This is a genomic window from Amycolatopsis sp. NPDC045836 (genome assembly GCF_056431745.1).
This window is the reverse complement of sequence record NZ_JBWKKF010000001.1, coordinates 142,082-255,538: the sequence shown is the minus strand read 5'-3', so window position 1 is coordinate 255,538 and position 113,457 is coordinate 142,082. Positions and strand designations below refer to the sequence as shown.

The 113,457-nt window shown below is 70.7% G+C and carries 102 protein-coding genes and 1 pseudogene (1 of these 103 running past the window's edge); 52 read left to right on the top strand and 51 right to left on the bottom strand.

What is annotated here, in order from left to right:
- The 8 genes from mtnB to AC07EG_RS01195 form a co-directional block, all read left to right on the top strand.
- Positions 1 to 225, top strand: the final stretch of a protein-coding gene (gene mtnB / locus AC07EG_RS01230) for a methylthioribulose 1-phosphate dehydratase (protein ID WP_478250924.1). 396 nt of this gene lie to the left of the window's left edge; the window shows 225 of its 621 coding nt (coding positions 397-621); its start codon lies beyond the left edge, outside the window; it ends in the stop codon at positions 223 to 225.
- Positions 226 to 247: 22 nt separating this feature from the next.
- Entirely contained in the window at positions 248 to 841 is a 594-nt protein-coding gene (locus AC07EG_RS01225) for a 1,2-dihydroxy-3-keto-5-methylthiopentene dioxygenase (RefSeq protein WP_478250923.1), read from the top strand.
- A 38-nt stretch (positions 842 to 879) separates the two neighbouring features.
- Entirely contained in the window at positions 880 to 2,682 is a 1,803-nt protein-coding gene (locus AC07EG_RS01220) for an acetyl/propionyl/methylcrotonyl-CoA carboxylase subunit alpha (protein ID WP_478250922.1), read from the top strand.
- A 68-nt stretch (positions 2,683 to 2,750) separates the two neighbouring features.
- Positions 2,751 to 3,149 (top strand): DUF1707 SHOCT-like domain-containing protein, encoded by a 399-nt coding sequence (locus AC07EG_RS01215; RefSeq protein WP_478250921.1) that lies wholly within the window; start codon positions 2,751 to 2,753, stop codon positions 3,147 to 3,149.
- 108 nt (positions 3,150 to 3,257) lie between these two features.
- Positions 3,258 to 4,475, top strand: a complete 1,218-nt coding sequence (locus tag AC07EG_RS01210; protein ID WP_478251218.1) for a sensor histidine kinase — start codon at positions 3,258 to 3,260, stop codon at positions 4,473 to 4,475.
- On the top strand, positions 4,472 to 5,095 hold the full coding sequence (locus AC07EG_RS01205) for a response regulator (RefSeq protein ID WP_478250920.1): 624 nt from the start codon (positions 4,472 to 4,474) through the stop codon (positions 5,093 to 5,095). Before AC07EG_RS01210 ends, AC07EG_RS01205 begins: the two co-directional genes overlap by 4 nt.
- A 21-nt stretch (positions 5,096 to 5,116) precedes the next feature.
- Positions 5,117 to 5,647: a GNAT family N-acetyltransferase gene (locus AC07EG_RS01200; protein ID WP_478250919.1), complete on the top strand. Its 531-nt coding sequence runs from the start codon at positions 5,117 to 5,119 to the stop codon at positions 5,645 to 5,647.
- The gene (locus AC07EG_RS01195) at positions 5,626 to 6,954 is read left to right on the top strand and encodes a class I adenylate-forming enzyme family protein (RefSeq protein ID WP_478250918.1); all 1,329 of its coding nucleotides are present in this window, start codon (positions 5,626 to 5,628) and stop codon (positions 6,952 to 6,954) included. Before AC07EG_RS01200 ends, AC07EG_RS01195 begins: the two co-directional genes overlap by 22 nt.
- Before the next feature lie 1,542 nt (positions 6,955 to 8,496).
- Here the strand turns inward: AC07EG_RS01195 and AC07EG_RS01190 are convergent.
- Positions 8,497 to 10,263 (bottom strand): glycerol-3-phosphate dehydrogenase/oxidase, encoded by a 1,767-nt coding sequence (locus tag AC07EG_RS01190; RefSeq protein ID WP_478250917.1) that lies wholly within the window; start codon positions 10,261 to 10,263, stop codon positions 8,497 to 8,499.
- Between the two features lie 209 nt (positions 10,264 to 10,472).
- Between AC07EG_RS01190 and AC07EG_RS01185 the strand changes: the two genes are divergently transcribed.
- The gene (locus tag AC07EG_RS01185; protein ID WP_478250916.1) at positions 10,473 to 11,222 is read left to right on the top strand and encodes an MIP/aquaporin family protein; all 750 of its coding nucleotides are present in this window, start codon (positions 10,473 to 10,475) and stop codon (positions 11,220 to 11,222) included.
- 32 nt (positions 11,223 to 11,254) lie between these two features.
- Positions 11,255 to 12,760: a glycerol kinase GlpK gene (glpK, locus tag AC07EG_RS01180; protein WP_478250915.1), complete on the top strand. Its 1,506-nt coding sequence runs from the start codon at positions 11,255 to 11,257 to the stop codon at positions 12,758 to 12,760.
- Positions 12,761 to 12,775: 15 nt separating this feature from the next.
- Here the strand turns inward: glpK and AC07EG_RS01175 are convergent, their stop codons facing one another.
- The 3 genes from AC07EG_RS01175 to AC07EG_RS01165 all read right to left on the bottom strand — a co-directional run bounded on the left by AC07EG_RS01175 (position 12,776) and on the right by AC07EG_RS01165 (position 15,380).
- The gene (locus tag AC07EG_RS01175) at positions 12,776 to 13,483 is read right to left on the bottom strand and encodes a VOC family protein (protein WP_478251217.1); all 708 of its coding nucleotides are present in this window, start codon (positions 13,481 to 13,483) and stop codon (positions 12,776 to 12,778) included.
- A gap of 109 nt (positions 13,484 to 13,592) precedes the next feature.
- A complete protein-coding gene (locus tag AC07EG_RS01170; protein ID WP_478250914.1) occupies positions 13,593 to 13,754 on the bottom strand; it encodes a hypothetical protein in 162 nt (53 codons plus the stop codon).
- 222 nt (positions 13,755 to 13,976) lie between these two features.
- A complete protein-coding gene (locus tag AC07EG_RS01165; RefSeq protein WP_478250913.1) occupies positions 13,977 to 15,380 on the bottom strand; it encodes an NAD(P)H-quinone dehydrogenase in 1,404 nt (467 codons plus the stop codon).
- A 125-nt stretch (positions 15,381 to 15,505) separates the two neighbouring features.
- Between AC07EG_RS01165 and AC07EG_RS01160 the strand changes: the two genes are divergently transcribed.
- Positions 15,506 to 15,958: a gamma-glutamylcyclotransferase family protein gene (locus AC07EG_RS01160; protein ID WP_113696071.1), complete on the top strand. Its 453-nt coding sequence runs from the start codon at positions 15,506 to 15,508 to the stop codon at positions 15,956 to 15,958.
- A 334-nt stretch (positions 15,959 to 16,292) separates the two neighbouring features.
- Here AC07EG_RS01160 and AC07EG_RS01155 read toward each other — a convergent pair whose 3' ends face one another.
- The 5 genes from AC07EG_RS01155 to AC07EG_RS01135 form a co-directional block, all read right to left on the bottom strand.
- Positions 16,293 to 17,597 (bottom strand): amidohydrolase, encoded by a 1,305-nt coding sequence (locus AC07EG_RS01155; protein ID WP_478250912.1) that lies wholly within the window; start codon positions 17,595 to 17,597, stop codon positions 16,293 to 16,295.
- A gap of 202 nt (positions 17,598 to 17,799) precedes the next feature.
- The gene (locus AC07EG_RS01150; protein ID WP_478250911.1) at positions 17,800 to 18,084 is read right to left on the bottom strand and encodes a hypothetical protein; all 285 of its coding nucleotides are present in this window, start codon (positions 18,082 to 18,084) and stop codon (positions 17,800 to 17,802) included.
- A gap of 59 nt (positions 18,085 to 18,143) precedes the next feature.
- A complete protein-coding gene (meaB, locus tag AC07EG_RS01145) occupies positions 18,144 to 19,136 on the bottom strand; it encodes a methylmalonyl Co-A mutase-associated GTPase MeaB (RefSeq protein ID WP_478250910.1) in 993 nt (330 codons plus the stop codon).
- A gap of 6 nt (positions 19,137 to 19,142) precedes the next feature.
- The gene (gene scpA / locus AC07EG_RS01140) at positions 19,143 to 21,326 is read right to left on the bottom strand and encodes a methylmalonyl-CoA mutase (protein ID WP_478250909.1); all 2,184 of its coding nucleotides are present in this window, start codon (positions 21,324 to 21,326) and stop codon (positions 19,143 to 19,145) included.
- On the bottom strand, positions 21,326 to 23,212 hold the full coding sequence (locus AC07EG_RS01135; RefSeq protein ID WP_478250908.1) for a methylmalonyl-CoA mutase family protein: 1,887 nt from the start codon (positions 23,210 to 23,212) through the stop codon (positions 21,326 to 21,328). Before AC07EG_RS01135 ends, scpA begins: the two co-directional genes overlap by 1 nt.
- A gap of 99 nt (positions 23,213 to 23,311) precedes the next feature.
- Here AC07EG_RS01135 and AC07EG_RS01130 point away from each other — a divergent pair, with 99 nt between their 5' ends.
- Together AC07EG_RS01130 and AC07EG_RS01125 are read left to right on the top strand one after the other, a co-directional pair.
- Positions 23,312 to 25,123 (top strand): serine/threonine-protein kinase, encoded by a 1,812-nt coding sequence (locus AC07EG_RS01130; RefSeq protein ID WP_478250907.1) that lies wholly within the window; start codon positions 23,312 to 23,314, stop codon positions 25,121 to 25,123.
- Positions 25,124 to 25,134: 11 nt separating this feature from the next.
- Positions 25,135 to 25,923, top strand: a complete 789-nt coding sequence (locus tag AC07EG_RS01125; protein WP_478250906.1) for a purine-nucleoside phosphorylase — start codon at positions 25,135 to 25,137, stop codon at positions 25,921 to 25,923.
- Here AC07EG_RS01125 and AC07EG_RS01120 read toward each other — a convergent pair.
- Positions 25,910 to 27,055, bottom strand: a complete 1,146-nt coding sequence (locus tag AC07EG_RS01120; RefSeq protein ID WP_478250905.1) for a glycosyltransferase — start codon at positions 27,053 to 27,055, stop codon at positions 25,910 to 25,912. The genes AC07EG_RS01125 and AC07EG_RS01120 overlap by 14 nt on opposite strands.
- Before the next feature lie 67 nt (positions 27,056 to 27,122).
- On the opposite strand from AC07EG_RS01120, the gene AC07EG_RS01115 reads away from it, so the two are divergent.
- Both AC07EG_RS01115 and AC07EG_RS01110 read left to right on the top strand, forming a co-directional pair.
- On the top strand, positions 27,123 to 28,781 hold the full coding sequence (locus AC07EG_RS01115) for a phospho-sugar mutase (protein WP_478250904.1): 1,659 nt from the start codon (positions 27,123 to 27,125) through the stop codon (positions 28,779 to 28,781).
- A gap of 39 nt (positions 28,782 to 28,820) precedes the next feature.
- Positions 28,821 to 29,276: a flavodoxin family protein gene (locus AC07EG_RS01110; protein WP_478250903.1), complete on the top strand. Its 456-nt coding sequence runs from the start codon at positions 28,821 to 28,823 to the stop codon at positions 29,274 to 29,276.
- Between the two features lie 316 nt (positions 29,277 to 29,592).
- Here AC07EG_RS01110 and AC07EG_RS01105 read toward each other — a convergent pair whose 3' ends face one another.
- Entirely contained in the window at positions 29,593 to 30,252 is a 660-nt protein-coding gene (locus tag AC07EG_RS01105; protein WP_478250901.1) for an HAD family hydrolase, read from the bottom strand.
- Positions 30,253 to 30,282: 30 nt separating this feature from the next.
- Positions 30,283 to 30,729: a hypothetical protein gene (locus tag AC07EG_RS01100; RefSeq protein WP_478250899.1), complete on the bottom strand. Its 447-nt coding sequence runs from the start codon at positions 30,727 to 30,729 to the stop codon at positions 30,283 to 30,285.
- A gap of 96 nt (positions 30,730 to 30,825) precedes the next feature.
- Between AC07EG_RS01100 and AC07EG_RS01095 the strand changes: the two genes are divergently transcribed.
- The 3 genes from AC07EG_RS01095 to hisS are packed head-to-tail and all read left to right on the top strand — an operon-like array spanning position 30,826 to position 34,330.
- A complete protein-coding gene (locus AC07EG_RS01095) occupies positions 30,826 to 31,515 on the top strand; it encodes an LppX_LprAFG lipoprotein (RefSeq protein ID WP_478250898.1) in 690 nt (229 codons plus the stop codon).
- Positions 31,512 to 33,023 (top strand): MFS transporter, encoded by a 1,512-nt coding sequence (locus tag AC07EG_RS01090; protein WP_478250897.1) that lies wholly within the window; start codon positions 31,512 to 31,514, stop codon positions 33,021 to 33,023. The genes AC07EG_RS01095 and AC07EG_RS01090 overlap by 4 nt, the downstream gene beginning before the upstream one ends.
- Before the next feature lie 20 nt (positions 33,024 to 33,043).
- Positions 33,044 to 34,330, top strand: a complete 1,287-nt coding sequence (hisS, locus tag AC07EG_RS01085) for a histidine--tRNA ligase (protein ID WP_478250896.1) — start codon at positions 33,044 to 33,046, stop codon at positions 34,328 to 34,330.
- Positions 34,331 to 34,334: 4 nt separating this feature from the next.
- Here the strand turns inward: hisS and AC07EG_RS01080 are convergent, their stop codons facing one another.
- The 3 genes from AC07EG_RS01080 to AC07EG_RS01070 all read right to left on the bottom strand — a co-directional run bounded on the left by AC07EG_RS01080 (position 34,335) and on the right by AC07EG_RS01070 (position 36,708).
- On the bottom strand, positions 34,335 to 35,267 hold the full coding sequence (locus AC07EG_RS01080; RefSeq protein WP_478251216.1) for an aldo/keto reductase: 933 nt from the start codon (positions 35,265 to 35,267) through the stop codon (positions 34,335 to 34,337).
- 62 nt (positions 35,268 to 35,329) lie between these two features.
- Positions 35,330 to 36,256, bottom strand: a complete 927-nt coding sequence (locus tag AC07EG_RS01075; RefSeq protein WP_478251215.1) for an aldo/keto reductase — start codon at positions 36,254 to 36,256, stop codon at positions 35,330 to 35,332.
- Positions 36,257 to 36,309: 53 nt separating this feature from the next.
- Positions 36,310 to 36,708: a MerR family transcriptional regulator gene (locus AC07EG_RS01070; RefSeq protein ID WP_478250894.1), complete on the bottom strand. Its 399-nt coding sequence runs from the start codon at positions 36,706 to 36,708 to the stop codon at positions 36,310 to 36,312.
- An 84-nt stretch (positions 36,709 to 36,792) separates the two neighbouring features.
- Here AC07EG_RS01070 and AC07EG_RS01065 point away from each other — a divergent pair, with 84 nt between their 5' ends.
- On the top strand, positions 36,793 to 37,389 hold the full coding sequence (locus tag AC07EG_RS01065) for a TetR/AcrR family transcriptional regulator (protein WP_478250892.1): 597 nt from the start codon (positions 36,793 to 36,795) through the stop codon (positions 37,387 to 37,389).
- On the opposite strand, the gene upp is transcribed toward AC07EG_RS01065, so the two are convergent.
- Positions 37,386 to 38,009 carry a uracil phosphoribosyltransferase gene (upp, locus tag AC07EG_RS01060; RefSeq protein WP_478250891.1) on the bottom strand — a complete coding sequence of 208 codons (624 nt, stop codon included), beginning with the start codon at positions 38,007 to 38,009 and terminating at the stop codon, positions 37,386 to 37,388. The genes AC07EG_RS01065 and upp overlap by 4 nt on opposite strands.
- Before the next feature lie 164 nt (positions 38,010 to 38,173).
- On the opposite strand from upp, the gene AC07EG_RS01055 reads away from it, so the two are divergent.
- From AC07EG_RS01055 to AC07EG_RS01040, 4 genes are all read left to right on the top strand, one after another.
- Positions 38,174 to 38,839, top strand: a complete 666-nt coding sequence (locus AC07EG_RS01055) for a toll/interleukin-1 receptor domain-containing protein (protein WP_478250890.1) — start codon at positions 38,174 to 38,176, stop codon at positions 38,837 to 38,839.
- On the top strand, positions 38,836 to 40,749 hold the full coding sequence (locus AC07EG_RS01050; protein WP_478250888.1) for a hypothetical protein: 1,914 nt from the start codon (positions 38,836 to 38,838) through the stop codon (positions 40,747 to 40,749). Before AC07EG_RS01055 ends, AC07EG_RS01050 begins: the two co-directional genes overlap by 4 nt.
- Positions 40,750 to 40,765: 16 nt before the next feature.
- Positions 40,766 to 41,935 carry a hypothetical protein gene (locus tag AC07EG_RS01045; protein ID WP_478250887.1) on the top strand — a complete coding sequence of 390 codons (1,170 nt, stop codon included), beginning with the start codon at positions 40,766 to 40,768 and terminating at the stop codon, positions 41,933 to 41,935.
- A 75-nt stretch (positions 41,936 to 42,010) separates the two neighbouring features.
- Complete coding sequence (locus tag AC07EG_RS01040) at positions 42,011 to 42,634, top strand: DUF1707 SHOCT-like domain-containing protein (protein WP_478251214.1); 624 nt, start codon at positions 42,011 to 42,013, stop codon at positions 42,632 to 42,634.
- A gap of 3 nt (positions 42,635 to 42,637) precedes the next feature.
- Here the strand turns inward: AC07EG_RS01040 and AC07EG_RS01035 are convergent, their stop codons facing one another.
- Complete coding sequence (locus AC07EG_RS01035) at positions 42,638 to 42,955, bottom strand: hypothetical protein (RefSeq protein WP_478250886.1); 318 nt, start codon at positions 42,953 to 42,955, stop codon at positions 42,638 to 42,640.
- A gap of 113 nt (positions 42,956 to 43,068) precedes the next feature.
- Here AC07EG_RS01035 and deoC point away from each other — a divergent pair, with 113 nt between their 5' ends.
- Genes deoC through AC07EG_RS01020 form a run of 3 tightly spaced genes read left to right on the top strand, consistent with a single transcriptional unit; the run spans position 43,069 to position 46,344 of the window.
- Entirely contained in the window at positions 43,069 to 44,046 is a 978-nt protein-coding gene (gene deoC / locus AC07EG_RS01030; protein ID WP_478250884.1) for a deoxyribose-phosphate aldolase, read from the top strand.
- Entirely contained in the window at positions 44,046 to 45,485 is a 1,440-nt protein-coding gene (locus AC07EG_RS01025; RefSeq protein WP_478250883.1) for an aldehyde dehydrogenase family protein, read from the top strand. The genes deoC and AC07EG_RS01025 overlap by 1 nt, the downstream gene beginning before the upstream one ends.
- Positions 45,478 to 46,344, top strand: a complete 867-nt coding sequence (locus AC07EG_RS01020) for an aldehyde dehydrogenase family protein (protein ID WP_478250882.1) — start codon at positions 45,478 to 45,480, stop codon at positions 46,342 to 46,344. Before AC07EG_RS01025 ends, AC07EG_RS01020 begins: the two co-directional genes overlap by 8 nt.
- A gap of 18 nt (positions 46,345 to 46,362) precedes the next feature.
- Here AC07EG_RS01020 and AC07EG_RS01015 read toward each other — a convergent pair.
- Together AC07EG_RS01015 and AC07EG_RS01010 are read right to left on the bottom strand one after the other, a co-directional pair.
- A pseudogene (locus AC07EG_RS01015) lies at positions 46,363 to 47,185 on the bottom strand (IS5 family transposase).
- Positions 47,186 to 47,283: 98 nt separating this feature from the next.
- The gene (locus AC07EG_RS01010) at positions 47,284 to 47,928 is read right to left on the bottom strand and encodes a TetR/AcrR family transcriptional regulator (protein WP_478250881.1); all 645 of its coding nucleotides are present in this window, start codon (positions 47,926 to 47,928) and stop codon (positions 47,284 to 47,286) included.
- A 165-nt stretch (positions 47,929 to 48,093) separates the two neighbouring features.
- Here AC07EG_RS01010 and AC07EG_RS01005 point away from each other — a divergent pair, with 165 nt between their 5' ends.
- The 3 genes from AC07EG_RS01005 to AC07EG_RS00995 are packed head-to-tail and all read left to right on the top strand — an operon-like array spanning position 48,094 to position 49,986.
- Entirely contained in the window at positions 48,094 to 49,263 is a 1,170-nt protein-coding gene (locus AC07EG_RS01005; RefSeq protein ID WP_478251213.1) for a cytochrome P450, read from the top strand.
- Entirely contained in the window at positions 49,260 to 49,457 is a 198-nt protein-coding gene (locus AC07EG_RS01000) for a ferredoxin (RefSeq protein ID WP_478250880.1), read from the top strand. The genes AC07EG_RS01005 and AC07EG_RS01000 overlap by 4 nt, the downstream gene beginning before the upstream one ends.
- A 46-nt stretch (positions 49,458 to 49,503) precedes the next feature.
- On the top strand, positions 49,504 to 49,986 hold the full coding sequence (locus AC07EG_RS00995; RefSeq protein WP_478250879.1) for a GNAT family N-acetyltransferase: 483 nt from the start codon (positions 49,504 to 49,506) through the stop codon (positions 49,984 to 49,986).
- Between the two features lie 501 nt (positions 49,987 to 50,487).
- Here the strand turns inward: AC07EG_RS00995 and AC07EG_RS00990 are convergent.
- The 3 genes from AC07EG_RS00990 to AC07EG_RS00980 all read right to left on the bottom strand — a co-directional run bounded on the left by AC07EG_RS00990 (position 50,488) and on the right by AC07EG_RS00980 (position 55,147).
- A complete protein-coding gene (locus AC07EG_RS00990) occupies positions 50,488 to 50,886 on the bottom strand; it encodes a helix-turn-helix domain-containing protein (protein WP_478250877.1) in 399 nt (132 codons plus the stop codon).
- A gap of 492 nt (positions 50,887 to 51,378) precedes the next feature.
- Positions 51,379 to 52,443, bottom strand: a complete 1,065-nt coding sequence (locus AC07EG_RS00985) for a transcription termination factor Rho, short form (RefSeq protein WP_478250876.1) — start codon at positions 52,441 to 52,443, stop codon at positions 51,379 to 51,381.
- A 169-nt stretch (positions 52,444 to 52,612) separates the two neighbouring features.
- The gene (locus AC07EG_RS00980; protein ID WP_478250875.1) at positions 52,613 to 55,147 is read right to left on the bottom strand and encodes a DEAD/DEAH box helicase; all 2,535 of its coding nucleotides are present in this window, start codon (positions 55,145 to 55,147) and stop codon (positions 52,613 to 52,615) included.
- A 149-nt stretch (positions 55,148 to 55,296) separates the two neighbouring features.
- Between AC07EG_RS00980 and AC07EG_RS00975 the strand changes: the two genes are divergently transcribed.
- Entirely contained in the window at positions 55,297 to 56,571 is a 1,275-nt protein-coding gene (locus tag AC07EG_RS00975; protein WP_478250874.1) for a primosomal protein, read from the top strand.
- Here AC07EG_RS00975 and AC07EG_RS00970 read toward each other — a convergent pair.
- Both AC07EG_RS00970 and AC07EG_RS00965 read right to left on the bottom strand, forming a co-directional pair.
- Entirely contained in the window at positions 56,568 to 57,764 is a 1,197-nt protein-coding gene (locus AC07EG_RS00970) for an MFS transporter (RefSeq protein WP_478250873.1), read from the bottom strand. The two genes, AC07EG_RS00975 and AC07EG_RS00970, sit on opposite strands and share 4 nt — an antisense overlap.
- 82 nt (positions 57,765 to 57,846) lie before the next feature.
- The gene (locus tag AC07EG_RS00965; RefSeq protein ID WP_478250872.1) at positions 57,847 to 58,953 is read right to left on the bottom strand and encodes an adenosine deaminase; all 1,107 of its coding nucleotides are present in this window, start codon (positions 58,951 to 58,953) and stop codon (positions 57,847 to 57,849) included.
- 246 nt (positions 58,954 to 59,199) lie between these two features.
- Here AC07EG_RS00965 and AC07EG_RS00960 point away from each other — a divergent pair, with 246 nt between their 5' ends.
- Entirely contained in the window at positions 59,200 to 60,294 is a 1,095-nt protein-coding gene (locus AC07EG_RS00960) for a PA containing protein (protein WP_478250871.1), read from the top strand.
- A 56-nt stretch (positions 60,295 to 60,350) separates the two neighbouring features.
- Here AC07EG_RS00960 and AC07EG_RS00955 read toward each other — a convergent pair whose 3' ends face one another.
- The 6 genes from AC07EG_RS00955 to AC07EG_RS00930 all read right to left on the bottom strand — a co-directional run bounded on the left by AC07EG_RS00955 (position 60,351) and on the right by AC07EG_RS00930 (position 67,168).
- Positions 60,351 to 61,628 carry a thymidine phosphorylase gene (locus AC07EG_RS00955; RefSeq protein WP_478251212.1) on the bottom strand — a complete coding sequence of 426 codons (1,278 nt, stop codon included), beginning with the start codon at positions 61,626 to 61,628 and terminating at the stop codon, positions 60,351 to 60,353.
- A gap of 5 nt (positions 61,629 to 61,633) precedes the next feature.
- On the bottom strand, positions 61,634 to 62,026 hold the full coding sequence (locus tag AC07EG_RS00950; protein WP_478250870.1) for a cytidine deaminase: 393 nt from the start codon (positions 62,024 to 62,026) through the stop codon (positions 61,634 to 61,636).
- The gene (locus AC07EG_RS00945) at positions 62,019 to 63,257 is read right to left on the bottom strand and encodes an ABC transporter permease (protein WP_478251211.1); all 1,239 of its coding nucleotides are present in this window, start codon (positions 63,255 to 63,257) and stop codon (positions 62,019 to 62,021) included. The genes AC07EG_RS00950 and AC07EG_RS00945 overlap by 8 nt, the downstream gene beginning before the upstream one ends.
- A 35-nt stretch (positions 63,258 to 63,292) precedes the next feature.
- Positions 63,293 to 64,402 carry an ABC transporter permease gene (locus AC07EG_RS00940; protein ID WP_478250869.1) on the bottom strand — a complete coding sequence of 370 codons (1,110 nt, stop codon included), beginning with the start codon at positions 64,400 to 64,402 and terminating at the stop codon, positions 63,293 to 63,295.
- The gene (locus AC07EG_RS00935) at positions 64,399 to 65,961 is read right to left on the bottom strand and encodes an ABC transporter ATP-binding protein (protein ID WP_478250868.1); all 1,563 of its coding nucleotides are present in this window, start codon (positions 65,959 to 65,961) and stop codon (positions 64,399 to 64,401) included. The genes AC07EG_RS00940 and AC07EG_RS00935 overlap by 4 nt, the downstream gene beginning before the upstream one ends.
- A gap of 91 nt (positions 65,962 to 66,052) precedes the next feature.
- Positions 66,053 to 67,168, bottom strand: coding sequence for a BMP family lipoprotein (locus AC07EG_RS00930; protein WP_478251210.1), 1,116 nt, complete (start codon positions 67,166 to 67,168; stop codon positions 66,053 to 66,055).
- A 469-nt stretch (positions 67,169 to 67,637) separates the two neighbouring features.
- On the opposite strand from AC07EG_RS00930, the gene sdhC reads away from it, so the two are divergent.
- The 7 genes from sdhC (at position 67,638) to AC07EG_RS00895 (ending at position 74,373) form a co-directional block, all read left to right on the top strand.
- On the top strand, positions 67,638 to 68,084 hold the full coding sequence (sdhC, locus tag AC07EG_RS00925; protein WP_478250867.1) for a succinate dehydrogenase, cytochrome b556 subunit: 447 nt from the start codon (positions 67,638 to 67,640) through the stop codon (positions 68,082 to 68,084).
- Positions 68,084 to 68,500 (top strand): succinate dehydrogenase hydrophobic membrane anchor subunit, encoded by a 417-nt coding sequence (locus AC07EG_RS00920; RefSeq protein WP_478250866.1) that lies wholly within the window; start codon positions 68,084 to 68,086, stop codon positions 68,498 to 68,500. Before sdhC ends, AC07EG_RS00920 begins: the two co-directional genes overlap by 1 nt.
- 42 nt (positions 68,501 to 68,542) lie before the next feature.
- Positions 68,543 to 70,330, top strand: coding sequence for a succinate dehydrogenase flavoprotein subunit (sdhA, locus tag AC07EG_RS00915; protein WP_478250865.1), 1,788 nt, complete (start codon positions 68,543 to 68,545; stop codon positions 70,328 to 70,330).
- A complete protein-coding gene (locus AC07EG_RS00910; RefSeq protein WP_478250864.1) occupies positions 70,330 to 71,106 on the top strand; it encodes a succinate dehydrogenase iron-sulfur subunit in 777 nt (258 codons plus the stop codon). The genes sdhA and AC07EG_RS00910 overlap by 1 nt, the downstream gene beginning before the upstream one ends.
- 77 nt (positions 71,107 to 71,183) lie before the next feature.
- Positions 71,184 to 71,633, top strand: a complete 450-nt coding sequence (locus tag AC07EG_RS00905) for a hypothetical protein (protein ID WP_478250863.1) — start codon at positions 71,184 to 71,186, stop codon at positions 71,631 to 71,633.
- Positions 71,630 to 72,919, top strand: coding sequence for a KGGVGR-motif variant AAA ATPase (locus tag AC07EG_RS00900; protein ID WP_478250862.1), 1,290 nt, complete (start codon positions 71,630 to 71,632; stop codon positions 72,917 to 72,919). Before AC07EG_RS00905 ends, AC07EG_RS00900 begins: the two co-directional genes overlap by 4 nt.
- Positions 72,919 to 74,373: a hypothetical protein gene (locus AC07EG_RS00895; RefSeq protein ID WP_478250861.1), complete on the top strand. Its 1,455-nt coding sequence runs from the start codon at positions 72,919 to 72,921 to the stop codon at positions 74,371 to 74,373. The genes AC07EG_RS00900 and AC07EG_RS00895 overlap by 1 nt, the downstream gene beginning before the upstream one ends.
- Before the next feature lie 27 nt (positions 74,374 to 74,400).
- Here the strand turns inward: AC07EG_RS00895 and AC07EG_RS00890 are convergent, their stop codons facing one another.
- Positions 74,401 to 75,393, bottom strand: a complete 993-nt coding sequence (locus AC07EG_RS00890; protein WP_478250860.1) for a glycoside hydrolase family protein — start codon at positions 75,391 to 75,393, stop codon at positions 74,401 to 74,403.
- 171 nt (positions 75,394 to 75,564) lie between these two features.
- On the opposite strand from AC07EG_RS00890, the gene AC07EG_RS00885 reads away from it, so the two are divergent.
- The 5 genes from AC07EG_RS00885 to AC07EG_RS00865 all read left to right on the top strand — a co-directional run bounded on the left by AC07EG_RS00885 (position 75,565) and on the right by AC07EG_RS00865 (position 82,292).
- Complete coding sequence (locus AC07EG_RS00885) at positions 75,565 to 76,599, top strand: LacI family DNA-binding transcriptional regulator (protein WP_478250859.1); 1,035 nt, start codon at positions 75,565 to 75,567, stop codon at positions 76,597 to 76,599.
- Positions 76,596 to 78,197, top strand: a complete 1,602-nt coding sequence (locus tag AC07EG_RS00880) for an FAD-dependent oxidoreductase (protein ID WP_478250858.1) — start codon at positions 76,596 to 76,598, stop codon at positions 78,195 to 78,197. Before AC07EG_RS00885 ends, AC07EG_RS00880 begins: the two co-directional genes overlap by 4 nt.
- 15 nt (positions 78,198 to 78,212) lie before the next feature.
- Positions 78,213 to 80,354, top strand: a complete 2,142-nt coding sequence (locus AC07EG_RS00875) for a hydantoinase/oxoprolinase family protein (RefSeq protein WP_478250857.1) — start codon at positions 78,213 to 78,215, stop codon at positions 80,352 to 80,354.
- Positions 80,351 to 80,893 (top strand): hypothetical protein, encoded by a 543-nt coding sequence (locus AC07EG_RS00870; RefSeq protein ID WP_478250856.1) that lies wholly within the window; start codon positions 80,351 to 80,353, stop codon positions 80,891 to 80,893. The genes AC07EG_RS00875 and AC07EG_RS00870 overlap by 4 nt, the downstream gene beginning before the upstream one ends.
- 106 nt (positions 80,894 to 80,999) lie before the next feature.
- Positions 81,000 to 82,292 carry a transporter gene (locus AC07EG_RS00865; RefSeq protein ID WP_478250855.1) on the top strand — a complete coding sequence of 431 codons (1,293 nt, stop codon included), beginning with the start codon at positions 81,000 to 81,002 and terminating at the stop codon, positions 82,290 to 82,292.
- On the opposite strand, the gene AC07EG_RS00860 is transcribed toward AC07EG_RS00865, so the two are convergent.
- From AC07EG_RS00860 to AC07EG_RS00850, 3 genes are all read right to left on the bottom strand, one after another.
- Positions 82,279 to 84,510 carry a PQQ-dependent sugar dehydrogenase gene (locus AC07EG_RS00860; protein WP_478250854.1) on the bottom strand — a complete coding sequence of 744 codons (2,232 nt, stop codon included), beginning with the start codon at positions 84,508 to 84,510 and terminating at the stop codon, positions 82,279 to 82,281. The genes AC07EG_RS00865 and AC07EG_RS00860 overlap by 14 nt on opposite strands.
- A gap of 370 nt (positions 84,511 to 84,880) precedes the next feature.
- Positions 84,881 to 86,308, bottom strand: coding sequence for a S8 family peptidase (locus AC07EG_RS00855; RefSeq protein ID WP_478250853.1), 1,428 nt, complete (start codon positions 86,306 to 86,308; stop codon positions 84,881 to 84,883).
- Between the two features lie 73 nt (positions 86,309 to 86,381).
- On the bottom strand, positions 86,382 to 86,621 hold the full coding sequence (locus tag AC07EG_RS00850) for an SCO4848 family membrane protein (protein ID WP_478250852.1): 240 nt from the start codon (positions 86,619 to 86,621) through the stop codon (positions 86,382 to 86,384).
- A 51-nt stretch (positions 86,622 to 86,672) separates the two neighbouring features.
- Here AC07EG_RS00850 and AC07EG_RS00845 point away from each other — a divergent pair, with 51 nt between their 5' ends.
- Positions 86,673 to 87,953, top strand: a complete 1,281-nt coding sequence (locus tag AC07EG_RS00845) for a D-alanyl-D-alanine carboxypeptidase family protein (protein ID WP_478250851.1) — start codon at positions 86,673 to 86,675, stop codon at positions 87,951 to 87,953.
- 139 nt (positions 87,954 to 88,092) lie between these two features.
- Here AC07EG_RS00845 and AC07EG_RS00840 read toward each other — a convergent pair whose 3' ends face one another.
- The 3 genes from AC07EG_RS00840 to AC07EG_RS00830 form a co-directional block, all read right to left on the bottom strand.
- On the bottom strand, positions 88,093 to 89,370 hold the full coding sequence (locus AC07EG_RS00840) for an MFS transporter (protein WP_478250850.1): 1,278 nt from the start codon (positions 89,368 to 89,370) through the stop codon (positions 88,093 to 88,095).
- Between the two features lie 66 nt (positions 89,371 to 89,436).
- Entirely contained in the window at positions 89,437 to 90,477 is a 1,041-nt protein-coding gene (yhjD, locus tag AC07EG_RS00835; protein WP_478250849.1) for an inner membrane protein YhjD, read from the bottom strand.
- A gap of 3 nt (positions 90,478 to 90,480) precedes the next feature.
- Complete coding sequence (locus AC07EG_RS00830; protein ID WP_478250848.1) at positions 90,481 to 91,806, bottom strand: FAD-dependent monooxygenase; 1,326 nt, start codon at positions 91,804 to 91,806, stop codon at positions 90,481 to 90,483.
- A gap of 68 nt (positions 91,807 to 91,874) precedes the next feature.
- Between AC07EG_RS00830 and AC07EG_RS00825 the strand changes: the two genes are divergently transcribed.
- Together AC07EG_RS00825 and AC07EG_RS00820 are read left to right on the top strand one after the other, a co-directional pair.
- A complete protein-coding gene (locus AC07EG_RS00825; protein WP_478250847.1) occupies positions 91,875 to 92,531 on the top strand; it encodes a TetR/AcrR family transcriptional regulator C-terminal domain-containing protein in 657 nt (218 codons plus the stop codon).
- A 52-nt stretch (positions 92,532 to 92,583) separates the two neighbouring features.
- A complete protein-coding gene (locus AC07EG_RS00820) occupies positions 92,584 to 93,342 on the top strand; it encodes a Tat pathway signal sequence domain protein (protein WP_478250846.1) in 759 nt (252 codons plus the stop codon).
- A gap of 1 nt (position 93,343) precedes the next feature.
- Here the strand turns inward: AC07EG_RS00820 and AC07EG_RS00815 are convergent, their stop codons facing one another.
- The 4 genes from AC07EG_RS00815 to trpS form a co-directional block, all read right to left on the bottom strand.
- On the bottom strand, positions 93,344 to 95,788 hold the full coding sequence (locus AC07EG_RS00815; RefSeq protein ID WP_478250844.1) for an arabinosyltransferase domain-containing protein: 2,445 nt from the start codon (positions 95,786 to 95,788) through the stop codon (positions 93,344 to 93,346).
- A 73-nt stretch (positions 95,789 to 95,861) separates the two neighbouring features.
- Positions 95,862 to 96,899 carry a CU044_5270 family protein gene (locus AC07EG_RS00810; protein ID WP_478250843.1) on the bottom strand — a complete coding sequence of 346 codons (1,038 nt, stop codon included), beginning with the start codon at positions 96,897 to 96,899 and terminating at the stop codon, positions 95,862 to 95,864.
- Positions 96,892 to 97,455 (bottom strand): RNA polymerase sigma factor, encoded by a 564-nt coding sequence (locus AC07EG_RS00805; protein ID WP_478251209.1) that lies wholly within the window; start codon positions 97,453 to 97,455, stop codon positions 96,892 to 96,894. Before AC07EG_RS00805 ends, AC07EG_RS00810 begins: the two co-directional genes overlap by 8 nt.
- Before the next feature lie 49 nt (positions 97,456 to 97,504).
- The gene (gene trpS, locus AC07EG_RS00800; RefSeq protein ID WP_478250842.1) at positions 97,505 to 98,527 is read right to left on the bottom strand and encodes a tryptophan--tRNA ligase; all 1,023 of its coding nucleotides are present in this window, start codon (positions 98,525 to 98,527) and stop codon (positions 97,505 to 97,507) included.
- A gap of 171 nt (positions 98,528 to 98,698) precedes the next feature.
- On the opposite strand from trpS, the gene AC07EG_RS00795 reads away from it, so the two are divergent.
- Complete coding sequence (locus AC07EG_RS00795; protein WP_478250841.1) at positions 98,699 to 99,445, top strand: S1 family peptidase; 747 nt, start codon at positions 98,699 to 98,701, stop codon at positions 99,443 to 99,445.
- Between the two features lie 344 nt (positions 99,446 to 99,789).
- Here AC07EG_RS00795 and AC07EG_RS00790 read toward each other — a convergent pair whose 3' ends face one another.
- Positions 99,790 to 102,321: a bifunctional FO biosynthesis protein CofGH gene (locus AC07EG_RS00790; RefSeq protein WP_478250840.1), complete on the bottom strand. Its 2,532-nt coding sequence runs from the start codon at positions 102,319 to 102,321 to the stop codon at positions 99,790 to 99,792.
- A gap of 165 nt (positions 102,322 to 102,486) precedes the next feature.
- Positions 102,487 to 102,792, bottom strand: a complete 306-nt coding sequence (locus AC07EG_RS00785; RefSeq protein ID WP_478250839.1) for a hypothetical protein — start codon at positions 102,790 to 102,792, stop codon at positions 102,487 to 102,489.
- A 208-nt stretch (positions 102,793 to 103,000) separates the two neighbouring features.
- On the opposite strand from AC07EG_RS00785, the gene AC07EG_RS00780 reads away from it, so the two are divergent.
- The gene (locus tag AC07EG_RS00780) at positions 103,001 to 103,591 is read left to right on the top strand and encodes a dihydrofolate reductase family protein (RefSeq protein WP_478250838.1); all 591 of its coding nucleotides are present in this window, start codon (positions 103,001 to 103,003) and stop codon (positions 103,589 to 103,591) included.
- Here AC07EG_RS00780 and AC07EG_RS00775 read toward each other — a convergent pair.
- Both AC07EG_RS00775 and AC07EG_RS00770 read right to left on the bottom strand, forming a co-directional pair.
- On the bottom strand, positions 103,588 to 104,223 hold the full coding sequence (locus tag AC07EG_RS00775; RefSeq protein WP_478250837.1) for an HD domain-containing protein: 636 nt from the start codon (positions 104,221 to 104,223) through the stop codon (positions 103,588 to 103,590). The genes AC07EG_RS00780 and AC07EG_RS00775 overlap by 4 nt on opposite strands.
- 207 nt (positions 104,224 to 104,430) lie before the next feature.
- On the bottom strand, positions 104,431 to 105,225 hold the full coding sequence (locus AC07EG_RS00770) for an exodeoxyribonuclease III (protein ID WP_478250836.1): 795 nt from the start codon (positions 105,223 to 105,225) through the stop codon (positions 104,431 to 104,433).
- A gap of 58 nt (positions 105,226 to 105,283) precedes the next feature.
- On the opposite strand from AC07EG_RS00770, the gene AC07EG_RS00765 reads away from it, so the two are divergent.
- Positions 105,284 to 106,015 (top strand): MBL fold metallo-hydrolase, encoded by a 732-nt coding sequence (locus tag AC07EG_RS00765; RefSeq protein WP_478250835.1) that lies wholly within the window; start codon positions 105,284 to 105,286, stop codon positions 106,013 to 106,015.
- A 3-nt stretch (positions 106,016 to 106,018) separates the two neighbouring features.
- On the opposite strand, the gene AC07EG_RS00760 is transcribed toward AC07EG_RS00765, so the two are convergent.
- Both AC07EG_RS00760 and AC07EG_RS00755 read right to left on the bottom strand, forming a co-directional pair.
- Complete coding sequence (locus AC07EG_RS00760; protein WP_478250834.1) at positions 106,019 to 106,342, bottom strand: SH3 domain-containing protein; 324 nt, start codon at positions 106,340 to 106,342, stop codon at positions 106,019 to 106,021.
- Between the two features lie 144 nt (positions 106,343 to 106,486).
- Positions 106,487 to 107,710 (bottom strand): NADP-dependent isocitrate dehydrogenase, encoded by a 1,224-nt coding sequence (locus AC07EG_RS00755; protein ID WP_478250833.1) that lies wholly within the window; start codon positions 107,708 to 107,710, stop codon positions 106,487 to 106,489.
- 218 nt (positions 107,711 to 107,928) lie between these two features.
- Between AC07EG_RS00755 and AC07EG_RS00750 the strand changes: the two genes are divergently transcribed.
- Positions 107,929 to 108,303: a DUF2203 family protein gene (locus AC07EG_RS00750; protein WP_478250832.1), complete on the top strand. Its 375-nt coding sequence runs from the start codon at positions 107,929 to 107,931 to the stop codon at positions 108,301 to 108,303.
- 207 nt (positions 108,304 to 108,510) lie between these two features.
- Here AC07EG_RS00750 and AC07EG_RS00745 read toward each other — a convergent pair whose 3' ends face one another.
- From AC07EG_RS00745 to AC07EG_RS00730, 4 genes are read right to left on the bottom strand one after another with little or no spacing between them, the layout of a single operon-like run.
- Positions 108,511 to 109,089: an HhH-GPD-type base excision DNA repair protein gene (locus AC07EG_RS00745; protein ID WP_478250831.1), complete on the bottom strand. Its 579-nt coding sequence runs from the start codon at positions 109,087 to 109,089 to the stop codon at positions 108,511 to 108,513.
- A 47-nt stretch (positions 109,090 to 109,136) separates the two neighbouring features.
- Complete coding sequence (locus AC07EG_RS00740; protein ID WP_478250830.1) at positions 109,137 to 109,781, bottom strand: spermine/spermidine synthase domain-containing protein; 645 nt, start codon at positions 109,779 to 109,781, stop codon at positions 109,137 to 109,139.
- Positions 109,782 to 109,798: 17 nt separating this feature from the next.
- Positions 109,799 to 110,317 (bottom strand): TrmH family RNA methyltransferase, encoded by a 519-nt coding sequence (locus AC07EG_RS00735; protein ID WP_478250829.1) that lies wholly within the window; start codon positions 110,315 to 110,317, stop codon positions 109,799 to 109,801.
- Between the two features lie 45 nt (positions 110,318 to 110,362).
- Positions 110,363 to 111,547, bottom strand: a complete 1,185-nt coding sequence (locus AC07EG_RS00730) for an MFS transporter (protein ID WP_478250828.1) — start codon at positions 111,545 to 111,547, stop codon at positions 110,363 to 110,365.
- Between the two features lie 88 nt (positions 111,548 to 111,635).
- On the opposite strand from AC07EG_RS00730, the gene AC07EG_RS00725 reads away from it, so the two are divergent.
- Together AC07EG_RS00725 and AC07EG_RS00720 are read left to right on the top strand one after the other, a co-directional pair.
- A complete protein-coding gene (locus AC07EG_RS00725) occupies positions 111,636 to 111,959 on the top strand; it encodes an ArsR/SmtB family transcription factor (protein ID WP_478250827.1) in 324 nt (107 codons plus the stop codon).
- A 186-nt stretch (positions 111,960 to 112,145) separates the two neighbouring features.
- Positions 112,146 to 113,318: an MFS transporter gene (locus tag AC07EG_RS00720; RefSeq protein WP_478250826.1), complete on the top strand. Its 1,173-nt coding sequence runs from the start codon at positions 112,146 to 112,148 to the stop codon at positions 113,316 to 113,318.
- Positions 113,319 to 113,457: the final 139 nt, after the last annotated feature.

Below are 113,457 nucleotides of genomic sequence, written 5' to 3'. Positions count from 1 at the left end.
CCGGTGACCGTGCCGGTGGTGCCGAACAGCCAGGACATGCGCGTGCTCGGCGACGCCTTCGAGGCCGGGTTCCGCGCCGACACCCCGGCGCTCATCGTCGCCCGCCACGGCGTCTACGTCTGGGGTGACGACCTGGCCCACGCCCGGCAGCGCCTCGAGTGCCTCGAATGGCTTCTTCGCTTCAGGACCCGCTCGTACCGTGCATTCGAGGGGTCTCCCCAGTGAGAACGGGTGAAAGGTGGCCACCATGACCCTGCTGACCGTCTGGGCGGAGCACGATCCCGCCACGGTGCTCCGGCGCACCCACGACGCCGAGGAGATCGGCGCCGTGCTGGGCGAACTCGGAGTCCGGTTCGACCGGTGGCCGGTCCGCGAACTGCCCGCGCAGCCGACCGAGGAGCAGGTGCTCGACGCCTACCGCGCCGAGGTCGACCAGGTCGTCCGCACCGAGGGCTACACCCACGTCGACGTCAAGCAGCTGACCCCGGACGACCCGGGCGCCGCCGAAGCACGCGCGAAGTTCCTCGCCGAGCACACCCACGACGACGACGAGGACCGCTTCTTCGCCCGCGGCTCCGGCGTGTTCTACCTGCACGTGGCGGGAAAGGTGCACGCCGTGCTGTGCACCGCGGGCGATCTGCTCAGCGTGCCGGCGAAGACCACGCACTGGTTCGACATGGGCATCAGGCCGGATTACGTGTCCATTCGGTTCTTCCACGATACAGAGGGCTGGGTCGGGGATTTCCTGGAGAAATCGATCGCGGATCGCTTCCCGCCGATGGACGAGCTGACCCGCGAGGGTGACTCGCCTCTCAAGACGAACTCGACGTCAAGTCCGTAAACTGCGGCGAAGCCAGTAGCCACACATGGAGGTAGGGCGTGCCCGAAGCAGCCAGCGCGAGCCAGGGCGGACCGGTGACGAAGGTGCTGGTCGCCAACCGTGGGGAGATCGCGGTACGGGTCATCCGAGCGGCCAAGGACGCCGGCATCGCCAGCGTCGCGGTCTACGCCGATCCCGATCGCGACGCCCCGCACGTCCGGCTCGCCGACGAAGCGTTCGCACTGGGCGGGAACACCGCCGCGGAGAGCTACCTGGTCTTCGACAAGCTGCTCGACGTCGCCGCCCGCTCCGGCGCCGACGCGGTGCACCCCGGCTACGGCTTCCTCTCGGAGAACGCCGACTTCGCCCAGGCCGTGCTGGACGCGGGCCTGACCTGGATCGGGCCGAGCCCGCAGGCCATCCGCGACCTCGGTGACAAGGTGACCGCGCGGCACATCGCGCTCAAGGCCGGTGCGCCGCTGGTGCCGGGCACCAAGGAGCCGGTGGCCGGGGCCGACGAGATCATCGCCTTCGCCGAGGAGCACGGCCTGCCGGTGGCGATCAAGGCCGCCTTCGGCGGGGGCGGCCGCGGGCTGAAGGTGGCCAGGACGCTCGAGGAGATCCCCGAGCTGTTCGAGTCGGCCACCCGCGAGGCGGTGGCGGCGTTCGGCCGCGGCGAGTGCTTCGTCGAGCGCTACCTGGACAAGCCGCGGCACGTCGAGGCGCAGGTGCTGGCCGACCAGCACGGCAACGTGATCGTGGTCGGCACCCGGGACTGCTCGCTGCAGCGGCGGCACCAGAAGCTGGTCGAGGAGGCCCCCGCGCCCTTCCTCTCCGACGAGCAGCGCGCCACCATCCACAGCTCGGCCAAGGCCATCTGCGCCGGGGCCGGGTACTCCGGCGCGGGCACGGTCGAGTACCTGGTCGGCACCGACGGCACCATCTCCTTCCTGGAGGTGAACACCCGCCTGCAGGTGGAGCACCCGGTCTCCGAGGAGACCACCGGCATCGACCTGGTCCGCGAGCAGTTCGCCATCGCCCGCGGCGAGCGGCTGCGGTTCACCGAGGACCCCGAGCCGCGCGGGCACTCCATCGAGTTCCGCATCAACGGCGAGGACGCCGGCCGCAACTTCCTGCCCGCGCCGGGCACGGTGACCAACTTCGTCGCGCCGAGCGGCCCCGGCGTCCGGGTCGACTCCGGGGTGGAGACCGGCAGCGTGATCGGCGGGCAGTTCGACTCGATGCTGGCGAAGCTGATCGTCACCGGGTCCGACCGCGACAACGCGCTCGAGCGCAGCCGCCGCGCGCTGGACGAACTGGTCGCCGAGGGCCTGGCCACGGTGATCCCGTTCCACCGCGCGATCGTGCGCGACCCGGCGTTCATCGGCGACGGCAAGCAGTTCAGCGTGCACACCCGCTGGATCGAAACCGAGTTCGACAACCAGATCGAGCCGTTCACCGCGCCCGCGGAGGCCGAGGAGGACGAGCAGCCGCGGCAGAACGTGGTGGTCGAGGTCGGCGGGCGGCGGCTGGAGGTCAGCCTGCCCGGCAACCTGGCGCTCGGCGGTGGCGGCGGGGCCGGTGGCACCGCGGTGGCCAAGGCCAAGTCGCGCAAGCGCAGCGGTGGCGGCAAGACCGCGGTCAGCGGCGACGCGGTGACCGCCCCCATGCAGGGCACCATCGTCAAGGTCGCGGTCGAAGAGGGCCAGCGGGTCGAGGCCGGTGAGCTGATCGTGGTGCTGGAAGCGATGAAGATGGAGAACCCGGTCACCGCGCACAAGGCGGGCACGGTCACCGGCCTGGCCGCCGAGGTCGGCGCCGCGGTCTCCCAGGGCACGGCGCTGCTGGAAATCAAGGACTAGCCCGCCCGCCACCCGCAACGGAAGCGCTGCGCGCTCGGTTTTGTTCCGGCAGCCGTAGACTCGCCGGTATGGACAGCGGCGAGATGCGGCTGAGCAACGCCGAGCGCCAGGAGGCGCTGGAGGCGCTCGAAGAGCACGTCCGCACCGGCAGGCTCGACGTCGACGAGTACGCCGACCGCTCGGCCAAGATCACCGTGGCCACCCGGCGCGGGGAGCTGGAACCGCTGTTCGCGGACCTCCCCGCGCCGCACCCGAGCGTGCTCAGCCAGGAGTTGTTCACCCCGACGATCACCGGCCCGGCGCCCCGGCTCACCCCCGGGCAGGCGCTGGCCGCCAAGGCGGTGCCGATCGCCGGGGTGATCGCCCTGGTGCTGTTCTTCACCGTGGCCCGCGGCTTCTGGCCGGTGTTCCTGCTGCCCGCGGCCGCCGCCCTGCTGGCGGGCGCGGTCAACCGTGGCAGTCGCTAGTCCATCCACCGATCGGTGGAACGGAAGTGGCGGGATCGCCGACCTTTCACCCAGTTTTCCGCTGCGAAGATGAAGCGGGGGGAACGGGAGGTGAGGGTGTTGGCCGGAGTGCTGCCGAGCACGCTCGACCGCCGCGGGGAACGCCGGGTGAGCTGCGTGTTCGCCGGGGTCAGCCTGCTCGCGCTGACCATCTCGGTGCTCTGGGCGGCCCCGGAGGTGGCCGACGCCCCCGGCGCCATCGTGCTGATCTCCGCGGCCACGCTGTGGATGCCGCAGGTGCTCTGGGTGCTCCCCCGCCGCACCACGCACCCGGTGCTGGTGGCCGTCTACTACCTGGGTTTCCTGGCACTGGCCACGGCGCTGAGCCGGTACGGCGACGCCTTCGGCGTCTTCGCCTCGGTCGGCTACCCCCTGGCGTTCGGCCTGCTCACCCCGCGGCTGAGCTTCTTCGGCGTGGCGGCGACCGCGATCCTGCCGATGATCGCGCGCGGCAGCACCGACGCCCCGACCTGGCTCACCCTGCTCTCGGTGGCCGCGCCCCTGCTCCACGCGGGCTGGGTGGTCGGCTCGGAGAGCGAGAAGCGCCGCCGGTCCAACGCCCAGCTGGCCGAGGCCAACGCCAAGCTGGAGGCGGCGCTGGAGGAGAACGCCGGCCTGCACGCCCAGCTGCTCAGCCAGGCCAGGGAAGCCGGGGTGCTCGACGAGCGCCAGCGCATGGCCGGCGAGATCCACGACACCATCGCCCAGGGCCTGGCCGGCATCATCACCCAGCTCCAGGCCGCCGAACGCAGCGGTACCGACGCCGAACGGCGGCAGCGGCACCTGGCCAACGTGCACGCGCTGGCCAGGGAGAACCTGACCGAGGCGCGGCGGTCGGTGCGGGCGCTGCGCCCGGAACGCCTGGCCGACTCGCGGCTGCCGGACGCGATGGCCGAACTCGGCCGTACCTGGACCGAGACCTCCGGCGTCCCGGTCCAGGTGGAGATCACCGGTGCGCCGCGCCCGCTGCTGCCGGACCTGGAGGTCACCCTCTACCGCGTGGCGCAGGAGGCGCTGACCAACGCCGGGAAGCACGCGAAGGCCACCCGCGTCGCGCTCACGCTGTCCTATGTGGACGATGTGGTGCTGCTCGACGTGCGGGACGACGGGGTCGGCTTCACCCCGGGCGGTTCCCCGGCCGGCGGTGCGGGCTTCGGCCTGTCCGGTATGCGCCAGCGCGTGCAGCGGGTGGCGGGCACGCTCGCCGTCGAAAGCGCCCCCGGCGAGGGCACCACGATCAACGCCCAGCTCCCGGCCATCACCACCGCGAACGGAGGCCCCGAATGATCAGGCTGCTGCTGGTCGACGACCACCCGATCGTCCGCGACGGCCTGCGTGGTGCGTTCGTCGGCGAAGCCGACCTGGAGATCGCCGGTGAGGCGGCCGACGGCGCCGAAGCACTGGTGCTCGCCGGTGCGCTCGCCCCGGACGTGGTGCTGATGGACCTGCGCATGCCGCGCATGGACGGGGTCGCCGCGATCCGGCGGCTGCGGGAGGTCGCCCCGGACACCAAGGTGCTCGTGCTGACCACGTTCGACTCGGAGTCCGACGTGCTGCCCGCGATCGAGGCCGGGGCCACCGGTTACCTGCTCAAGGACGCGCCCACCGCGGAACTGCTGCGCGCGGTGCGGGCGGCGGCCAGGGGCGAGTCGGTGCTTTCCCCGGCGGTGGCGGTGAAACTGCTCGGCCAGATGCGGGAGCCCGCCAAGCAGAACACGCTGACCAAGCGCGAGCTGGAGGTGCTGGAACTGGTCGCCGACGGGGCCACCAACCGGATGGCCGCGGCGAGGCTGTTCATCAGCGAGGCCAGCATCAAAACGCACCTGCTGCACATCTACGCGAAGCTGGAGGTGCGCGACCGCGCGGCCGCGGTCGGTGAGGCGTACCGGCGAGGCTTGCTCAGCTGATCCGGTGGGTATGTTCTTCGCGTGGAACCGGTGGAGATCAACGCGGGGGCGTACTACCTGCGGCAGTTGCGCGCCGACGACCGGCTGGACGACCGCCCGGCGCTCATCGAGGCGTTCGCCGATCCGGTGCACCGCCGGTTCGTGCCGAACTACCGGCTCGAAACGCTGGAAGCGGCCGGGGAGTACGTGGCGCAGCGGGCACGGGAGTGGGCGGCGGGCACGCGGTGCTCCTGGGCCATCGCCGAGCCGACCACCGGTGACCTGCTCGGCGAGGTCGGGCTGAAGCGGGTCGACCTCGAAGCGGGCACCGCCGAAGCGGCGATCTGGGTGCACCCGAAGGGGCGCGGGCAGGGCATCGGCACGCTGGCCGTCGACGCCGCCGTGCGCTTCGCGTTCGGGGCGCTGGGGCTGGAACTGGTCGAATACCGGCACGCCGAGACGAACAAGGCGTCGGAGAAGATCGCGCGGCGGTGCGGGTTCACGCAGATCGGCGAAGCCGTGGTGCCGACCGCTGGGGAGAAGGACCTGGTGTGGACCAAAGCTTCTTCCTGACCCGCGTGCTCGAGGTCTTCGACGAACACGCGGACCGGGTGCTGTTCCGGCAGTCCGGTTCGGACACCACGTACGCCGAGGCCGGGCAGCGGCTTCGGCGGCTGCACGCCGCGTTGCCCCCGCTGGCGGGCCGGACGGTCGCCGTTTCTGCGGGCAACCACCCCGACGCGGTGCTCACCCAGCTCGCCGCCCAGCTGCGCGGGGCACGGGTGCTGCTGATCGCTGCCTCCGCCGCGCCTTCGGACCGGGCGGCCGCACTCGCCGCGGCCGACGCCGTGCTGGTGGACCCCGGTTCGCTCGACGCGGACCCGGTCGAGATCACCGTTCCGGCCCGCGCCGAGACGATCTTCACCTCCGGCGGCACCACCGGCCCGCCGAAGCTGATCCGGCACTCCGGCACCTACGAGGGCATGGTGCACGTGTTCCGCCCCGATCCGGCGGGCCCGAACCGGATCCTGGTGGTCGCGCCGATCACCCACCTCACCGGCAACGCCGCCGTGCTCGGGGCGCTGCTCTGCGGTGACACCGTGGTGCTGCACGACGGTTTCGACGCCGACGCCGTGGTCAAGGCGCTGAGCGCCGACCGGATCACCCGGTTCAGCCTCACCCCGGCCAGGCTCGGTGCGCTGCTCGATCACCCCGGTCTCGCCGGTGCCGACCTCGGTGCGCTGCGCTCGGTTTCGCTCGGTGCCAGCACGCTGCCGGTGCACCGGCTGAAGCAGGCGCTCGCGGTGTTCGGCCCGATCGTCGGCCAGGGGTACGGGCTGACCGAGGCGCCGATGATCGCCACCATCACCGCGGCCGAGTACGAGGGCCACCCCGAGCGGCTGGCTTCGGTCGGCCGCATCGTGCCGGGTGTGCGCGCCCGTGTCGACGAGTCCGGTGAGGTGCTGGTGCAGGGACTGTCCCTGATGGACGGTTACCTGGACCGCCCACTGGACGGCGACTGGCTCCCCACCGGCGACCTGGGCCACTTCGACGACGACGGCTACCTGTACCTGCACGGCCGCGCCGACGACGTCATCATCACCGGCGACCACGGCACGAAGGTCCACCCGGCGCGGGTTGAGGAGGCACTGGGCTCGCACCCGCGGGTCCGCCAGTCGGCGGTGGTCGGACGCTCCACTCCGGACGGTGTGCTGCTGCACGCCCTGGTGGTCGCCGATGGTTTGGTGACCGCGGAGGAGTTGCGCACGCACGTGGCGGGTGAACTCGTCCACCCGCACTTCGTCCCGTCGACGATCGAGTTCGTCAAGGCCCTCCCGCTGACCCCAATCGGCAAACTGGACCGAAAACGCCTCCGCTGACCCGAGCAGCCCGGCGTCGCGCAACCTCGAACGGCTGGTAGCCACCCCAGCAGCCACTCGGCCCGGCGGACAACCCGGAGCCGACCCGGCTCGACGGGCTCCGCTTCACCCGGCAGGACGGTGCATCACCTCCAGCGCCAACCACCGAGCCGAGCAGCCCGGCAGACCCCAGCGGCCACAAGCCCGCGCGGTGAGCCGCCTCAGCTGACCAGCTCAGTCAGTTCCACCCCGGCAAACCGGAACGTTTCCGCCAGCGCCAACCACCCAGCCGAGCAGCCCGGCAAATCCGAGGCCACACAAGCCACTCGGTCAGCCACCTCAGCTCACCAGCTCAACCAGCCTGACCTCGACGAGCGGCGACGAGCTCGGCGAGCCGCTTCACCCAACCGGCTCAACCAGCTCCCACTGACCGGCTCAGCCACCCTCAACCTCCTCGACAAATCGGAGCAATTCCGCCAGCGTCCAACCACCCAGCCGAACAACCCGACAAACCCGAGCCACACAAACACTCGATCAGCCACCTCAGCTCACCAGCTCAACCAGCCTCACCCCGTCAAGCGGCGACGAGCTCGGCGAGCCGCCTCACCTAACCGGCTCAGTCGGCTTCAACCCGCCAAGCAGCCACAGGCGTGATCAGCCAAACTCAACTGACCCCGCTCAGCCAGCGGCGATCCGTCGAGCAACCCCAAGCTCGGCGAGCCGCCTCACCTAACCGGCTCGATCGGCTTCAACCCGCCAAGCAGCCACAGGCGCAATCAGCCAACTCAACTGACCCCGCCCAGCCAGCGGCGATCCGTCGAGCGGCCACAAGCTTGGCGAGCCGCCTCACCGTCCAGCCAGCAGCAACCTCTCGAGCAGCCACAAGCGCGACGACCCGCCCCACCCAACCGGACTCAGTCGGCTTCAACCCGCCAAGCAGCCACAAGCGCGACCAGCCAACTCAACTGACCCCGCTCAGCCAGCGGCGACCCGTCGAGCGGCGACGAGCTCGGCGAGCCGCCTCACCCAACCGGCTCGATCGGCTTCAACCCGCCAAGCAGCCACAGGCGCAATCAGCCAACTCAACTAACCCCGCCCAGCCAGCAGCAACCCCTTAAGCAACCCCAAGCTCGGCGAGCCGCCTCACCCAATCGGCTCGATCGGCTTCAACTCGCCAAGCAGCCACAGGCGCAATCAGCCAACTCAACTGACCCAGCCCAGCCAGCGGCAACCCCTCAAGCAGCCACAGGCCCGGCGACCCGCCTTACCCAACCGCTCGATCGGCTTCAACCCGCCAAGCAGCCACAGGCGCAATCAGCCAACTCAACTAACCCCGCCCAGCCAGCAGCAACCCTCAAGCAACCCCAAGCTTGGCAACCCGCCTCATCGGCCCAACCAGACTCAATCCCTCCAGCAGCCACAAACTCGACGACCCGCCTCACCCAACCGGGCTCAGTCAGCTTCACCCCGTCAAGCAGCCACAAGCCCGCACGGCAAGCCACCTCGGCTGACCGGCTCAGGGGCCAAACCGTCGAGTGGGCAGGAGCACGCGGGGAGCCCGTCTCAGCTGACTGGTTCGGTCAGGTTCGACCTTGCCTCCGGGGCGGCGTTGCGGCGTTCGTCGGCGGCTTCGTCGTTGGGCTGGGTTTGGGAGTCTCGTTCGGCTTCGACTCGGGCGTTGTAGACCTCGACCTCCCGCGCGGTCTCCGCCTCCGTCCAGCCCAGCACCTCGCCCATCAGCTTCGCCACCTGGCGGGCGCAGTCCACGCCGCGGTGCGGGTACTCGATCGAGATGCGGGTTCGCCGGGCGAGCACGTCTTCCAGGTGCAGCGCGCCCTCGTGGCTGACCGCGTACACCGCCTCCACGCCCAGGTAGTCCGGCGCGGCTTCCAGCGGCTTCAGCAGTTCGGGGCGCCCTTCGCCGAGGGCGAGCACCTCGTGCACCAGCGAGCCGTAGCGGTCGAGCAGGTGCCGGACCCGGTACGGGTGCAGCCCGTGCTGCGCGGCCAGGTGGTCGGCCTGGTTCACCAGTGCGTGGTACCCGTCCGCCCCGAGCAGCGGCACCTTGTCGGTGATCGACGGCTGCGGGCGGCCGGGCAGGTCGACCGCGGCGGCGTCGACGGCGTCGGCCGCCATCACCCGGTAGGTGGTGTACTTGCCGCCCGCGATCGCCACCAGGCCCGGCGCCACCCTGGCCACGGCGTGCTCGCGCGAGAGCTTCGAGGTCTCCTCGCTCTCCCCGGCCAGCAACGGCCGCAGCCCCGCGTACACACCCTCGATGTCGTCGTGCGTGAGCGGCGTGGCCAGCACGGTGTTGACGTGTTCGAGCAGGTAGTCGATGTCGTGCTTGGTGGCCGACGGGTGCGCGAGGTCGAGGTTCCAGTCGGTGTCGGTGGTGCCGACGATCCAGTGGTTGCGCCACGGGATGACGAACAGCACCGACTTCTCGGTGCGCAGGATCATGCCCGACTCCGACACGATCCGGTCGCGCGGCACCACGATGTGCACGCCCTTGCTGGCCCGCACCCGGAACCGGCCGCGGCTGCCGGACAGGTGCTGCAGCTCGTCCGTCCACACCCCGGTGCAGTTGATCACCGCGCTGGCCTGCACGTCGGTCTCCCGGCCGTCCTCCACGTCGCGCACGCGCACGCCGGAGATCCGGTCCGCCTCCCGCAGGAACCGCACCACCTGGGTGGACGTGCGCACCACGGCGCCGTAGTGCGCGGCCGTGCGCGCCACGGTCATGGTGTGACGGGCGTCGTCGGCCTGCGCGTCGAAGTAGCGGATGCCGCCGATCAGCGCGTCCCGCTTGAGCGCGGGCACCATGCGCAGCGCCCCCGCCCTGGTCAGGTGCTTCTGCCCGGGTACCGAACGCGCACCGCCCATGGTGTCGTACAGGAACAGGCCGGCCGCGGTGTACGGCCGCTCCCAGACGCGCTTGGTCAGCGGGTACAGGAAGCTCACCGGCTTCACCAGGTGCGGAGCCAGCCGGGTGAGCATCAGCTCCCGTTCCCGCAGCGCCTCGCGCACCAGCCCGAACTCCAGCTGTTCGAGGTAACGCAGTCCGCCGTGGAACAGCTTGCTGGACCGGCTCGACGTGCCGGAAGCGAGGTCGCGGGCCTCGACCAGGGCCACCCGCAGGCCGCGGGTCGCCGCGTCGAGGGCCACCCCCGCGCCGACCACGCCACCACCGATGACAACCAGGTCGTAGCTCTCCTCGCCCAGCCGCCGCCATGAGTCCTCACGGGTCCGCGGCCCCAGTTCGGCCTGGCCCGCCCCGCGTGCAGATTCGGTCACCGCATCCTCCTCGACGTGCTCGACATCCAGCATGTCACGTCCGCGGGCGCCCGCATCCCGATGCGCGCTGGAGTGTGACTGAGGAGTCTTCTAGACCCCCCTCAACTTGAAAAATTGACACCAGCCGTGCCTGGAAGGTTCGCCTACCAACTAGTAGCGTTCCCATGATCGTGGGTCGGCAACGGCGCCGTGGCACGCCGTGATCGACCCTGCGCATGAAGTGTCCGTTGTGGAGGGACGAGATGGCAGCTGGGGAAATCTTCATCTGGGAGCTGATCGGCACGGCGGTGCTGATCCTGCTCGGCAACGGCGTGGTGGCCAACCACGTGCTGCGCAAGAACAACGGGCACAACACCGGCTTCCTGTTCGTGAACCTCGGCTGGGCGTTCGCCGTGTTCACCGGTGCCAGCCTGGCCGCGCCCAGTGGTGCGCACCTCAACCCGGCGGTCACCCTCGGCCTGGCCGTGGCGGGCAAGACCGAGTGGGCCGACGTGCCGATCTACTTCCTGGCGCAGCTGCTCGGCGCCATCCTCGGCGCGGTGCTGTGCTGGGCCACCTACAAGCTCCAGTTCGACGACCACCCGGAGCCGGAGAACACGCTCGGCATCTTCTCCACCGCACCGCAGATCCCGCACAAGGGGTGGAACCTGGTCACCGAGATCATCGGCACCTTCGTGCTGGTGGCCTGGATCCTGCTCAGCCCGGTGGTCAAGGCCGGCGACGGCGGGGTGCCGGACTTCGGCAACTCGGCGCTGGGTTACGCCGGGGTCGCCTTCGTCGTGCTGGTCATCGGCACCTCGCTCGGCGGGCCGACCGGCTACGCCATCAACCCGGCCCGCGACCTCGGCCCGCGCATTGCCTACGCCTTCCTGCTGCCGATCCGCAGCAAGGCCAACCCGAACTGGGGCTACTCGTGGATCCCGGTGCTCGGCCCGCTGGTCGGCGGGGCGCTCGCGGCCCTACTGTTCCTCGTGCTGCCCTCGCCCGCCTGACCCCGACTTCGAACAGGGAGAGTTGAAGCGAAATGACTTCCTACGTCGCCGCGATCGACCAGGGCACCACGTCCACCCGCATGATGATCTTCGACCACAGCGGCCGCTCGATCGCCGTGGACCAGCGTGAGCACGAGCAGATCTTCCCGCGGGCCGGGTGGGTCGAGCACAACGCCGAGGAGATCTGGGAGAACACCCGCGCGGTGGCCGCCGGCGCGCTGGCCAAGGCCGACATCACCGCCGCCGACATCACCGCGGTCGGCATCACCAACCAGCGCGAGACCACGCTGGTCTGGGACCGCAAGACCGGCAAGCCGGTGTACAACGCGATCGTCTGGCAGGACACCAGGACCGACAAGATCGTCACCGAACTGGGGGCGCTCGGCGGCGGCCAGGAGCGCTACCGGGAGAAGACCGGGCTGCCGCTGGCCACCTACTTCTCCGGTCCCAAGATCAAGTGGATCCTGGACAATGTGGACGGTGCCCGCGAGCGCGCCGAAGCCGGTGACCTGCTCTTCGGCAACATGGACACCTGGGTGCTGTGGAACATGACCGGCGGGCCGCAGGGCGGGGTGCACGCCACCGACCCGACCAACGCCTCGCGCACCCTGCTGATGGACCTGGACACCCTGCAGTGGGACGCCTCGATCGCCGGGGACATGGGCATCCCGCTGGCCATGCTGCCGGAGATCCGGTCGTCGTCGGAGGAGTTCGGCAAGGTCCGCGAGCGCGGTGTGCTGGCCGGGGTGCCGATCGCCGGCATCCTCGGCGACCAGCAGGCGGCCACCTTCGGGCAGGCCTGCCTGTCCTCCGGTGAGGCGAAGAACACCTACGGCACCGGCAACTTCGTGCTGCTGAACACCGGCACCGAGAAGGTGCTCTCGGACAACGGCCTGCTCACCACGGTCTGCTACAAGATCGGCTCGAAGGACACGGTGTACGCGCTGGAGGGCTCGATCGCGGTCACCGGCTCGCTGGTGCAGTGGCTGCGGGACAACCTCGGCATGATCGGCTCGGCCGCGGAGATCGAGGAGCACGCGCGCAAGGTCGAGGACAACGGCGGCACCTACTTCGTGCCCGCCTTCTCCGGCCTGTTCGCGCCGTACTGGCGCTCCGACGCCCGCGGCGCGATCGTCGGCCTCACCCGGTTCGTCAGCAAGGGCCACCTGTGCCGGGCGGTGCTGGAGGCCACGGCGTTCCAGACCCGCGAGGTGATCGACGCGATGAACGCCGACTCCGGGGTGGCGCTGACCTCGCTGAAGGTCGACGGCGGCATGGTGGTCAACGAACTGCTCATGCAGTTCCAGGCGGACATCCTCGGCGTGCCGGTGATCCGGCCGGTGGTCAACGAGACCACCGCGCTCGGCGCCGCCTACGCGGCCGGGCTGGCCGTCGGGTTCTGGGAGAGCGAAGAGGACATCCGCACCAACTGGGCCAAGGACAAGGAGTGGACGCCGGAACTGGCCGAGGAGACCAGGGAGGCGCAGTACCGCAGCTGGAAGAAGGCCGTCACCAAGACCTTCGACTGGGTGGAGTGACCCGCTGGACCGGCCTCAGCTGCTGCTGGGGCCGGCCAGGCAGAACGAGACGCCCTGGTTGTCGGTGACCGCGGTCAGCCTGCCGTCCGGTGAGTCGACCGGCGGGTTGAGCACGGCACCGCCCAGCTCCCGCACCCGCTCGGCGCTCTCGTCGGCGTCGGCCACCGCGAAGTAGGTCACCCAGTGCGCGGGGACCTCGCCGGGCACGTCGGCGGGCAGTTCGGCCAGCCCGCCGACCGCCTCGCCGCCCAGGGTCAGCGCGGTGTAGGTGAACCCGGGCGCCGACAGGTCGGCGGCGCCGAAGCCGAAGATGCCGGTGTAGAACTCCCGGGCCCCGGGCACGTTCGCGGTGAAGCACTCGTTCCACACCAGCGCGCCCGGTTCGTCGGTGACCTCGACGCCGATCCGCGCCCCGGCCTGCCACAGGCCGAACACCGCGCCACCGGGATCGGTCACCACGGCGAACCGGCACTCCTCGTCCACGCTGGTGGCCTGCCGGAGGATCCGCCCGCCCGCCGCGGCGATGGCGGCCAGCGTGGTGTCCAGGTCGGGCACGGCGAAGTAGGTGGTCCACACCGCGGCGGTGTCCGGACCGGTTCGTTCACCGATGCCGGAGACCTCGCGTCCGCCGATCGTGCAGCGCAACCGGCCGTCCCGCTGCTCGAACTGCCAGCCGAACAACTTTCCGTAGAAATCCCGTGCCATTCCCAGATCGGAAATCATCAGATCGACCCAGCACGGCATGCCCCGCGGCCACGGTGCCTCACGAAACGTCATCCGGCGCGCTCCCTTCGACCGCGTTTTTCTAGCACACCGGTAAATGGTCGCGCCACTATTCCGTGGCCCGCACCGAAGCCACCGGCGGTGGCACCGGATCCACCTCCCCCGGTACGAACAAGGCCACTGTGCAACCGCCGATCCCGATGATCATGAAGAAGAACACGGTCACCAGCACCCGCCGGGCCGTCCTGGCCCGCCCGTCATTCACCGACAACTTTTTCACCCCAGAAAAAGACATGCGGAAATACCCGCGAAGCAAAAGGTTTGCCGGAAATACGCGGGCCCCAGCGTGCTCCGACACCCTCGAGACGCTCGCCCGACCAGCGGGGTTGCCGCCCGGAACAACAAAAAGGTCACGAACCGGAGCGGTTTCACGGGCAAATGAAAAAGCCGCCGGGAGGCAACCTCCCGGCGGCTGGTGCGTCGGCGTGGCGGTTCAGTCCAGGTCGTCGTGGCGCATCAGCTGGCGGCCCGCTTCGGTGATCGAGCCGGACAGCGACGGGTACACCGAGAAGGTGAGCGCGAGGTGCTCCACGGTCAGCTGGTTCTGCACCGCGAGCGCGATCGGCAGGATCAGCTCGCTCGCCGTCGGCGCCACCACCACACCGCCGACGACCACCCCGGTCGCCGGGCGGCAGAACAGCTTCACGAAGCCGCGGCGCAGGCCCTCCATCTTGGCGCGGGCGTTGGTGGCCAGCGGCAGCATGATGGTGCGGGCGGGCACCTCGCCGGAGTCGATCGCCTGCTGGCTGATGCCGACCGTGGCGATCTCCGGGTGGGTGAACACGTTCGCCGCGACGGTCTTCAGCTTGATCGGCGCGACGCCCTCGCCGAGCGCGTGCCACATCGCGATCCGGCCCTGCATGCTGGCCACCGAGGCGAGCATCAGCACGCCGGTGCAGTCGCCTGCCGCGTAGATGCCGGACACGCTGGTGCGGGAGACGCGGTCGACGGTGATGAAGCCGCCGGGCCCCGGCTCGATACCGACCGTGTCCAGGCCGATGTCGGTGGTGTTCGGCACGGAGCCGACGGTCATCAGCGCGTGGCTGGCCTCGATCACCCGGCCGTCGGCCAGGTGCACCTCGACCCCGTCGCCGGTGCGCTCCACCCGGTCGGCCCTGGCGTGCTTGACCACGGTGGTGCCGCGCTGGGAGAAGACCTCCTCCAGCACGGCCGCGGCGTCGGCGTCCTCGTGCGGCAGCACGCGGTCGCGGCTGGAGACCACGGTGACCTTGACGCCCATCTCGGTGTAGGCGGAGGCGAACTCGGCGCCGGTCACCCCGGAGCCGATCACCGCCAGGTGCTCCGGCAGTTCCGGCAGGTCGTAGAGCTGGCGCCAGTCGAGGATGCGCTCGCCGTCGGGCACCGCGCCCGGCAGCACGCGCGGGGTGGCGCCGGTGGCGATCAGCACCGCGTCGGCGTCGAGCACCTCGGTCTCGCCGTTCTCCGGGGTGACGGCGACCTTGTGCGTGGCGAGGCCGGGTTCCTCGTCGCAGAAGCGGGCGGTGCCGGTGATCACCCGGACGCCCTCGCGCTGCACCCTGGCGCGAATATCAGCCGATTGGGCGAGCGCGAGACCGCGGACGCGCCCGTGCACGGTGTGCAGGTCGACGCTGGTGTCGGCCAGGTCGGTGGCGATGCCCAGCTCGTGCAGGCCGTGCAGGCTGGCGCGGGCGCCGGAGGAAGCGATGAAGGTCTTGGAGGGCACGCAGTCGTACAGCACGCAGGCGCCACCCAGGCCGTCGCGCTCGACCACGGTCACGTTCGCGCCGTGCTGCGCGGCCACCAGCGCGGCCTCGTAGCCCGCGGGTCCGCCGCCCATGATGACGATCCTGGTCACCTGTGCTCTCCTCCTTCACACACGCCGACGCGCTCACCGTACGCGGAGTGCCGTTCGTCCGGTCGAGTGGCCGGACACGCGGAGTGTGTCCGCTCCGGCGCGTGGAAGGTCGCTAGGCTGTCGCCGTGCCCTTGTATGCCGCGTACGGGTCCAACATGGACCCCGCCCAGATGATGCAGCGTGCGCCGCACTCGCCGATGGCGGGAACCGGCTGGCTCGAAGGCTGGCGGCTGACCTTCGGTGGCGAGGACATCGGCTGGGAAGGCGCGCTCGCCACCATCGTCGAGTCCCCCGGTTCGCGGGTCTTCGTGGTGCTCTACGACGTGCTCCCGCAGGACGAGGCCCGCCTCGACCGCTGGGAGGGCGGCGAGCTGGGCATGCACAACAAGATCCGGCTGCGGGTGCAGACGCTCGAAGGCTCGGTGCTGGCCTGGTTGTACGTGCTCGACGCCTACGAAGGCGGCCTGCCGTCGGCCCGCTACCTCGGCGCACTCGCCGACGCCGCCGAAGCCGCCTCGGCCCCGGCCGACTACGTCGAAGCTCTCAGAACCCGTCCCTGCACCGGGATCAGCCCCTGACCTCCGGCCCCGCACTTCACCCCTTCGGGTAGGCCGGTTCTACGTTCGTGCGGGCACGCGACGGGCTGTGGACAACCAGGTCTCCTCACCGCCGTGGTCGGCGGGAGCAGGGCGCCGTGATTTCGGCGCGCCCGGCCGATGCGCACGCCTGTTCGAGGGCAATGCGCAGATGGGCGCCGGGTACGACCCCGGTAGCAGCACCACGGGCCCATGCTGGCACCGGGGTGTGGACAGCGTCAGGCGCTGTGGACCAACCTGTGGACAACTCGGTGCCCGCACGTGCGGCTCGGGTCCGCGAGCGGTTGAGCTCGCTGCCCGAACCGCGAGGGCGGGGTCAGGGCAGGGCGAGGGCGGCCAGGGCGGTGTGGACCAGGACCCGGGTGCCGGCCAGGAGGGCGCGTTCGTCCAGTTCGAAGGTCGGCTGGTGCAGGTCGCGCATGGGGCCTTCGCCGGGCCAGACGCCGAGCCGGGCGAACGCGCCCGGCACGTGCTCCAGGTACCAGCCGAAGTCCTCGCCCCCGGACGACTGCTCGGTGGCCGCGTGCGAGTCCTCGCCGAGGGCGGCTTCGACACCGGCCCGCAGCACCTCGGTGGACAGCGGGTCCGACACCACCGGCGGCACCCCCCGCCGGTAGTCCAGCTGGAACCCCACCCCGGTCGGCGCCAGCAGCGACTCCACCGACGCGGCGACCAGCGGCTCCAGCGCGCTCCACACCTCGTGGTCGGCGGTGCGCAGGGTCCCGCGCAGCACGCCGTCCTGCGGCACGGCGTTCGCCGCCTCGCCGGCGTGCACCGCACCCCACACCAGCACCGTGCCCGACCGCGGGTCGACCCGCCGCGAGAGCACCGACGGCAGCGAGGTGATCACCGTGCCCAGCGCGTGCACCAGGTCGGCGGTCAGGTGCGGCCGCGAGGTGTGCCCGCCCGGCGAGGTCAGCCGCAGCTCGATCAGGTCGGCCGCCGAGGTCAGCGCGCCGACCCGGGTGCCGACCTTGCCGACCGGCAGCCGCGGGTCGCAGTGCAGTCCGAAGATCCGGCCGACGCCCTTGAGCGCCCCCGCCTCGATGGCGTCCAGCGCACCGCCGGGCATGACCTCCTCCGCCGGCTGGAAGATCAGCCGCACCCGTCCCGGCAGTTCGGGCGCCGAGTTCAGCGCCAGCGCCGCGGCCAGCAGGACGGTGGTGTGCGCGTCGTGCCCGCAGGCGTGCGCCACGCCGGGCACGGCCGAGGCGTACGGCAGCCCGGTGGCCTCGGTCAACGGCAGCGCGTCCATGTCGCCCCGCAGTGCCACGCACGGCGACCCGTCGCCGATGTCGCAGAGCACCCCGGTGCCGCCGGGCAGCACCCACGGCTTCAGCCCGGCCCCGCTGAGCACCTTCATCACCAGTTCGGTGGTGGCGAACTCGCGCCGGGACAGCTCCGGGTTCGCGTGGATGTGCCGCCGCCAGGCGATCACGTCGGCGGCGTGCGCCTCCAGCCAGGCGTCGAGCCAGAACGGTCCTCGGCCACTTCCGACATCTCCCACGGGTGACATGCTGACGCCATCGGGGGTGAGCAGCGCGGCGGGGCCACCCGAAGGGGCTCCTTCACCGTCACTGCGATCTCCGGGAAGATCCCACCGCGAGTCGAGCACTGTCACGCCGCACCGCCGTTCGTAGCGCGGGCCAACTGGGCGCCGAGCACCCGGCCTGCCGTTCGAAATGTGAGCAAAGTCGTACGCATTTGCCCCGATCCTGCCCCATCCGGCTGACGGCCCGCTGAAGCGATGCGCCTTCGCTAGACGGCCGGTAGTGGATCTGCGTTGAACGGCGTAGTCGAATTCGGCCTCGCTGTAGATCTTTTCAGCCGGACTTGCGGCGGTTGGCGCGCACCCGCCTGCCCCAGAGCACGATCACCAGCAGCAGCACCGCGGTCCCCCCGGCGATCAGCTGGTTCCGGGTTTTTTCGTTGTTCGCGCGGTCGCTCTCGGCCGGGTCGAGCACCGGCCCCGGCGGTGGGCTCGGGTCCTGCGCGGCCACCACGGCGGCCACCTGGGCCGGTTCCGCGGCGGCGAGCGCGGGAGCGGGCACCAGCACCAGCAGGCCCAGGAGTACGGCCGGCAGCAGTCCGCGCAGCTTCGTGATCAAGACGGCAACCCTTTCCGACGAACGGTTGCTCCTCAGTGTGCCGCCCCGGCGACCGCGAGTCACCCGGCGGGGCCGGAGAAGGCTTCCAGGATCTGCTCGGCGGCCAGCGTGGCGGTCAGCTCGCCCTCGCGCACCGCCCGTTCCACCTCCGGCACCACCGAACGGACGCCGGGGTGCGCCGACAACCGGCCGAGCAGCTGCTCGCGGACCATCGACCAGGTCCAGTCCACGTTCTGCCGCCGCCGCTTCTCCGCCAGCTCACCGGATTCCGCCAGCGTGTCCCGGTGCCTGCCGATCTGCTCCCACACCGTGCCGAGCCCGACGCCGTGCAGAGCGCTGCAGGTCAGCACCGGCGGCGTCCAGTCCGCCTCGGGCCCGTAGATCATCCGCAGCGCCCCGGACAGCTCGCGGGCGGCGCGCTTGGCCTCGCGCTCGTGCTCGCCGTCGGCCTTGTTGACCGCGATCACGTCGGCCAGTTCCAGCACGCCCTTCTTGATGCCCTGCAACTGGTCTCCGGTACGGGCCAGGGTGAGGAACAGGAAGCAGTCGACCATGTTCGCCACGGTCACCTCGGACTGCCCGACGCCGACCGTCTCGACCAGCACGATGTCGTACCCCGCCGCCTCCATCAGCACGATGGTCTCGCGGGTGGCGCGGGCGACGCCGCCGAGCGTGCCCGAGGTGGGCGACGGCCGGATGAACGCGGACGGGTCCACCGAAAGCCGCGCCATGCGGGTCTTGTCCCCGAGGATGCTGCCGCCGGTCCTGGTGGACGACGGGTCCACGGCGAGCACCGCGACCTTGTGCCCGGCCCCGGTCAGCTCGGTGCCCAGCTGGTCGATGAAGGTCGACTTGCCGACCCCGGGCACGCCGGTGATGCCGATCCGCTGCGCGCCACCGGCGTGCGGCAGCAGCTCCACCAGCAGGTCCTGCGCCTGCCCGCGGTGGTCGGCGCGCTGCGATTCGACCAGCGTGATCGCCTTCGACAGCAGGCCCCGGTCGCCCGCCAGCACACCCTTGGCGTACGCGGTGACGTCGATGGTCCGTGGCATGCCGGCCTACGAGTGCTGCGCGTTGAGCTGTTCGAGCAGGTCCAGCGCCGCGTCCGCGATCACCGTGCCGGGCCCGAAGATGGCCGCCGCCCCCGCCGCACGCAGTTCGTCGTGGTCCTGCGGCGGGATCACCCCGCCGACCACCACGATGATGTCCTCCCGGTTCAGCTCGGCCAGTTCGGCACGCAGCGCGGGCACCAGCGAAAGGTGCCCGGCGGCCAGCGAGGACACCCCGATGATGTGCACGTCGGCCTCCACCGCCTGCCGCGCCACCTCGGCCGGCGTGGAGAACAGCGGGCCGACGTCCACGTCGAAGCCGAGGTCGGCGAACGCGGTGGCGATCACCTTCTGGCCGCGGTCGTGCCCGTCCTGGCCCATCTTCGCCACCAGGATGCGCGGCCGCCTGCCCTCCGCCTCGGCGAAGGCTTCGACCTCTTCGCGTGCCTTCTCCACGTTGGGCGCCTTCCCGGACTTGCCGACTTCCTCCCGGTACACCCCGGAAATGGTACGGATCTGCCCGGAGTGCCGCCCCCAGATGCGTTCCAGCGCATCGGAGATCTCGCCGACGGTCGCCTTCGCCCGCGCCGCGTCGATGGCCAGCGCCAGCAGGTTGCCGTCGGACTCGGCACCGGCGGTCAGCCGCCGCAGCGCGTCCTGAGTGGACTCCTCGTCGCGTTCCTCGCGCAGCCGCCGCAGCTTTTCCAGCTGCTGGGCGCGGACTCCGGCGTTGTCCACCTTGAGCACGTCGATCTGCTCGTCCTCCGCGACCTGGAACTTGTTGACCCCGATCACCGGCTGGCGGCCCGAGTCGATGCGGGCCTGCGTGCGCGCGGCCGCCTCCTCGATGCGCAGCTTCGGAATGCCCGCGTCGATCGCCCGCGCCATGCCGCCCGCCGACTCGACCTCGTCGATGTGCGCCCACGCCCGGCGCGCCAGGTCGTAGGTCAGCCGCTCGACGAACGCGCTGCCGCCCCACGGGTCGATCACCCGCGTGGTGCCCGATTCCTGCTGCAGCATCAGCTGGGTGTTGCGGGCGATGCGGGCGGAGAAGTCCGTCGGCAGCGCGAGCGCCTCGTCGAGGGCGTTGGTGTGCAACGACTGCGTGTGCCCCTGCGTGGCCGCCATCGCCTCGACGCAGGTGCGGGCGACGTTGTTGTAGACGTCCTGCGCGGTCAGCGACCAGCCCGAGGTCTGCGAGTGCGTGCGCAGCGACAGCGACTTCGGCGACTTCGGCTCGAACTGCTTGACCAGCTTGGCCCAGAGCAGCCGGGCCGCCCGCAGTTTCGCCACCTCCATGAAGAAGTTCATCCCGATCGCCCAGAAGAACGACAGGCGCGGCGCGAACTTGTCCACGTCCAGCCCGGCGTCCACCCCGGCCCGGAGGTACTCGACGCCGTCGGCCAGGGTGTAGGCCAGCTCCAGGTCGGCGGTCGCCCCGGCCTCCTGCATGTGGTAGCCGGAGATGGAGATCGAGTTGTACCGCGGCATGTGCTGCGAGGTGAAGCCGAAGATGTCGGAGATGATCCGCATCGACGGCTGCGGCGGGTAGATGTAGGTGTTGCGGACCATGAACTCCTTGAGGATGTCGTTCTGGATGGTCCCCGCCAGCTTCTCCGGCGGCACGCCCTGCTCCTCGGCCGCCACCACGTACAGCGCCAGCACCGGCAGCACGGCGCCGTTCATCGTCATCGACACGCTCATCTTGTCCAGCGGGATGCCGTCGAAGAGCTGGCGCATGTCGTAGATGGAGTCGATCGCCACACCCGCCATGCCGACGTCCCCGACCACCCGCGGGTGGTCGGAGTCGTACCCGCGGTGGGTGGCCAGGTCGAAGGCCACCGAGAGGCCCTTCTGCCCGGCGGCCAGGTTGCGCCGGTAGAAGGCGTTGGACTCCTCGGCGGTGGAGAACCCGGCGTACTGCCGGACGGTCCACGGCTGGTTGACGTACATCGTCGGGTACGGCCCGCGCAGGTACGGCGCGATGCCGGGGTAGGTGCCCAGGAAGTCCACATCGGACAGGTCAGCGGCGGTGTAGACCGGTTTGACGCCGATGCCCTCCGGGGTCTCCCAGGCCAGCGCGTCCGGGCCCTTGCCGGTGCGGTCCTGCAGCGCCTGTGCCCAGTCGGCGTGGGTGGGCTCGGCGGGTTCGCCGCTTTCCAGCGGGACACCGGCGAAGTTCGGGATGGCCATCACTCGACTCCCAGCTCGGCGAGGGTGCCGGTCAGCACGGCGAGCGCGTCGCACCCGGCGTGGAGGTACTGGTCCACTTCGGCGTATTCGCCCCGCCCCGCCAGCAGCACGCGTTCGGCACCCGCCGCCTTCAACGCGGCGGCGGCCTCGGCGGCCTGCTCCGCGTACTGGCTGTCGGTGCCGCAGAGGCAGGCGATCCGCGTGCCGCTGCCGGTGAAGGCGGCGACCACCTCTTCGGTGGACGCGGTGGCGCCGCCGTTGACCGATTCGATGCCACCCGCCGCGAACAGGTTCGCCGCGAAGCTGGCCCGTGCGGTGTGCGCGGCGATCGGGCCGAGGGTGGCCAGGAACACCTTGGGGCGCTGGGGCTGCGCGTCCGAACGGTCACGCAGGCGCTCGAACGCCTCGGCGTACCGGACCCGCGGCAGCCCGCCACCCGGTTCGGGGGCGGATTTCACCCGGTTGACCGGTTTTTCGGTCAGGTCGGGGAACTCGCTGACGCCGGTGATGGCGTCCTGGCGCCGCGCGATCCGCTTCGAGCGCTCGGCCCAGACCGAGGCGAGGCGCTCGGCGAGGAAGCCGGAGTCCAAAGCGGACTCGACGCCGCCCGCCGCCTCGATCGCGGTGAACTCCGCCCAGGCGGCCCCGGCCAGTTCGGCGGTCAGGTTCTCCACGTACCAGGAGCCGCCCGCCGGGTCGATCACCCCGCCGAGGCGGGACTCCTCGTGCAGGATCACGCTGGTGTTGCGGGCGATCCGCCTGGCGAAGGCGTCCGCCTCGCCGATCGCCGCGTCGAACGGCAGCACGGTGATCGCGTCGGCCCCGCCGACCGCCGCCCCGAAGCAGGCGACCGTGCCGCGCAGCATGTTCACCCACGGGTCGCGCTGGGTGAACATGGCGGGCGAGGTGACCGCGTGCTGGCGCATGCCGCGGGCGGTGACCCCCGCGCCGGAGACCTCGGTGACCCGCGCCCACAGCTTCCGCGCGGCCCGCAGCTTCGCGATGGTCATGAACTGGTCGGCCCCGGCGGCGAACCGGAACTCCAGCTGGGCCGCGGCGGCGTCCACGCTCAGCCCGGCCTCGGTCAGCGCCCGCAGGTAGGCCACCCCGGCGGCGACCGCGGCACCCAGTTCCTGCGAGTCCGAGCCACCGGCTTCGTGGTACGGCAGGCCGCTGACGACCAGCGTGGACAGCTTCGGGTGCGGCCCGCTCAGCCGAGCGGCGAGTTCGGCGGCGGGGCGGACGTCGTGCGCCTCGCCGGTGCGGGCCCGCAGTGCGATCGGGTCGGCCCCGACCCCGCCGGCCACCGCGCTCGCCGGGATCTCGCGTTCGCGGAACACCTCCAGCAGCGCTTCGGCGGCGGCCTCGTACTCGGCACCGGCGTCCAGCACCACCGGCGCCAGCTCGACGTAGACCCCGTTCAGCGCGTCGGCCAGGTTCGCCGTCGGGATGCCACCGGCACCGACACGCAGCCAGAGCGAACTGACGCCGCCTTCCAGGTCGGCGAGCATCGCCTTGTTCGCCGCCGCCGGGTCCGTGCCGGAGTGCAGTTGCCGCAGGTCCCAACCGGCGGCGACGTGGCCTTCCGGCTCCCCGCCGCGGACGAACGGCGGTAGGCCGGGGAAGCCGGCCGGCGGGGTGGTGTCCTCGGCGGTGTAGAGCGGGCGGATGTCGAACCCGTCGTAGGTGCGGGTGTTCAGCAGGCTCTCCGGGAGGCCGTCGAAGTCCTCCTTCAGCGCCCCGCTCTTGCGCAGCACCCCGGCGACCAGCTCCCGCCACGACTCCCGGTCGGCGGCGGGGAACTCCGCGGCGAGGTCCAGCCTGCCCGGCTCGTCCGGCTCGGCCGGGGTCGGCGCTGACCCGGCTGTCTCAGCCACCTGATTCATACCCATCGATGTTAGGGCCCGAGAACAACCCCTACTTGTGACGCTCGTCCCGTTCGCAGGGGGTGTCCGGCAGCCGCCACGAGCGGGTGATCCGCCAGAATGATGCCCGTGTCCGCCTCAGCCGAAGAGTCACGTGTGGTCGCCGGACGGTACCGGTTGCGGTCCGTGCTCGGCTCGGGCTCGATGGGCACCGTCTGGGCGGCCTACGACGAGTTCCTGCACCGCCCGGTCGCGGTCAAGGAGGTCCGCCTGCCCCCGGGGGTGCAGGACGCGCAGGCCGACGAGCTGCGGGAACGCACCCTGCGCGAGGCCAGGGCCATCGCCGTGCTCTCGCACCCGAACGTGATCATCCTGCACGACGTCGCCAGGGAGAACGGTGAACCGTTCGTGGTGATGGAGCTGCTGCCCTCGCACAGCCTCGCCACGCTGATGCGCGACCACGGCGCGTTCACCGACGAGCAGGCCGCCGCGATCGCCGACGCGGTGGCCGCCGCGCTGGAGGCCGCGCACGCCGCCGGGATCACGCACCGCGACGTCAAACCGGGCAACGTGCTGGTCGCCGAGGACGGCCGGATCAAGCTGACCGACTTCGGCATCGCGCGCAACGTCTCCGAAGCCACCATGACCAGCACCGGGATGATGCTGGGCTCACCCGCCTACATCGCCCCGGAGGTGGCCTCCGGTGGCGAGGTCACCCACGCCGCCGACCTGTGGGGGCTCGGCGCCACGCTGTTCGCGGTGCTCGAAGGCCGCCCGCCCTACGACGTCGACGGCGATCCGCTGCAGACGGTCACCGAGGTCGTGCACGGCAAGGTGCCCAAGCCCAAGCCCGGTCCGCTGGAGCCGATCATCCGCGGGCTGATGGCCAAGGAGCCGAAGAAGCGGCTGTCGCTGGCCGAGGTCCGGCGGCGGCTGCGCCCGCTGCTGACCACCCCGCGTGACGCCCTGTTCGACGCCGCGCTGTTCGAAACGCCGTCGAAACCGCGTGACCCCGACCAGCTCGACGGCGGGGACACCCAGGTCATCGCTCCGCAGCCGATCGCCCCGCCCGCCGAACCGGCGGAAGCCGGCGGTGACGCTGACGGTGACGGTCCGGCGCTGGCCGCCGATCCGGGGCCGCTGCCGTTCGCCGTCTCCGCCCAGCCCCCGGCCACCCCTACCGGTCCGGCGGCCCCCACCACCCCGGCGACCCCCACCACCCCGGCGGCCCCCGCCACGCCCGCGGCCACGACCGCCGTGCCGGAGAAGCCACCCGGCCGCAGCGCACTGGCCGGGGCGGCGCTGACCATCGCCGCGGTACTGCTCTTCCTCGCGGCCGCCGCCGGTGGTTTTGTGCTGACCAGGGTGATGGCCGCGCAGCCGCTGACCCCGCCCAGCCCGCCGACCGGCCCCAGCCTGACCGCACCACCGCTGGCCGAGCTGGTCACCCGCAACGGCGACGCCACCAACCTCAAGGGCACCACCGGCGGCCTGTTCTCGGTGGACGTGCCCCGCGACTGGACCCCGTTCGTCACCCAGCGCGCCGGCCGGCCGCTGCCGCCGAGCACGCTGGTGCAGTACGTCTCGGTCGACGGCCGCCAGACGCTGAGCGTGGAGCGGTTCGCCGGCTTCTTCCCGGCGGGCAAGATCGACGACTACGTGACCGGCCTGCAGACCGGCTGGGCCCCGGACGCGTTCCGGCTGAACGAGTACACCCCGGCCAAGGACGTCTCGGACGACCTGCTGATGGCCTACCGCACCCGCGAGGACGCACCGGGCGCGGGCAGCATGGGCCGGAGCACCTTCTCGCACGTGTTCCGCCGGGGCACCAGCCTGTGGGCGGTGCGCGTCACCGTGCCCACCGAGCAGGAGGACTCGGGGCGCCGCGAGCTGTTCGACCGCATCCGCCCCACCTTCGACACCGCCGACTAGGCTCATCCGCCATGACTCAAGAACAGGCCGCGGCGGCTGCCGCGGCGATCGCCGCGCGCACCGGGGTGGACAGCCACGAGATCGCGGTCGTGCTGGGTTCGGGCTGGCGCCCGGCCGCCGACGTCATCGGCCAGGCCGACGCGGAGATCCCGCTGGCCGAACTGCCCGGGTTCATCGCACCCAGCGCGGTCGGCCACGGCGGTACCGCCCGGTCGGTGCGGGTGGGTGACAAGCGCGCGCTGGTCCTGCTCGGCCGCACCCACTTCTACGAGGGCAAGGGCATCGACGCGGTGGTGCACAACGTGCGCACCGCGGCCGCGGCCGGCGCCAGGACCGTGCTGCTGACCAACGCCGCCGGCGGGTTGCGCGACGGCATGGCGGTCGGCCAGCCGGTGCTCATCTCCGACCACATCAACCTGCTCGCGCGCTCGCCGATCGTCGGCGCGAACTTCATCGACCTGACCGACCTGTACGCGGCCCGGCTGCGGGCGATCGCCAAGGAGATCGACCCGACCCTGGAGGAGGGCGTGTACGCGGGCTTCCCCGGGCCGCACTTCGAGACCCCGGCGGAGATCCGGATGCTGCGCACCATGGGCGCGGACCTGGTCGGCATGTCGACCGTGCTGGAGGCCATCGCCGCCCGCGCGGCCGGGGTCGAGGTGTTCGGCCTGTCGCTGGTGACGAACCTGGCGGCGGGCATCACCGGTGCCCCGCTGAACCACCAGGAGGTGCTCGAAGCGGGGCAGGCCGCCGCCGAGCGCATGGGCGCCCTGCTCCGCGAGCTGGTCACCCGGGCTTGACGTACTCCGGCAGCCGCCGCGCGACCTCGGCGGGGGAGGGCATCGCCGCGATCTCCGCGGCCAGCGCCCGCGCGGCGGCCCGGACGTCCACATCGGACAGCAGGGCCCGCGCCCGGCCGGTGATCCCGCCGAGTTCACCGGGCAGCAGGCGGTCGCCCGCGCCGGCTTCGAGCACGGCCGCGGCGTTGGTGAACTGGTCGGCGCCCTGCGGCAGGCACAGCTGCGGCACCCCGGCGGCCAGCGCGCCGAGCGTGGTGCCGCTGCCGCCGTGGTGCACCACCAGATCGGTGTAGGGCAGCAGGTCCGCCTGCGGCACCCAGGACTCCACCACCACGTTGGCCGGCAGTTCACCGATCTCCCCGAGGTCGACCGTCGGCCCGGCGGCCACCAGCACGTCGGCGTCCAGCGGCGCCAGCCCGGCGATCGCCTCCCGCAGCAGTCCGGCGGCCCCGAAGGCGGTGCCGAGGGTGAGGTAGACCAGCGGCCGCGGGCGGTCGGCCCGCGCCGGCGCGGGCAGCGGGCCCGGTTGCGCGAACGGCACCGGCCGCAGTTCGATCCGGTTCGCCGTGGCCAGGAACCCCTTGTCCTGCAGCGACACCGGGCAGATGTCGACGAACGGCAGGCCGAACGCGCGATCGCCGGGCGGCAGTTCCAGGCCGAGATCGGCGGCGAAGGCGTCCAGCTCACGCGCGATCGCGTGCGAAATGCCGTCGTCGGTGCTCACCCGGCCGAAGCCGTGCCCGAGCACCGGGATCCCGGCCAGCATCGCGGCGAACGCGGCCCCGGCGGCGCCGGTCTCCTGCACCACCAGATCCGGCCGGCGGTCGGCCAGCACCGGACCCAGGTCGTCGAGGTACCGGCGGGGCAGCACCCGCCCGAAACCCCGGCCGATCAGCTGCTCCAGTTCCTCGGGAGTGGCTTCGGCCCGGGTCTGGTGGGGATCGAACGACGGTTTGCCGCTGGCCTCGGTCATCACCTGGCGCATGTCCATGCCCGCGGTCAACGGCTCGATACCCAGTTCCACCAGCGTCGGGTGGAACTGCTCCCCGGTGGCGAACGCGACTTCGTGCCCGGCTCCCACCGCGGCCTTCGCCAGCGGGACCAGCGGGTAGAAATGCCCGAATGTGGCCAAACTCGAAAAGAGAATTCGCACTGGATCGAGCGTAGCCCTGCTCGGCGCGCGCTGCCACGGCCGTAGGGTGAGGTCTGTGAAGCTGACTCCCGAACTGCGCGACCGCGCCTTCCGCTGGATCGCCGACGACGTCGACGCGGACACCCGCGCGGAACTGCAGGACGTGCTGGCGCGGGCGATGGGCGGGGACGCCGGAGCGCTCGCCGAGCTCGAGGACCGGATGGCGGGCCCGCTCGCCTTCGGCACCGCCGGGTTGCGCGGGCCGGTGCGCGCCGGTCCGAACGGGATGAACACCGCGGTGGTGGTCCGCACCACGGCCGGGGTGGCGCGCTGGCTGGTCGAGGACGGCCGGGACGGCGGCACCGTGGTGATCGGCCGGGACGCGCGGCACGGTTCCGAAGCCTTCGCCACCGCCGCCGCCGAGGTGCTGCACGCGGCCGGGTTCGACGTGCGGGTGCTGCCGGGCCCGTTGCCGACGCCGGTGCTGGCGTTCGCCGTGCACCGGTTCGCCGCGGTGGCGGGCATTCAGCTCACCGCTTCGCACAATCCCCCGGCGGACAACGGTTACAAGCTCTACGACAGCACCGGGGCGCAGATCGTGCCGCCCGCCGACGCCCGCATCGAAGCGGCGATCGAGGCGGCCCCCGGCGCGGTTTCCGTGCCGCGCGCGCCGGGTTTCCGGTCCTTCGGGGACGAAGTGCTCAACGAGTACCTCGGCAAGGTCGCCGCGCTGCCGCGGGGCACGGCACGGGAGCTGCGGGTGGTCGCCACCGCGTTGCACGGGGTCGGCGCCGGGCCGCTGGAGGCCGCGTTGCACCGCGCCGGGTTCACCGACGTGCACCTGGTCGCCGAGCAGTCGCGGCCCGATCCGGACTTCCCCACCGTTTCCTTTCCCAACCCGGAGGAACCGGGCGCCACCGACCTGCTGCTCGCGCTGGCGTCGGAGAAGGACGCCGACCTGGCCATCGCGCTGGACCCCGACGCCGACCGGTGCGCGCTGGGCGTGCGCGACCGCGACGGCTCGTGGCGGATGCTGCGCGGGGACGAAACGGGCGTGCTGCTCGGTTCGCACGTGCTGGACCACCTGGACAGCACGGGAGCCACGGACCCGCTGGTCGCCACCACGATCGTGTCCTCGTCGATGCTGGCGGAGGTCGCGAAGGCACACGGCGCCCGCTACCGGGAGACGTTCACCGGCTTCAAGTGGCTGGCGCGTGCCGGGGACGGGCTGGTCTTCGCCTACGAGGAAGCGCTCGGCCTGTGCGTGAACCCGGAGTTCGTGCGGGACAAGGACGGCATCGCCGCCGCCACGCTGGCCTGCGACCTGGCCGCTTCGCTGAAGGCCGCGGGCCGGTCACCGGTGGACTCGCTGGACGAACTGGCGGTGCGGCACGGGGTGTACCTGACCGACCAGATCTCCGTGCGGGTGACCGACCTCAGCCGGATCGGTGCGGTGATGGCCGCTCTGCGGGCCACCCCGCCGCCGGCGCTGGCCGGGCTCGAAGTGTCCGCAGAGGACCTGCTGCCGGAGGCCGACGTGCTGCGGTTGCGGGGTGACGGTCTGCGCGTGGTGGTCCGGCCGTCGGGCACCGAGCCGAAGCTGAAGGCGTACCTGGAGGTGGCCGAGCCGGTGCCCGGTGCCGACGAGCTGGCCGGCGCCCGGCGCCGGGCGGCCGACCGGATGGCCGCCCTGCGCACGGACCTCAGCCCGCTGCTGGGTGCCTGAGCCCTTTTGTTGCCTGCCGGGTTGGCCCAGGATGGCGGGGTGGCCACCTTGCTGATCGTGCATCACACCCCGTCGCCGGGCCTGCAGGCGATGTTCGAGGCCGTGGTCTCGGGCGCCACCGACCCGGAGATCGACGGCGTCGACGTGGTGCGGCGGGCCGCGCTCTCGGCCACCGCCGCCGACGTGCTCGCCGCCGACGGTTACCTGCTCGGCACCCCGGCGAACCTCGGTTACATGAGCGGCGCGCTGAAGCACTTCTTCGACACCGTCTACTACCCGTGCCTGGATTCGACGAAGGGCCGCCCGTTCGGTTACTACGTGCACGGCGGCAACGACGTCTCGGGCACCGTGCGCGGCATCGAAGCCATCACCACCGGCCTCGGCTGGTCAGCGGCGGCGCCCGCGGTGACCGTCACCGGGGAGCCGACCAAGGACCAGCTGGCCGCCTGCTGGGAACTCGGCGCCACCATCGCGGCGAACCTGATGCCGGACTAGGAGCGGTCCGGTATCGGCAGGCCCCGCCCGTTGACGGCGAGAGGGATCTGGTGCTCAGCCCGCCGCGGGAGCGCCCAAGTCCTTCCCCGTCGAGGGCCAGGGCTTCGACGCCGTCGCTGCATCCCCTTTCCGGGCGCCCGCGGCATGCTGGTGCGCCCGGACATCGACCGAGATGATCCATCCCAGGTCGCCGACGGCGTCGTCTTTTGACGATCACCCGGTGGAGGATCCTGTCCCAGGCGCCGGTTCGCGCGGCTGACCAGGTCCTCCCTCGATCAGGAACCCAGACCGTCAACAACCTCTGTCAGTTTCAGACCTAGCCCAGCAGCGACACGACGTGCCCCAGGCGGCGTTCGGTGACCTCACGCAGCTCGGGCACCAGCAGGACCGGCATGCCCACGGCCACCGCCGAACCGTCCTGCACCGGCCGGTCCCCGACCATCAGCGTCTGCTCGGCCCGCGTGCCGAGTCCGGCCAGCGCGGCGCGGAAGATGGCCGGATCGGGTTTCTGCACGCCGTGCTCGTAGGACAGCACAAAAACGTCCACCAGCTCCGCGAGCCCGGCCGCCCGGAACACCGGGCGCAGGTCGAAGTGGATGTCGCTGAGCACCGCGATCCGGCGGCCCCGCCCGGCCAGTGCCCGCAACGTCGGTTCCACGTCGACCGCGAACCGGTTGCCGGACGGATCCGACTCCACCGCGTAGAGGGCGTCGGCCAGTTCACCGTCCAAGCCGGCATCGGCGAAAACGCCGTAGTAGGCGGCCCGGTGCCGCTCGCGATCGCTGTCCACGCCGGGGGCGTCCAGCCGGTCCGGCGCCCCGGCCGCCGCCTCGATCGCCCGCCACACCTCTTCCACCCGCTCGGCGGAGGTGGCCCGGCCGAGGCGCCGCAGCGCCTCGGCCACCCACCCCCGTTCGTCGAGCGTGGTCACCAGGGTGCCCCGCCAGTCGAAGACCACGGCCCGCAGTTCGGTCATACCCCCAGCATCACCGACGGGCTGGGCGGTTCAGCGGCTGACCCGGAAGTCACCCCGGCTGATCTCGCCTTCCGGGGCCGGTGACCGGCGGCACCGCTGCGCCGCCTCCTTCGAGGCGAAGCTGACGGTGTCCCCCTCGGCCCGGTCCCGCACGGTCAGCGCGATGCGGTCCCCCGGCACCGCCGGGGCGAACGCCTCCGCGTCGCTGACCACCCCGGTCACGGTGCCCAGTGAACCCGTCACGCGCACGCAGTCGACCCTGGCCACCATCCAGCCGATCTGGGTGTCGTCGTGGTGCGATATCCACACCACCCCGGAGTTCGCCCGCGCGTGCACCGAGATCTCGAAGACGGCCCCGGGGATCGAGGTGTCGATTTCGGCCTCACCCAGCACCTTCGCGCCGGTCGAAGCGTTCGCCGTGGTCGCGGTGGACAGCAGCGCGGCCACGGCCACCAGGCAGCTCATCGCTCTTTTCACGACCCCAGCGTCGCCGGAGCGGGTTCACCCCGGCTTCCCCAGCGAGCTGGAGAGCCTTCCCCCGCGCGAGGGATTTCGAGGACCTACGATGCACGCATGCTCATGCGCCGAATCCTGGTCGGAGCGCTCGCGCTCGCCGCCACAGCCGTCGCCGGCTGTTCTTCCGACGAGCCGGACACCAGCTCCTACCCGCCGGCGGACCAGCTGGTCCAGGAGGCCACCGCGGCCACCTCGGCGATCAGGAGCACGCACTTCTCGCTGGTGGTCAACGGCTCGATCACCGGGCTGAGCGTGCAGAGCCTGGACGGCGACCTGACCAAGGAGGGCGGCCCGTCCGGCGCGGCCAAGGGCACCGGCAAGATCGAGATCGGCGGTCAGCTGGTGGAAGCCGAGTTCGTCGTGGTGCAGGACTCCTTCTACCTCAAGGGCCCGACCGGATCGTTCCAGAAGATCCCGGCGCTGGTCGGCGCCTCGGTGTACGACCCGTCGGCCATCCTCGACCCCCAGCGCGGCATCGCGAAGCTGGTCTCCAGCCTGCAGAACCCGAAGACCGAGGGCGAGGAGGAGGTCGGCGGCACGGCCACCTGGAAGGTCTCCGGCCGGGTCGGCAAGGACGTGCTGGTCGCGCTGCTGCCCGGCGTCCAGGCCGACGCCGACGTCACCTTCTGGCTGGCCAAGGACAGCAAGCTGCCGGTCAAGGCCACCGCGAAGTTCCCGGACAACGCCTCGGTCGACGTGCAGTTGTCCGATGTGGACAAGCCCGTCACGGTGACCCCGCCCGCGTGAGCACCACCACCCGCCGCGGCCGCGCGAGCGCGATCGGCGCCGGCGGGCTCGCGGTCCTGCTCGGCGCGCTCGACACCTACGTGGTGATCGGCCTGCTCCGCCAGATCATCGAGGACCTGCGGATCCCGGTGAACCGGCTGGAGCAGGTCACCCCGGTGGTCACCGGTTACCTGCTCGGGTACGTGGCGGCGATGCCGCTGCTCGGCCAGGCCTCCGACCGGTTCGGCCGCAAACCGCTGCTGCAGCTGTGCCTCGGCGGCTTCCTGGCCGGTTCGGCGCTCACCGCGCTGGCGGGCAGCGTCGAGGTGCTGGTGGCCGGGCGGGTGGTGCAGGGCGTGGCCAGCGGCGCGCTGCTGCCGGTGACCATGGCGCTGGCCGCCGACCTGTGGGCGCGGCGGCGCCGGGCCACCGTGCTCGGCGTGGTCGGTGGCGCGCAGGAACTGGGCAGCGTGCTCGGCCCGGTGTACGGCATCGCGTTGTCGGCGCTGACCGACTGGCGCGGGGTGTTCTGGGTGAACGTGCCGCTGGCCGTGCTGGCGATGGTCGCCGTCTGGTTCTCGCTGCCGCCGAGCCCGCGCCGGGCGGGGCCGCGGCCGAAGGCGGACGTGGTCGGCGCGAGCCTGCTGGCGGTGACGCTGGCGCTGCTGGTGGTCGGGCTGTACAACCCGAACCCGCGGGAGCAGGTGCTGCCGGGCTGGGGCCCGCCGGTGCTGGCCGCGGCGGGCGTGGTGCTGGTGGCGTTCCTCGGCTGGGAGAAGCGGGCGAAGACCCGGCTCATCGACACGTCCGGGCTGCGGCTCGGGCCGTTCTTCGCCACGCTCGGCGCGTCCGTGGCCGCCGGTGCCGCGCTGATGGTGACGCTGGTCGACGTGGACCTGTTCGCGCAGACCCTGCTCGGCCGGGACGACCAGGGCAGCGTCGCCCTGCTGCTGCGCTTCCTGATCGCGCTGCCGGTCGGCGCGGTGGCCGGCGGCCTGCTGTCCACCCGGTTCGGGGAACGCTGGATCGCCTTCGCCGGACTGCTGCTCGCCGCGGCCGGGTTCGTGCTGATCTCCGGCTGGCCGCTGGACGTGCTCTCCGCCCGCGGCCCGCTCGGCCTGCCCCGGCTCGACGTGGACCTGGTGCTCACCGGGTTCGGCCTCGGCCTGGTCATCGCGCCGCTGTCGTCGGCGGTGCTGCGGGTGACCCCGCCGGAACAACACGGCGTCGCGTCGGCGGGCGTGGTGGTGGCGCGGATGACCGGCATGCTGGTCGGCGTCGCGGCGCTGTCGGCGTGGGGCCTGCACCGGTTCCACGAGCTGACCGCGGACCTGAACGCCCCGATCAAGGTGCTGTACCCGTCGGCGCAGGAGTACGAGGTGGCGCTGGCGCAGTACGGCACCGCGCTCAAGCAGGCCCTGCTGGACCAGTACGGCGAGATCTTCTTCATCACCGCGTTCATCTGCGCGGGCGGGGCGCTGCTCGCCCTGCTGATCGGGCCGAAAGCTAGAGTTGGGGCCGAACCGTAGGCGAAACCGAAGGATCGATCGTGCCCGAGTACCTGCCGACCGCCCCGTACCGGGGGACCAGGGACTTCCTCCCCGCGGAGATGTCCGTCCGGACGCAGGTGTTCGGCCATCTCTACGACGTGGTCGAGCGCTTCGGCTACCAGCGCTACGACGGCCCGGTCCTGGAATCGGCGGAGATCTACGAGGCCAAGTCCGGCCAGGAGATCGCCGACCAGCAGCTGTACACGCTGACTGACCGCGGTGGCCGGCGGCTGGCGCTGCGCCCGGAGATGACCCCGTCGGTGGCGCGGATGATCGCCGGCAACGCGGGCTCGCTGCAGTTCCCGGTCCGCTGGTACAGCCACCCCAACTGCCACCGCTACGAGCGTCCGCAGCGCGGCCGGGTGCGGGAGCACTGGCAGCTCAACGTGGACATCTTCGGCTCGGCCGAGGCCAGCTGCGAGATCGAGATCTTCGAGGTCATCCACGCGCTGATGGGTGAATTCGGTGCCACCCGCGAGATGTACGCGGTGCGCGCGAACGACCGCACCCTGCTGGCCAGCGCGCTGACCGACCTGGCCGGCGTGCCCGCGGAGCACCTGGCCGCGGTGTACTCGCTGGTGGACCGCTGGGAGAAGTACGACCGCGACAAGCTCGCCGCGGACGCCGAGGAGATCGGGCTGAGCGACAAGCAGTTCGCCCGCCTGGCCGAGACGCTGGGCGCCGGTCCCGCGCTGCTGGACGAACTGCCCGCCGAGGTCAAGGACGCCTCGAACCTGGTGCAGGTGCTGCGCAGCGAAGCCGCCGACCTGGTCCGGTTCGACCCGCTGATCGTGCGCGGGCTGGCGTACTACACCGGCACGGTGTTCGAGGTGTTCGACACCTCGCCGGAGAACAACCGCGCGCTGTTCGGCGGTGGCCGCTACAGCGATCTGGCGGGGTTGTTCACCTCGAAGGAGATCCCGGGCATCGGGTTCGGCATGGGTGACGTCACCCTGATCGACTTCCTGACCACGCACGGGCTGCTGCCCTCGCCCCGCAGCGAGTACGACGTGGCGGTGATCCCGGTGACCGCCGACCTGACCGGTGCCGCCCGCACGGTCGCGTCGCGGTTGCGCGGGGCCGGGCTGCGCACGTCCAGTCCGCTGGAACACCGGAAGCTGGGCAAGGAGCTGACCCGCGCCGACAAGGCCGGGGCGCGGGCCGTGGTCATCGTCGGCCAGGAGGACTGGGACGCCGGGAACGTCACCGTGCGCAGCCTGGCCACCAGGGAGCAGACGACGGTGGCGCTCGACGAAGCCGCCACCGCCGTCTCCGGCCTGCTCTGAAGGGCTAGCGGTCGATCAGTTGCCGGGCTTCCACGGGATAGCGGTCGCCGGCCACCGCGTCCCGCGGGACCGCGCGTTCCACCGCCTCGATGTCCTCCGCGGACAGTTCCAGCGCCGCGGCGGCGATGTTCTCCTCCAGGTACCTGCGCCGCTTGGTACCCGGGATCGGCACCACGTCGTCGCCGCGGGACTGCACCCAGGCCAGCGCCAGCTGCCCCGCCGTCAGCCCCTTGCCCTCGGCCAGCTCGCGCAGCTTCGCCACCAGTTCGAGGTTGCGCTGCAGGTTGCCCTCGGCCATGCGCGGCTGGCTCTGCTGCCGGAAGTCACCGGCACCGAAGTCCGATTTGGACTGGAACCGCCCGGTGAGCAATCCGCGCCCGAGCGGTGAGTACGGCACGAGGCCGATGCCCAGTTCCCGGCAGGCGGGCACCACCGCGTCCTCGATGTCCCGCGACCACAGGCTCCACTCGGTCTGCACCGCGGTGATCGGGTGCACCGCGTGCGCCCGCCGGATCGTCTCGGCGCTCGCCTCGGACAGGCCCAGGTACCGGACCTTGCCCGCGGTGACCAGCTCGGCCATCGCGCCGACGGTCTCCTCGATCGGCACCGAGCTGTCGACGCGGTGCTGGTAGTAGAGGTCGATGTGGTCCACGCCGAGCCGGCGCAGCGACGCCTCCGCCGCTTCCCGCACGTAGGCCGCGTCGCCGCGCACGCCGCGCTTGGCCGGGTCGCTCTCGTCACGCAGGATGCCGAACTTGCTGGCCAGCACGACCCGGTCCCGCCGGTCCGCGATCGCCCGCCCGACCAGTTCCTCGTTCCGCCCGAAGCCGTACATGTCGGCCGTGTCCAGCAGGTTTGCGCCCAGTTCCAGCGCGCGGTGGATGGTGGCGATCGACTCGGCGTCGTCGCCCTCCCCGTAGAACTCGCTCATCCCCATGCAGCCGAGGCCCTGCGCCCCGACGGTCAGCTCACCGAGTTTGCGCTGACGCACCGTCGTCCTCACTTCCCCGCCGCACGCGCGAGCCGCTCGGGGTAGCGCTCCCCGGCCACGGCCTCCGCCGGCGCCGCCGCCTCGATCGCCGCGATGTCCGCATCGGACAGTTCGATGTGGACGGACGCGGCGTTCTCCTCCAGGTACTTGCGCCGCTTGGTGCCCGGGATCGGCACCACGTCGTCACCCTGGTGCTGCACCCAGGCCAGGGCCAGCTGCCCCGCGGTGACGCCCTTCTCCTCGGCGAGCGCCCGCAGCGCGTCGACGATGGCCAGGTTGCGCTCCAGATTGCCGTCGTTGAACCGCGGCAGGCCACGGCGCATGTCGTCGGCGGGCAGGCTGTCCACCGAGGTGATGCTGCCGGTCAGGAAGCCCCGCCCGAGCGGGGAGAACGGCACGATGCCGATGCCCAGTTCCCGGCAGGTGTCCAGGACCTCGCCCTCGATGCCCCGGGTCCACAGGCTCCATTCGCTCTGCAGCGCGGTCACCGGGTGCACCGCGTGCGCCCGCCGGATGGTCGCCGCGCTCGCCTCGGAGATGCCCAGGTAGCGCACCTTGCCCTCGGCGACCAGCCCGGCCAGCGCGCCCCAGGTCTCCTCCACCGGCGTGTCCGGGTCGACCCGGTGCTGGTAGTAGAGGTCGATGTGGTCCACGCCGAGCCGGCGCAGCGAATCCTCGCAGTTCTGCCGGACGAAGCCCGCGTCGCCCCGGGCACCCATCGCCCCGTCCTCGCTCCAGACGATGCCGAACTTGGTGGCCAGCACCACCTGGTCCCGCCGGTCGGCGATGGCCCGGCCGACCAGTTCCTCGTTGGCCCCCGCGCCGTAGACGTTGGCCGTGTCGAGCAGGTTCACGCCCAGTTCCAGGGCGCGGTGGATGGTGGCGATCGACTCGGCGTCGTCGTCGCGCACGCCGTAGCCCGAGCTCATGCCCATGCAGCCCAGGCCCTGCGCGCCGACGGTCAGCTCGCCGAGCTTCTTGGTCTTGGTCACGCCGTCTCCTTGATCGGAGCGTTCTGTTGGTTGAACTTGCGCTCGATCTGGTCGTAGTTGTCGATCTTGTAGTCGAGCACCTCGAGGCAGCCCTGCAGTTCGGCGATGCGCTCGGCGACCGAGCGCCGCTGCTCGACCAGGATGGCCTTGCGGCGGCCGGCACTGGCCACGCCGTGACGGCGCAGCGACGCGTATTCACGCATCATCCGGATGGGCATGCCCGTGGTGCGGAGCTTGGTCAGGAAGCCAAGCCAGTTCAGGTCCTCGTCGGAGTAGACGCGGCGCCCGGCCGTATCCCTGGCCGGGGCCTCGAGCAGCTTGATGCGCTCGTAGTACCGGAGGGTGTCGATCGACAGGCCACTCCGGCGGGCGGCCTCGGCTATCGAAAAGCTCATGGCACGACGGTACGACCTGGAGCGCACTCCAGGTCAAATCCCGATCGGGGCCCGCGAAGCGCTCCGGGGCGTTACGCTGCGCACATGGCCCGCCCCAGAACCCACGACGACGGACTCCGCGTCCGCCTGCTCGACCGCGCCGGGGAACTGCTGTCCGACGAGGGCCCCGGCGCACTGAGCCTGCGACGGCTGGCGAAGGACGCGGGCACCTCGACGACCGCGGTGTACTCGCTGTTCGGCAGCAAACCGGACCTGATCAGCGCACTGTACGTGGAGGGGTTCGCCCGGTTCGAGCGGCGGCTGGCCGCCATCGTGCGCACCGGCGACCACTTCGAGGACCTGGTCTCGCTCGGCCTGGCCTACCGGGCCAGCGCACTGGCCGACCCGCACATGTACTCGATCATGTTCACCAAGGCCGTGCCCGGCTTCGAACCGGACGAATCGGCCACCGAACTGGCCCGCTCCACGATGAACCCGCTGCTGGAAACCATTCGCGCGGGCATCGCCGAAGGCGTGTTCGTCGACGAGCCCGCCGAACGGATCGCCGCGTCCTCGTGGGGCATCGCGCACGGCATGGTCTCGCTGGAGATCAACGGAAACCTGCCGCCGGGCTTCGACGTCAGCGGTGCCTACGAAGCCGCGCTGCGCGCCAACGGCCGCGGCTGGCTGCACAAGCCCTAAACGGCGCCGTACTGCCGGTCGCCGGCGTCGCCGAGCCCGGGCACGATGAACCCGGAGTCGTTGAGCCGCTCGTCGATGCTGGCCGTCACCACGCGGACCGGCAGGCCGGACTCCTCCAGGTGCCGCAGCCCCTCGGGGGCGGCGAGCGCGCAGATCGCGGTGACGTCGGTGGCGCCGCGGTCGGACAGCAGGCGGATGGTGTGGGCCATCGAGCCGCCGGTGGCCAGCATCGGGTCGAGCACCAGCACCGGACGGCCGCCGAGGGACTCCGGCAGGGATTCGAGGTACGGCGTCGGCTGCAACGTCTCCTCGTCCCGGGCCAGGCCGACGAAGCCCATCTGGGCGTCGGGGATGAGCTTGTGGGCCTCGTCCGCCATGCCCAGCCCGGCGCGGAGCACCGGCACCAGCAGCGGCGGATTGGCCAGGCGGTAGCCGTCGGTCCTGGCCACCGGGGTGTGGATGCGCTCCACCCGCACCGGCGCGTCCCGCGTGGCCTCGTAGATCAGCATCATGGTCAGCTCGTGCAGCGCCGCCCGGAAGGCCGCACTGTCGGTGCGGGCGTCACGCATGGTGGAGAGGCGGGCCTTGGCCAGCGGGTGATCGACGACGTGGACGTCCATGGTGGACACCGTAGCCGCCGCCCTCCCGGCCCCCCTTGTTACCTGCGAGTAGGCAACGGGAAACCCCGATCGCCCCCTTCTGGGGCCCTCCTGTTCCGGCGAAAATCCGAAGGCGAACGCGGCATCGGAAGCACTGCACCCAGCAGAGGAAGGCCTGATTCGACGTGCCCGAAATCTTCGTCAACTACCGGACGCAGGACGAGGCGGCCGCCGCCGACCACATCCAGACCGACTTGGGCCGCCGGTTCGGGGAGGAGCACGTCTTCTACGCGAGCAGGTCGATCAAGGCGGGCCGGGACTTCACCAGGGAACTACTGCCCGCGGTCCGGCGCAGCACGGTGCTGCTGGCGGTGATCGGCCGGAATTGGCTCGCGGCGGACGACCAGGGCAGGCGAGCGATCGACGACGCCGGGGACTGGACCCGCCGCGAGATCGTGACCGCCTTCGACTTCGGCGTCCACGTGATCCCCGTGCTGGTCGGCCGCCGGGCCGAACGCCTCGACGAGCACGACCTGCCACCCGAACTCGCGGAACTGGCGCGCTGCCAGAGCCGGATCTTCGACACCCGAGATTCGGCGACCTGCCTGGAACAGCTCGCGGCGGACGTGGCGGACCTGGTCCCGGGCCTGGTGGACCGGACCAAGGCGCCGGAGCCGGAGGTGCCACGCGAAACCCGCAGCCGGTCCCACCACCTGAGCGGTGGCTCCATCCTCTTCGGGGACGGCACGGTGATCGGTTCGACCTTCGGCGACGGCACCACGGTCGGCAACGTCGACGGTGGTGTGCACCAGCAGTTCGGCGAGCGCCGCGACCGGGACGCGGACCGATGAGCAGCGGGCCGGTGATCACCCAGCAGAACTTCGGCGTCAACTTCGGCCCTTGGCGTCCCCGGCTGAACCACCGGCAGGTGGCCCACGAATACCTGCAATGGCTGTACCAGCGGTACGCCTACCCGGGCAATCACGTCGAAGCGCAGGCAAGGGTGGAAAGGCCCGGCACCGTGCTGCTCGACGGCAAGCCGGGCAGCGGTCGCCAGAGCGCGGCCAGAATGCTGCTCTACGGGCTCGGGAGAACGGCCGCCGGGTTCCGGGAACTACCGGACCGGGCGGACGAAGACGAACCGCTGCTGGACGATGCCCAGGTCGAGCGGGACGACCGCTTCCTGCTCGACCTCTCCGCCAGTGACCCGCCGACCTTCCGGACCGCGCAGCGCCACCTCGTCTCGCTGCTGCCGACGATCGCCGCCCGGCAGGCTCACCTGCTCGTCGTGCTCCCCCAGGACACGCGGCCGGTCCTGGTCCCGGAGTTGCGCAACCTCGTGGTCCCCATCGGCCGTCCCCGCGCGCGAACCGCCTTCTTCCGGCACCTGAGAGCCGAAAACATCCGGTTCCAGCCCGAAGAGGTGCCCGAGGACATCCTCAGGCGGCTCGAAGTCGATTCGATGGAACGGCTGGCGCGGCTCGTCGAACTGGTGAAGGAAGCGCGCAGCGCGAACGCGGAAGCGGACTTCGGGAGCTGGGTCGCCACCGCGAAGACCGCCTGGCTCCAGCGCGACGACGAAATAGCCCGCAAGCTGGGCGAGGTGACCGATGGTCCGGCCAGGGCGATCATGCTGGCGGTCGGCCTCCTGCACGGCGGCCACGCCGACGTCGTGCACCGGGCGGCGACGGAGATCCTCGGCCTCACCGGTCATCCGGAGCCTCCCGAACCGTTGCTCTCGCGCCACGCGCTCGGAAATCGACTGCAGGAGGTCGAAGCGGAAGTCTCCGCCGAACGCGCCGTGCGGTTCAGCGCGCTGGCCAGGGACGAAGCCGTGCTCCGGTACTTCTGGGACAACTTCCCGGACCTGCGGGCCAAGTTGACCGATTGGGTCGACCACGTCGTCAGCTCGGGCGGCTTGACCGAAACCGGCCGCGAGAGCGTGGCGGACAAGCTCGCCGTGCAGTGCCTGCGCACGGGGCGGACCGACGACCTGTGGGAGCTGGCCGAGAAGTGGGCGGTGGAGCTGCCCCGGTCCGCCGCCGCGGGTGTGCTGCTCCGCCGCGGCCTCGTCGACGAGCGCTGGGCCGGCCAGTTCCGCCAGCAGCTCTACCAGTGGAGCGCCAGGTCGGCACTGCCTGCTCCGCTCGCCGGGGTGTTGGTCCAGCTTTGCCTGGACCCCATCGCACCGCACTACCCCGAACAGGCCCTCGTCCGGTTGCACCGGCTGGCCAGGAGGTGGCGGGGCCCGGACTCGGTCTACGCCTCCGCCCGTGACGCACTGGTGCTGTTGTGCGAGGCGGACGGGCGGTTGTTCCGGCGGCTCCTGGCGCGGCTGGGCCACTACCCGGCAGCCGACCGGTGGCCCCGAGACTTCCAGCTCTTCCTCGACATCGCGTCACCCGGCTTGCTGACCCGCTCCGGCCACCGCTCCCAGCCGCTGGTGGCAGACCGGACCGTGCGCCGGACGCTGGTCGAACTGTGGGCCGACGTGCTCGTCCGGGGCACCCCGCCGAACTGGCCGGAGCACGTGGTGGCTTGGCTCGACAGCGCGGCCGGACCGGACCCCGTCGGTGCCCGGCTCACGGAGGTCCTCGCCGTCGCGGCCAGCGGAGTCGACGGCGCTTGTGCCCGGATGTTCGGCATCGCCCGCGAGTGGGTTCGCCGAACCGGGCTGGACCGGGTGGCCGCCAGGAACACCTGCACCCGGTTCGTCGGGCAGATCGATCGGGCCCAGGGCTTCGACCCCTCCTCCAGCTGAGAAACCGGAGCGCGCAATGACACAACGAGACAAGACCCTGCTGACCGTTCTCGGCTTCCTCGCCGTCTTCATCCCGGTGACCACCGGCATCAGCCTGGACTGGCCGGTCTGGCTCTGGCTGCTGATCACGGGGGCCGCCTTGGGCGCGGTGCTGGTCGTGCGAACGGCGATCGCGGATCGCATCCGCCGCGAACAGCTCCAGGACGTCCGGATGGGCCAGCACCTGGTGGTCGAGCCACCGGCCGCACCGGCCGAGTACGAAGAAGTGCTGGTCAGCCCGACCTACCTGCCCAGCGCTTCCCCCGACTACCGGTTCGTCTTCTCCGCGAAGGTCTGGTGGCGCTTCCTCCCCGGACGGCAACCGGTCGCGCACGCCAATCCCGCCGGCCTGGCCACCAGCCTGGTCGTCCGCCAGGCCCACCAGGAAGCGGCGAAGGTGGCGCCGGAGGACTACACCCTGCTCGCGCACCACTTGAGCGGTGTGCTGGGGATCAGCCGATCGGATCCCGGCGGGCTGGTGGAAGCGTCGGCCAACAGCATCAAGGTGTCGCTCACCCCCGACGACGAAGCGCGGCTGCGCTCCCTCGCCGACGTCCGCAAGAACCGCCAGGTCTGGGAACACGAACGGGAGTACGAACGGAACAAGCGCCAGTACCTCGGTGAGGACGTGCTCAAGGACACCGGCAGCGCGGTGGTGTGGTGGCTGGCCAAGCAGGAGACGGCCATCCAGGAGACGGTGGACCTCATCGGCAACCTCGCCCAGCTCTCCGCCGCGGCGAACAACACCGAGATCCCACCCCTGTTCCGCACCTTCCTCAAGGCCGAGTTCGAGGCGGACCCGAACGCCCGCGAGGAAGCGCACACCGGGTCCGGCGCGGAGTTCACCGCACCCGACCGCACCGAGAAACTCCGGGCCTGGGTGACGGAGATCGGCATCCACCCCGGCCACCCGGAATGGGAGCTGCTCGCGCACCGGCTGGCCAGGTCAGCCGAAACGACGGGGCGGCCGGACGTCGCCGAAGAGATCCGCCGCGCCTTCGGCATCCAAGACGCGGACGGCGAAGGGACCGAGCCCGGCGCAGGCAACTCGAACGGCAGCACTCATGACACAGTGGACACGGCTGGACACCGTGTGACCGAGGACTCCTGGCCGAACGACCGCGGCCACGGGCTGTCGTACGAATGACTGACGCGGGCGGTGCCGGGGGGCGCTAGGCTGCCTGCCGTGAGCGAGCACCCTGGCCTTCCCGAACCGTCGCAGATGCGGGTGTCCGACGCCGACCGCGAGCGGGTGGCGCAGATCCTGCACCGGGCGATGAGCGAGGGCCGGATCACCGTGGAGGAGCTGGAGGAGCGGCTTTCCGTGGTCTACGCCGCCAAGACGGCGGCCGACCTGCGGCCGGTGACCATCGACCTGCCGGTGGAGGAGAACTTCTCCACCGCCGTGCAGCCCGCCGCGTCGCGGGCCGTGTCGGCCCCGCACGACCTGGTCGGCGGGCGGCCGGGCCCGGCCAGCTCGGTCGCGGTGATGTCGGGCACCGAGCGCAAGGGCAACTGGGTCATCCCCGCCACGCACAACAGCTTCGCCTTCTGGGGCGGCGTCGAGATCAACCTGATGCACGCGCGCTTCGCCGCGCAGCACACCACGATCAACGCGGTGGCGATCATGGCGGGCATCGACATCGTGGTGCCCGACGACATCAACCTCGACGTGACCGGCATCGGCTTCATGGGCGCCTTCGAAAGCCAGGACCGCGGCGACGTCGGCGTCGCACCGGCCGACGCCCCGGTGCTCAAGGTCACCGGCTTCGCCTTCTGGGGCGCGGTGACCGTGGTCCGCAAACCCCGCCGGGCCCCGAGTTCGGCGAAGCAGCTCAACTCCTGACGCTCAGGGCCGCTCGTCGAGCAGTTCGCGCAGCCGGTCGGCGACGGCCCGCAATTCCTGTTCCCACTGCTTCGTCCGGGCGCCGACGCCGCGTGCCTCGTCCAGGTGCGCGAGCACCCAGTTGCGCATCAACGCGCTCGGCGGCATCCCGCGCTCGGCCGCCACGGCCTGCAGTTCCTCGATCCGGTCGACCGGGAGGCGGATGCTGTACACCGAGGTCGGCCCCGGCTCCGGCGGACGGAACCGCGCCTCCGCGGCGAGTTCCTCCTCCGCCCTCCGCGCGGCGGCCGTCACCCGGTCGATCAGGTGCTGTTCCGTCATGACGCCTCCTGCCCCGGCGAATTTTTCGACTACCTCTCCAACTGTAATACGGCGTATTACAGTTGGAGAGTGAACGAAAATTTCCTGCCGCCCGCGTCACCTAGACTCGCGGTATGACAGTTACGTCAACGGCGACGGACACCCCGTCACCGCTGCCCGAGCGGCTCGCCGACGCCACGCGCGACGAGACGAGCCTGCGCCGGTTCCTGCACGGGCTGCCGGGCGTCGACCAGGTCGGCGTCGAGCAGCGCGCGGCGGGGCTCGGCACCCGCAGCATCAAGAAGGCCGCCAAGCGCTGGGCCATCGACACCGCCATCGCCATGGTCGACCTGACCACGCTCGAGGGCGCCGACACGCACGGCAAGGTCCGCGCGCTGGCGGCCAAGGCCAAGCTGCCCGACCCCGAGCACCCGGACACCCCGCGCGTCGCCGCCGTGTGCGTGTACCCGGACCTGGTGCGCCCGGCGGTCGAGGCGCTGGCAGGCACCGAGATCGGCGTGGCCAGCGTCGCGACGGCGTTCCCGTCGGGGCGCTCCAGCCGTGAGATCAAGCTCGCCGACGTGCGGCTGGCCGTCGAAGCCGGGGCCACCGAGGTCGACATGGTGATCGACCGCGGTGCCTTTCTCGAAGGCCGTTACGGGCAGGTGTTCGAGGAGATCCAGGCGATCAAGGCCGCCTGCGGGCAGGCCCACCTCAAGGTGATCCTGGAGACCGGCGAACTGGCCACCTACGACAACGTGCGCCGCGCCTCCTGGCTGGCGCTGCTGGCGGGTGGCGACTTCATCAAGACCTCCACCGGCAAGGTCTCCCCCGCCGCCACCCTGCCGGTCACCCACGTGATGCTGCAGGCGGTGCACGACTGGCACCGGGTCACCGGCGAACTGCGCGGGGTCAAGCCGGCCGGCGGCATCCGCACCACCAAGGACGCGATCAAGTACCTGGTCGCCGTGCACGAGGTCGCCGGGCCGCAGTGGCTCGACCCGCACCTGTTCCGGTTCGGCGCCTCCAGCCTGCTCAACGACCTGCTGCTGCAGCGCCGCACCCAGCTCGACGGCCACTACAGCGGTCCCGACTACGTGACGGTGGACTGATGCCCGAATCACCCTTCGAATACGCGCCCGCACCCGAATCCCGCGATCTCGCGAACCTCAAGCCCGCCTACCGCCCGTTCATCGGCGGCGAGTTCGTCGACGGTGGCGGGGAGCCGCTGAAGACGGTCAACCCGGCCACCGAGGAGGTGCTCGCCGAGGTCTCCACCGCCTCCAAGTCCGATGTGGACACAGCGGTGAAGGCGGCGCGCCGGGCGTACGAGAAGACCTGGGGGCGGATGCCGGGCGCCGAGCGCGCCAAGTACGTCTTCCGCCTGGCGCGGCTGATCCAGGAACGCGCACGGGAACTGGCCGTGCTGGAAAGCCTGGACAACGGCAAGCCGATCAAGGAATCGCGTGATTCCGACGTGCCGACCGCCGCCGCGCACTTCTTCTACCACGCCGGCTGGGCGGACAAGCTGGACTACGCCGGCTACGGCCCGGATCCGCGGCCGCTGGGCGTGGCCGGGCAGGTCATCCCGTGGAACTTCCCGCTGCTGATGCTGGCCTGGAAGATCGCCCCGGCGCTGGCCACCGGCAACACCGTGGTGCTCAAGCCCGCCGAGACCACCCCGCTGACCGCGCTGGTCTTCGCCGAGATCTGCCAGCAGGCCGAACTGCCGCCCGGGGTGGTGAACATCCTGCCGGGTGCCGGGGACATCGGCGCCGAACTGGTCGGCCACCCGGACGTGAACAAGATCGCCTTCACCGGCTCCACCGAGGTCGGCAAGCTGATCCAGCGCACGGTCGCCGGCACGCCGAAGAAGCTGACCCTGGAACTGGGCGGCAAGGCGGCGAACGTGGTGTTCGACGACGCGCCGCTGGACCAGGCCGTCGAGGGCATCGTCAACGGCATCTTCTTCAACCAGGGCCACGTCTGCTGCGCCGGTTCACGCCTGCTGGTCCAGGAGTCCGTTGTGGACGAGGTGCTGGCGAAGCTGCGCTACCGCGTGTCCACCCTGCGCATCGGTGACCCGCTGGACAAGAACACCGACATCGGCGCGATCAACTCGCGTGAGCAGCTGACGAAGATCCAGGAGCTGGCCGACTCGGGGGAAACCGAGGGCGCCCAGCGCTGGACCAGCCCGTGCCCGGTGCCCGAGCGCGGTTTCTTCTTCGCTCCCACGGTGTTCTCCGACGTGCAGCAGTCGATGCGCATCGCCCGCGAGGAGATCTTCGGGCCGGTGCTGTCGGTGCTCACCTTCCGCACCCCCGAAGAGGCGGTCACCAAGGCGAACAACACGCCGTACGGGCTGTCCGCGGGCATCTGGACGGAAAAGGGCTCCCGCATCCTGTGGATGGCGAACCGGCTGCGTGCCGGGGTCGTCTGGGCCAACACCTTCAACCGCTTCGATCCCGCCGCACCGTTCGGCGGTTACCAGGAATCGGGCTTCGGCCGCGAGGGCGGGCGCACCGGTCTGGAGGCTTACCTCGATGTCTGATCGTCTTTCGGTGACCAAGACCTACAAGCTCTACCTCGGCGGGAAGTTCCCGCGCTCGGAGTCCGGGCGCTCGTACCCGGTCACCGACGCGAAGGGCAAGTTCCTGGCCAACGCCGCGCACGCGTCCAGGAAGGACGTCCGGGACGCGGTGGTGGCCGCGCGCAAGGCGTTCGGCGGCTGGTCGGGCGCGACCGCGTACAACCGCGGGCAGGTGCTGTTCCGGGTGGCCGAGGTGCTCGAAGGGCGGCGCGACCAGTTCATCGGCGAGGTCAGCGCCTGCGAGGGCGTACCTGCCAAGAAGGCGGAGTCGCTGGTGGACGCCGCGATCGACCGCTGGGTCTGGTACGCGGGCTGGACCGACAAGATCGCCACCGTGCTCGGCGCGGCGAACCCGGTGGCCGGGCCGTACTTCTCGTTCACCGTGCCGGAGCCGACCGGGGTGGTCGGGGTGCTCGCGCCGCAGCGGTCCTCGCTGCTGGGCCTGGTCAGCGTGCTGGCGCCGGTGCTGGCCACCGGTTCCACCGCGGTGGTGGTGAGCAGCGCCGAGCGGCCGCTGCCCGCGATCACCCTGTCCGAGGTGCTGGCCACCTCCGACGTGCCGGGTGGGGTGGCGAACATCCTCACCGGGCACGCGGCGGAACTCGGCCCGTGGCTGGCCTCGCACGGGGACGTCAACGCGCTGGACCCGACCGGTGCCGCCGAAGGCGACCGCGTGGAGCTGGCGCGGGCCGCCGCGGGCACGGTCAAGCGGGTGCTCAGCGTGCCCGCCGACGAGCCGGACTGGACCCGGCCGCCGGACATCGCCCGGTTGCGGCGCTACCTGGAGGCCAAGACCGTCTGGCACCCGCTCGGCGTCTAGGGCCTGTCCTGCGGATCTTCACCTCAGGTGGAGGACGATGCAGGCCAGGACGATCTCGGCGCGGTGGTAGGCGGCTCGTTTGGCAAATCTGGTGGCCAGGCCGCGGAACTGCTTGAGACGGTTGAAGCAGCGCTCGACCACGTTGCGGAGTTTGTAGAGATCGGGGTCGAAAGCCGGTGGCCTGCCACCGGCCGAGCCCAGGGCTTTGCGTCGGTCGATCTGGTCGACGCGTTCGGGAATGGTGGCCTTGATTCGCCGCTGCCGTAACGCGGTGCGGGCGGGTGGGCGCAGGCTTTGTCTGCGATGACCCGCCCGACCCGCACTCCCTGCCCGTCGACGTCGATGTCGTGGATGTCGTCGAGCAGCGGCAGCAGTTGCGGGTTATCGCCGGCCTGGCCGGGTGTGAGGATCACCGCCAGCGGCAGGCCCGCTGTGTTGACGGCCAGGTGGAGCTTGGTGGTCAGTCCACCGCGGGAACGTCCGAGGCATTCGCCGTCGACGGCGAGGGCTTCGATCCAGTCCGCGCAGCCCCCTTTTTCCGGGCACCAGTCGCGTGCTGGTGCGCCCGCACACTCGTGGAGTCGACGCTGACCACGAACGCGACGTTGTCCTCCAGCGTCCCGAGCGAGTCGTCTTTGACGATCACGTGCTCCAGGATCCGGTCCCACGTCCCGTCCGCGGTCCACTTGCGCAGCCGCTCATGCGCGGTCTTCCACGGCCCGTACCGTTCGGGCAGGTCACGCCAGGGCGCGCCCGTGCGTTGCTTCCACAGGATCGCGTTGACCACCTGCCGGTGACTGCGCCACCGGCCACCGCGCAACCCACTCTGCGCGGGCAGCAACGGCGCGATCCTCGCCCACGCCTTGTCCGTCAGCTCACCACGTCCGACCACACACCATCATCTGCACACGATCATGAGAAAGATCCGCAGGACACGCCCTAGTCGTTCAGCAGGTCGGCGCTGGTCACCGTCCGGCCGGGGAGTGGCGTCGTCCCCGGCCGGGCGCGCAGCCCGTCCAGCATCAGCGCGATGCACCGCTCGGTGGCGAACGAAGCCAGCTTCGCCGATTTGGGCGGCAGGTCCCGCAGCAGCAGGGTGAACATCAGCGTCACGTCGCCGGTGCCCACGTCGGGCCGCAGCGAGCCTTCCGCCTGCGCCCCCGACACGATCCCGTCGAGCAGCGCCAGCACGTCGCGGCGGAACTCCTCGGTCGCCGGGTCCTCCGCGAACACCGCCCTGGCCAGCGGCGAGAGCATCGCCAGCTGCACGCTCAGCTTCACCTGCTGCGAGATGCGGAGGAAGCGGACGAGCGCGTCCCACGAGGTCGGTTCCTCGTCCACCGCGGCCCTGGCGTCGAACAGCACGTCGCGGAAGTTGGCCCGGGCGATTTCCCGCAGCAACGTCGCCCGATCGGGGAACCGCCGGTAGAGCGTGCCCACGCCGACGCCCGCCCGGCGCGCGATCTCCTCCATCGGCACGTCCGGCCCGGCGTCGGCGAACAGTTCCTTGGCGGCGGCGAGGATCTGGTCGCGGTTGCGCCGCGCGTCCGCCCGCAACCGGGTCTCCTCGTGGTCCACCGTCATCTCAGCCACCTCTCAGGTTCGGCGAGATTGTCTCACCCCAACGGATGTGGACGCTGGCATTCCACATCGGTACCGTGAAAACGGAAGGTAAGCCTCCGCATACCAAAAGTCCGGATTGAGGTAGCCGTGTCCGAAACCACCACCGCTCCGGTGCCGTCGTTCCCGATGGAACGGCGCTGCCCCTACGCGCCACCGGCCGAATACGACCAGCTCCGCGCGGAAAGCCCGATCACCCAGGTGGAACTGCCCACCGGCAAGCGGGCGTGGGTGCTCACCCGGCACGAGGACGTGCGCGCGATGCTCGCCGACCCCCGGTTCAGCTCGGACCGGCTGAACCCGAAGTTCCCCACCCTGGTCGACAACACGCAGACGCGGAACGCGTTCAAGCCCTCGTTGATCTCGATGGACCCGCCCGAGCACGGGCCGGCCAGGCGCGCGGTGGTCGGGGAGTTCACCGTGCGCCGGATGGAGGCGCTGCGGCCGCGGATCCAGGAGATCGTCGACCAGGCCATCGACGACCTGCTGGCCGCCGAGCAGCCCGCCGACCTGGTGGCGACCGTGTCGCTGCCGGTGCCGTCGCTGGTGATCTGCGAGCTGCTGGGGGTGCCATACGACGACCACGACTTCTTCCAGCTCCACTCGTCGAGGCTGCTCAACCGGGAGACCGGCCCCGAACAGCGGCGGGACGCGGTCGACCAGCTCACCTCCTACCTGGACAAGCTGATCACCGAGAAGGAGGCGGCGCCGACCGACGACCTGCTCGGCAGGCAGATCCTCAAGCAGCGCGAGGAGGGCAGGACCGACCACGAGGCGCTGGTCAGCCTGGGCTTCCTGCTGCTGGTGGCCGGGCACGAGACCACCGCGAACATGATCTCGCTGGGCACCATCGCCCTGCTCGAACACCCCGAGCAGCTGCGGCTGCTGCGGAACGACCCGGACGTCACGCTCAGCGCGGTCGAGGAACTGCTGCGGTTCTTCACCATCGCGGAGCTGGCCACCTCGCGCTTGGCCACCGCGGACGTGGAGATCGGCGGGGTGCTGATCCGCGAGGGCGAAGGCGTGCTGGGGCTGTCCAACGCGGCGAACCACGATCCGGCGGCCTACGAGCGGCCGGACGAACTCGACATCGCCCGCGGCGCGCGCAACCACGTCGCGTTCGGCTTCGGGGCGCACCAGTGCCTCGGCCAGAACCTCGCGCGGATGGAGCTGCAGATCGTCTTCGACACGCTGTTCCGCCGGGTGCCGACGCTGCGCATCGCCAAGCCGATCGACGAACTGGACTACAAGCGCAACGCCACCGTCTACGGGCTCCACTCGCTGCCGGTGACGTGGTGACGAAGATCCACGCGGACGTCGACCGCTGCGTCGGCGCCGGGCAGTGCGTGCTGACCGACCCGACGGTGTTCGACCAGGACGACTCGGACGGCACCGTGGTGCTGCTGACCGACGAGGTCGAGGGCGCGACCGCCGAACGGGTGCGGGAGGCCACCCACCTCTGCCCGGCGCAGGCACTGTCCACTTCCGACTGAGTATTCCGGTTGTCCCGGCGGGGGCGGGGCTGGTAGCAAGGCCGTCATGCAGATCCGGGAAGCCACCCCCGCGGAACTGGCCGGCTTGCCCGCCCTGGAGTCGGCGTCCGATTCGATCTTCGCCGACCTGGGGTTCCCACCCCTGCCTCCGCCGGGCGACGCCGAGGAACTCGCCGCCGCCCGGCTGGTGCTGGTGGCGGTCGAGGCGGTGCCGCTCGGTTTCGCCAGGGTCGAGGTGGTCGACGGGAACGCGCACCTGGAGCAGCTCGCCGTGCACCCCGCGCACTTCCGGCGGGGCATTGGCAGCGCCCTGGTGCGCGCGGTGCTCGACTGGGCTCGTTCCACCGGCTTCCCCGCGGTCACCCTGTGCACCTTCACCGACATCCCGTGGAACGGCCCGTTCTACCGGAAACTCGGCTTCACCGACCTGCCCGATCCCAGTCCGGGCGTGGTGTCCCTACGGGCGCGTGAACAAGCCCTGGGCTTGGACGCCCTGTCCCCTCGCACGGTTCTCCACCACCCCCTCTAGTGCGTCGACCACTTTGGTTCGCCGGGTTGGTCAGGCTGCTCGTGGTCTGCCCCGGCGTTGGTGACGTTCGCTGCGGATGCGGGCTCGTTCCTTGCGTTGAGCTGCCAGGACATCGGGGGACGGGCGTTTGCGTTGCGCCATCGCAGATATGCCTGGATCCGGCGGGCCAGGACGGTGTGGTGGGGGTGGTTGGAGTTGCTCATCGTGAAGGTGCGCAGTGGCCCGAACTGGGCCTCGATCGGGTGGCCCACGAGGCGTAGGTCGGCGCGCCGTCCGGTCTCGCCGCCCTGATCGGCTTCAGGGCGAGGCTGCGAGCACCGCCTTTGCGGCGGCGCAGGACACCCCAGAGCTGGTCGTCACCCAATGAGCAGCAGCCGAGGAAGTAGCGGGTGCCGTGCGTGCGGGTGCAGGTGGCGGGCAGCCGGCCGGATCGACAACGGCCCGAACCGGTCAAAGGCGAAACACCGCTGCGGGAACCGGCTCGTGACGTGCTCGACCCGGTCAAGCTCTGGCGTCGAAATCCGCGTCAGTGGAGTCCTTCCAGATCCGGGTGCGCTGGAAGGTGATCCCGTGCTGGCGCACGCTCCACCGGGTGAAGGGCTCGCCCAGCTTGGCAGGCCGGGTAGTGGCCGCCGCCACGACGAACGTCTCCTCATCGGGGCTGATCAAGCGGGGACGGCCTCCCGCCCATCGAGGGTCCAGTGCGGCCGGCCCTCGTTCGTTGAAGGCGTGGATCACGTCGCGGACGGTGTCCTCGTGCGCGCCGAGAAGGCGGGCGATCGCGGGCACCGGCGTCCCCGAGGCCGAAGCCATGATGATCGTCGCCCGCCGAACCCGGATCGACTCATGCCTGCCACGACGAGTGATCCGCAGCAGCGTGCGGCCCTCGTCCTCGGTCAACCGCCGTGCTCGGCAACAACTTCGACGCCGTCGAGCGTGAGAGCAACGCGGGTCGGGAGTCCAGCACCTCGACCGGCGTGTCATTACACGGTGAACGTTCGTGGTCAGCGCACTGGCCACCCCCTCCACGCGTTCGAAGTGCGGCGGATCGCGCGGCATGGCGATGGGTTGGCCGGGGCCCCGGATCCGGGCGTCGGGAGGCGTGGCCGATGCAGGCAGCACCCGGACAGGAAGTGCCGGAGTTGACCTGGCTCCGAACAGCAGGTGCCGCCAGCGGACCCAGCCCCTGGAACAGGGGCGCCAGCGGAAGCTCAAGCCCTGGAACAGAGGGCGCCGGAGAGGATCAAGCCCTGGAACAGAGGGCGCCGGAGGGGCTCAAGCCCGGCATGAGGGCGTCGGAGGTGGGCCAAGGGCCGGAACAGAGCTGCCGGAGCAAACCAGGCCAGTAGCGAGCAGGCCGAGCCAGCGCCGAAGGGGCCGCGACGAGCCGACTCAGGCGTGCCGGGGGCGGGTCAACTGGGTCAGGAACTCCTGGTTGGTCTCGGTTTTGCGGAGCCCTTCCAGCAGGGTCTCGGTGGCGTTCTCCCGGGCTTCCAGGGCGCGGCGCAGGGTCGCGGTGGCGGCGGCTTCGGCGGCGGAGACGAGGAGGTCGTCCCGGCGGGTGCTGGAGGCGGGGAGGTCGATGGCCGGGAAGATCCGCTTGCTCGCCAGGCGGCGGTCCAGGCGCAGTTCGGCGTTGCCGGTGCCCTTGTACTCCTCGAAGATCACCGTGTCGCCGACGGAGCCGGTGTCGATCAGGGCGGTGGCGAAGATGGTCAGCGAGCCACCGTTTTCGATGTTCCGCGCGGCGCCGAGGAAGCGCTTCGGCGGGGTCAGGGCGGTGGAATCCACACCACCGGACAGGATGCGGCCGGACGCGGGGGCGGCCAGGTTGTAGGCGCGGCCCAGCCTGGTCAGCGAATCCAGCAGCACCACCACGTCCCGGCCCTGTTCGACCAGGCGCTTGGCGCGTTCGATGGCGAGTTCGGCGAGCGCGGTGTGGTCGGCGGGTGGGTGGTCGAAGGTGGCCGCGATGACCTCACCGGGAACGGCGCGCGCCAGGTCGGTGACCTCTTCCGGGCGCTCACCGACCAGGACCAGCATCAGGTGGCACTCCGGGTGGTTCTTGCTGATGCCGTGCGCGATCGCTTGCAGCACCGAGGTTTTCCCGGCCTTGGGCGGCGCCACGACCAGCGCGCGCTGCCCCTTGCCGACCGGCATCACCAGGTCGATCACCCGGGTGGTGAGCGCGTGCTGCTCCGTCTCCAGCCGGAGCCTTTCGTTGGGGTACAAGGGAACCAGGTCGGCGAACGCGGGGCGCGGGCGACGGCTCGGGTCGCGGCCGTTGACCGCGATCACCTCGCCGTCGTCCTCGAGGTGGAGCAGGTCGCCGCGGCGCAGGCCGAGGTCGCGCACCACCTTCTGGCTGATGGGCACGTCGTCCGGGCCGGGCAGGTAGCCGTCGGCCCGGACCTGTGCGCGGTTGCGCACGATGTCGAGTATTCCGTTGGTGGTCATGGGAAATCTTTCTGGGTTCGAAGAAGCGGCGTGGCTACGCCGGGGGGGACCTTCACTTCAGCGGAAGGAAAAAACGATAGTCCCGAGCGGGAGGCGAGAGCCTGCATCCGCTGGGAGAGAGACATCGTCACGGTAGCCCACCCCGGGCGCAACGCGCAACTCCGAACCGCTACAACCGGTTGACCTCGGTGATGTGCACGACCGCCGCACCCGCTTCGTCCGAAGCCGCCAGATCGACCTCGGCGCTGATGCCCCAGTCGTGGTCGCCAGCCGGGTCGTCGAAGATCTGGCGGACCTTCCACACCTCCGGCTCCTTCTCGATCAGCAGCAGCGCCGGGCCACGGGCGTCCGGCCCGGTGCCGAGGTCGTCGTGCTCCTCGAAGTAGGCCTCCATCGCGTCTTCCCACTCCTCGGCGTCCCAGCCGGACGCCGAATCCAGCTCACCGAGGGCGTGATAGGCCCGCCGTGCCGCCAGTTCCACGCGGCGGAAGAGCTGGTTCCGCACCAGCACCCGGAAAGCGCGCTCGTTGCGGGTGACCGGCGGCGGGCCCTCGGGCAGCGCCGGCGGGGCGTGCGGGTCCTCGGCGCCGGGGTGGCGCAGGGCCTCCCACTCGTCGAGCAGGCTGGAGTCGACCTGGCGCACCAGCTCGCCGAGCCACTCGATCAGGTCCTGCAACGGCTCGGTCTTCGCCTCGTCCGGCACGGTGTGCCGCAGCGTGTCGTAGGCGTCGGCCAGGTACCGCAGCACCAGTCCTTCCGATCGCGCCAGCTGGTAGAAACCGATGTACTCCACGAAGTTCATCGCGCGCTCGTACATGTCGCGCACCACGGACTTCGGCGAGAGCCGGTAGTCGTCCACCCACGGGTGGCCCTGGCGGTAGCTGCGGTAGGCGACCTCCAGCAGTTCCGCCAGCGGCTTCGGGTGGGTCACCTCCTCCAGCAGCTCCATCCGCTCGTCGTACTCGATGCCCTCGGCCTTCATCGCCTGCACGGCTTCGCCCCGCGCCTTGAACTGCTGCTGCGACAGCACCGGCCTCGGGTCGTCCACAATGGATTCCACAATGGACACCACGTCCAGCGCGTAGCTCGGCGACTCCGCGTCCAGCAGCTCGATCGCGGCCAGCGCCAGCGGGGACAGCGGCTGGTTCAGCGCGAAGTCGAACTGCAGGTCCACGGTGAGCCGGACGATCCGGCCCTGCTCGTCCGGCTCGGGCAGCCGCTCCACCACACCGGCGGCGAGCAGCGCGCGGTAGACCGCGATCGCCCGCAGGATGTGCTTGCGCTGCGACGGCCGGTCCTCGTGGTTGTCCTCCAGCAGGTGCCGCATCGAATCGAAGGCGTTGCCCGGCCGGGAGATCACGTTGAGCAGCATCGAGTGGCTGACCCGGAAGCTGGAGGTGAGCGGTTCGGGCTCGGCGGCGACGAGCCGCTCGAAGGTGCTTTCGGTCCAGTTGACGAAGCCCTCCGGCGCCTTCTTGCGGGTGATCTTCCGCTTCTTCTTCGGGTCGTCACCCGCCTTCTCCAGCGCCTTGGCGTTCTCGATGACGTGGTCCGGGGCCTCCACCACGACGTAGCCGTCGGTGTCGTAGCCCGCGCGACCGGCCCGGCCGGCGATCTGGTGGAACTCGCGGGCCTTGAGGTGCCGCTGGCGCACGCCGTCGTACTTGGTCAGCGCACTGAACACCACGGTGCGGATGGGCACGTTGATGCCGACACCGAGGGTGTCCGTCCCGCAGATCACCTTGAGCAACCCGGCCTGTGCCAGTTGCTCGACCAGCCGCCGGTACTTGGGCAGCATGCCGGCGTGGTGCACGCCGATGCCGTGCCGCACCAGCCGCGAGAGCGTCTTGCCGAAGCCGGCGGCGAAGCGGAAGTCGCCGATCAGCTCGGCGATCGCCTCCTTCTCCGCCTTGCTGCACACGTTGATGCTCATCAGCGTCTGCGCCCGCTCCACCGCCGCCGCCTGCGAGAAGTGCACCACGTACACCGGGGCCTGACCGCCGTTGAGCAGCTCGGACATGGTTTCGTGCATGGGGGTGAGCGCATACCGGTAGGTCAGCGGCACCGGCCGCTGCGCCGAGGTGACCACCGCGGTCTCCCGGCCGGTGCGCCGGGTCAGGTCCTTCTCGAAGAACGAGACGTCCCCGAGCGTGGCCGACATCAGCACGAACTGCGCCTCCGGCAGCTCCAGCAGCGGGATCTGCCACGCCCAGCCGCGGTCGGGCTCGCTGTAGAAGTGGAACTCGTCGGCCACCACCTGGCCCACGTCGGCACCGGCACCGAACCGCAACGCGATGTTCGCCAGGATTTCCGCCGTGCAGCAGATGATCGGCGCGTCGGCGTTGACGCTGGAGTCGCCGGTCATCATGCCGACGTTCTCCGGGCCGAAAATTTCGATGAGCTGGAAGAACTTCTCCGAGACCAGCGCCTTGATCGGCGCGGTGTAGTAGCTGCGCCTGCCGTGGGCCAACGCGGTGAAGTGCGCGCCGACGGCCACCATGCTCTTGCCGGATCCGGTCGGCGTGGACAGAATCACGTTGGCGCCGGAGACCACCTCGATCAAGGCCTCTTCCTGCGCCGGGTACAACTGCAAGCCGCGGTCGGCGGCCCAGTCGGCGAAGGCTTCGAACAGGGCGTCGGGCTCGGGGTCCGCGGGCAGGCGGGCGTCGAGGCGCTGGGGGCTTTGGGCTGGCTGTGTGCTCATCAGGGAAGTCATCGTGCCATCTCCGCCCGCCGGACGGGCGGGGGTGATCGCGCGGCGCGGGCCGAACCCGTAGGCTGCGCATACCGCGCGCCGACCGGGGGGAGCCCCGGCCGGGGCGCATACGGTGGGTTATTGGCGGAGGACAGGTAATGGCACAGGACATCGTCCCGGTCGAGCTCGGGTTGCCGCAGGGTGACCTGGTGACCCTGTGGGCACCGCGCTGGCGGGAAGACGGCGAGGAATGGGAAGCCTTCCTCGGCGACGAGGAAGACCTGTACGCCTTCCCCGACGCGGCCCACCTCGCCGCGTTCGTCCGGACGGCCGAACAGCACGACCTCATCGACCACCCGGCGTGGGGCGTGGTGCCCGCGCTGAACGTGCCGGAGCTGATCCCGGACGACGACCACTCCTACGACCTGGTCGGCGTGCCCGAGCTGGTCGCCGAGGAGCCGGACTCCTGGACCATCGGCGAACTCGCCGAGATCGTCGGCATCGTGCGCTCGCTCGCCGACGTGTGCGAACTCGAAGAGGTGCACGAGGTGCTCGACAGCTGCGAGGGCTTCTCGCTGCTGGAGCAGGGCAGGCTGCCGTTCACCGGCCGCGAGGGCGAGCGGCTGTGGACCGACCTGTCCGAGGCCGTGTCCGAGAAGTGGGACACCGTGCTGGACGCGATCGACGGCCTGGTCACCGTGCCGGACGTGGACGCCACCCTGCTGGAGCAGACCGCCGAGGAGCTGGCCACCTTCCTCGAGGAGTCGGCCGAAGCCGAGGCCGCCGCGGCGGAGGGCACCGACGAGGACCTCGACCGCGTGGACAGCGACGACACCGACGACACCGAGGACGAGGAAGCCGAGGACGCCGCGCCCACCGGTTTCTGGGCCGAGGTCGGCATCGACCCGATCAAGATCGTCACCAAGACCGACGAGTACTACACCCTGCGCTGCTTCCTCGACGACGAGCCGGTCTTCCTCGGTTCCGGCGGCCGCATCGACGTCTACGGCTCGACGCGCGCGCTGGGCCGGGCGCTGGCCGAGCCCAAGGAACTGGCGGGCACCGACCTGGCCGAAGTGTCCACTTGGGACGAGGTGGTGGCCAGGGCCACCGGCGGGGACCTGGAGATCGAGGTGCACCCGGACAACACCTACGTGCTGGCCGGGCTGGACGAGGACATCGCCGAGGGCATCGACGCGATCGACCCGACCCAGCTGGAGCTGGCCGTCGAACTGCTCACCGACGCGGCCGACTGGGCCGAGGACGACAGCGTGGGCGAGGCACTGCAGAAGTCGGAGAGCCTGGGCTGGCTGATCAACTTCGTGATCGAGCCGGACCCGACGCGGCTGGCGCCGAGCGCGCCGTTCGACGCCGAGGAAGGCGCCTGGCGCAAGCTGGTCGAGTCCTTCGAAGACCGCCTGCGCACGCACTAGCGCCCTTGCCGCTCCCGTTCGGCGCGCACCGGGGTGAGCCAGATGGCGAGCAGCGGGAAGGCCGCGGCCACGCAGAACGCGAGCGCGTAGCGGGAGTCGCCGATCACCAGGCCGAGCAGCGGTGGCGTGGCCGCCGCGGCGAGGTTCTGCCCGGTGTTCTGCGTGCCCATCGCGCGACCGGCCCAGGCGTGCCCGGCGAGTTCGGCGGAGGCGGTGAAGCCGAGGCCGTTGTCGCTGACGCTGATCACCGCGGCGAGCACCAGCGCGAGCACCGCCAGCCAGGGCGCCGTGGCGTCCCCGGCGGCGACCAGCAGCATCACCGCCGCGCTGGCCACCGCGAGCTGCCGCATCGGGCGGAGCCTGCTGCCGACGCGGTCCGACCAGTAGCCGGTGCCGATGCGGGCCAGCGCACCCAGCCCCTGCACGGCGGCGAGGAACCACCCGGCTGCCGGCGGGCTCCAGTCCCGCACGGCCACCAGGTACACCGGTGCGAAGGCCGACACGGCGAACTGCGGCACCACCAGCAGCGCGCTCGCGCCGTGCAGCCGCCAGAGCGCGGGCGCGCGGTACGGCGACGGCGGCTTGCCCGTGGCGCCGCCGGCCGGCTCCGGCCGCGGTGGATCCACGACCAGCGCGGCCACCAGCACCGCGACCACGATCGCCAGCGCTCCCGGGAACAACAGCGCGACGCGCCAGCCGTGGGCCTGGGCCAGCGGTGGCAGGGCCAGCGCCGCGATGCCGACGCCGATCGGCTGGGCGGTCTGCCGCAGGCCCATCGCCGTACCGCGTTCGCGGGCGCCGAACCAGCCCATCACCGCCCGCCCGCTGGCGGCGTTCACCGACGCCGTGGCGGCACCGGCGAGCAGGAACACGCCGAACAACACGGGCAGTGAGGCACCGGTCGACGCGGCGTAGCTCAGCAGCAACCCCGAAGTGCCGAGGCCGAGCGCCATGATGAGTCGCTCTCCGTAGCGGTCGGCCGCGGCGCCCCACACGATGAGGGTCAGCAACAGCCCGATCGAAGGTGCGGCCACCACCGCGCCCGCCGCCGCCAGCGACAATCCCTCGGCGGCCTGCAGCACCGGCACGAGGAACGGGAGGCCGTACAGGAACGCGCAGCTCGCGGCCTGGGCGAGCAGGCCGAGACCGAGGACCAGCCAGCGCCGGCGACCCGCGGTGACGACCGGCTCCACGACATCCTCCCAGATAATGGGATGCTACTCCTATTATCTGGACTTTAGTTCGCTAGGCTAAATAACACAAGTCGAGCGCAGGTCAAGAATTGATCAAATCCGCGTAACCGGGCTTGATCACGTTGTTGATGAGCTCCAGTCGTTTGTCGAAATCGAGGAAAGCGGATTTCATCGCGTTGATGGTGAACCACTGCAGATCGGCCCAGCCGAAACCGAACGCCTCGGCCAGCGCGGCGAACTCGCTGGACACCGTGCAGCCGCTCATCAGCCGGTTGTCGGTGTTCACCGTGACCCGGAAGCGCAGGCGGGTGAGCAGGCCGATCGGGTGCTCGGCGATCGACGGCGCGGCGCCGGTCTGCACGTTGGACGACGGGCACAGCTCCAGCGGGATCCGCCGGTCCCGCACGTAGTTCGCCAACCGTCCCAACTGGACTTCCCCGTCGGGCGAGGTCTTGATGTCGTCGACGATGCGCACGCCGTGCCCGAGCCGCTCGGCCCCGCAGTGCTGGATCGCCTCCCAGATCGAGGCCAGCCCGAAGGCCTCACCTGCGTGAATGGTGAAATGCGCGTTGCTGGTGCGCAGGTACTCGAATGCGTCGAGGTTGCGGGTGGGCGGGAATCCGGCTTCCGGGCCGGCGATGTCGAACCCGGCCACCCCATTGTCCCGGTAGCGCACCGCCAGCTCGGCGATCTCGTGCGCCCTGGCGTGCTGGCGCATCGCGCACAGCAGGGTGCTCAGGTGGATCCGCCCGCCGTTGGCGGCCACCCGGCGCTCACCCTCGGCGAACCCCTCCTGCACCGCCTCCACCACGGCGGGCAGCGACAGCCCGCGCTCGACGAACAGCTCCGGGGCGTAACGCACCTCGGCGTAGACCACCCCGTCGGCGGCGAGGTCCTCCGCGCACTCCGCGGCCACCCTGACCAGCGCCTCTTCGGTCTGCATGACCCCGCAGGTGTGCGCGAAGGTCTCCAGGTAGGACTCCAGCGAACCCGAATCCGCCGCGTCACGGAACCACTGCCCCAATTCACCCACATCGGTGACAGGCAGGCCCCGGTAGCCGGTGGCCTCGGCGAGATCGAGCACCGTGCCGGGGCGCAATCCGCCATCGAGGTGGTCGTGCAGCAGCACCTTGGGCACGCGGCGGATGGTCTGCGGGTCCAATGGCTGGGCGTGGATATCGGACGACATGCGACAACGGTACCCGCGAGGGGCTCGGCCGAACGGCTCTTGCGCGGCGGGCTAGTGTGGTGAACGCGGATCACCTACGTGGCCGTAACGCTGAGTCTCGACTTCACCCAGAGCTTTGTGATCTTGGACCTGAATCGTCCAACGAGTTGAGCACAACATTTACATTTCCCCGGGCCGGATACTGTGAGCAATTGGACGATCGCTAAGCTCGGCCCCAGTCCCTTTTCCCCGACGGAGGACACCGCAGTGACCACAGACAACCACCTTGGGGCCCCGTCCTTCGACCGGATGCGCAACATGCTCGTGCGCGCGGCCGAGGTCCGGGAGAGCGAGCAGCAGCAGATCTTCGACGCTCTCGACGACATCTACGCCCGCCTCGCCCCGGTGGACTCACTGGGCGCGGTGCGCAAGCGGCTGTCCGAGCTGCCCGACCGCACCGAGGTCAGCGTGCTGGCCGAGCGCCTGGACGAGGCGATGTCCCGGCTCGAGGCGCAGGACAACGCGCTCGCCGAGATCGCCCGCGCGGTGGACGGCCTGGTCGACAAGCTGGCGAAGCCGTTCGCGCAGCTGGACGGCAGGCTCGACGGCGTCGGCGCCCGCTTCGAGGGCGTCGCGGGCCGGATGGACGGGCTGGAGGACAAGCTCCAGAACATCCACCGCCGCATCGACGAGCTGAACGGTCACCTGGACAAGCAGGACAGCAAGCTCGACTCGCTGCCGCAGTCGGTGCACGGCCCGGTGCGCGAGCGCATCGAGTCGGCCGAGGCCACGCTGCGCGAGCGGATCGACGCCGGCGACAGCGACCTGCGCTCCCGCATCGACGACCTGGACGCCGCCACCAAGCAGCGCATCGGGGACAACACCGAGGCGCTCCGGTCGGCGCTGACCGAGACCGGCGAGATGATCGACGCCTCCGACCGGCTGGACCAGCTGGGCAACCGGCTCGAGCAGGTCACCACCCGCCTCGACGACCTGGCCGGGCGCCTGGACAAGGTCGAGGACGGCTTCACCGCGCAGCTCGGCGACCTGGACGGCTCGATCAAGAGCGGGCTGTCGAAGGTGGAGGGCACGCTGAACGCCCGCCCCGACACCGACTCGGTCACCTCGCTGGTGCGCAAGAGCAACGAGGAGTCGGAGCGGCGCATCGGCGGCCAGCTGGACGAGGCGATGGCCACCTTCGCCGAGCTGATGCTCGGTGGCGGGCCGGCTTCACCGCAGCCGGTGGTCGCGGTCACCCCGCCCGCCCCGCGGCAGCCGCGGCGCGCCCGCAACGGCCGCGCCCCGAAGGCCGCCGACGCCAAGACCAAGGGCACCGACGGCGACGACAGCAGCGACTCGTAGGTTCCGGCCGGTGGGGCGTCACCTTCCGAGGTGGCGCCCCACCGTCGTGTCCGGGGTCAGCGCAGCGTGTCCAGCACGACCGGGGTGGCGCCGGGGGCCGTGTCGCCGATGGTGAACGCCCCGTCCAGGGTGCGCAGGGCGCCCGGAACGGCTTCCGCGGTGTCGGTGTGCAGTTCCAGCAGCGGATCGCCCCGGCGCACCCGGTCGCCGGGTTTCGCGTGGCACAGGAGGCCGGCGGCGGCCTGCACCGGGTCCTCCTTGCGGGCCCGGCCGGCCCCGAGCCGCCAGGCGGCGACCCCGACGGCGTAGGCGTCCAGGGTGGACAGGATCCCGTCCTCCGGCGCTTCCACCACGTGCACGTGCTTCGGCGCCGGGAGCGCGGCCTCCGGGTCACCGTCCTGGGCGCGGATCATCCGGCACCAGGTCTCGTACGCCTCCCCCGAAGCCAGCACCGCCGCCGGGTCCACCGAACCGAGTCCGGCCAGCGCCAGCATCTCCCGCGCCAGCGCCACGGTCAGCTCCACCACGTCCGGCGGCCCGCCGCCACGCAGCACCTCGACCGCCTCGGCCACCTCCACCGCGTTGCCGACGGCCCGGCCCAGCGGGGTGCCCATCTCGGTGATCAGCGCGGTGGTGGCCACGCCGTGCGCCTTGCCGATGCCGACCAGCGCCCCGGCCAGTTCCCGCGCCTGCTCCCGCGTCTTCATGAACGCGCCCGAGCCCGCCTTCACGTCCAGCACCAGGCCCGCCGAGCCCTCGGCGATCTTCTTGCTCATGATCGAGCTGGCGATCAGCGGGATGGACTCGACGGTGGCGGTGACGTCCCGCAGGGCGTAGAGCTTGCGGTCGGCGGGCGCCAGCGACGGGGTGGCCGCGCAGACGACCGCGCCCACCTCGCCGAGCTGCCGGGTGATCTCCTCGGTGGACAGCGCCGCCCGCCAGCCCGGGATGGCCTCCAGCTTGTCGAGCGTGCCACCGGTGTGACCGAGCCCACGCCCGGACAGCTGCGGCACGGCCGCCCCGCACGCGGCGACCAGCGGCGCCAGCGGCAGGGTGATCTTGTCGCCCACCCCGCCGGTGGAGTGCTTGTCCACGGTCGGCCGGGAGACCGCCAGCGACAGCCGGTCCCCCGATTCGATCATCGCGCCGGTCCAGCGCGCGATCTCGGCGGAGTCCATGCCGCGCAGGAAGATCGCCATGGCCAGCGCGGACATCTGCTCCTCGGCGACCACCCCGCGGGTGTACGCGCCGACCACCCAGTCGATCTGCTCGTCGCTCAGCCGCCCGCCGTCCCGCTTGGCCCGGATGACGTCGACGGCGGCGAACGGTTCCACCGCGCTCATGCGGGCAGGTGCTCCGGGCCGAAGGCGTCCGGCAGCACCGCCGACATCGGCAGGATGCCGCTCGGGGTGTCCACCAGGCAGTCCGGGCCGCCGTGTTCGTAGAGCAGCTGGCGGCACCGGCCGCACGGCATCAGCAGTTCGCCTTCACCGCTGCGGCAGGCCACCGCGACCAGCCTGCCGCCGCCGGAGAGCCGCAGCTGGCCGACCATGGTGCACTCCGCGCACAGGCCGAGGCCGTACGAGGCGTTCTCCACGTTGCAGCCGGTGATCTCGCGGCCGTTGTCCACAATGGCCGCGACGCCCACCTGGAGGCCGGAGTACGGCGCGTAAGCGAGCTTCGCCACCCGCACCGCACTCGCCCGCAACGCGTCCCAGTCGATGTCAGTCACCTTCACCTCGCCGGTACTTAGCGCCGATCTTCTTCGGGGGCCGCAGGCGCTGCGACGCCACCGCCAGCACGATGATGGTGACGAAGTGCGCCGAGTACGGGATCAGGTCGCTCGGCAGTTCGTCGTTGGCCCAGTAGATGTAGTAGAGGACGAGGGCACCGGCCAGGCCCAGCGCGGCCGCCACCCACCTGCGGCGGACCAGCTGGATCACCACGATCACGCCGAGCAGGAGCACCGCGCCGTAGAGCAGCGCCAGCACCGCCGCACCACCACCGGAGAGCTGCAACCCGTCGGCGTACCCGAACAGCGCCGCACCACCGAGCAGCCCGCCCGGCCGCCAGTTGCCGAAGATCATCGCCGCGAGGCCGATGAAACCGCGGCCGTTGGTCTGGTTCTCCAGGTAGTCCGCGCCACCGGGCAGCAGCACCAGCGAGGCACCGCCCATCCCGGCCAGCCCGCCGGACACCGCGAGCGCGACGTACTTGTGCACGTACACGTTCACGCCGAGCGACTCCGCGGCCACCGGGTTCTCCCCGCACGAGCGCAGCCGCAGGCCGAACCGGGTCTTCCAGAGGATCCAGTAGCTGACCGGGATCAGCAGGATCGCCAGCATGGCCAGCGGCGACACCCCGGTGATCAGGCCGCGCACGATACCGGCCACGTCGGAGATCCCGACCCGCTGCGCGTCCTCCAGGTCACCGAGCCAGTCGGAGAGGAAGGTGGCCGAGTAGGTGTCGAACTTCTCCACCGGCGGCGACTGCTTCGGGTTGCCCGACAGCGGCTGGAACACCAGGCTCGCCAGGTACTTCGCCACGCCGAGGCCGAGCAGGTTCAGCGCCACCCCGGAGACGATGTGGTTGACGTTGAAGGTGACCGTGGCGATCGCGTGCAGCAGCCCGCCGAGCGCGCCGAGCACGATCGCCGCCACCAGCCCGGCCCACGGGCCGCCGTGGTAGGCGCCCCAGGCGGCCCCCCAGGTGCCGAGGATCATCATGCCCTCGAGGCCGATGTTGATCACGCCGGAGCGTTCGGCCCACAGCCCGCCGAGCCCGGCCAGCAGGATCGGCAGGGCCAGGCGCAACGCCGTCTGCGAGGTGTTCGACGAGGTCAGGTCCGGTACGCCGGTCAGGTACGAGGTGGTGGACAGCACCACCAGCGCGGCGGCGGCCCAGAGCATCGCCCTGGCCCAGCCGGGCAGCCGCCGCTTCGGCTTGGGCCCGGCCACGGTCATCGGCGCGGGCGCCGGACTGGTGTCGGTCGGCACGCTCACACCGCACCCCCTTCGCTGACGTCGGCGGGCTTGCCGCGCTTGCGGCCGTTGCCCGCCAGTGCCCGGCCGACGCGCCGCTGTTCGGCGGCGAGGTCGGCGCGCCGCACGATCTCGTAGGCGACGACGACGGACAGCACGATCGTGCCCTGCATGATGGTGGCGATCTCCTTCGGCACCTGGATCTGCTCCAGCGAAACCGCCGACTTGTCCAGGAAGGCCCACAGCGCCGCGCCGAGCGCGATGCCGGCCGGGTGGTTGCGGCCGAGCAGCGCCACCGCGATGCCGGTGAAGCCGTAGCCCTGCGCGGCGGTGATGGCGTAGACGTGGTCGCGGCCGAGCAGTTCCGGCAGCGCGACCAGCCCGGCGACGCCGCCGGAGAGCAGCATCGCGATCAGCGTCATCTTCTTGGCGTTCACCCCACCGGCCGCGGCCGCCGTGGTCGACTCGCCGCTGGCCTTCAGCTCGAAGCCGAAGCGGGTGCGGTTGAGCATGAACCAGTAGGCGCCGCCGACCGCGATGGCGATCAGCACGAAGCCGAACAGCTCACCGAGGGGGCCGAGCGGGATGCCGGGGATGAGGCCGGAGTCGTCGATCGGCTCGGTGTGCACGTTGTTGCCGCGCTGCACGCCGAACTGCTCCGGGTTGATCAGGAAGGCGATGATGCCGATGACGATCGAGTTCAGCATGATCGTCGAGATGACCTCGCTGACCCCGCGGGTGACCTTGAGCACCGCCGGGATGGCCGCGTAGAGCATGCCCGCCAGCACCGCGACCACGATGATCGCCAGCGCGTGGAGCACCGGCGGCAGGTGCAGCGCGCCACCGGCGATCGCGGCGACCACCGCGGCGAACCGGTACTGGCCCTCGACGCCGATGTTGAACAGGTTCATCTGGAAGCCGATCGCCACCGCGAGCCCGGCCAGGTAGTACGGCGTGGCCAGGTTCAGCGTGTCGATCGCGGTGGTGCCCTTGAACAACTGGGCGATCATGGTGCCGAACGCCCGCAGCGGGTCGGCCCCGGAGACCAGCAGCGCCACCGTGCAGATCAGCACGGCGAACACGATCGCCAGCAGGGGTGGCAGCAGCTTGGTGCGCCACGAACTCATGCGACTTCACCTTCTTCAGCGGCACCGGTCATCGCCGAGCCGAGTTCCTGCGGCGTCACGGTGGCCGGGTCGGCTTCGCTGACCAGGCGCCCGCGCAGCATGACGCGGATGGTGTCGGACAGCCCGATCAGCTCGTCCAGGTCCGCCGAGATCAGCAGCACGGCGAGGCCGTGCGCGCGGGCCTGGCGGATCTGCTCCCAGATCAGCGCCTGCGCGCCGACGTCCACGCCACGCGTCGGGTGGGAGGCGATCAGCAGCACCGGGTTGCCGGACAGTTCCCGGCCCACCACCAGTTTCTGCTGGTTCCCGCCGGACAGCGCGGCAGCGGGCACGTCGATGCCGGGGGTGCGCACGTCGTACTCGCTGACGATGCGCTCGGTGTCCTCGCGGGCGCCCGCGATGTCCAGCAGCTGCCCGCTGGCCACCGGTTTCCGCGTCTGGTAACCGAGGATGCGGTTGGCCCACAGCGGCTGGGTCAGCAGCAGGCTGTGACGGGTGCGGTCCTCGGCGATGTAGCCGATCCCCGCCTCGCGGCGGGCCAGCGTGCCCAGCCGGGTCAGGTCACGGGCCTGGCCGTCGGCGTCGACCAGCTCGATCGTGCCGCCGGTGGCCCGGCGCATGCCCATGATCGTCTCGACCAGCTCGGTCTGCCCGTTGCCCTCGACCCCCGCCACGCCGAGCACCTCACCGGCGCGCACGCGGAACGAGATGTCGTCGAGCACCGCCCGGTCCGAGCCCTCGGCCGCCAGGCGCAGCCCGGTGATCCGCAGCACGTCGCGCTCGGTCACGGTGGACTCGCGGGTCTCCGGGCTGGGCAGCTCGCTGCCGACCATCATCTCGGCGAGTTCCCGCGAGCTGATCTTCTTCGGGTCGGCCGAGCCGACGGTGGTGCCGCGGCGGATCACCGTCACCGCGTCGGCGATCGCGCGCACCTCGTCGAGCTTGTGCGAGATGAAGATGAAGGTGAAGCCCTGGCGCTGCATCTCGCGCACGGTCTCGAACAGCGCGTCGACCTCCTGCGGCACCAGCACCGCGGTCGGCTCGTCCAGGATGACGATCTTCGCGCCGCGGTAGAGCACCTTGACGATCTCCACCCGCTGGCGGTCGGCCACGCCGAGGTCCTCGACCAGGGTGTCCGGGTCGGCGCGCAGGCCGGTGCGCCGGGCCAGTTCGGCCAGCCGGGTCCTGGCCGCGCGGCCGATGCCGTGCAGGGATTCCGCGCCGAGCAGCACGTTCTCCCGCACGGTGAGGTTGTCGGCGAGCATGAAGTGCTGGTGCACCATGCCGATGCCCGCTCTGATCGCGTCCTGCGGGTTGCGCAGCTCGACGCGGGTGCCGTTGATCGTGATGGTGCCCTCGTCCGGCCGCTGCATGCCGTAGAGGATCTTCATCAGGGTGGACTTGCCCGCGCCGTTCTCCCCGCAGACCGCGTGCACCTCACCCTCGTGCACGGTCAGGTTGACGTCGGAGTTGGCGACCACGCCGGGGAAGCGCTTGGTGATCCCGGCCAGTTCGACCACCGGCCTGCGTGACCCGGGCTCGGGCTGCGGCTGTGTCATGACTGAAGTGACTCCTGGAAACAACGCGGGGGGCCCGCCGGACGGGTTCGCCGCCGGTGGGCCCCCACACGTGTGCGTGGACTAGCGGTCTCTACTTCTGCGGCTTGTCGGACACGGTGATGGCGCCGCTGACGATCTGCGCCTTGTACCCGTCCAGCACGTCCTTGATGTCGTCGACCTTGCCGCCCGAGGTGGCGTAGCCGACGCCGTCCACCTTCAGGTCGAACCGCTTGGGCAGGGTCGAGGTGTCGCCCTTGGCCACGGCCTTGATGAAGTCGAACACCGCCACGTCGACGCGCTTGATCATCGAGGTGATGATCACGTCCTTGACGTTCTCCACCGTCTTCTGGTTGTACTGGTCGGAGTCGACCCCGATGGCCAGCGCCTTGCCCGAGGACTTCGCCGCCTCGAACACACCCTTCCCGGAGGCACCGGCGGCCTGGTAGATCACGTCCGCGCCCTTGTTGATCTGCGCGGCGGCCTTGATGTTGCCCTTGCCGGGGTCGTTGAAGCCGGAGATGTCACCGGCCGGGGTCAGGTACTCGTCCTCGATCTTGGCCTTGGACGAAGCCGCCTTCACGCCCTGCAGGAAGCCCGCCTCGAACTTCTGGATCAGCGGGGTGTCCACCCCGCCGACGAAGCCGACGTGGCAGTTCTTGCTCTTGTAGACCGCGGCGACACCGGCCAGGAACGAGCCCTGCTCCTCGGCGAAGACCAGCGGGGTGACGTTCGGCGCCTGCACCGAGTCGTCGTCGACGATGGCGAACTTGGTGTCCGGGAACTTCGGCGCGACCGCCTTGACGGAGTCCGCGTAGGCGAAGCCGACGGCGATGATCGGGTTGTAACCCTCGGTGGCCATCTGGTTGAGGCGCTGCTGCTTGGAGTCCTCGGACTCGGTGCCGGTGGCGGTGCTCTCGCTGACCGCGGTCACACCCAGCTCGGCCTTGGCCTTGTCGACGCCCGCGGCGGCGGCGTCGTTGAACGAGGCGTCCCCGCGGCCGCCCACGTCGTAGGCGAGCCCGACCTTCAGCTTGGAGGCGTCCACCTTCTCGCTGTCCTGCGCCTGGCTCTGCTCCGCCGGAGCCGCGGCGGGCGGCTTGGGCGCGGTGACGCAACCCTGCGCGCCCTGGTCAGCCGGTGCAGCGGTATCGCCGCCGGTGTTGCCGGAATCCTTCGCACAACCGGCCAGCGCCAGCACACCGGCCATGGCGACGGCGGCCAGTGTGCGATTGCGTGTACCGCGCACGGTGCTTCTCCCTCCCCGCTGCTCTTTCACAACGGTGCCCGAGAACAACCCGGCTCCACTGCCGGGTTCGACGGGCGAACCGTACCCGTCCGCCATGACGGGGACACATCGACGGCACGCTACGTAACCCAAATGTTTGTTCGTGGTTCGCCCGAGCGATGAACCGTGCACGGGTTGTCACCGGAACGTGTGGTTCGACGAGGCGGTTCGTCGATCTCCACAGGGGTACCCGGTGACCCTGCCGGGCATAACGCTCATCACATACGGCAACCCGAGGGTGAGCCCCGTGTCAAGGGCAGGTCTAGCATCCTCTGCATCCACGCCCGATGACCTTGACCAAGGTGCCTTCGCCGGAGAAGTCGCAGGTGAACACGCCGAAGCCACGGTCACCGGGGTCAAGTCCATCAGTGACGTTGGAGGCCGTTCACCGATGTCCACCACTGCTGGCGCCGCGAGCGAGGCGGCGCAAAGCGATCGGGCGGGTGCCTCGCGCCGGAACGGGACGTTCTACCGCGGCGACCCGGGCATGTGGTCCTGGGTCCTGCACCGGATCACCGGCGTGCTCACGTTCTTCTTCCTCTTTGTCCACGTGCTCGACACCGCGCTCGTGCGGGTTTCGCCGAACGCCTACGACGAGGTCATCGAGACCTACAAGACCCCGATCGTGAACCTGATCGAGGTCGGCCTGGTCGGCGCGGTGCTGTTCCACGCGCTCAACGGCGTGCGGGTCATCCTCGTCGACTTCTGGGCCAAGGGCCCGCGCTACCAGAAGCAGATGCTCTGGGGCCTGGTCGGGCTGTGGGTGCTGGTGATGGTCCCCGGCACCTACTTCATGCTGGAGCGGACCGTGTCGACCATGTTCGGAGGCGGTCACTGATGAGCGCTGCACTGCCACTCGACAAACCCCGCAGCCCGCGGCGCCCGGCCGCCCGGCGCAGCAACTTCGAGCTGCACAGCTGGCTGTTCATGCGCGTGTCCGGCGTGCTGCTGCTGGTGCTGGTGCTCGGGCACCTGTTCATCATGAACATCCTCGACGGCGGCGTGCACCGGATCAACTGGGGCTTCGTGGCCGGTCGCTGGGCCTCGCCGTTCTGGCAGTTCTGGGACCTGTCCATGCTGTGGCTGGCCCAGCTGCACGGCGGCAACGGCGTGCGCACGATCATCGACGACTACGCGCGCAAGGACAGCACGCGGTTCTGGCTGAAGATGGTGCTCTACGTCTCGATGGTGCTGATCCTCGCGGTGGGCACCATGGTGATCTTCACCTTCGACCCGGACATGCCGGCCAGCTAACCCCACCACAGAGTTCTCAGAGTTCTCCAGGAGAAGCGGCAAATGCAGTTCCACAAGTACGACGTGGTGATCGTCGGGGCGGGCGGTGCCGGCATGCGCGCCGCCATCGAGGCCGGCCAGCGCACCCGCACCGCGGTGCTGACCAAGCTGTACCCGACCCGGTCGCACACCGGCGCCGCCCAGGGCGGGATGTGCGCGGCCCTCGCCAACGTCGAAGAGGACAACTGGGAGTGGCACACCTTCGACACGGTCAAGGGCGGTGACTACCTCACCGACCAGGACGCCGCCGAGATCATGGCGAAGGAAGCCATCGACGCGGTCCTCGACCTGGAGAAGATGGGGCTGCCGTTCAACCGGACGCCCGAGGGCAAGATCGACCAGCGCCGGTTCGGCGGGCACACCCGCGACCACGGCAAGGCGGCGGTGCGCCGCGCCTGCTACGCCGCGGACCGCACCGGGCACATGATCCTGCAGACGCTGTACCAGAACTGCGTCAAGCACGGCATCGAGTTCTACAACGAGTTCTACGTGCTCGACATCGCCATGTCGGACACCCCGGACGGGCCGAAGGCCTCCGCCGCCATCGCCTACGAGCTGGCCACCGGCGAGATCCACGTCTTCCAGGCCAAGTCCATCGTGTTCGCCACCGGCGGGTTCGGGAAGGTGTTCAAGACCACCTCGAACGCGCACACGCTGACCGGCGACGGCATGGGCATCTACTTCCGCAAGGGCCTGCCGCTGGAGGACATCGAGTTCTACCAGTTCCACCCGACCGGCTTGGCCGGGCTGGGCATCCTGCTCACCGAGGGTGCCCGCGGCGAGGGCGCGATCCTGCGCAACGAGTCCGGTGAGCGGTTCATGGAGCGGTACGCGCCGACCATCAAGGACCTGGCGCCGCGGGACATCGTCGCGCGGTCGATGGTGCTCGAGGTGCTCGAAGGCCGTGGTGCCGGGCCGAACAAGGACTACGTGCTGCTGGACTGCACCCACCTCGGGGCCGAGGTGCTGGAGACCAAGCTGCCGGACATCACCGAGTTCGCCCGCACCTACCTGGGCGTGGACCCGGTGGTGGAGCCGGTGCCGGTGTACCCGACCGCGCACTACGCGATGGGTGGCATCCCGACCAACGTGCACGGCGAGGCGTTGCGGGACAACAACAACGTCATCCCCGGCCTGTACGCCGCGGGTGAGGTCGCCTGCGTGTCGGTGCACGGCGCGAACCGGCTGGGCACCAACTCGCTGCTCGACATCAACGTGTTCGGCCGCCGCGCCGGCATCGCCGCCGCGGAGTACGCCGCCGGGCACGACTTCGTCGAGCTGCCGGAGAACCCGGCGCGCCTGGTCGAGGGCATGGTCGAGCACCTGCGCACCGCCCACGGCGGGGAGCGGGTCGCCGACATCCGGACCGAGCTGCAGCAGACGATGGACTCGAACGCGGCGGTGTACCGCACGGAGGACACGCTGAAGCAGGCGCTGACCGACGTGCAGGCGCTCAAGGAGCGCTACGGCCGGATCGCGGTGCAGGACAAGGGCAAGCGGTACAACACCGACCTGCTGGAGGCGATCGAGCTGGGCTTCCTGCTCGACCTCGCCGAGGCGCTGGTGGTGGCGGCGCTGGCCCGCAAGGAGTCCCGCGGCGGGCACGCGCGCGAGGACTACCCGAACCGCGACGACGTGAACTTCATGCGGCACTCGATGTCGTACAAGCAGATGCCGGAGCAGGAGGACCCGGACGCCCCGCTGGGGCTGACCGGTTTCCTCGCGGACATCCGGCTGGACTACAAGCCGGTGACCTTCACCCGGTACGAGCCGATGGAGCGGAAGTACTGATGACCGCGGTAGCCGAACAGGCGCACGACACCTCGCAGATCCCCGCCCCGGAGGGCTCGGTCACCGTCACGGTGAAGATCCTGCGGTACAACCCGGAACTGGACTCGGAGCCGCACTGGGAGTCCTACGACGTCCCGGCGCTGCCCACCGACCGGGTGCTGAACCTGCTGACCAGCATCAAGAACTACGTGGACGGCACGCTGTCGTTCCGCCGGTCCTGTGCCCACGGCATCTGCGGGTCCGACGCCATGCAGATCAACGGGATCAACCGGCTGGCCTGCAAGGTGCTGGTCAAGGACCTGCTGGCGAAGAAGGGCAAGCCGACCACCATCACGATCGCGCCGATCAAGGGCCTGAAGACGGAGAAGGACCTCTACGTCGACATGGAACCCTTCTTCGAGGCGTTCCGCGCGGTGAAGCCGTACCTCATCGCGTACGGCAACGAGCCCACGCGCGAGCGGGTGCAGTCCATCGCGGACCGCGAGCGCTTCGACGACACCACGAAGTGCATCCTGTGCGCGTGCTGCACGTCCTCGTGCCCGGTGTACTGGAGCGATGGCTCCTACTTCGGCCCGGCCGCGATCGTCAACGCCCACCGCTTCATCTTCGACTCCCGCGACGAAGGAGCCGAAGAACGCCTTGACATCCTGAACGATGCCGAAGGCGTGTGGCGTTGCCGCACCACCTTCAACTGCACGGACGCCTGCCCGCGAGGCATCCAGGTCACCAAGGCCATCCAGGAGGTCAAGCGGGCCCTGCTGTTCAAGCGGGTCTGATCCTCCCGGTTCGGGCGCGCCGTCCAGTGGCGGCGCGCCTGAGCTGGTCACTTCCGGATCAAGGTAACCTTCCGTCCGTGACAGGTGGGCGACACACGCAGTTCGGCGAGGCAGCGCGCCGTCATTTCGATGACGCACAGCTGCTCCACGGCGCTGGACGCTTCGCCAACGCGGACCACCTCGCCGGCGTGGCCGCGGAGTGCGCGCTCAAGGCCGTACTGGTCGACTTTCTGGGTGGCGGCGTCAATCACCGAGGCAGACCCATCCATCCCGCTCACCGGGTGGACAACGCCTACTCACATCTTCCCCGGTTGTGGGCAGATATCGCCGCTACCGCACACGGACGCAACGCCGCTGCCTTCAGCGAGTTGATAGCCGGACGGAATCCGTTCGAGGGGTGGAGCATCGATGAGAGGTACAGCGACGGCACGCACATCGACACCGATCGAGCGGGACGGCACATCGCCAGCGCCGCACAGATACTCGGTATCTATCAACGCGCAGAGATCGACGGGATGATCCGATGACCATTCGATTCGATGAAGCGTGGACCGAAATCAATGGCATCGCCGAAGAACTGAGCGACGCCGGAATTGACGTCACAGTCGTCCGCGACCTCATCGGCCGAGTTTCGCTGATCGTCGACACCAGCGAGATCCCCGAAACCTTGGCCAGCAGGGTTCAGCGAACCGCAGGCCCGTTTGCCGCCCCGATCCCGGTGCGCTCGGTTTCGGAACTCTTCGATCCGGCCGCGATACTGGATCCGAAAACGCTGTACACCAAGCGCCCGAAAAGTGAAACCCAGGGCGAGATCAGCATCCTCGAGCGCGAAGTGGTCGGCGCCGACTGGACACGAACCGTCGACCACACACCCGCCGCGAACCGAGTCACCTTCTACGGCTTCAAAGGTGGTGTCGGCCGTTCCACTGCCGCGTTCATGCTGGCCCAGCACCTCGCCTTGAGCGGCAAGTGCGTGCTGGTCGTCGACTTGGACCTGGAATCACCAGGACTGGGCATGCTCACCTCGCGAAACGAGGATCTACCTGAATTTGGAGTGGTCGATTTCTTCGCCGAATCCGCCGTCGGCAACGAAACCGGTCTGGACCTGGTAACCCGCAGCAAGGTCGTACCCGAAAGCAGAAACGGAGAGGTCTGGCTCGCTCCAGCCGCCGGCCGCCCCAGGGACAACTACGACTACTTGGCGAAGCTGAACCGCGCTTACGTCGATACCGCCACGGAGGAAGGCACTCCTGTTCGTTTCGGCACTCGATTGGCACAGGCCGTGAACGCTTGTGAAGCCAGGGTGACAGACCTGAGCCGCGAGCCCGATGTTGTCATCCTCGACAGTCGGGCGGGCATTCACGACGTCGCAGCGACAACCCTGACTCATCTTGGCGGCCTCAATCTGCTGTTCGCCGCAGACACCCCCCAGACGTGGGCAGGCTACCGCGCACTCTTCGAAGAATGGAAGCGGTTGCCCAATCCGCGACTGCTGGGCGAGCGGCTCCGCATGGTCGCATCCATGACACCAGCAGCCAATCAGGACGAATATCTCACCGGCTTCGCCGACCGTGCTCAAGAATGCTTCACCGACACGCTTTACGAGTCCGCAGCTTACGACGATCTGGACGCCTTCAACTACAGCGTCAGTGACCCGACAGCCCCACACACTCCGGTTCCTATCCTCTTCCACAGTGACCTGGTCGGCCTCGACCCGACCAGGAAACCCGACTGGAGCGGCCTGCCCTTCGTCGAAGAGGCTTTCCGCATATTTCTCGACAGCGTCACCGAGCTACTCATCGGAGGCCAATGATGACCGACAACACGGCCGCCGAGCTACGAGAACTCCTGCTGCAGGCATTGCCACTGACTGCGGACTCCGACACTGACAACGTGGACCGGAGCACCCTCTTCACGCCCACAGGTCACCGCCGCGCGCTCGAGCCGGACGTCACCGTGGTCAAGGGTGCCCGTGGCGTGGGGAAAACACACTGGTTCAAGTCTTTACGCGACGATGAATTGCGCGAGCTGGCTGCTGACGAATATCAACTCCCGCGACTCCGATCCATAGAACCACTCACCGGGTTCGGTTCGGCACTCAGTCCAGAACAGTATCCCACAAAGCGCACGCTCAGCAGTTTCGTCCAAGAAGGCGTTGAACCTGTTGATATTTGGACAGTGGTTACCCTCAGCGCACTGGGCGTAACACCAGTTCGAGAGCTGGGAACCTGGCAAGAGAAGCTGACCTGGCTCCGGCACAACCCGGAGCAAGTCGAGCGGGAACTGAGCCTGGCCGACGAAGACGCCAGGCGACGCGGGGTCACAAAATTGGTGATGTTCGACGCACTCGACCGACTGCACACCGACCGCCGCCTGGCGGATCGGCTAAGTAGCGGAATCCTCGAGTTCGCACTCGAACTACGGTTGAGCACGCAGAACATACGCGCCAAGGTTTTCATCCGCCACGACATGCTGGATAGCGCCCCACTCAACTTCCCCGACGCTTCCAAACTAACCGCCAACACAGCGGATCTGACTTGGACGAATGCAGATCTCTACGGATTGCTGTTCCAGCACCTCGGTAACTCGGATCTGCCGATTGCCAATTGGTTTCGTGAACAGACTGGAAATTGGGAGGATCGCAGCGACCGCAAGCTACCGCCGAAGGACCTGATCGGCGACAAGGACGCACAGTCGAACGCTTTTATTTTGCTTGCGGGTCAGTACATGGGCACGAACCATCGCAAGGGACACACCTACACCTGGCTGCCGAACCACTTGGCGGACGGCAACGGCCAAACGAGTCCCCGGAGCTTCTTGGTGGCCCTGAGTGCTGCGGCCGCGGAGACAGCACGTACGCATGCCGGCCATCAGGTGCCACTTCACTGGGACGCGATCCGTCGAGGAGTCCAACGAGCTTCTAGCGTGCGAGTCGATCAAGTGAACGAAGACATACCTTGGGTGAGCACCGCAATTCAACCATTAGCGGAGTCACAAGTTCCGATCGAGCAGCCAGAAGTCATCGACAAGTGGCATGCGGCCAACTTGACGGAGATGCTCGCGGTACACGTCGAATCCTCCGACGACGACACCGAAATAACGCGGGCAGGCCCGGTGAATCCCAATGATTACCCCAAGTTGATCCAGGAGTTGATCGCACTCGGAGTCATGACTCGGCGAGCGAATGGCAAACTCGACCTGCCGGACGTCTACCGGATTGCTTTCAACATAGGTCGAAAAGGTGGAGTGCCACGAGTTAGGCGCTGACCCACCTGCTACCGGACCGCAGTCCGGTCATCCGGCACGAGCAACAGCGATCGACCCGGCCAATCGCGTTCCCGCCTCGTAGACCATGTACTCCACGCCCCCATCCGTCCCGAACGAAGGCGCCGCGCACCTCCCGTTGTCCGGCGCCCCCGAAAGCGGCGCGTGGAACACACCCAAGTGCACCCGCCGGCTGAAATCGTTCCCCACCTCGGTGATACGCATACTCCCCCCAGCCTCGATGTTCGTGTGGTACACGACGTACGTACTCCCACCACGCGAAACCACGTGCGGAGCACCGATGTCCCGTGCCCCCACCTCCTCCGGGCGGATCAGCGGCGTCTGCGAGTAGGTCCAGTTCCGCGCATCCGCCGACCACCCCCACCCGATCGCCCGCCGGTTCGCCGAGGTGTTCGTCATGAACACCATCACGTACCGCGCCCCCAGCGCGGGCAAGTCGTGCCGGAACACCCGTGCATAGGAAGTCTCCGTCGTCCCCGGCAGCAAGCGCGTGGACAGGACCTCCTTGTCGTACTCGAAGTTGACACCGTCCTTCGACCGCGCCAGCCGCGTCACCGAATTCTCGCCGTGGAAGTAAAGAAAAATCTCCCGAGCATCCTCGTTCCACAAGGCGTGCGGCGAAGAAACATGACTCACTTCGTACTCGCCCGGCCACACCCGCGAAACAATCGGGTTCGCCGGGTACTCCACATAGGGCCCACCCAGCGAATCCGCGTAAGCCAGGCAAATCCCACCCGGCGCGTCGTGCGGCGCGTAGTACAGGTAGAACCGCCCCAGCGCCCCGGGAATCCGCCCAGCCGTCCCCCGCACACACGGGAAGATCAGCTCACCCGTCGGGTTGTACTCGAGCGCGTCCTTGTCGAACGCCTCCCGCAGGAACGCATACGTCGGAAACCCCGGCGGGGCGGCGGCCGCGGGCAACGCCGAAGCGGCCACCAGCCCCAGCCCGGTCCCGGCCGCGACCTTCAGCGCGGCCCGGCGGCTCCACAGTTCGCCCGTCATCGGCACTCCTTCGTCGTCGGAGGATGGCGGCGAGTGTGACCAGGCAGAACACCCGGGTCAAGGTGCTAATACGTATTAGTCCAGCGAAGCCCGCAAACGGACAGAAAACTTGACGAACCCCGGCGCAGCGCTCAGCCTCAGCTAATCCGCATTAGCCAGGAGGACGGCAGGATGACCACCCGTCGAGCCATGCCCCGCCAGGCGGACATCGCCCGTGAGGCCGGGGTCTCGCAGGCGACCGTCTCGGTGGTGCTCAGCGGCAACCGAGCCCGCGTCCGGATGGCCGAGGCCACCCGGGTCCGGGTCCTCGAGGCCGCCGAGAAGCTCGGTTACGTCCCGGACCCGGTCGCCACGCGGCTGGCGTCCTCGCGCAACCACATGCTCGGGCTCTACACCTTCAAGACCACGTTCCCCACCGACGTCGCCGACTCGTACTACCCGATCCTGGTCGGCGTCGAAGAGGAAGCCGCCGCGCTCGGGCAGGACCTGATCCTGTTCACCGGCCGGGGCGGCGCCGACCGCCGGGCCCACGACGCCGCCGCCATCCGGCGCACCAGGGTCGCCGACGGCTGCCTGTTCTTCGGCAGGCACGTGCCGGACGAGGCGATCGGCAGCCTGATCGACGCCGGGTTCCCGCTCGTCTACATCGGCCGCCGTCCCGAACTCGGCGGCCGCATCCCGTTCGTCGGCGCCGACTACGTGACCGCCGCGAAAACCGTGGTCGACCAGCTCATCGGCCACGGGCACCGCAACATCCGCTACGTCCGCGAGCCGGACGACGCCCCCTCCTCCACCGACCGCGAACGCGGTTTCCGCCAGGCGACCGCCGGGCTCCCGGCGAAGGTGCACCGCCTGGACGGCGGCCTCGACCTCGACGCCTGGCTGGACGAAGGCGTGACCGCCGTGGTCGTCGAGGAAACCGACACCGCCACCGCCCACACCGCGGTCACCAACGCTCTCAACGCCCGGAACCTCACCTGTCCGGGCGACCTCTCGCTGGCGGTGCTCGGCAGGCCGCCCGGGAACGAGGACGTGACCGGCTTCGCCGTGCCGCGAAGGGAAATGGGCAGGCAGGCCGTGCGCCTGCTGGTCCGCCTGATCACCAGGGAGATCGGCCAGGATTCCCCGGCCGCCCGCCAGCTCCTGCCCTGTGAACCGGTCGCCGGAACCACCGTCGGCCCCGTGAACCGAGGAAAGCACGCATGAACGAACTGTCCACCGAAATCCTCGTCGTCGGCGGTGGCCTCGGCGGGGTCGCCGCGGCACTGGCCGCCGCCCGCGCCGGGCACCGCGTGGTGCTCACCGAGGAGACCACGTGGATCGGCGGCCAGCTGACCGCGCAGGCCGTGCCGCCGGACGAGAACCCGTGGATCGAGCGCTTCGGCTCCACGGCCACCTACCGGCAGCTGCGCGAAGGCATCCGCGACTACTACCGCCGCCACTACCCGCTGCGTGCCGAAGCCCGCGGCCTCACCGAGCTGAACCCGGGCGCGGGCCGGGTCAGCAAGCTCTGCCACGAACCCCGGGTCGCGCTCGCGGTGCTGGAGGCCATGCTGGCGCCGGAAATCAGCGCCGGCCGGATCACCCTGCTGACCGAGCACCGGCCGGTCGCCGCGGAAACCTCCGGTGACCAGGTCGAAGCGGTCCGGCTCAGCAACGCCGAAGGCGGCCTGATCGACGTCCACGCCGAGTACGTGCTCGACGCCACCGAGAACGGCGACCTGCTGCCGCTGGCCGGGGTCGAGTTCGCGGTCGGCGCCGAGGCCCAGCACGAGCACGACGAGCCCCACGCCCCCGCGCAGGCCGATCCCGGCGACCTGCAGGGCATCACCTACTGCTTCGCCATGTCCCACCACAGTGGGCAGAACCACGTGATCGACCGCCCGGCGATGTACGAGTTCTGGCGCTCCTACCAGCCCGCCTTCTGGCCGGGACCGCTGCTCGGCTTCCTCGCCCCCGACCCGCGCACGCTGGAACCGGTGGCCCGCACCTTCGTGCCCAACCCGGACACCGATCCGCTGGCGATCAGCGCCGACCAGAGCGCGGACGCCGGGGACAAGGAGCTGTGGGGCTTCCGCCGGATCCTGGCCAGGGGCCTGCACACGCCCGGCTCGTTCGATTCGGACATCACCCTGGTCAACTGGCCGCTCAACGACTACTGGCTGCGCCCGGCACTGGAGATCGACGGCATCTCCGACGCCGAGTCCGTCGCGCAGGCGCACTACGAGGCGAAGCAGCTTTCGCTGTCCGTGCTCTACTGGTTGCAGACCGAGGCCGGCTTCCCCGGCCTGAAGCTGCGCCACGACGTCACCGGCACCGCCGACGGCCTGGCGAAAGCCGCCTACGTGCGGGAATCCCGGCGCATCAAGGCGGTCACCACGGTGACCGAGCACCACGTCTCCCTCGACCTGCTGGGTCCGCACGGCCGTGCCCACCACGCCGATTCGGTCGGCATCGGCAGCTACCGGATCGACCTGCACCCGTCGACCTCCGGCAAGAACTACGTGGACGTGGCGAGCGTGCCGTTCGAAATCCCGCTCGGCGCGCTGCTGCCGCAGCGCGTGGAGAACCTGTTGCCCGCGGCCAAGAACCTGGGCACCACGCACATCACCAACGGCTGCTACCGGCTGCACCCGGTGGAGTGGAACGTCGGCGAGGTGGCCGGTCACCTGGCCGGGTTCGCGCTCCGGCGCGGGGTGCCGCCACGCAAGGTGCAGGCCGACGAAGCGCTGTTCGGCGAGTTCGCCCGGCTGCTCGACCGGGCCGGGGTGGAACGCCGCTGGCCCGAAGTCCGCGGTTACTGACGGGGGACGCCAAAGATGACTGCAACGACGCAGGCCGTCCGGATCGGCATCGACGTCGGGGGCACCTTCACCGACGCGGTGGCGGTGGACGCGCAGACCTTCGCCCTGCTCGGCCAGGTCAAGGTGCCCACCAGCCACGACCACCCCGACGGCGTGGCGCACGGCATCCTCACCGCGCTGCGGCGGCTGCACGAGCAGACCGGCATCGACCCGGCCGCCGTGTCGTTCCTGGCGCACGGCACCACGCAGGCGACGAACGCGCTGCTCGAAGGCGATGTGGCCACCGTCGGCATCGCCGGGATCGGGCACGGCTTCGACGGCTGGGCCACCGGCAGGCTGCGTTCGCTGCGCAAGCTGGAACTGGCCCCCGGCCGTCGGCTGCCGATCCGGTACGCGGCGGTGAAGGACGCCGAGCAGCCGGAAGTGGTCAAACAAGCCGTGGCGAAGCTGCACTCCGACGGCGCCGAGGTGATCGTGGCGGTGGAGCCGTTCAGCGTGGACGACCCGGCCGGGGAACGGGCGGTGGTCACCGAGGCACGGGCGCAGCACCTCCCGGCCACCGCCACCCACGAGATCACCGGCCTGTATGGACTGTCCAAACGCGCCAGGACGGCGGTGCTCAACGCCGGGATCATGCCGCGCATGGTGGAGACCGCCGACCTGGTGGACCGCAGCGTCGCGGCGGCGGGCATCAGCGCGCCGCTGATGGTGATGCGCGGTGACGGCGGGGTGATGTCGCTGGAGGAGATGCGCAAGCGCCCGTTGCTCACCGCGCTCTCCGGTCCGGCGGCCGGTGTCGCGGGTGCGTTGATGGGCGAACGGCTCAGCGAGGGCATCTTCCTGGAGACCGGCGGCACCTCCACCGACATCAGCGTGGTGCGCCGCGGGAAGGTGCAGGTCCGGCACGCCAGGCTGGGTGGCAAGGAGACCTATCTGCCCGCGCTCGACGTGCGCACGGTCGGGATCGGCGGTGGCTCGCTGATCCGCGTTTCCGGTGGGTCGGTCACCGCCGTCGGGCCACGCAGCGCACACATCGCCGGACTGCCCTACGCCTGCTTCGGTGACGACCTGGCCGGGGCGAAGCTGATCACCGTTTCGCCCAGGGACGGCGATCCGGCCGACTACGCCGCGTTGGAGACCCGGAACGGCAAGCGGTACGCGATCACCCTCACCTGTGCCGCCAACGCACTCGGTGTGGTGCCCGAGGACAGCTACGCGCACGCCGACCCGAAAACGGCGGAACTGGCGCTGACCCCGCTGGCCGAAGCGCTGGGCCTGCCGGTGGACCAGGCCGCGACGGCCGTGCTGACGCAGGCGGTCAAGCCGGTCAAAGCGGTGGTCGGCGAACTGGTGGCGGCCTACCGGCTCGGCACCGTGACGCTGGTCGGCGGCGGTGGAGGCGCGGCAGCGGTCACCCCGTGGCTCGGCCGGTCGTCCGACCTGGACTGGCGCATCGCGAAGCACAGCGAGGTGATCAGCCCGCTGGGTGCGGCGCTGGCCATGGTGCGGGAATCGGTCGAGCGCATCGTGCCGAACCCGTCGCACAGCGACGTGCTGGCCACCCGGGCGGAAGCGGAACGGGCCGTGGTCGCCCAGGGCGCCGACCCGGCCGGGGTCGACGTGGACGTGACGGTCGACCCGCAGCGGAACCTGATCCGCGCGGTGGCCACGGGCGCGACGGAACTGCGGACGAAGGACCGCGCCGGGAAACCGGACGAAACCGCGGTGCGCCGGGAGGTGGCGAAGTCGCTCGGCGTCGAACCCGGTGCCGTGCGTGAACTCGCTGCCACACCGCACCACCGGGTGTGGGCCGCGAAGACCAGGAAACCGGGTTTCCTGAACCGGTTCTCCCGGCCGGCCGAGCAGATCCGCGTGGTGGACGGCGAGGGCGTGGTCCGGCTGCACCTGTCCGGGGCGCACCTCGCGGTCACCACGGCCGGTGAAGGCGGTGCCCGGCTCACCGACCTGGTCACCGAGCACACCGCGGTCGGCGACGGCGGTTCCCGGGCGCCCGCGGTGTACCTGCTGGCCGGGCCGAAGATCGCCGACCTGTCCGGGGTGCTGGACCGGGAGCAGCTGCTCGCCTTGATCGGCGCCGAACTCGGCACCCGGCAACCGGACGAACCGCTGGTCGCGTTGCTGGAGGACCGTCGATGAACGTGGACCAGGGCGCGGAGTTCCTCGCCGCCACCCCGACGCACGAAAACCGTTCCGCCGAACAACTGCGGACCTGGGCACGGATCGCTCTCGACTTCGGCGACGAACTCGCCTCGGCACACCCGCGACTGCCCGAACTGGACGTCCGCGAGCGGACCGGTGGCAAGCGGCCCGGCGAAGTCCTGCTCGCCGAATACCACCACCGCGACCACCGCGTGACGCTCTACCGCGACAGCCTCGATTTCGCCCGCGAGGTCAGTGCGAAACGCGGAGAGCCGATGGCCCCGGAGGAGCTGCGTCGCGCGGCCATCGCCCACGAAGTCGGGCACCACCTGCTGCACGGCCCGCGCACCCGTGAGCTGAACCGCCGGCTGGGCCACCGGATCCTGCGGCTGCGCGCACACGTGGCCGGTGCCGACGAACTCGCCGCCCACCGGTACGCGCAACGCCTCAGCGGCATCGACCCCCTGCTGCTCAACACCTTCCTGGCCGAGGCCATGGACGCACCCCGCGCGAGGTCACGCCGGTCACTGGACTGAGGTGCGTCAACGCCGGCACGGCGAGGCGCACCTCAGTCCAGTGACCGGCTCAGAGGCGACCTCGCCCGCCGCACCGAAGGAGCGGCCGAAGATACGGAGCTTGAACATGGGTATCGCCATTGTGGCCGTGATGGCCATCGGGGTCGCGTTGATGCTGGCCCGCAAGATCCCGACCGCGTTCGCGCTCGGGCTGCTCGCCGTGGTGATCGCCGCGTTGTCCGGTGCGTCGCTGACCGGCAAGGAGAACAGCATCACCGGCTCGGTGCTGCAGACCGGGTCGGCGCTGCTGGCCGCGACGATGATCGCGGTGCTGCTCGGCTCGTGGCTGGGCACGCTGATGGAGGACACCGGGATCGCCGCGACCCTGGTGCGCAAGATCGTCGAGTTCGGCGGGGAGCGGCCTGCCGTGGTGGCGCTCGGGGTGTACGCCGTGGCGATCCTCTGCGGCAGCATCACCGGTTCGGCACCGGCCGCCATGCTCGCCGGGGTGGTCGGTATCCCGGCGATGATCGCCGTCGGCGTGGCTCCGGTGGTGGCCGGCGGCACCGTCCTGATGGGACTGGCGACCGGCCTGCCGCTGGAGCTGATCGGCTGGCAGTTCCTCTCCGACGCGGTGGGCCTGCCGATCGAGCAGGTGCGGGCCTTCCAGCTGAAGGTGTTCCCGATCGCGCTGGTGGTCGGCGTCGCGTACGTGCTGGTCGAGACGCGGCGCACCGGCGCCCGGCACGCCTGGTCGGTCCGCGCACCACGCCGGTCGCGGGCCGCCGCGCGGGAACGGCGTGGTGACGCGCCCTGGTACGCCCTGCTGACCCCGCTCGTGCCGATCGTGCTGGCGCTCGGGCTGGAGGTGCCGATCGTGCCGTCGCTGCTGGCCGGGCTGGCCTACGGCCTGGCGACCACCACGCGGCCCGGCAAGCTCGGCGAGCGCGCGCTGCGGTCGCTGTACCGGGCCTTCGAGGTGGCGGCCCCGCCGATCGTGTTGTTCGTCGCGATCGGGATGCTGCTGTCCGCGGTCAAGCTGCCCGGCGCGGTCAGCGCGCTGCAGCCGCTGATCGCCGCGGTCAGCCCGGCCGGGGCGGGGTGGTTCGTGCTGGTGTTCGCCCTGCTGGTGCCGCTGTGCCTGTACCGGGGGCCGCTCAACGTGTACGGGCTGGGCGCCGGGATCGCCGGAGTCCTCGTCTCCGGCGGGGTCTACCCGGCGCCCGCGGTGCTCGGGCTGATGTCCTCGTACGGTCAGGTGCTCTGCGTGTCCGACCCGACCAGCACGCAGACGGTGTGGAGCGCGCAGTACGCCGGGGTGCGCCCGGAACGCGTCATGCGGTCCACGCTGCCCTACACCTGGGTGATGGCCGCCGGCGGGCTGGTGCTGACGGCCACCCTGTTCCTCAGCAGGGGTTGAGGAACCAGCAGAGCCGGAAGTTCGCCTGGTAGGTCGCGGGGTTCATCGGCGCCACCACGTTGTGCGCCCTCGCCCCGCCGTCCGACCACGAGGTCCAGGCGTGCTTCAGGTTCAGCGGCGGCACGTTCTGCGGGCTGTTCGCGCTCACCGAGTTGTTCGAGCCCGCGATGACCGTGCGGGTGAACGGGGTGCGCTGCTCGATGCCGCCGACGGTGAGCAGGGCCTGGCTGGGCTGCGAGGTGAAGCTCAGCGCGACGGTCCTCGGCTGCAGTTCCACCGTCTTCGTCCCGGTCCGGCCCGAGGAGTCCGTCGCGGTGAGCGTCAGCTCCAGGTGCGACGGGTACTCGTGGTCGGGGGCGACGAACGAACCGCTCGCCACGCCGTTGAAGTCCTGCACGTTGTGCGTGTGGCAGGTGCCGTTGGCAGCGCAGTGCCGGATGGCCAGCCGCCACGACAGCGCCGACGCCGGCAGCTCACCGTCCTGGGCGTCGGTCGCCCGGCCGGCGAACGGCACGGTCTGGCCGACGTGCCAGTTGAGCGCGGTCGTCGGCGTGTCGATCACCGGGACCGGGTCCAGGCCGGGCGGGTTGCCGACGGTCACCGGCACCGTGGTGGTCGCCGACGCCCCGGTCGAATCGGTCACCCGCAGCCCGACGTTGACCACCGCGGGGGTGGTGTAGGTGCGCGTCGGGTTGATCGCGGTCGAGTCGTCGTAGGCACCGTCGGCGTCGAGGTCCCAGGCGTAGGTCAGCGGGTTGCCGTCGGGATCGCTCGAGCCCGACGCGCTGAACTGCACCGCGAGCGGGGCGGGTCCGCTGGACGGCGTCGCCGTGCCCACCGCCACCGGCGGCCGGTTGCTGCTGTAGCTCACCCGGCGCAGCTGACCGGCACCGAGCGCGACGTAGAAGATGTCCCCGCCGGGGCCGCTGAGCACCTGCACCGGGACGTTCGCGCCGGTCACGAACGGCACCAGCCGGTTCGGGCTCGGCTGCCCGGCCTCGGTCTGCATCGCCCAGATGCAGCCGCGGCTGGAATCGGCGAAGAAAAGCGCACCGGAATAGGCTGGTGGATAATTGCTACCCGATTCGAAGGCGATTCCGCTGACCGACGAACCACCGGTCGGGCACGGATCGGTCGCCACCACTTTCGCGCTGTGGTTGTAGGCGTAGTAGGGCGCGGTCTGCCCACCGGCGGAATACAGCGATTCGCAGTTGTTCAGGTTCGCCCCGTCGTACCCGGACTGGCGGGCGCTGCCCTCGTAGCAGGGCCAGCCGAAGTTCTCCGCCACCGGGTCGGCGGCGTTGGGGATCCGGTTGATCTCCTCCCAGGTGCCCCAGCCGACGTCGCCGGACCAGAGTTCGCTGGTCCCGGGCCGGAAGCCGAAGCGGAACTGGTTGCGCATGCCGTAGGCGACGATGCGGCGGGCGTTGGCGTCGGCGCTGCTCGCGAACGGGTTGCCCGGCATCCCGGCGCCGGTGTCCGGGTCGATGCGCAGGATGGCGCCGTTGAGCAGCACCGGCTGCCCGGCGGGCCGTCGCACCGACTGCGAGCGCAGCGCCCCGCCCTCGGCGTTCGGCGGTGCGAGGTTCGTGCCCGCCGGGGACGGCGGGTCACCGCAGAGGTTCTTCACCTGGCCGTAGTCGGTGAAGTTGAAGCTGGCGCCGTCACCGCCGCCCGCGTACAGCGCCCCGTCCGGGCCGAAGGCCAGCGAGCCGATGGAGTGGCTGGGGTACTGCTGGCACCAGTCGGTGATCAGCGGCTTCTCGCTGACCGCGGTCCCGGCGGAGCCCATGGTCAGCTGCGACACGCGGCCGGTGACCACGCAGCCGTCGTCGGTCGCGCCGGGCGGGGTCGGGCAGGTGTCGCCCCAGCGCGGCGCGGTGCCGCCGGGCACGGCGTCGTAGGTGTAGGACACGTAGACGTAGGGGCGGGTGGGGAAGGCCGGATCGACGGCGAGACCGAGCAGGCCGCGGTCCCAGAAGTCCTGGGTCTGCGGGCGCAAGTCGGCGAACACGGTGGCGGTGGTGTCGGCGAGCGAGTCGAAGACCTTGAGCAGCCCGCTCTTCTCCGCGATGAACACCCGCCCGTCCGGGGCGAACGCCGCCGCCGTCGGCGAGGACAGCCCGCCGATGGCCACCGTGTCGGTGAACCCGTCGGGCACCGCCGCCACGGCGGCCGGCAGCCCTGGTGCGACCACCGCGGCCAGTGGTGCGACCACCGCGAGCGCCAGGGCTCTTCGGATTTTGGTTCTGCGCAGGAAAGCAGGACGGCGTAACCCCATGGCACGAACTCCTCGACTCCGACGGCAGGGAGAGAATCGCGACTCCTGCCCGTATGGCGGGAAAAGCCCGTAATTTGTTACAGGGCCATTCGAGGGATTCTTTTCTGCACCGGGTCGGGTGGGTACGGAGCGAATCCGCACAGGCACATTTCCCATTTCCGTTGACGGGGTTCCGGCCCTGGTGATCAATGGCGGGAAGTGCTACGCGCACGGACGGCGGGCCGAAAGTTTCGACTGCGCGGGCGCCCGGGTCCGGACACGGGAAGGCCCCTCCCCGCACGAGGCGGGGAGGGGCCTTCCAGCCGGCCTACTTGACCGCGCGCAGGGCGTTGACCAGGCCCCGGCCGTAGAACGAGTTGTTGTGGTCCGGGCCGACGCACTCGGCGGCACCGGCACACGGGACCGGGTCGGCCTTCGCCTGGAGCAGGAACGAAAGCGCCTGCGGCGGGACGTGCCGGTACTTGCTCGCCAGCAGCGCGGCCACGCCGGCGGCGTGCGGGGAAGCCATGGACGTGCCGCACTTGGTGCCGTACTGGCCGTTGAACACCGTGGACAGCGGGCAGCCCGCGCCCTCGCCCGGCGGCGGCAGCTGGGCCCGGTCACCGCCCGGGGCGGTCACCTCGATCTGCCCCTTGCCGTAGTTGCTGTACGACGACTTGGTCCCGGCGTACCCGACCGCGGACACGCTCACCACCCCGTCCATGCCCTTGGGCAGGATCTCGCAGCTCGGGTCCACCGGGTGCGGGCGGTTCGGGTCGGTGGTCTGGGCCTTCGGGTCGAACCCGCTGTTGCCCGCCGCCGCGATGTTGAGCACACCACGCTTCTGCGAGTACGCCACCGCGCGCGTGACCGCCTCGAACGCCGCCGCGTCGCCCGGCTGCTTCGGGCAGTAGAACATGCCCGGGTCGATGTAGTAGCTGTTGTTGGTCACCTCGAAGCCCTGCTTCGCGGCCCACATGAAGCCGCAGACCGCGGCCTCCGGGTAGATCAGGCCGTCGTCGTTGACCACCTTCACCGAGGCGATCTTCACGCCCGGCGCCACGCCGGTGAAGCCGCGGGCCTCGTCCTTGCCCGCGATGGTGCCGGCCACGTGCAGGCCGTGGTCGGAGTTGGTGGTCACCCAGCTGGCCGGGTCGGCGTCCGGGGCCCCGGAGTTGCAGCCGCGCGAAGCCTTGGCGTCCACGGCGTGCTTGAGGCCGGGGTGCTCCGGCTCCACGCCGGAGTCGAGCACGCCGACGGTGACCGACCCGCTGCCCTGGTTGATCTTGTTCGCCTCGGGCGCCTTGATCGCGCGCATGTCCCACTGCTGGGCGGTCAGGTCGCCTTCGGCGGCCACGCTGACCGTTTCCTCGTTCTCCCGCTCCGACCGCGCCTGCGCCCGCAGCTCGGCGGCGGCGGTGGCCGGTGGCTCGGCGACCTCACGGCCACCCGAATAAGCGCGGAACGCGCCGATCTTCTCCTGGAAATCGGCGTTGCGGGAAGTCGCGACGGCTACCCCGATTTCCTCGTAGTAAGCGACTTTCACACCGCATTTCGCCTGCAGTTCCTTGTCCACCTGCCGCTCCGAGGTGCGCGGCTGGTAGATCACCACATAGGTGTACTCCGCACTCGTCGTGTCGCACTGCGGGGCAGCCTGCGCGGCCGGTTGGGCCAGCGCGGTCGGCGCCAGCGCTGTCGTACCGGCCAGCGTCATGGCGGCGGCTGCGGGCAGCAGCCATCGTCGGACCCGGGACATCCACACCTCCAGGAAGGGGCCTGAGCATCAGGCACACCCGGAAAATGAAACACGCCCGGCGATGCCGGAGCAATCATTCTTTGGTCTGGTTCCGCGCGCGCCACCCGCGCCAGCCGAGCACCCCGATGACCGTGCCGAGCACGAACGAGACCACGGTGAGCACCGCGTGCACCACGAAGTAGGCCGTCGGCGAGCCGTCCGCCGCCCACGCCCGGTCGCTTTCCCACAGGTTCCGCGCGAAGGTCACCCAGATGACCCACGACCAGACGCCGAACGCGAGCAGGAACAGCGAGGTCCGTCCCGACATCCTCATATCGGCGGAGGGTAGTTCATCGCTCACCGGTGGCGCAGATAGCCTGCGGGGGTGCGCAGTCCACGCGATCTCCTCCTCGTCCTGGTGTCCGCGATCCTCGTCGCGGGCACCGTGCTCGCGCCCGCGGCCAGCGCGGGGGAACCGCCGAGAGCAGCCGCGCAGCGGCAGGGCTGCACCGACCGCACCGCGCCCCCGCCGCCGGTCGACACCTCCGAGGTGCCCAAGCCGGGGCAGAAGGCGCCGGAGCCGCTGCCGGTGCCGGGCACCCCGGTCGGGGGTCCCCGGATGGGTGAATGCGGGGTGGTTCTCCCCCGGGGGGCGGACAACCCGCCGTCGGTGATCAACTCGGCGTCGTGGGTGATCCAGGACCTCGACTCCGGTGCGGTGCTCGCCGCGAAGGACCCGCACGCCCGGCAGCGGCCGGCGTCGCTGATCAAGGTGCTGCTCGCGCTGGTCGCGGTGAACGAACTGGACCCGGCCGCGGTGGTCACCGCCTCCCCCGAGGACGCCGACCAGGAGTGCACCTGCGTCGGGCTGGGGGCAGGCGGGCGGTACACCGTCGAGCAGCTGCTCCAGGGCCTGCTGATGCACTCCGGCAACGACGCCGCGCACGCGCTGGCGACCACGCTCGGCGGGGTGCCCGCGGCGCTGGAGAAGATGAACGCCACCGCGGAGCGGCTCGGCGCGATGGACACCCGCGCCGCCACGCCGTCCGGTTTGGACGGTCCGGGCATGTCCAGCTCCGCCTACGACCTGAGCCTGATCTTCCACTACGCGATGAAGCAGCCGATCTTCGCCAAGACGGTCGGCACCAAGCAGGTGCAGTTCCCCGGGCACGGCGACGAGCCGAGCTTCCCGGTGTACAACGACAACAAGCTGCTGAGCATCTACGACGGCTTCCTCGGCGGCAAGACCGGCTTCACCGACGACGCGCGGCACACCTACGTCGGTGCCGCCGAGCGCGGTGGCCGGCGGCTGGCCGTGGTGACCATGCGCGGCGAGCAGAAGCCGATGCGGGTCACCGACCAGGCGGCCGAGCTGCTCGACTACGGGTTCGAACTGGCCGCGGCCAAGCCCGAGCCGGTCGGCCAGATCACCTACCGCGCCGACGCGCTGAAGCCGGACGGCACCCCGGCGCCGGACGTGGAGAGCGATCCGGCGAAGACCGCCGCCGCGATGAGCCAGGAGGAGGACCCGTTCGGCACCACCGGGTGGATCATCACCCTGGTGGTGGCGATCATCATCATCGCCGGCTTCATCCTCGGCCACCGGCGCAAGCGCGCGGCCCTGCTCGCCGAGCAGACCGACGTCCTGCCACGCATCCGCGACTGACCACTCGCCGGCAAGCCCGCTCGACGAGCTCCGCGATCCTGACGGCGGGCCCGCGCGATGCTCGGCGTGGTCCACTCGACGGGCTTCGTGCTCCGCCGCCAGGGCGAGGAACGCGAGCGTGACTCGCCGGGCGGCTTCCCTAAGCGCGGCCGTCGCAGCAGTCTTCGCGGGCGGCGTCCTGGGCCTTGTGCTCGTCCTTCTCCCGGCGCGGCAGGGTCTCCGGGGCGAAGACCCAGAACAGCACCGACAGCCCGGCCACCGCGCCGGTGATGCCGAAGGCCGCCGCGTAGGACCACTGCTCGGCGATCACCGCGGCCACCAGCGGCCCGGTGACCGCACCGATGTCGGCGGCCATCTGGAACCCGGCCAGCACCCCGCCACCGCGGGCCTTGACGCCGAGCACGTCGGCGACGGCCGCGTTGTGCGCCGGGTTGACCGTGCCCGCGCCGATGCCGGCGAGCAGGGAGGCGCCGAGGAACAGCCAGACGTCGCCGGTCAGCCCGAGCACCCCGCTGCCGACGGCCAGCATGGCCATCCCGGCCAGCGCCATCGGCTTGCGCCCCCGGGTGTCGGCGAACCGCCCGGAGATCATCATCACCAGCACGTTCCCGGCGGCGAACACGGCCAGCGCGAACCCGGTGAACTCCTCCCCGCGCGCCAGCACGGCCACGATGAACAGCGGGATCAGCGAGCCGCGCACGCCGAAGACCACCCAGCCGTTGGCGAAGTTCGACACCAGCGAGGCGCGGTAGGCCGGGTGCCGCAGCGCCTCGGTGAACTTCATCTGCGGTGCGGAGGCGTCGTCCTCGGTGCGCCCCGCCAGCGCCGACCGCCGCAGGTTCAGCCAGACCAGCACCACCACGAGCACCAGCGCCAAGCCGTAGAACAGGAACGGGGCCCGCAGCGACACCGCGACCAGCCCGCTGCCGACCACCGGCCCGGCGATGCTGCCGAGCAGGAAGCTGGTCCCCCACAGCCCGGACACCCGGCCGCGCAGCTCGGGCGGGGAGATGCGGATCAGCAGGCCGATGGCGGAGACGGTGAACATGGTCGAGCCGATCCCGCTCAGCGAGCGGAACAGCAGCAGGTGCCAGTACTCCGTGGCGGCCGCGCAGGCCAGCGTGAACACCGCGACGATGGACAGGCCCCACAGGTACACCGGCCGTTCCCCGAACCGGGTGACCAGCCTGCCGCTGGCCGGGGCGAACACCAGCCGCATCGCGGCGAACGCGCTGACCACCACGGACGCGGCGGTCACCCCGACGTCGAAGCTGGTGGCGTAGCTGGGCAGCGCGGGGGCGATCAGGCCGTACCCGATGGCGATCAGGAAGCTGGCGCCCACCAGCACCCAGATCTCCCGGGGGTAGCGGAGTTTCGCGGGGGTCACCCGCTCGGCGGTCAGTTCGGTCTCGGTCACGCTCACCCCATCGTGTGGACAGCTCACCGAGTTTAAGCGCCACGACGGGGTGGTTTTCTTCCCCCTTTACGGCCTCGGGCGCCTGCGCCTGGTCAGCAGCCCGAACAGGGCCCCGACGCCGAACGCACCGGCCACCAGCTTGCCGCCCGGCCCGCCCCGGACGTCCACCTGCGGCCGGATCACCACCGGAGCGGGCGGCTCGACCACCCGCACTTCGTTCTCCTTCGCGGTGGCCGTCCACGCGGTGACGAAGAGCAGGAAGCGGGCGACGAGGTTGGCGAAGAACAGCAGGCCGAGGATCGGCCCGAAGAGCACCGTGCTCGGCGAGGTGGCGACGAAGCCGAGGTAGACCGTGGTGACCTGCTTGAGCACCTCGAAGCCGATGGCGGCGATGACCGCGCCCTTGACCGCGCTGCGGGCGTTGACCCGCTCCCGGGGCAGCCGGGCGATCACCCACAGGAAGACCAGCACGTTCGCGGCCAGCGACAGCACGATGGTGGCCACCCGGAGCAGCGCCACCGCCCAGGTCTGGTCCTCGAGGCCGACCAGTTCGAGCAGCAGCTGCCCGAGCCCGCTGCCCGCGGCGGTCAGGCCGAACGAGACCACCAGCGCCAGCCCGAGCCCGACCAGCGACACCAGGTCGCGCAGCAGCGTCGGGAGCATCGGCAGCTGCTGCTTCTCCTGGCCCCACTGCGCGGTCAGCGCGTCCCGCAGGTTGGTCATCCAGCCGACCCCGGAGTACAGCGCCAGCACCAGGCCGAAGATCCCGGTCCCGGCACCCGCCTGCAACGCGGTCTCGACGATGGTGGAGAGGAAGTCGCCGAGCCCTTCCGGTGCCGACTCGGTGATGCCGGTCTTGAGCTTGTCCAGCGCCGCCTGATCACCCTGGAGCACCATGCCCGCCACGGAGAAACCGACCATCAGCAGTGGGAACAGCGAGAGCACGCTGAAGTAGGTGATCGCCGCGGCGTAGTGGTTGCCGTAGCGCTCGGTGAACGCCTCGTTCGCCCTGACCACGTGGTCCAGCCAGGGGTACTCGCGGCGCAGGCGCGGCAGCAGTTTGTCTTCTCCGGACTTTCCGTCAGCTCCAGGCTTCGCCACGGACAAACGCTAACCAGCCTCCTGGGGGCTCGCAACGCGAGGACGGACCCAGGCCACGTGACCGTCCGGCCGGACGCCCACCGCTTCCAGTTCCCCGTCGGCGAATTCGACCTCGATCGCTTTCGCTTGGTGCAACAGGGAAAACAGCCGGGTCGAATCGTCCAGCTCCAGGTCGGGCATGCGGCGACCGGCCAGCGGGTGCGGATCGGTGACCGGGTACCGCAAGTCGAGCGCGCTGATCAGCCCGGCCAGCGACCGGTTGACCGCCGGCAGCCGGATCAGCTCGGCGACCTCGGCCCGCAGCGCGTCGGTGTGCGCGCCGGGGCGGCCGAGCGCGGTCTGCGCCCTGGTGTTGCGCAGCACGCGTTCGGCCACCGGGTACCGCTCGGCCTGGTAGGTGTCCAAAAGGGACTCCGGGGCGGTGCCGGCCACCACCGCGCCGAGCTTCCAGCCGAGGTTGACCGCGTCCTGCACGCCGGTGTTCAGCCCCTGGCCACCGGCCGGGAAGTGGATGTGCGCGGCGTCACCGGCCAGCAGCACCCGGCCCTCGCGGTACCGCTCGGCCTGGCGGGCGGCGTCGTTGAACCGGGACACCCAGCGGGGGTCGCGCATGCCGAAGTCGGTTCCGGCGACGCGCAGCATGGCCGCGCGCACGTCCTCGAAGCTGATCGGCGCGGACCGGTCGGCGACGAAGTCGTACTGGTCGACCACCACGCGGTACCAGTCGGGGCCGAAGCCGATCACCGCGAAGTCGCCATGCGCTCGGCGTTCGCCGAAGATCCAGTCGGCGGGCGGGTCGTCGAGCACCGCGTCGGCGAGCACGGCGGTCATCGTCGCGTCGGTGCCGGGGAAACCGATGCCGGCGAGCTTGCGGACGGTGCTGCGGCCACCGTCGCAGCCGACCAGGTACCGCGCGTGGATGGTGCCGGTCGCGGTCTCGACGTCGATGCCGCGGGAGGACTGCTGGAAGCCGGTCACCGGCGTCGACCACCGGACGTGCACGCCGAGTTCGGCCACCCACTGCTCCAGCAGCCGTTCGACGTCGGCCTGCATCAGCAGCAGCGTGTAGCCGTACCGCGTGTCCAGCGCGCTGAAGTCCAGCGGCAGCGCCGAGAAGTGCCCGGCCTGCACCGGACGGCCTTCGGCGAGGAACCGGTCGACCACGCCCCGCTGGTCGAGCACTTCGAGCGTGCGCGGGTGCAGGCCGCCCGCCCTGGACTCGCCGCTGCGCTCCGGGGCCCGGTCGACCAGCGCCACCTCGGCCCCGGCCAGGCGCAGTTCGGCGGCCAGCACCAGCCCGGTCGGCCCGGCTCCGGCGATCACCACGTCCGTCATCGGCATCTCCTTAACGTTGTTAATTTAACGACGTTAAGGATGCACTTAACGGTGTTAGGGTGTCAACCGTGAAACTCGACGCGGAGCAGATCGCCCGCACCGCGCTGGACCTGCTCGACGAGACCGGCCTCGACGGGCTGACCATGCGCGCGGTGGCCAAACAGCTCGGCGTGCAGGCGGCGGCGCTCTACTGGCACCTGAAGAACAAGCGGGAACTGCTGGACGCGATGGCCGCGCTCGTGCTGGCCGAGGCGACCGGCGGGGTGGAGGCACCGCGGGCCGGTGAGGACTGGGCGGGCTGGCTGGCCACGGTGACCCGGCGGCTGCGGGCGGCCATGCTCGCCCACCGGGACGGCGCCCGGGTGGTGGCGGGCACCAACGTCAGCCACCCCGCGGTGTTCCGGCTGACCGAGCTGACCCTGCGGACGCTGCAGGACGCCGGGTTCCCGCTGGGCGAAGCGGCACGGGGCTTCCCGATCCTGCTGCACTACGCGATCGGCTTCACCATCGAGGAGCAGGCACGGGCGGGTCTGGAGTACGACGAGAACCCTTACCGGGCGGAGCGGCTCGGCACCGTGGTCGACGCCACGCGGTACCCGCTGACCGCCGAGGCGATCGGCGAGATGTTCGACCCGGACACCGACACCGGGTTCGAGCACGGCCTGGCCACCATCCTGACCGGGCTGGGCGCGCGCCTTGACGGGAAATCGGCTCCGGTGCTGTGATGCGGAGGCGTTTTCCCCCGTCACCGCCGCCAGGTAACGAGAGGGATCGACGATGTCCCCCACCCTCGGCAGGCGCGGCCTGCTCGCCGGCGCACTCGCCCTGCCCGTGCTGAGCGCGCTCCCCGCCCACGCGGCGAGCTGGCAACTGCGCTGGAACCCGGCCCCCGGCAGCACCGGGCTGAACGCCTTCGAAGGCATCGAGGACGACCGCGCCGGGTCGCACCCCGGCGTCACGCACATCTACCCGCAGGGCGACGCCTACCGCTTCGACATGCACCTGCGCGACCGCGACACCGCCACCGACCGGCAACGCCAGGAGGTCCGCGGCATGCGGCAGAACGGCACGGTGCTGAACTGGAAGAACGGGGAGACCTGGAAGGTCACCTACCAGATGTTCGTGCCCGGCAGCCTGCAGGCGACCACCAGCTTCACGCACCTGTTCCAGACCAAGATGCCCGGTACCGGCACCAGCCCGCTGACGGTGATGTCCCTGCGGCACACCGGCGGCCGGGCCACCGTCGAGTTCAAGGTCTTCGAGCCCGAGGTGCTGGTCGGCCGGGTGGACCTGGCGCCGCTGCAGAACCGGTGGATCGACGTGCAGATCGAGCAGGAGATCGGCAACTCCGGGCGGGTCCGCTGGGTCCTGCGGGACGGCGGCAAGACGGTGATCGACGCCACGAAGACCGGGGACACCTACCTCGGCGACGTCATCCGCCCGAAGTGGGGTATCTACCGCTCGCTCAGCGACTCGGCCCACCTCAAGGACTGCCACCTGCTGCTGCGCGATTTCAAGGGCTACCAGTACGCGTGACTCAGGCGGGCGGCCCCTGGCCGGTGTACCGGGCGTCGGCGTAAGCCGGGAACCGGGTCCACCCCGGCCGCTCGGCCCGCTCGACCCGCACGTCGTAGGCACCGACCGGGAAGCGGTAGTCGACGTGCAGCAGCGGGCTCCAGTGCTCCGCCTCCGGCGTGCCTTCGAGGTGTGAGGGCACCTCGGTGTAGGTGGCGACCTGGCCGATCGGTGCGAACGGTCCGGCGAACGCGGTGTAGGAGCGCGAGAGGTCGCCGTGGACGCGGTGCTTGCCGGGGGCCGGGACGATGGTCGTCGGCGGTTCGAGCAGACCGTTGGCCTGGACCGGGAACCGGGCGCAGGGGTACCAGAACGAGATCGGCCAGTCGACCAGCGTGGCACCGGGACGGCCGGCCAGGTGCTCGGCCAGGGTGCCGCCCGAGTCCAGCCGGACCGCGTCGGCGATGCCGCACCCCGACGCGGTCGCGATCGGCGCCCAGGAGTCGCGCTGGAGCTGGGTCAGCGTCGCCGTGCCCAGCAGCGCGACGACGATCGGCGGCATGACGAGCACGGCGAGCCTGCCGAGGGTGACCGCGGCGTGCCCGGCCAGCCTGACCGGGAACGCGGCCTCATCACGCCTGGCGCGCAACGCGGGCAGCAGTCCGGCGAGAGCGCCGACGCACGGCAGCACGAGGGGGTGCACGTCCAGCCGCGCGTCGAGCAGCGGCATGGCGATCCGGTGGTAACCCCACCACGAATTCGGGCCGTGGAAGGAAATGCTGACCGCCAGCGTGATCAGGAACAGCGAGCCGCCGCGGACCAGCCAGCCACCCGAGTCCCTGGCGAAGGCGGTGGGCAGCAGCCCCAGGCCGCAGGCGAGCACCAGCGTCACCGGCAGCACCAGCACGTTCAGGTGGGAGCCGATCTTGGTGGGGGTAACCACCAGCAGCACCAGGCCACCCAGCAGCCAGGCGAACGGCCACGCCAGCACACCGGTGAACACCCCGCGGGCCCGGTCCCGCAACCACAGCGCGCCCGCGATCACCACCAGGACGACCCCGAGCAGGATCGGCAGCCTGCGGAACGGGTGCTGCTCGACGTGGAACTCCGTGGCGCCGTGCGAGCCGAGCAGCATCTGGTAGCGGTCGAACTCGTGGAACCAGGAAAGGCTGGCGCCGTACCAGTACCGCGCGGCGGTCGAGTCGAGGAAACCGCCGAGACCGGCTTCGGCGAAGATCAGCGGTGAGCAGCTGCCGGTGACCGCGACCACCGCCGCGACGAGCACCCAGCGCCGTTCCGGGGTCCGGCGCACCGCCCCGGCCAGCCCGATGGTCAGCGGCACCGCGGCCAGGACGCCGGTGGAGGTGATGGCCAGCGCGACCCCGGTGGCCAGTGCGCCGACGAGGAGCCAGGCGTCGGTGCGGGTGACCGCGGCCCGCACCGCGGCGTAGGCGGACACCGCGAAGCACAGGGCGACGAACGGTTCCGGGCGCAGTGCCGCTCCGCCGGGCAGCCACGCCACGGCGAACGCGGCCGCGAGCAGCCAGCGCGGAACGCGCACCGGCAGCAGGCGCACGGTACCGAGCGCGCAGAGCCAGATCCCGATCCCGGCGGCCACGGCCGGGATCCGGAGGAACAGCGGCGACCAGGAAATCGAAAACAACGGCGCAAAAAGGTGCTGCAACAGGCTCGCCGGGATTTCCGAGACGTTGAGGAACATGTAGTAGTCGCCGACAAAACCCGACGGCCCGAGATTGCGGTGCATGCCGAGGAACCAGCCGTCGTCCACCGTTTGCGCCCCGAGCACCCCCCAGCCCGCGGTGCCGAGTACCACCACTGCCGTCCACAGCAGATCACGGCGCATCGGCAGCCGCGGGCGTTCCGGCCTGCCGTTCATCGCACGCGAAAGCCGGAATCCCATTACCAAGCAGTACAACACCCCGATCGCGCACCCGGCGAGCAAACCGTGCTTGAGCGGGGTGGGTGAGGTCTGGAACCGGGCGTCGGCCCGCGCGGTCGCCGACACCGGCACCTGTTCGAGCAGGTCGGTGACGAACGCGGCCACCTGCGGCACCGGTTCCGGCAGGTCGAGCCGCACGGTGCCGTCCACGGTCACCAGCAGCCGGTTCCCCTCGGCGTGCAACCGGTAAGCGCAGTCCGGATTCGGCGGCGGCCCGAGGTCGTGCTCCCGGTTGCCCGCGGTCAGCAGGAGGCGCTGCTCGCGCCCGGTCAGCAGAAGACCGAATTCCCGCAACCGCTCGGATTCGAGCGGGAAGGTGGAGAAAAGCACACCCGGGTGCGCGACCGCGGCACAGGGCAGGGAAACGTCGAGGGAAAGCGGCCGGTACGGCTGGAAGACCGCGACCGTGGATTTTGCGCTTTCCCCCGGCCGCGGCCAGGTCACGTGCACGTCGTCGGCCCGAACCGGGGCGAATGGAATGGCCAGCGCGAGTGCGCACGTCAGCATCGCGGCAGCAATGAGCCGCCGCGCAATGATTGCGGGCATGAAAGTTTTGTTCCCCAGTTTTTTCGTCGGTGCGTTATTGGCCGGGTATGACTCCGGGTCCCTCCGCGACACCGGTGGTCATCGAGGTGTAGACCTCCCCGACATCGGCCGTCGTGTAGGTCGTGCGTTCCCCGAGAAACTGGCCGGTCTCCGGATCGAGGACGATTTCGTACCTCGACCCCGCCAAGGCGATCCCGAGTCCGATGCCGGTCCGGCCGTCCACGGTGGCGCGGCGCTCGCCCACTTCGAGGCCGGGCAGCTTGGCCAGCGCCCGGTAGAGGTTCGCCCGCACGTCGGCGGGCAGCAGCCCGCTGCTGAGCGCGTCCGAGGCCTGGATCATCACCACCACCTCCGGGATACCGTCCTTGTTCGCGGCATCCCAGCGCAACCGCTGGTAGAGCTGCGCGGGATCACTCGGCAGGGTGGCGAGGAACTCGGGCGTCACCCGGTCCCAACTGCCCGGCACCCGGCACCGGTCCGCCGGTTCGGTGAAGAAGTCACCGCACTTCGCCCGAGCCTCCTGCACCCCTGTCGCTTCACGGAGCCGGCCCGATTCGGGGCGGTTGATCGCCTCGCTCCCGAGCCACTCGGGCAGTCCGAAGTCGTAGATGCGGTGCACCCATTCCTGTGTGCGGTCGGCGGGCGCCCAGGTCTGGGTGATGTGCTCCCCGAGGTGGGAAGGCGCCTTCTCCGGCGTCAGGTACCAGGTGCGGTTTTCGACGTACCGGTACTGCCCGGGGCGGACGGGCTGGTCCGCGGCCCCGACCCGGTCGGCCGACCGGTTCAGCACGTCGGCCGCCGCCCCCGTGCCACCGCCGAACGGCAGGGCGGGCACCACCAGCACCCCGGCGACCACCGCGGCCACCGTGCCGATCACGGCCGCCCAGTGCCGCCGGCGCCGCCGCGGTGCGGCGACGGGCACCACCTCGCCCAGCGACTCCACCTCGCCCAGCACCTTCGCCCGCATTCTCGCCAGCGCGGCTTCCCCCGGCGACACCTCGGCGTGCAGCGCGGCCAGTGCCCGGTCGAGGTCGTCCTCCGACCACACCCGCCGCACCTCCCCGTCAGCCACGAGGCGCCTCCTTCCGCAGTTGCCGCCGGACGCGGTGCAGCCGGGAGCGCACCGTGCCCGCCGGGATGCCGAGCGCTTCGGCGACTTCGGTGGTGTCCAGCCCGGCCCAGGCGGTCAGCAGCAGCACGTCCCGGTCACCGGGCGCGAGCGCGGCCAGCGGACCGGCCAGCCGGGCGGCCGCCGCCTGGGCGTCGACCTGCTCGGCGACGCGGCCGGCGTGGCTGTCGTGGGTGTCCACAGGAGCCGGCGCGGGATGGGCACGCAGGGCCCGGACCTCGTCACGCACGTGGCGGCGCAGGAGGTTGGTGGCGATGCCGTAGAGCCAGGACCGGACCGCGGCCCGGGCGGGGTCGTAGCGGTGGCGTTCGTTCCACGCGATCAGGAAGGTCTCGCTGACCAGGTCGTCGGCCACCGACTCGCCGATCCGGCGGACGAGGTAGTACCGCAGCGGGGCGGCGTGCCGGTCGAACAGCAGGCCGAACACGCGCTGCGGATCGGGCCCGCCGAGATCGGGCCGGTCCAGGCGCGCCGGGGGTTCGGCGGCCACGTCGGTCAACACGCTCACACCAACTGTTGCCCGCAGGCCGCCGCCGCGTTCGCGGGTTTCAGCCAGGCAGGAAACCGACCCGGTCGTAGACGGCGGCCAGGGTGGCCGAAGCGACCTCGCGGGCGCGCTCGGCACCCTTCGCCAGCACCTTGTCCAGCTCCGCCTGGTCGTCCAGGTAGGACTGGACCCGGGCCTGCACCGGCGTGACGAACTCGACCAGCACCTCGGCCAGGTCCTTCTTCAGGTCGCCGTAGCCCTTGCCCTCATACGCCGCTTCCAGGTCGCTGATCGTGCGCCCGGTCAGCGCCGAGTAGATGCTCAGCAGGTTCGCCACCCCGGCCTTGTGCTCCGGGTCGTAGACGACCTCGCGGCCGGTGTCGGTGACCGCCGACCGGATCTTCTTCGCCGACCGCTTCGGGTCGTCGAGCAGCTCGATCAGCCCGTTGGCCGCCGAGGCCGACTTGCTCATCTTCGCCGTCGGGTCCTGCAGGTCGTAGATCTTCGCGGTGTCCTTGACGATGTGCGGCTCGGGCACCACGAAGGTCTTGCCGAACCGGTTGTTGAACCGCTGCGCCAGGTTCCGCGACAGCTCCAGGTGCTGGCGCTGGTCCTCGCCCACCGGCACCTCGTGGGCCTGGTAGAGCAGGATGTCCGCGGCCTGCAGCACCGGGTAGGTGAACAGGCCGACGCTGGCGCGGTCGGCGCCCTGCTTCTGCGCCTTGTCCTTGAACTGGGTCATCCGGCTGGCCTCGCCGAAGCCGGTCTGGCACTCCAGCACCCAGCCCAGCTGCGCGTGCTCGGGCACCTGGCTCTGCACGAACAGCGTGCTGCGCTCGGGGTCGACGCCGAGCGCGAGCAGCTGCGCGGCGGACACCCTGGTCCGCTGCCGCAGCACCTTCGGGTCCTGCTCGACGGTGATCGCGTGCAGGTCGACCACGCAGTAGAAGGGCTCGTGGGTGTCCTGCAGGCGCACCCACTGCCGCAGCGCGCCGAGGTAGTTGCCCAGGTGGAAGGAGTCGGCCGTGGGCTGGATCCCGGACAGCACGCGAAGACGGGTGTTCTGTTCCTGCTCTGTCGACACGCCTGGATTCTGTCATCCCCGCCGGTCCCGCGGTTACGCGGATGGCCCACGACCAAAGTCTTAAACGGTTAAACAGCACCTACTTCCGGCGGTCGCCGCGTGGGCGCCGGATTTCTAGCGTTTGAGCTACCTCCGGTTCCCCCATTCCGGATACGGCGAAGGAGAAACCCCATGAAGTTACGGTCCCTGCTGGCAGGCGTGTTCGTCGCCGGTGTCACCGCGCTCGGCGGCCTCGCCGCGCCCGTGGCGTCCGCCGAACCGGCCGGCGACGTCACCCCGTTCATCGTCGGCGGCGGCAACGCCACGCAGGTCTACTCGTTCATGGTCTCGCTGCAGAGCTCCAGCGGCGGGCACTCCTGCGGTGGTTCGCTGATCAGCTCGACCTGGGTGGTCACCGCGAAGCACTGCGGCACCCCGTACCAGGTGCGCGTCGGCACCACGAACCGCACCAGCGGCGGTTCGGTGGCCCGCGTCGCGCAGCGCATCGCCCACCCGAGCGCCGACCTGGCGCTGCTGCGCCTGCAGACCGCGGTGCCGCAGGCGCCGATCACCATCGCCTCCACCTCCGGCCCGGTGGGCACCCCCACCCGCATCATCGGCTGGGGCCAGACCTGCCCGCAGCCCGGCGGCTGCGGCGCGCCGGTCACGCTGCAGGAGCTGAACACCTCGATCGTCTCCGACAGCGGCTGCTCCGGCATCAGCGCGGCCAGCGAGATCTGCACCGGGAACCCCGGCGGCAACAAGGGCGCCTGCTACGGCGACTCCGGCGGGCCGGAGATCAAGCAGGTCAGCGGCACCTGGCAGCTGATCGGCGCGACCAGCCGGTCCGGCGGTGGCTCGGTCTGCGCGACCGCGCCGTCGATCTACGTCGACGTGCCGTACTTCCGCAGCTGGATCCAGGCCAACAGCGGGGTCTGAGCAAGCCCGGCCCGCGCCGCACCACCGTCCCCGGGGGCGGCGCGGGCCGAGCAACTCGCTCAACGCCCCGGCGGGCAGCGAGAACACCGCTTCCAGGATCGCCACCGCCCGGAGTGACTCAGGTCGCTCCGGGCGGCTGCGTCCGCTGCGCCAGTAGCTCAGCGTGGTCAGGCTGACCCGCACGCCGTGCCGGGCCAGCCGGTGCCGCACCCGGTCCAGGCTGAGCCCGCTCTCGGCGATGGCACGCTCCAGTGCGCTGGGGAAGGACTCGCTGTGGGCCGTTCGCATGCAGCGAGATTGGCGCCGGGTTGGACAACAAACAATCCGGAGCGGCTACCTAGAAATTACCCAACGGCCAGCAGGCGCCGCCCGTAGGTGGTGGTGCGCTGGCTCGCCGGGCGCCCGGCGAGCGCGGCCAGGTGCTCCAGCTCCGCCTTCGTCCGCGACGAGCCGTGCTCCGAGCCCGCCATCCGCGAGATCGTCTCCTCCATCAGCGTGCCGCCGATGTCGTTGGCGCCACCCCGCAGCACCTGCGCGGTGCCCTCGTCGCCGAGCTTGACCCACGAGCACTGCACGTTGTCGATCCGGCCGTGCAGGGCGAGCCTGGCGAACGCGTGCACCGCGCGGTTGTCCCGCGTGGTCGGCCCCGGCCGCGCCACGCCTGCCAGGTAGATCGGCGCGTTGTGGTGCACGAACGGCAGGCCGACGAACTCGGTGAAGCCACCGGTGTCGTCGGCGATCCCGGCCAGCACCCGCAGGTGGCCCAGCCAGTGGCCGGGGTGGTCCACGTGGCCGTACATCATCGTGCTGGAGGACTGGATGCCCAGCCGGTGCGCGGTGCTCACCACGTCGATCCAGGTCTGCGCGGGCAGCTTGCCCTTGGTCAGCACCCAGCGCACGTCGTCGTCGAGGATCTCCGCCGCGGTGCCGGGGATCGAGCCGAGCCCGGCGTCACGCAGTTCGGTCAGCCACTCCTGGACGCTCACGCCCGCCTTCGACGCCGCCGAGACGATCTCCATCGGCGAAAACGCGTGGACGTGCATCTCCGGCACGGCCGCCTTGATCGCCCGCACGATGTCGGCGTAGTAGGTCATCGGCAGCTTGGGGTCGATGCCGCCCTGCATGCAGACCTCGGTGGCGCCGGCGTTCCACGCCTCGACCGCCCGTGCGGCGACCTCGTCGACGGAGAGCCGGAAGGCGTCGGCGTCGCGCTCGCGCTGGGCGAAGGCGCAGAACCGGCAGCCGACGTAGCAGACGTTGGAGAAGTTGATGTTCCGGTTGACCACGTAGGTGATGTCGTCGCCGACCACGTCCGCCCGCAGGTCGTCGGCCAGCCGCGCCATCGTCTCCAGCGCCTCGCCGTCGGCGGTGAGCAGGGCCATCGCGGCGTCGGTGTGCCGCGGTTCGAGCAGCGCGCCCGGGTAGTCGGCGGCCAGCCGCAGGCCCTCGCGGACGTCGGTGCCCAGCCGCTCCGGCGCGGACGGCACCTGGGTCTTCAGGATGTCCCAGTCGCCGTAGACGCTGTCGAAGTCGCCGCGCCGGTCGCTGGTGCGGCCCTCGGTGTCGATCGAGGAGTTGAGGTCGGCGCGGCCGATCGTCTCCAGCCCGCCGTCCGGCTCCTGCCAGGTGTGGCCGGTGACCTCGGCGTCCGGGTTCGCCATGCCGTCGGGCAGGGCGAGCGCGCTGACGTGCGGGTGCACCCGGACGTCGAGCCACTTCTCCGCTTCCCGCACGTACTTCGGGTAGACGGCGAGGCGTTCCTTCAGCTCGAACCCGGCCTCGCGGGTCGCGTCGGCGAGCACGTCGATCCGCGGCCAGGGGCGTTCGGGGTTGACGTGGTCCGGGGTGACCGGCGAGACGCCGCCCCAGTCGTCGATGCCGGCCCGCAGCAGCAACGCGAGTTCGTCGCCGATCAGGTTCGGCGGGGCCTGCACGCTCACGCCCGGTGGCATCAGCAGCCGCGCCACGGCCACCGTCGCGGCCAGTTCGGTCAGGTCGAGGTCGGGGGCCGAGCGCATCGCGGTGTCCGGTTTGGCCCGGAAGTTCTGGACGATGATCTCCTGGATGTTGCGGTACTGCCGGGCGCGCTGGCGGATCGCGTGCAGCGACTCGGCGCGCTCGGTCTTGTTCTCGCCGATGCCGACGAGGATGCCGGTGGTGAACGGCACGCCGCTGCGCCCGGCGTCGTCGAGCACCCGCAGCCGCACGGCGGGCTCCTTGTCGGGGCTGCCGTAGTGCGGGCCGCCCTTCTCCGACCACAGCCGCTCGGCGGTGGTCTCCAGCATCATGCCCATGCTCGCCGCGACCGGCTTGAGGCGCTGGAACTCCGCCCAGCTGAGCACACCGGGGTTGAGGTGCGGCAGCAGGCCGGTTTCTTCGAGCACCGCGATGGCGCAGGCCCGCACGTAGTCCAGGGTCGAGTCGTAGCCGCGCTCCTCCAGCCACTGCTTGGCCTGCGGCCAGCGGTCCTCCGGCCGGTCGCCGAGGGTGAACAGGGCTTCCTTGCACCCGGCGGCGGCGCCCGCCCGCGCGATCTCGAGCACCTCGTCGCGCTCGAGGTACATCGAATGCAGCTTGCCCGGCACGGTGACGAAGGTGCAGTAGTGGCAGCGGTCGCGGCAGAGCCGGGTCAGCGGGATGAACACGCTGCGGCTGTAGCTGATGACGCCGGGACGGCCGTGGTCGGTCAGGTGCGCGTCCCGCACCTTGGCGGCCGCGGCGAACAGCTGCTCGAGCTGCTCGCCCCGGGCGTGGAGCAGGGTGGCCGCTTCGGTCACGTCGAGCGCCACCCCGTCCCCGGCGCGGCGCAGGGCCCGGCTCAACGCCGATGGACTCGGCTGCGGATCAGGCGGGGAGAGGAACACGCTCTGGGCCATGATCGCGAGCCTACGGCCGCCCCCGCGCACCCGGTAAGAGCTTCCGCTGTGAGAGAAGCCTCGGGGGACGGGGAATAAATCAGCCTTCGGCGCGGTGACCGGCGGGCGTCACCCCGATGACCAGCGGGAGCCGGCTCGGGCGGCCGAGTGCGCCCGGTCCGCTGATCAGTGCTGCGCGCGGGTGGGGGTGGTCAGCGCGGGCTCGTCGGCCAGCGGGGCCTGCGGCTGCTGGGCGGCGCGTGCCTTCTTCCGCTGGCGGAGCACCCCGGCCGCCATGCCGAGCACCCCGAGGACCACGGCCACCAGGCCGACCGGGCCGAGCACGCCGAAGGTCATCGCCTCCGGCTCCGGGCGCGCGGCGGCGGCGTTCGCCGTGCCGAGCGCCCCGAAGAGCAAGCCGGTCACCAGGGTGACCGCGACGGCGGCCAGACGCGTGACGGACCGCATCAGGCCGGGCAAAGAGTTGCGCACCGGAGTGCCTCCCGCGACGAATGCTGCCCCGTTCGAGGGACGCTTGCCGTGTTGATGGTCAAAAAGCTACCGAGCGTGTCAAGCCCGGTTCCTTCCGCTCAACTTCGCTGGGAAGAGTAGCGAGTTCCGCTGAGTGGTCGCACAGGGGGCTTGCGACCACTCCACTCGAAGTACTACAGTCAGAGTGGTTCAAGACGAAGGAGCGCCCGTGCGAAAACTGACCTACCTGACCGCCACCTCGATCGACGGCTACATCGCCAAGGCCGACGGCGGCGACCCGACCGGCGTGCCCGGCTTCTTCGTCAACGAGGGGGACCACAACGACGCGCTGGTGCACGACTACCCGGAGATGATCCCGTCGTTCGCGCGCCCGGCGTTCGGCCTCGAGAACACGCCGAACAAGGAATTCGACACCGTGCTCGAGGGGCGGAAGTCCTACGAAATCGGCCTCGCGGCCGGGTTCGACGACGCCTACGAGCACCTGCGTCACGTGGTTTTCTCCAGCAGCATGACCGAGGCCCCCGGCAAGGTGGAACTCGTGCGCACCGATCCGGTGGAAAAGGTGCGGGAGTTGAAGCGGGAATCCGGCCAGGGCATCTGGCTGGTCGGCGGCGCCACGCTGGCGAACACGCTGCGCGACGAAATCGACGAGATCGTGGTGAAAATGCACCCGGTGGTGGCCGGGGCCGGAATGCCCATGTTCCAGGGGGAATTCCGGCCCGAGCGGTACCGGCTGACCGGGCACCGGGCGTTCGAGTCGGGGGTGCTGGTGCTCACCTACACCAAAAGCGAATCCTAAGTAGACGGAGCGACCCAGCCCCGCCGCTCGCCTTCGCCGATCAGGGTGCGGGCCGCCGCCCACAGTTCCGCGGACGCGTCGCCGATCACGGCCTTGCGTTCCCGGACGGTGGCGGCGGTCACCCCCGGCGTTTTCCAGGTGCCGCCCCTGGCGAGCCAGTTCAGCAGCAACGGCTGCATCCGGTCCACCGCCTTGGCGAACCTGGCCTCCGGTGTTTTCCGCTCCTCGAATTCGTCCCACAACGCGCGGAAATGGACCGCCTGGTCTTCGGGCAGCAGCCCGAACAGCTTCTCCGCCGCGGCTTCTTCCCGTTCCTGCTGGCTTTCACGGCCGTCGTCGTCGTAGAGCGGGGTGTCGCCGGCGTGGATTTCCACCAGGTCGTGCACCACCACCAGCTGCACGGTGCGTCCGAGGTCGATCGGCTCGTCGGCGTACTCGGCCAGCACGGCGACCATCAACGCGAGGTGCCAGGAGTGCTCGGCGTCGTTCTCGCGCCGCTCGGCCGCCGCCAGCGGCGACTGGCGGAGCACCGTCTTGAGCTTGTCCGCCTCGGCGAGGAAGGTGAGCTGGCGGACCAGCCGGGGCGGGAGCCCGTCCGGCAGGGGCGTGCGTTCGATCAGGGTTTCGTCCACCCCTGCACGCTCGCAAACCACCCCCGGCCGTGTCGAGCCGGTTACCGCCGGACCGGCACGCGCTCCTGATCGCCAAGCGTCGGTCACGCACCTTGCCCGGGCCAGGTGGCGCAGCCGATGCTGCTGTTCGCCCCCCGAAGCCAGCTGAGAGGACGGGAGAACGCCCGCCTCCCGCCAGAGCAACGCCCGCGGGTGGTGCCCCACTGCTCAGAGGTCGTAGGTCACGGTGACCGGTGCGTGGTCGGACCAGCGTTGCTCGTACGTGGCCGCACGTTCGACGACGGCGGAGACCGCGCGGTCCGCCAGGCCACGGCTCGCCACGTGCAGGTCGATCCGCCAGCCCGCGTCGTTGTCGAAGGCCTTGCCACGGTACGACCACCACGTGTACGGCCCCGGCCCCGCCGGGTCGAGCCGCCGCTGGACGTCGGCGTAACCGGCCTCGTAGACCTGGCTCAGCCACTCCCGCTCCTCCGGCAGGAAGCCCGAGTTCTTCCGGTTCGTCCGCCAGTTCTTCAGGTCCACCTCGGCGTGCGCGATGTTCCAGTCCCCGACCACGAGCACCTCGCGGCCATCCGCCTCGGCCTTGTCCCGCAGCTCGGCCAGGTACGGCAGGAACGCGGCCATGAACCGCTCCTTCTCCTCCTGCCGCGGCGTGCCGACGTCCCCGCTGGGCAGGTACAGGCTCGCCACCACCACCTCGCCGAAGGTCGCCTCCAGGTACCGGCCGCTCTCGGCGAACTCCGGCGCGTCGAAGCCGATCCGCACCGATTCCGGTTCGACCCGCGAGTACAGCGACACCCCCGCGCGTCCCTTGAGCTCGCACGGCGCGTGGAAGGCGTGCCAGCCCGCGGGTGCGCGCACCTCCTCCGGCAGCAGCTCGGTCTCGGCGCGCACCTCCTGGCACGCGACCACATCGGCACCGGTGGCGGCGAGCCACTCGACGAAGCCCTTCTTCGCCGCGGCCCGCATTCCGTTGACGTTGACAGTGGAGACGGTGAACACCCCCGGAGGCTACCCGCCGCCCCCGACAACCCCGGCGTTCACCTGCGATGATCGACCGATGGTGAGCGTGACGGTGCTCGGCAGCTGCGGCGCGTGGCCGGAGGCAGGGCGGGCGTGCAGCGGATTCCTGGTGCGGCACAACGACTTCCGGCTGGTGCTCGACCTCGGGTACGGCACCGCGTCGCGCCTGCTGGAGCACTGCGCGGACGGCCGGGTGGACGCGGTGGTGATCACGCACGCCCACCCCGACCACTGCGCCGACCTCAGCGCGCTCGGCCGCGTCCACCACTTCGGCGGCCACGGCGGGCTGCCGCTGCACGCCCCGTCCGGCGTGCTCGACGTGGTCCGGGCCGCCGAGCCGAACCCGGCCCCGGAGCGGGTCTACCGGCACCACGAACTGTCGGGCACCACGTCGGTGGGCCCGTTCGCGGTGCGCACCTGGCGCCTGCCGCACCACGTGCCGAACTGGGGCGTGCGGCTGAGCCTGCCGGGCCTGACGGTGGCCTACACCGGCGACAGCGGCCCCAGCCCGGCCCTGGCCGAACTGGGTGCGGACGCCGACCTCTACCTCATGGAGTCGACGCTGCAGGGGCCGTCACCCGAGGAGCAGCCGCGTTATGTGGAGACCGCCGCCGAAGCGGCGGGCTGGGCCGCCCGCGCGGGCGCGAAAAGACTGCTGCTGACGCACTTCTGGCCGGGCAGCGACCGGCAGCGCTCGGCCGCCGAAGCGGCCGGGGTGTTCGACGGGGAGATCCTGCTGGCCGACGAGGGCCTGACCGTGGAGCTGTGAGCCTCAGCCGCAGTTGGCGCCGGCCAGCGGCTTGAGGAACTCCGCGGCCGCCCAGCGGTTCGCGTCGATCTGGCGGAAACCGTTCTGCACCACCGGCAGCGCGTCGGTTTCGGCCTCCTGCTTGAACTTGCCGACGATCTCGGCGTTGTCGGCCGGCCCGGCGCGGACGTTGAGGATGTCGGCGGTGACCTCCATCCGGCAGCCGGTCGGGCCGCTGCCGCCGCTGGCCTCGGAGGCCCGCTTGTCCGCACCCATCACGTAGATCAGCCCGATGCCGACCACCACGGCGATGAGGATCAGAACCTTCTTCGGTATGCCGAGTACCACCGGGGGCTCCTCAGACGCCGGGAAACCTGGTCTCGACCAGGGTAGGCGCAGAGTTGATCGAGAGACAGCCATCGCCGGGACAACCACCCAGGGAGGCCAATGCCGTGACCGGCCGGTCACCCTGGGTGGTCGACGACGGAGGGGTCAGCCCTGGGCGACCTTCTTCTGCAGGTTCTCGTCCAGCGTGGCGAGGAACTCCTCGGTGGTCTGGAACGGCTGGTCCTTGCCGACCAGCAGCGCCAGGTCCTTGGTCATCTTGCCGCTCTCGACGGTCTCCACGACGACCTGCTCCAGCTTGTTCGCGAAGCCGATCAGCTCGGCGTTCGAGTCCAGCTTGCCGCGGTGCTCGAGGCCGCGGGTCCAGGCGTAGATCGACGCGATCGGGTTGGTCGAGGTCGGCTTGCCCTGCTGGTGCTGGCGGTAGTGCCGGGTGACCGTGCCGTGCGCGGCCTCGGCCTCGACGGTCCGGCCGTCCGGGGTGCGCAGCACCGAGGTCATCAGGCCGAGCGAGCCGAAGCCCTGCGCCACGGTGTCGGACTGCACGTCACCGTCGTAGTTCTTGCAGGCCCAGACGTAGCCGCCCTCCCACTTCAGCGCCGCGGCGACCATGTCGTCGATCAGGCGGTGCTCGTAGGTCAGGCCCTTGGCGTCGAAGTCGGCCTTGAACTCGGCGTCGAAGATCTCCTGGAACACGTCCTTGAACATGCCGTCGTAGGCCTTGAGGATGGTGTTCTTGGTGGACATGTAGACCGGCATCTCGCGGTCGAGGCCGTACTGCAGCGAGGCGCGGGCGAAGTCCTCGATCGAGCGGCGGTAGTTGTACATGCCGATCGCGACGCCGCCACCCTCCGGGTACTTGGCGACCTCGAACTCCATCGGCTCGGAGCCGTCCTCCGGCTGGTAGGTGATGGTCAGCGTGCCGGGGCCGGGGACCTTGAAGTCGGTGGCCTTGTACTGGTCGCCGTGGGCGTGGCGGCCGATGATGATCGGCTTGCTCCAGCCGGGTACCAGCCGCGGGATGTTCTGGATGATGATCGGCTCGCGGAAGACGACGCCGCCGAGGATGTTGCGGATGGTGCCGTTCGGGCTCCGCCACATCTTCTTCAGGCCGAACTCCTCGACACGCGCCTCGTCCGGGGTGATCGTGGCGCACTTCACGCCCACGCCGTGGCGCTTGATGGCGTTGGCCGAGTCGACGGTGATCTGGTCGTCGGTGCGGTCCCGCTCCTCGATGCCCAGGTCGTAGTACTCGAGGTTGATGTCCAGGTAGGGGTGGACCAGCTTGTCCTTGATGAACTGCCAGATGATGCGGGTCATCTCATCGCCGTCGAGTTCGACGACGGTCCCCTCGACCTTGATCTTGGCCATGAGCAGCGGTGCTCCTCTCGCGGGTCTTCGCGTCTCTTTGCACGTCTCGTGGTAGCGGTACAAGCGTACTGGTAAATCCGGGCGGGGTGTGGCCGCACCCTGGTTACTCAGCGGTAATAGGGCTCGAGCGCTCGTGCGGGCATCAAACCAGGGCCGGTCCGGGCCCGCCAGCCGCAGCTCACCGGCGGCCTCCCCGCCCGGCGTGGCACCCTCTGCGCATGGGACTGTTCACGGTGCCGGAAGCACGCGCCGAACTCGAGCAGCTGATGCCGTGCATCGACGAGTTGATCGCCTTGCGCGCGGACGCGGCGGAACTGGCCGCTTCGCTGACCGCGCACGGCCCGGCGACCCGGCTCGGCGGCCTCCCCGAGCTGAAGGCGGCGCAGGCCAGGCTGGACGAGCTGATGAGCACCATCCAGCAGACCGGGGCCGAGCTGAAGGGCTTCGCCCCGCTGCTCATCGACTTCCCGGCCGACCTGGACGGGGTCCCGGTGCTGCTGTGCTGGCTCGAAGGCGACCGGGACCTGAGCTGGTACCACCGCGCCGACCTGGGCTTCGCCGGCCGCCGCCGCCTGCCGTTCAAGCAGTCCTGAATCCACTGGCCGGGTCCGCACCGGTGTTGTCGAATCCCGGTGAGGGGCCAACGGCACGAGGAGTTCGGCTGTGAGGAATCGGAAAGCGCCGGCGGCCGCCGCCGGGATCGGGGTGGCCACGTTCGCCGGCACCGGGCACCACCGGCGGCGCAGTGGTGCGGCTGCGCCAACAGCGGCGACATGAAGACCCAGCCGGGCTGAAGTCCGTCAGCCGGTCTTGCCACCGGCGGCTTTGGCGGCCTTCTTGAACGCACGCACCTCGGCGAGCGATTCGGCACCGGTGACGTCGGCGATCGAGCGGTGCGAGCCCTCCTCGCCGTAGGCACCGGCGGCCTCGCGCCAGCCCGCCGGCTGCACGCCGCGCTGCTTCCCGAGCAGCGCCAGGAAGATGCGGGCCTTCTGGTCGCCGAAGCCCGGCAGGGCCTTGAGCCGCTTGAGCACCTCCTTGCCGTCGGGCTCGCCGTGGGTCCAGATGGCGTCGGTCCGGCCGTCGTACTGCTCGACGATGTGCTGGGCCAGCGCGTGCACCCGCTTGGCCATCGAGCCGCCGTAGCGGTGGATCGCGGGCTTCTCCACGCACAGCTCGACGAACTCGTCCAGGTCGGCTTCGGCGATCTTGGTGACGCTGAAGCCGCCCATCCGCTCGGCGATCTTGCGGGGCCCGATGAAGGCCACCTCCATGGCGATCTGCTGGTCCAGCAACATGCCGGTGAGCAAGGCGAAGGGGTCCTCGGAGAGCAGCTTGTCCGCCGCGGCGTCCCCGGTCAGGCGAAGTTGGCGCGTCATGCGCAGATCCTGGCACGGATCCGGTTCTGCCGGGGGCGGGGTGCGCGTCAGATGCGGGCGATCCAGACGATGTCGGGTTCGCCTCGGGGGACGGGGACTTCGAGGACCTTCACCTCGTTGAAGCGGTCCCCCAGCCGGCCGGTGAACTCGTCGCTGGCTTCGGCGCTCCAGACGGCGAGCACCCCGCCGGGGCGCAGGCGGCCGGCGAGGTTGTCCAGGCCCGCCGGGCTGTAGAGCGAAGCGTTGCCCGCCGTGACCGTCCACTTCGGACCGTTGTCGATGTCCAGGCAGACGGCGTCGAAGGTCTCCCCGGTCCGCCGCAGCCAGCGGACCAGGTCGGCTTCGACGACGGTGACGCGTGCGTCGGCGAGGGCGTCGCCGTGCACGGCCCGCAGCGGGCCGGTGCGGTTCCACTCGACCACCGCCGGCTCCCGCTCGACCACGACCACCTCGCCGACCCGGGGGTGGTCCAGCGCCGCCCGCAGCGAGTAGCCGACACCGAGCCCGCCGATCAGCAGGCGCGCCCGGCCCGGCACCAGGTCCGCGGCCACCGAGACCAGCAACCGCTCCGATTCCCCGTTGCGGGTGTCCATCAGGAACACCCCGTTGGCGATCACCTCGAAGTCCGCGCCCGCCCGGCGCAGCACGAGCTGACCGCACACCCCGTCGACTTCCGCGAGCACCTCGGTCATCCGGCAAAGCCTAGTGCTCACACCAATCCGGCCAGTTTGTAGAGCACCAGACTGCCCGCGACCGCCACGTTGGGGCTGCTGCCCGTGCCCACCATCGGAATCTCCACCACGGTGTCGAGCAGGTCCAGCGCCTCGGGCGGCCCCCCGTGCTGCTCGTGCCCGAGCACCACCACCGTGCGGCCGCGGGCGGCGGGCAGCTCGGCCAGCCGGATCGACTCGTCCGCCAGCTCCACCCCGACCACGGCGCTGCCCGCCGCCCGCTCCCGCGTCAGCCAGCCGAGCGGATCGTTCACCCAGTGCACGCAGGCGGGCTGCCGCAGGGTGTTCCCCCGCCGCAGCGCCTCCGGCACCCACGGGAACCGCGGCACCGCCAGGCAGGCGCCCACGGCATCACAGGTCCGCAGCAACGTGCCCAGGTTCGCGCCGTGCAACGGCCAGAGCGGCGCGGCCAGCAGGTGTCCCCAGCACCGGTGCGCACGGCGCCGGCGGGCAGCCCGCAGTTCTCCGGGGGTACGCACCCGGATCGCCGGGCTCATCGGGGCTGAGGCGAACCGCCTCCACGCATCGAGATCAGCACGCCGTCATCCTCCCACAGCGGCGGGCACCGGCGGGGCGACCACGGCACGGCGGCGCCACGCCAGCATCGCGATCGCACCGGCGGCCGCGGTGAGCACCGCGGCCACGGCCGGCAGCAGCGTCGGCCCGCCGTACCGGGTGACCACGCCGCCCGCGACCCCGGCGAGCCCGACACCGAGGTAGATCGCCGACGCGTTCAGCGACAGCGCCAGCCCCGCCGACGAACCGGCCACCTCGATCAGCCGGTGCTGGATCGGCGGGTTCACCGACCAGGTGGCCAGACCCCAGACGAACAAGGTCACCGCGGCACCGGCCACCGTGGTCGCGGTGAACGGCATGACGGCCAGGGTGAGCGCCATCGCGCTCATCACGCCGGCCAGCGGCCGCCGCGAACCCCACCGGTCGGTGATCCGCCCGCCGGCCGAGTTGCCCAGCACCCCGCCCGCCCCGTAGGCGAACAGCAGCACGCTGACCAGCGTGCCGTGCACGCCGGCGGTGTCCGCGAGCAACGGCGTGATGAAGGTGTAGACGGTGAACGCGCCGAGGCAGCCGAGCGCGGTCGCGCCGAGCAGGGCCAGCACCCGCGGGTCCTTCGCCACGGTGAACCGGGCGAGGAACGGCACCGGCGGCTGCGGCACCACCGACGGCAGCATCAGCCGCACCTCCACCGCACCGACCAGCGCGACCACCCCGACCAGCGCGAACACCAGCCGGTACCCGCCGTGCTGCGACATCAGGTTGCCCAGCGGCACACCGAGGATGGTGGCGACGGTCAGCCCGCCGAACACCAGCGCGACCGCGCGGCCCCGGCGTTCCGGCGGGGTCAGCTCCGCCGCGACCGCACTGGCCACCGGGGTGTAGACGGCGGCGCCGATCGCGGTGACCACCCGCGCGGCGAACAGCAGCGGGTAGTCGGTGACCAGCGCGGCGAGGAAGTTGCCCGCCGCCGTCACGCCGAGCGCGGCGACCAGCAGCTTCCGGCGCTCCCACTGACTGGTCAGCGCGGACAGCAGCGGGGCGCCGACCGCGTAGGCGATGGCGAAGGCGGTGACCAGCTGGGCGGCCGCCGCGGTGGACACGTGCAGCGCGCTGACCAGCGCGGGCAGCAGCCCGGCCACCACGTACGCGCTGGTGCCGACGGAGAACGCCCCGAGCGCGAGTACGTAGGTCCGGCGAGAGGAGTCCGGCATGCTCAACCTTTGTTCGACGTCGATCGTAGTTCGATGGTTACCGTACTACGGCTGTCCACTGGTTTGAAGCGAGTCGTACAATCTGGACATGCCCACCGAGACGGCGCCGGGGTACACCTATCCGGAGCGCGACGAGATCCACATCGAGTCGGTGCTGCACGCGCTGGCCGATCCGGTGCGGCTGCGGATGGTCCGCCAGCTGGCCGCGGCCGAGCCCGAGGAGATCTCCTGCGGCGGCTTCGACGTGGCGGTCGGCAAGTCGACGCTCACCCACCACCTCCGCACGCTGCGCGAAGCGGGCGTGATCGCCGGCCGCCAGCAGGGCACGGCGCGCTACAACTCGCTGCGCCGCGAGGACCTGGACGCGCTTTTCCCGGGACTGCTGAACGGAATCCTGCACGCGGCGAGGTGAGCAAGAGTCCATTGTGGACGAAGTGATCCCGATCATCGTGGGCAGGCTCACGCGGGAACGGGATGACTTCCGGGGCGTTATCGGTTGAACTGGACGCAGGACAGATCAGCGATGTTTGGGTCCGCGCTGAGGCTGTCCTTTTTGCTGTCCCCCACCTGTATCGATACAGACCCCGAGAGGAGAACCGTGCCCATCGCGCTGCTCGCGCTCGCCATCGGTGCCTTCGGCATCGGCACCACCGAGTTCGTCATGATGGGCGTGCTGCCCGAGGCGGCCGCCGACTTCGGGGTGTCCATCCCGGCCGCCGGCCAGCTGATCTCGGGTTACGCGCTCGGGGTGGTGATCGGCGCGCCCCTGCTCACCGCGGTGGCGGTGCGGCTGCCCCGCAAGACGATGCTGCTCGCCATGATGGCGATGTTCACCGTCGGCAACCTGCTGTTCGCGCTGTCGCCCAACCACGAGTGGGGCGTGGTCTTCCGCTTCCTGGCCGGCCTGCCGCACGGGGCCTTCTTCGGCGCCGGTGCCGTGGTCGCCTCCAGCCTGGTGGGCAAGGAGAACCGGGCCAAGGCGGTGTCGATGATGTTCGTCGGGCTGACCATGGCCAACGTGATCGGCGTGCCGCTGGGCACGCTGCTGGGCCAGCAGGTCGGCTGGCGGGCCACCTTCGGGGTGGTCGCGGTGATCGGCCTGGTCGCGATGGCGGCCATCCAGAAGCTGGTGCCGTTCCAGGGCAAGCCGGAGGCGGGCTCGCTGCGTGGTGAACTGGGGGCGTTCCGGCGGCCGCAGGTGTGGTTCGCGCTGGCCATCGTCACCTTCGGGCTGGGCGGTGTGTTCGCCTGCCTGTCCTACATCGCGCCGATGCTGACCGACGTCGCCGGGTACGCACCGGGTGAGGTGACGCTGCTGCTGTCGCTGGCCGGGCTCGGCATGACCATCGGCAACCTGCTCGGCGGGCGGCTCGCCGACCGGGCGCTGATGCCGAGTCTGTACGTCGCGCTCGGCGCGCTGGCCGCGGTGCTGGCCGTGTTCACCGTGACCGCGCAGGGCAAGGTCGGCGCCGCGATCACCGTGTTCGGCATCGGCGTGGCCGGGTTCATGATCGGCCCGATGCTCCAGGCGCGGATCATGGAGAAGGCGGGCGGCACGCCTTCGCTGGTCTCGGCCGCGGTGCAGTCGGCGTTCAACATCGCCAACTCGATCGGCGCCTACCTGGGCGGCCTGGTCATCGCCGGTGGCCTCGGCCTGGTGGCCCCGAACTGGGTGGGTGCTTCGCTGGCCGTGCTGGGCCTGAGCATCGCCGTCGTCTCGGGTCTGCTGGACCGCCGGGAACAGCCCACCGCCGTCCCGGTCCCGGCCTGACCCGCGGCGGGGGGGGGGGGCCCAACCCCCCGCCACCCCCCCCCCCCCCCCCTCCCGCGGGGGGGGAGGGGGGGGGGGTGGGTTGGGAAACCCCCATTGGGAGATTCCCAGGTGGAAGGGGGACAGGGTGGGAGGGGTC

Excerpts from the sequence above, each read along its gene's own strand:
- AC07EG_RS00815 (WP_478250844.1), bottom strand. The coding sequence starts at position 95,788 with ATGCTGACGTGCGCACTCGCGCTGGCCATTCCATTCGCCCCGGTTCGG.
- AC07EG_RS00855 (WP_478250853.1), bottom strand. The coding sequence starts at position 86,308 with ATGTCCCGGGTCCGACGATGGCTGCTGCCCGCAGCCGCCGCCATGACG.
- AC07EG_RS01005 (WP_478251213.1), top strand. The coding sequence starts at position 48,094 with ATGGAACGGCGCTGCCCCTACGCGCCACCGGCCGAATACGACCAGCTC.
- AC07EG_RS00795 (WP_478250841.1), top strand. The coding sequence starts at position 98,699 with ATGAAGTTACGGTCCCTGCTGGCAGGCGTGTTCGTCGCCGGTGTCACC.
- AC07EG_RS00910 (WP_478250864.1), top strand. The coding sequence starts at position 70,330 with ATGACCGCGGTAGCCGAACAGGCGCACGACACCTCGCAGATCCCCGCC.
- AC07EG_RS00735 (WP_478250829.1), bottom strand. The coding sequence starts at position 110,317 with ATGAGCCCGGCGATCCGGGTGCGTACCCCCGGAGAACTGCGGGCTGCC.
- glpK (WP_478250915.1), top strand. The coding sequence starts at position 11,255 with ATGACTTCCTACGTCGCCGCGATCGACCAGGGCACCACGTCCACCCGC.
- AC07EG_RS01205 (WP_478250920.1), top strand. The coding sequence starts at position 4,472 with ATGATCAGGCTGCTGCTGGTCGACGACCACCCGATCGTCCGCGACGGC.
- AC07EG_RS01185 (WP_478250916.1), top strand. The coding sequence starts at position 10,473 with ATGGCAGCTGGGGAAATCTTCATCTGGGAGCTGATCGGCACGGCGGTG.
- AC07EG_RS00985 (WP_478250876.1), bottom strand. The coding sequence starts at position 52,443 with ATGACCACCAACGGAATACTCGACATCGTGCGCAACCGCGCACAGGTC.
- AC07EG_RS00820 (WP_478250846.1), top strand. The coding sequence starts at position 92,584 with ATGTCCCCCACCCTCGGCAGGCGCGGCCTGCTCGCCGGCGCACTCGCC.
- AC07EG_RS01045 (WP_478250887.1), top strand. The coding sequence starts at position 40,766 with ATGACACAACGAGACAAGACCCTGCTGACCGTTCTCGGCTTCCTCGCC.
- AC07EG_RS00900 (WP_478250862.1), top strand. The coding sequence starts at position 71,630 with ATGACCATTCGATTCGATGAAGCGTGGACCGAAATCAATGGCATCGCC.
- AC07EG_RS00725 (WP_478250827.1), top strand. The coding sequence starts at position 111,636 with ATGCCCACCGAGACGGCGCCGGGGTACACCTATCCGGAGCGCGACGAG.
- AC07EG_RS00875 (WP_478250857.1), top strand. The coding sequence starts at position 78,213 with ATGACTGCAACGACGCAGGCCGTCCGGATCGGCATCGACGTCGGGGGC.
- AC07EG_RS01215 (WP_478250921.1), top strand. The coding sequence starts at position 2,751 with ATGGACAGCGGCGAGATGCGGCTGAGCAACGCCGAGCGCCAGGAGGCG.
- sdhC (WP_478250867.1), top strand. The coding sequence starts at position 67,638 with ATGTCCACCACTGCTGGCGCCGCGAGCGAGGCGGCGCAAAGCGATCGG.
- AC07EG_RS00890 (WP_478250860.1), bottom strand. The coding sequence starts at position 75,393 with ATGACGGGCGAACTGTGGAGCCGCCGGGCCGCGCTGAAGGTCGCGGCC.
- AC07EG_RS01010 (WP_478250881.1), bottom strand. The coding sequence starts at position 47,928 with ATGACGGTGGACCACGAGGAGACCCGGTTGCGGGCGGACGCGCGGCGC.
- AC07EG_RS00920 (WP_478250866.1), top strand. The coding sequence starts at position 68,084 with ATGAGCGCTGCACTGCCACTCGACAAACCCCGCAGCCCGCGGCGCCCG.
- AC07EG_RS00745 (WP_478250831.1), bottom strand. The coding sequence starts at position 109,089 with ATGACGCGCCAACTTCGCCTGACCGGGGACGCCGCGGCGGACAAGCTG.
- AC07EG_RS00885 (WP_478250859.1), top strand. The coding sequence starts at position 75,565 with ATGACCACCCGTCGAGCCATGCCCCGCCAGGCGGACATCGCCCGTGAG.
- AC07EG_RS00865 (WP_478250855.1), top strand. The coding sequence starts at position 81,000 with ATGGGTATCGCCATTGTGGCCGTGATGGCCATCGGGGTCGCGTTGATG.
- AC07EG_RS00930 (WP_478251210.1), bottom strand. The coding sequence starts at position 67,168 with ATGGCCGGTGTGCTGGCGCTGGCCGGTTGTGCGAAGGATTCCGGCAAC.
- AC07EG_RS01040 (WP_478251214.1), top strand. The coding sequence starts at position 42,011 with ATGCGGGTGTCCGACGCCGACCGCGAGCGGGTGGCGCAGATCCTGCAC.
- deoC (WP_478250884.1), top strand. The coding sequence starts at position 43,069 with ATGACAGTTACGTCAACGGCGACGGACACCCCGTCACCGCTGCCCGAG.
- AC07EG_RS00945 (WP_478251211.1), bottom strand. The coding sequence starts at position 63,257 with ATGACCGTGGCCGGGCCCAAGCCGAAGCGGCGGCTGCCCGGCTGGGCC.
- AC07EG_RS00935 (WP_478250868.1), bottom strand. The coding sequence starts at position 65,961 with ATGACACAGCCGCAGCCCGAGCCCGGGTCACGCAGGCCGGTGGTCGAA.
- AC07EG_RS00975 (WP_478250874.1), top strand. The coding sequence starts at position 55,297 with ATGGCACAGGACATCGTCCCGGTCGAGCTCGGGTTGCCGCAGGGTGAC.
- AC07EG_RS01190 (WP_478250917.1), bottom strand. The coding sequence starts at position 10,263 with ATGCTGGATGTCGAGCACGTCGAGGAGGATGCGGTGACCGAATCTGCA.
- AC07EG_RS00895 (WP_478250861.1), top strand. The coding sequence starts at position 72,919 with ATGACCGACAACACGGCCGCCGAGCTACGAGAACTCCTGCTGCAGGCA.
- AC07EG_RS01175 (WP_478251217.1), bottom strand. The coding sequence starts at position 13,483 with ATGATTTCCGATCTGGGAATGGCACGGGATTTCTACGGAAAGTTGTTC.
- AC07EG_RS01130 (WP_478250907.1), top strand. The coding sequence starts at position 23,312 with ATGATGCCCGTGTCCGCCTCAGCCGAAGAGTCACGTGTGGTCGCCGGA.
- meaB (WP_478250910.1), bottom strand. The coding sequence starts at position 19,136 with ATGCCACGGACCATCGACGTCACCGCGTACGCCAAGGGTGTGCTGGCG.
- AC07EG_RS01070 (WP_478250894.1), bottom strand. The coding sequence starts at position 36,708 with ATGAGCTTTTCGATAGCCGAGGCCGCCCGCCGGAGTGGCCTGTCGATC.
- AC07EG_RS01025 (WP_478250883.1), top strand. The coding sequence starts at position 44,046 with ATGCCCGAATCACCCTTCGAATACGCGCCCGCACCCGAATCCCGCGAT.
- AC07EG_RS01065 (WP_478250892.1), top strand. The coding sequence starts at position 36,793 with ATGGCCCGCCCCAGAACCCACGACGACGGACTCCGCGTCCGCCTGCTC.
- AC07EG_RS01080 (WP_478251216.1), bottom strand. The coding sequence starts at position 35,267 with ATGGGGATGAGCGAGTTCTACGGGGAGGGCGACGACGCCGAGTCGATC.
- AC07EG_RS00965 (WP_478250872.1), bottom strand. The coding sequence starts at position 58,953 with ATGTCGTCCGATATCCACGCCCAGCCATTGGACCCGCAGACCATCCGC.
- AC07EG_RS00790 (WP_478250840.1), bottom strand. The coding sequence starts at position 102,321 with ATGGCCCAGAGCGTGTTCCTCTCCCCGCCTGATCCGCAGCCGAGTCCA.
- AC07EG_RS00755 (WP_478250833.1), bottom strand. The coding sequence starts at position 107,710 with ATGGCCAAGATCAAGGTCGAGGGGACCGTCGTCGAACTCGACGGCGAT.
- AC07EG_RS01225 (WP_478250923.1), top strand. The coding sequence starts at position 248 with ATGACCCTGCTGACCGTCTGGGCGGAGCACGATCCCGCCACGGTGCTC.
- AC07EG_RS01075 (WP_478251215.1), bottom strand. The coding sequence starts at position 36,256 with ATGGGCATGAGCTCGGGCTACGGCGTGCGCGACGACGACGCCGAGTCG.
- sdhA (WP_478250865.1), top strand. The coding sequence starts at position 68,543 with ATGCAGTTCCACAAGTACGACGTGGTGATCGTCGGGGCGGGCGGTGCC.
- AC07EG_RS00730 (WP_478250828.1), bottom strand. The coding sequence starts at position 111,547 with ATGCCGGACTCCTCTCGCCGGACCTACGTACTCGCGCTCGGGGCGTTC.
- AC07EG_RS00880 (WP_478250858.1), top strand. The coding sequence starts at position 76,596 with ATGAACGAACTGTCCACCGAAATCCTCGTCGTCGGCGGTGGCCTCGGC.
- AC07EG_RS00850 (WP_478250852.1), bottom strand. The coding sequence starts at position 86,621 with ATGAGGATGTCGGGACGGACCTCGCTGTTCCTGCTCGCGTTCGGCGTC.
- AC07EG_RS00980 (WP_478250875.1), bottom strand. The coding sequence starts at position 55,147 with ATGAGCACACAGCCAGCCCAAAGCCCCCAGCGCCTCGACGCCCGCCTG.
- AC07EG_RS00830 (WP_478250848.1), bottom strand. The coding sequence starts at position 91,806 with ATGACGGACGTGGTGATCGCCGGAGCCGGGCCGACCGGGCTGGTGCTG.
- scpA (WP_478250909.1), bottom strand. The coding sequence starts at position 21,326 with ATGGCCATCCCGAACTTCGCCGGTGTCCCGCTGGAAAGCGGCGAACCC.
- AC07EG_RS01035 (WP_478250886.1), bottom strand. The coding sequence starts at position 42,955 with ATGACGGAACAGCACCTGATCGACCGGGTGACGGCCGCCGCGCGGAGG.
- AC07EG_RS00765 (WP_478250835.1), top strand. The coding sequence starts at position 105,284 with ATGGTGAGCGTGACGGTGCTCGGCAGCTGCGGCGCGTGGCCGGAGGCA.
- AC07EG_RS01125 (WP_478250906.1), top strand. The coding sequence starts at position 25,135 with ATGACTCAAGAACAGGCCGCGGCGGCTGCCGCGGCGATCGCCGCGCGC.
- upp (WP_478250891.1), bottom strand. The coding sequence starts at position 38,009 with ATGGACGTCCACGTCGTCGATCACCCGCTGGCCAAGGCCCGCCTCTCC.
- AC07EG_RS01020 (WP_478250882.1), top strand. The coding sequence starts at position 45,478 with ATGTCTGATCGTCTTTCGGTGACCAAGACCTACAAGCTCTACCTCGGC.
- AC07EG_RS00870 (WP_478250856.1), top strand. The coding sequence starts at position 80,351 with ATGAACGTGGACCAGGGCGCGGAGTTCCTCGCCGCCACCCCGACGCAC.
- AC07EG_RS00940 (WP_478250869.1), bottom strand. The coding sequence starts at position 64,402 with ATGAGTTCGTGGCGCACCAAGCTGCTGCCACCCCTGCTGGCGATCGTG.
- AC07EG_RS01050 (WP_478250888.1), top strand. The coding sequence starts at position 38,836 with ATGAGCAGCGGGCCGGTGATCACCCAGCAGAACTTCGGCGTCAACTTC.
- AC07EG_RS01095 (WP_478250898.1), top strand. The coding sequence starts at position 30,826 with ATGCTCATGCGCCGAATCCTGGTCGGAGCGCTCGCGCTCGCCGCCACA.
- AC07EG_RS00750 (WP_478250832.1), top strand. The coding sequence starts at position 107,929 with ATGGGACTGTTCACGGTGCCGGAAGCACGCGCCGAACTCGAGCAGCTG.
- AC07EG_RS00740 (WP_478250830.1), bottom strand. The coding sequence starts at position 109,781 with ATGACCGAGGTGCTCGCGGAAGTCGACGGGGTGTGCGGTCAGCTCGTG.
- AC07EG_RS01135 (WP_478250908.1), bottom strand. The coding sequence starts at position 23,212 with ATGAATCAGGTGGCTGAGACAGCCGGGTCAGCGCCGACCCCGGCCGAG.
- AC07EG_RS00995 (WP_478250879.1), top strand. The coding sequence starts at position 49,504 with ATGCAGATCCGGGAAGCCACCCCCGCGGAACTGGCCGGCTTGCCCGCC.
- AC07EG_RS01105 (WP_478250901.1), bottom strand. The coding sequence starts at position 30,252 with ATGACCGAACTGCGGGCCGTGGTCTTCGACTGGCGGGGCACCCTGGTG.